The 95,713-nt window shown below is 28.9% G+C and carries 75 protein-coding genes and 2 tRNA genes (2 of these 77 only partly in view); 53 read left to right on the top strand and 24 right to left on the bottom strand.

Translation table 11 applies throughout. The annotated features are described in order from the left end of the window. From ACJJVY_RS07235 to ACJJVY_RS07220, 4 genes are all read right to left on the bottom strand, one after another. Positions 1-548, bottom strand: the 5' portion of a protein-coding gene (locus ACJJVY_RS07235) for a glutamate synthase subunit beta (RefSeq protein WP_405606388.1). Its footprint begins 916 nt before the window's first position; the window shows 548 of its 1,464 coding nt (coding positions 1-548); the start codon lies at positions 546-548; its stop codon lies beyond the left edge, outside the window. Between the two features lie 4 nt (positions 549-552). Then, positions 553-5,064, bottom strand: coding sequence for a glutamate synthase large subunit (gene gltB / locus ACJJVY_RS07230; protein WP_405606386.1), 4,512 nt, complete (start codon positions 5,062-5,064; stop codon positions 553-555). A gap of 247 nt (positions 5,065-5,311) precedes the next feature. After that, positions 5,312-6,610, bottom strand: a complete 1,299-nt coding sequence (locus ACJJVY_RS07225; RefSeq protein ID WP_405606384.1) for an ammonium transporter — start codon at positions 6,608-6,610, stop codon at positions 5,312-5,314. A 31-nt stretch (positions 6,611-6,641) separates the two neighbouring features. Then, complete coding sequence (locus tag ACJJVY_RS07220; RefSeq protein WP_405606382.1) at positions 6,642-7,649, bottom strand: outer membrane beta-barrel protein; 1,008 nt, start codon at positions 7,647-7,649, stop codon at positions 6,642-6,644. 274 nt (positions 7,650-7,923) lie between these two features. Between ACJJVY_RS07220 and ACJJVY_RS07215 the strand changes: the two genes are divergently transcribed. Beyond that, a complete protein-coding gene (locus ACJJVY_RS07215; RefSeq protein WP_405606380.1) occupies positions 7,924-8,706 on the top strand; it encodes a tRNA pseudouridine(38-40) synthase TruA in 783 nt (260 codons plus the stop codon). 180 nt (positions 8,707-8,886) lie between these two features. Here ACJJVY_RS07215 and ACJJVY_RS07210 read toward each other — a convergent pair whose 3' ends face one another. After that, positions 8,887-10,029: an acyl-CoA dehydrogenase gene (locus ACJJVY_RS07210; RefSeq protein WP_405611611.1), complete on the bottom strand. Its 1,143-nt coding sequence runs from the start codon at positions 10,027-10,029 to the stop codon at positions 8,887-8,889. Between the two features lie 93 nt (positions 10,030-10,122). Between ACJJVY_RS07210 and ACJJVY_RS07205 the strand changes: the two genes are divergently transcribed. The 43 genes from ACJJVY_RS07205 to ACJJVY_RS06995 all read left to right on the top strand — a co-directional run bounded on the left by ACJJVY_RS07205 (position 10,123) and on the right by ACJJVY_RS06995 (position 55,199). Beyond that, positions 10,123-11,181 (top strand): anhydro-N-acetylmuramic acid kinase, encoded by a 1,059-nt coding sequence (locus ACJJVY_RS07205; protein WP_405606378.1) that lies wholly within the window; start codon positions 10,123-10,125, stop codon positions 11,179-11,181. Positions 11,182-11,364: 183 nt separating this feature from the next. Further along, on the top strand, positions 11,365-12,591 hold the full coding sequence (locus tag ACJJVY_RS07200; RefSeq protein WP_405606376.1) for a Glu/Leu/Phe/Val dehydrogenase dimerization domain-containing protein: 1,227 nt from the start codon (positions 11,365-11,367) through the stop codon (positions 12,589-12,591). A 25-nt stretch (positions 12,592-12,616) separates the two neighbouring features. Then, on the top strand, positions 12,617-14,089 hold the full coding sequence (gene nhaB / locus ACJJVY_RS07195; protein WP_405606374.1) for a sodium/proton antiporter NhaB: 1,473 nt from the start codon (positions 12,617-12,619) through the stop codon (positions 14,087-14,089). Positions 14,090-14,199: 110 nt separating this feature from the next. Beyond that, entirely contained in the window at positions 14,200-14,889 is a 690-nt protein-coding gene (locus ACJJVY_RS07190; RefSeq protein WP_405606372.1) for a MotA/TolQ/ExbB proton channel family protein, read from the top strand. Positions 14,890-14,949: 60 nt separating this feature from the next. Beyond that, the gene (locus ACJJVY_RS07185) at positions 14,950-15,342 is read left to right on the top strand and encodes an ExbD/TolR family protein (protein WP_405606370.1); all 393 of its coding nucleotides are present in this window, start codon (positions 14,950-14,952) and stop codon (positions 15,340-15,342) included. Positions 15,343-15,392: 50 nt separating this feature from the next. Beyond that, the gene (locus ACJJVY_RS07180; protein WP_405606369.1) at positions 15,393-16,232 is read left to right on the top strand and encodes an energy transducer TonB; all 840 of its coding nucleotides are present in this window, start codon (positions 15,393-15,395) and stop codon (positions 16,230-16,232) included. A 20-nt stretch (positions 16,233-16,252) separates the two neighbouring features. Beyond that, positions 16,253-17,461 carry a bifunctional folylpolyglutamate synthase/dihydrofolate synthase gene (locus ACJJVY_RS07175; protein ID WP_405606367.1) on the top strand — a complete coding sequence of 403 codons (1,209 nt, stop codon included), beginning with the start codon at positions 16,253-16,255 and terminating at the stop codon, positions 17,459-17,461. A gap of 58 nt (positions 17,462-17,519) precedes the next feature. Further along, positions 17,520-17,597, top strand: a tRNA-Val gene (locus ACJJVY_RS07170). A gap of 112 nt (positions 17,598-17,709) precedes the next feature. After that, positions 17,710-17,787, top strand: a tRNA-Val gene (locus ACJJVY_RS07165). 120 nt (positions 17,788-17,907) lie between these two features. Continuing rightward, positions 17,908-18,891, top strand: coding sequence for an SDR family oxidoreductase (locus ACJJVY_RS07160; protein ID WP_405606365.1), 984 nt, complete (start codon positions 17,908-17,910; stop codon positions 18,889-18,891). Positions 18,892-18,897: 6 nt separating this feature from the next. Further along, positions 18,898-20,181, top strand: coding sequence for a nucleotide sugar dehydrogenase (locus ACJJVY_RS07155; protein ID WP_405606363.1), 1,284 nt, complete (start codon positions 18,898-18,900; stop codon positions 20,179-20,181). Then, positions 20,182-21,123 carry a Gfo/Idh/MocA family protein gene (locus ACJJVY_RS07150; protein ID WP_405606361.1) on the top strand — a complete coding sequence of 314 codons (942 nt, stop codon included), beginning with the start codon at positions 20,182-20,184 and terminating at the stop codon, positions 21,121-21,123. It begins immediately after the preceding gene. A gap of 5 nt (positions 21,124-21,128) precedes the next feature. Continuing rightward, positions 21,129-21,554, top strand: a complete 426-nt coding sequence (locus tag ACJJVY_RS07145) for an adenylyltransferase/cytidyltransferase family protein (RefSeq protein ID WP_405606359.1) — start codon at positions 21,129-21,131, stop codon at positions 21,552-21,554. A gap of 99 nt (positions 21,555-21,653) precedes the next feature. Next, positions 21,654-22,097 (top strand): adenylyltransferase/cytidyltransferase family protein, encoded by a 444-nt coding sequence (locus ACJJVY_RS07140; protein WP_405606357.1) that lies wholly within the window; start codon positions 21,654-21,656, stop codon positions 22,095-22,097. 82 nt (positions 22,098-22,179) lie between these two features. Beyond that, entirely contained in the window at positions 22,180-23,130 is a 951-nt protein-coding gene (locus tag ACJJVY_RS07135; RefSeq protein ID WP_405606355.1) for a GDP-L-fucose synthase family protein, read from the top strand. Between the two features lie 77 nt (positions 23,131-23,207). Beyond that, the gene (gene gmd / locus ACJJVY_RS07130; protein WP_405606353.1) at positions 23,208-24,335 is read left to right on the top strand and encodes a GDP-mannose 4,6-dehydratase; all 1,128 of its coding nucleotides are present in this window, start codon (positions 23,208-23,210) and stop codon (positions 24,333-24,335) included. Positions 24,336-24,523: 188 nt separating this feature from the next. Next, on the top strand, positions 24,524-25,369 hold the full coding sequence (locus ACJJVY_RS07125; protein WP_405606351.1) for an ABC transporter permease: 846 nt from the start codon (positions 24,524-24,526) through the stop codon (positions 25,367-25,369). An 18-nt stretch (positions 25,370-25,387) separates the two neighbouring features. Next, complete coding sequence (locus ACJJVY_RS07120) at positions 25,388-26,716, top strand: ABC transporter ATP-binding protein (protein ID WP_405606349.1); 1,329 nt, start codon at positions 25,388-25,390, stop codon at positions 26,714-26,716. After that, entirely contained in the window at positions 26,703-27,677 is a 975-nt protein-coding gene (locus tag ACJJVY_RS07115) for a glycosyltransferase family 10 domain-containing protein (protein ID WP_405606347.1), read from the top strand. The genes ACJJVY_RS07120 and ACJJVY_RS07115 overlap by 14 nt, the downstream gene beginning before the upstream one ends. Positions 27,678-27,885: 208 nt before the next feature. Further along, positions 27,886-28,776: a glycosyltransferase family 32 protein gene (locus ACJJVY_RS07110; RefSeq protein ID WP_405606345.1), complete on the top strand. Its 891-nt coding sequence runs from the start codon at positions 27,886-27,888 to the stop codon at positions 28,774-28,776. 3 nt (positions 28,777-28,779) lie between these two features. Then, positions 28,780-29,679 carry a glycosyltransferase family 2 protein gene (locus ACJJVY_RS07105; RefSeq protein WP_405606343.1) on the top strand — a complete coding sequence of 300 codons (900 nt, stop codon included), beginning with the start codon at positions 28,780-28,782 and terminating at the stop codon, positions 29,677-29,679. Continuing rightward, entirely contained in the window at positions 29,669-30,799 is a 1,131-nt protein-coding gene (locus ACJJVY_RS07100; protein WP_405606341.1) for a glycosyltransferase family 4 protein, read from the top strand. The genes ACJJVY_RS07105 and ACJJVY_RS07100 overlap by 11 nt, the downstream gene beginning before the upstream one ends. Before the next feature lie 41 nt (positions 30,800-30,840). Then, positions 30,841-31,977, top strand: a complete 1,137-nt coding sequence (locus ACJJVY_RS07095) for a glycosyltransferase (RefSeq protein WP_405606339.1) — start codon at positions 30,841-30,843, stop codon at positions 31,975-31,977. 2 nt (positions 31,978-31,979) lie between these two features. Beyond that, complete coding sequence (locus ACJJVY_RS07090) at positions 31,980-32,960, top strand: glycosyltransferase family 2 protein (protein ID WP_405606337.1); 981 nt, start codon at positions 31,980-31,982, stop codon at positions 32,958-32,960. Beyond that, positions 32,957-34,066, top strand: a complete 1,110-nt coding sequence (locus tag ACJJVY_RS07085) for a glycosyltransferase family 4 protein (protein ID WP_405606335.1) — start codon at positions 32,957-32,959, stop codon at positions 34,064-34,066. The genes ACJJVY_RS07090 and ACJJVY_RS07085 overlap by 4 nt, the downstream gene beginning before the upstream one ends. Positions 34,067-34,069: 3 nt before the next feature. Next, the gene (locus tag ACJJVY_RS07080; RefSeq protein ID WP_405606333.1) at positions 34,070-35,527 is read left to right on the top strand and encodes an MBOAT family O-acyltransferase; all 1,458 of its coding nucleotides are present in this window, start codon (positions 34,070-34,072) and stop codon (positions 35,525-35,527) included. Positions 35,528-35,531: 4 nt separating this feature from the next. Continuing rightward, positions 35,532-36,512 (top strand): hypothetical protein, encoded by a 981-nt coding sequence (locus tag ACJJVY_RS07075; RefSeq protein ID WP_405606331.1) that lies wholly within the window; start codon positions 35,532-35,534, stop codon positions 36,510-36,512. Positions 36,513-36,539: 27 nt separating this feature from the next. Next, positions 36,540-37,649 (top strand): glycosyltransferase family 4 protein, encoded by a 1,110-nt coding sequence (locus tag ACJJVY_RS07070; RefSeq protein WP_405606329.1) that lies wholly within the window; start codon positions 36,540-36,542, stop codon positions 37,647-37,649. Positions 37,650-37,652: 3 nt separating this feature from the next. After that, complete coding sequence (locus ACJJVY_RS07065) at positions 37,653-39,089, top strand: MBOAT family O-acyltransferase (RefSeq protein WP_405606327.1); 1,437 nt, start codon at positions 37,653-37,655, stop codon at positions 39,087-39,089. A 4-nt stretch (positions 39,090-39,093) separates the two neighbouring features. After that, complete coding sequence (locus ACJJVY_RS07060) at positions 39,094-40,098, top strand: hypothetical protein (RefSeq protein ID WP_405606325.1); 1,005 nt, start codon at positions 39,094-39,096, stop codon at positions 40,096-40,098. Beyond that, positions 40,095-41,111 (top strand): glycosyltransferase, encoded by a 1,017-nt coding sequence (locus ACJJVY_RS07055; RefSeq protein ID WP_405606323.1) that lies wholly within the window; start codon positions 40,095-40,097, stop codon positions 41,109-41,111. The genes ACJJVY_RS07060 and ACJJVY_RS07055 overlap by 4 nt, the downstream gene beginning before the upstream one ends. Further along, a complete protein-coding gene (locus ACJJVY_RS07050; RefSeq protein WP_405606321.1) occupies positions 41,108-42,226 on the top strand; it encodes a hypothetical protein in 1,119 nt (372 codons plus the stop codon). Before ACJJVY_RS07055 ends, ACJJVY_RS07050 begins: the two co-directional genes overlap by 4 nt. 4 nt (positions 42,227-42,230) lie before the next feature. Next, the gene (locus tag ACJJVY_RS07045; protein ID WP_405606319.1) at positions 42,231-43,484 is read left to right on the top strand and encodes a hypothetical protein; all 1,254 of its coding nucleotides are present in this window, start codon (positions 42,231-42,233) and stop codon (positions 43,482-43,484) included. Next, positions 43,484-44,473 (top strand): glycosyltransferase family 4 protein, encoded by a 990-nt coding sequence (locus ACJJVY_RS07040; RefSeq protein ID WP_405606317.1) that lies wholly within the window; start codon positions 43,484-43,486, stop codon positions 44,471-44,473. The genes ACJJVY_RS07045 and ACJJVY_RS07040 overlap by 1 nt, the downstream gene beginning before the upstream one ends. 47 nt (positions 44,474-44,520) lie before the next feature. Beyond that, positions 44,521-45,669 (top strand): glycosyltransferase, encoded by a 1,149-nt coding sequence (locus ACJJVY_RS07035; RefSeq protein WP_405606315.1) that lies wholly within the window; start codon positions 44,521-44,523, stop codon positions 45,667-45,669. Then, the gene (locus tag ACJJVY_RS07030; RefSeq protein ID WP_405606313.1) at positions 45,666-46,217 is read left to right on the top strand and encodes a WcaF family extracellular polysaccharide biosynthesis acetyltransferase; all 552 of its coding nucleotides are present in this window, start codon (positions 45,666-45,668) and stop codon (positions 46,215-46,217) included. The genes ACJJVY_RS07035 and ACJJVY_RS07030 overlap by 4 nt, the downstream gene beginning before the upstream one ends. A gap of 3 nt (positions 46,218-46,220) precedes the next feature. Then, complete coding sequence (locus ACJJVY_RS07025) at positions 46,221-46,967, top strand: glycosyltransferase family 2 protein (protein WP_405606311.1); 747 nt, start codon at positions 46,221-46,223, stop codon at positions 46,965-46,967. A 3-nt stretch (positions 46,968-46,970) separates the two neighbouring features. Continuing rightward, positions 46,971-47,894: an NAD-dependent epimerase/dehydratase family protein gene (locus ACJJVY_RS07020; protein WP_405606308.1), complete on the top strand. Its 924-nt coding sequence runs from the start codon at positions 46,971-46,973 to the stop codon at positions 47,892-47,894. A gap of 3 nt (positions 47,895-47,897) precedes the next feature. Further along, positions 47,898-48,851 carry an MraY family glycosyltransferase gene (locus ACJJVY_RS07015; RefSeq protein WP_405606306.1) on the top strand — a complete coding sequence of 318 codons (954 nt, stop codon included), beginning with the start codon at positions 47,898-47,900 and terminating at the stop codon, positions 48,849-48,851. A gap of 7 nt (positions 48,852-48,858) precedes the next feature. Then, a complete protein-coding gene (locus tag ACJJVY_RS07010) occupies positions 48,859-49,971 on the top strand; it encodes a DegT/DnrJ/EryC1/StrS family aminotransferase (protein ID WP_405606304.1) in 1,113 nt (370 codons plus the stop codon). Between the two features lie 108 nt (positions 49,972-50,079). Continuing rightward, positions 50,080-51,975 carry a polysaccharide biosynthesis protein gene (locus ACJJVY_RS07005; RefSeq protein ID WP_405606302.1) on the top strand — a complete coding sequence of 632 codons (1,896 nt, stop codon included), beginning with the start codon at positions 50,080-50,082 and terminating at the stop codon, positions 51,973-51,975. Between the two features lie 41 nt (positions 51,976-52,016). Then, on the top strand, positions 52,017-52,817 hold the full coding sequence (locus ACJJVY_RS07000) for a polysaccharide biosynthesis/export family protein (RefSeq protein ID WP_405606300.1): 801 nt from the start codon (positions 52,017-52,019) through the stop codon (positions 52,815-52,817). 3 nt (positions 52,818-52,820) lie between these two features. After that, positions 52,821-55,199: a polysaccharide biosynthesis tyrosine autokinase gene (locus ACJJVY_RS06995; protein WP_405606298.1), complete on the top strand. Its 2,379-nt coding sequence runs from the start codon at positions 52,821-52,823 to the stop codon at positions 55,197-55,199. Between the two features lie 51 nt (positions 55,200-55,250). Here the strand turns inward: ACJJVY_RS06995 and ACJJVY_RS06990 are convergent, their stop codons facing one another. Continuing rightward, positions 55,251-55,988, bottom strand: a complete 738-nt coding sequence (locus ACJJVY_RS06990; protein ID WP_405606296.1) for a tyrosine-protein phosphatase — start codon at positions 55,986-55,988, stop codon at positions 55,251-55,253. A 161-nt stretch (positions 55,989-56,149) separates the two neighbouring features. Between ACJJVY_RS06990 and ACJJVY_RS06985 the strand changes: the two genes are divergently transcribed. Beyond that, positions 56,150-57,001 (top strand): N-acetylglucosamine kinase, encoded by an 852-nt coding sequence (locus ACJJVY_RS06985; RefSeq protein ID WP_405606294.1) that lies wholly within the window; start codon positions 56,150-56,152, stop codon positions 56,999-57,001. Here ACJJVY_RS06985 and murF read toward each other — a convergent pair. Together murF and gldJ are read right to left on the bottom strand one after the other, a co-directional pair. Then, positions 56,994-58,253 carry a UDP-N-acetylmuramoyl-tripeptide--D-alanyl-D-alanine ligase gene (gene murF, locus ACJJVY_RS06980; RefSeq protein ID WP_405606292.1) on the bottom strand — a complete coding sequence of 420 codons (1,260 nt, stop codon included), beginning with the start codon at positions 58,251-58,253 and terminating at the stop codon, positions 56,994-56,996. The two genes, ACJJVY_RS06985 and murF, sit on opposite strands and share 8 nt — an antisense overlap. Positions 58,254-58,320: 67 nt before the next feature. Further along, positions 58,321-59,979: a gliding motility lipoprotein GldJ gene (gldJ, locus tag ACJJVY_RS06975; RefSeq protein ID WP_405606290.1), complete on the bottom strand. Its 1,659-nt coding sequence runs from the start codon at positions 59,977-59,979 to the stop codon at positions 58,321-58,323. A 202-nt stretch (positions 59,980-60,181) separates the two neighbouring features. Between gldJ and porU the strand changes: the two genes are divergently transcribed. The 7 genes from porU (at position 60,182) to ACJJVY_RS06940 (ending at position 70,148) form a co-directional block, all read left to right on the top strand. Continuing rightward, a complete protein-coding gene (gene porU, locus ACJJVY_RS06970) occupies positions 60,182-63,571 on the top strand; it encodes a type IX secretion system sortase PorU (RefSeq protein ID WP_405606288.1) in 3,390 nt (1,129 codons plus the stop codon). A 40-nt stretch (positions 63,572-63,611) separates the two neighbouring features. After that, on the top strand, positions 63,612-64,754 hold the full coding sequence (gene porV / locus ACJJVY_RS06965) for a type IX secretion system outer membrane channel protein PorV (RefSeq protein WP_405606286.1): 1,143 nt from the start codon (positions 63,612-63,614) through the stop codon (positions 64,752-64,754). Between the two features lie 78 nt (positions 64,755-64,832). After that, a complete protein-coding gene (locus ACJJVY_RS06960) occupies positions 64,833-65,315 on the top strand; it encodes a cytidine deaminase (protein ID WP_405606284.1) in 483 nt (160 codons plus the stop codon). Positions 65,316-65,324: 9 nt separating this feature from the next. Beyond that, positions 65,325-65,705: a group III truncated hemoglobin gene (locus ACJJVY_RS06955; RefSeq protein ID WP_405606282.1), complete on the top strand. Its 381-nt coding sequence runs from the start codon at positions 65,325-65,327 to the stop codon at positions 65,703-65,705. A 145-nt stretch (positions 65,706-65,850) separates the two neighbouring features. Next, positions 65,851-66,915: a 3-oxoacyl-ACP synthase III family protein gene (locus ACJJVY_RS06950; protein WP_405606280.1), complete on the top strand. Its 1,065-nt coding sequence runs from the start codon at positions 65,851-65,853 to the stop codon at positions 66,913-66,915. Positions 66,916-67,008: 93 nt separating this feature from the next. Further along, positions 67,009-68,544: a glutamine-hydrolyzing GMP synthase gene (gene guaA, locus ACJJVY_RS06945; protein WP_405606278.1), complete on the top strand. Its 1,536-nt coding sequence runs from the start codon at positions 67,009-67,011 to the stop codon at positions 68,542-68,544. Beyond that, on the top strand, positions 68,535-70,148 hold the full coding sequence (locus tag ACJJVY_RS06940; RefSeq protein WP_405606276.1) for a LysM peptidoglycan-binding domain-containing protein: 1,614 nt from the start codon (positions 68,535-68,537) through the stop codon (positions 70,146-70,148). The genes guaA and ACJJVY_RS06940 overlap by 10 nt, the downstream gene beginning before the upstream one ends. Positions 70,149-70,264: 116 nt before the next feature. Here ACJJVY_RS06940 and ACJJVY_RS06935 read toward each other — a convergent pair whose 3' ends face one another. Together ACJJVY_RS06935 and ccsA are read right to left on the bottom strand one after the other, a co-directional pair. Next, positions 70,265-70,780, bottom strand: a complete 516-nt coding sequence (locus tag ACJJVY_RS06935) for a DUF2892 domain-containing protein (RefSeq protein ID WP_405606274.1) — start codon at positions 70,778-70,780, stop codon at positions 70,265-70,267. 127 nt (positions 70,781-70,907) lie between these two features. Continuing rightward, a complete protein-coding gene (ccsA, locus tag ACJJVY_RS06930; RefSeq protein WP_405606272.1) occupies positions 70,908-74,054 on the bottom strand; it encodes a cytochrome c biogenesis protein CcsA in 3,147 nt (1,048 codons plus the stop codon). A 114-nt stretch (positions 74,055-74,168) separates the two neighbouring features. Here ccsA and ACJJVY_RS06925 point away from each other — a divergent pair, with 114 nt between their 5' ends. Then, positions 74,169-74,729, top strand: coding sequence for a hypothetical protein (locus tag ACJJVY_RS06925; RefSeq protein WP_405606271.1), 561 nt, complete (start codon positions 74,169-74,171; stop codon positions 74,727-74,729). Here ACJJVY_RS06925 and ACJJVY_RS06920 read toward each other — a convergent pair whose 3' ends face one another. The 14 genes from ACJJVY_RS06920 to ACJJVY_RS06855 all read right to left on the bottom strand — a co-directional run. Continuing rightward, a complete protein-coding gene (locus ACJJVY_RS06920) occupies positions 74,730-75,500 on the bottom strand; it encodes a TIGR03915 family putative DNA repair protein (RefSeq protein WP_405606270.1) in 771 nt (256 codons plus the stop codon). Beyond that, positions 75,501-76,763, bottom strand: a complete 1,263-nt coding sequence (locus tag ACJJVY_RS06915) for a putative DNA modification/repair radical SAM protein (protein WP_405606269.1) — start codon at positions 76,761-76,763, stop codon at positions 75,501-75,503. It lies immediately after the preceding gene. A gap of 158 nt (positions 76,764-76,921) precedes the next feature. Then, a complete protein-coding gene (locus ACJJVY_RS06910; RefSeq protein WP_405606268.1) occupies positions 76,922-78,289 on the bottom strand; it encodes an NAD-dependent succinate-semialdehyde dehydrogenase in 1,368 nt (455 codons plus the stop codon). 4 nt (positions 78,290-78,293) lie between these two features. Further along, the gene (locus ACJJVY_RS06905; protein WP_405606267.1) at positions 78,294-79,826 is read right to left on the bottom strand and encodes a GH3 auxin-responsive promoter family protein; all 1,533 of its coding nucleotides are present in this window, start codon (positions 79,824-79,826) and stop codon (positions 78,294-78,296) included. A gap of 143 nt (positions 79,827-79,969) precedes the next feature. Further along, entirely contained in the window at positions 79,970-81,070 is a 1,101-nt protein-coding gene (locus tag ACJJVY_RS06900; protein ID WP_405606266.1) for a T9SS type A sorting domain-containing protein, read from the bottom strand. A gap of 142 nt (positions 81,071-81,212) precedes the next feature. Continuing rightward, positions 81,213-83,012 (bottom strand): alkaline phosphatase, encoded by a 1,800-nt coding sequence (locus tag ACJJVY_RS06895; protein WP_405606265.1) that lies wholly within the window; start codon positions 83,010-83,012, stop codon positions 81,213-81,215. Between the two features lie 7 nt (positions 83,013-83,019). Continuing rightward, entirely contained in the window at positions 83,020-84,132 is a 1,113-nt protein-coding gene (locus ACJJVY_RS06890) for an alkaline phosphatase (RefSeq protein WP_405606264.1), read from the bottom strand. A 95-nt stretch (positions 84,133-84,227) separates the two neighbouring features. Then, positions 84,228-85,973, bottom strand: coding sequence for a RagB/SusD family nutrient uptake outer membrane protein (locus tag ACJJVY_RS06885; protein ID WP_405606263.1), 1,746 nt, complete (start codon positions 85,971-85,973; stop codon positions 84,228-84,230). A 12-nt stretch (positions 85,974-85,985) separates the two neighbouring features. After that, positions 85,986-88,958 carry a SusC/RagA family TonB-linked outer membrane protein gene (locus tag ACJJVY_RS06880; RefSeq protein WP_405606262.1) on the bottom strand — a complete coding sequence of 991 codons (2,973 nt, stop codon included), beginning with the start codon at positions 88,956-88,958 and terminating at the stop codon, positions 85,986-85,988. Positions 88,959-89,134: 176 nt separating this feature from the next. Beyond that, positions 89,135-92,950, bottom strand: coding sequence for a two-component regulator propeller domain-containing protein (locus ACJJVY_RS06875; RefSeq protein WP_405606261.1), 3,816 nt, complete (start codon positions 92,948-92,950; stop codon positions 89,135-89,137). 85 nt (positions 92,951-93,035) lie between these two features. After that, on the bottom strand, positions 93,036-93,488 hold the full coding sequence (locus ACJJVY_RS06870; protein WP_405606260.1) for a hypothetical protein: 453 nt from the start codon (positions 93,486-93,488) through the stop codon (positions 93,036-93,038). Positions 93,489-93,550: 62 nt separating this feature from the next. Continuing rightward, a complete protein-coding gene (locus ACJJVY_RS06865) occupies positions 93,551-94,117 on the bottom strand; it encodes a Crp/Fnr family transcriptional regulator (protein WP_405606259.1) in 567 nt (188 codons plus the stop codon). 1 nt (position 94,118) lies between these two features. Next, positions 94,119-94,364: a hypothetical protein gene (locus ACJJVY_RS06860; RefSeq protein ID WP_405606258.1), complete on the bottom strand. Its 246-nt coding sequence runs from the start codon at positions 94,362-94,364 to the stop codon at positions 94,119-94,121. A gap of 115 nt (positions 94,365-94,479) precedes the next feature. Next, positions 94,480-95,713, bottom strand: the final stretch of a protein-coding gene (locus ACJJVY_RS06855) for an ATP-dependent Clp protease ATP-binding subunit (protein ID WP_405606257.1). It continues 1,334 nt past the right edge of the window; 1,234 of the gene's 2,568 nt are visible here — the last part of the coding sequence; its start codon lies beyond the right edge, outside the window; its stop codon occupies positions 94,480-94,482.

The following is a 95,713-nucleotide window of genomic DNA, read 5'->3' as shown; positions in this document are numbered from 1 at the left end:
CGTAATAAACCACCTACTTCATCATCTCTTTCAAAAACTGTTACTATATGACCAGCTCTATTTAATTGTTGTGCAGCAGCTAAACCAGCAGGACCAGAACCCACAACAGCAATAGTTTTACCGGTTCTTGTTTTTGGAGGTTGTGGTTTTATCCACCCCTCTTTAAAAGCACGTTCTACAATATTTTTTTCTATATTTTCTATTGAAATAGGATCTTCTATAATACCTAATACACATGCTTTTTCGCATGGAGCAGGGCATAAGCGACCTGTAAATTCTGGAAAGTTATTTGTAGAATGCAATAACCATGAAGCTTTTTGCCATTCGCCTTGGTGTACCATATGATTGAAATCTGGAATTAGATTTCCTAACGGGCAACCACTATGACAAAAAGGAATACCACAATCCATACAACGAGAACCTTGTTCTGTTATTTCTTTATCAGATAAAGGAACTGTAAATTCTTTATAATCTTTTACACGATCTTTTACAGAAATGTAGGTTTCATCTTGTCTTTCAAATTCTTTAAATCCTGTTACTTTTCCCATGACATTATGCTATTGTTAATTCTTCAAACATTGGTTCTTCTGTTTCTAAACGCTCTAAAGCGCGTTTGTATTCGGTTGGCATTACTTTTACAAAGTTTTTTAAACTTGTGTCCCAATCGGCTAATAACTCAGTTCCTTTTTTACTATCAGTATATAAAACGTGTTTTTCTATAGTCGCTTTTAAGTCTGCACTATCTTCATCAGAAGGTATTTCAAATTCTATTGTTTCTGTATTACATAACCCGTTTACAAACATGTTTTCAGGATCATAAACATAAGCGATTCCTCCACTCATACCTGCAGCGAAGTTTCTACCTGTTTTACCTAAAACAACTACTTTACCACCTGTCATATATTCACAACAATGATCTCCAACACCTTCTACAACTGTTGTTGCACCAGAGTTACGAACTGCAAAACGTTCACCTGCAATTCCGTTAATATATGCTTGTCCATTTACGGCACCAAATAAACATACATTACCCACAATAATATTGTTTTCTGCTAAGAAATCTGCTTTAGCAGGTTTTTTGATGATTAATTTAGCTCCGGATAAACCTTTTCCTAAATAATCGTTAGAATTACCTTCTAAAGTAAACGTTAATCCAAAAGCACCAAAGGCTCCAAAACTTTGCCCTGCAGAACCGGTAAAATTAATGTTTAATGTATCTTCAGGTAAGCCTAAATGACCATATATTTTAGAAATCTCGTTACTAACAATTGCACCAACTGTACGATTTGTATTGTTAATAGGGTAGGCTAAGTTCATTTTTTCTTTTCTATATAAAGCTCTGTGAGAATCTTTCAATATAGTAAAGTCTAAAACTTCGTCTAAATTATGATCTTGACTTTCTGTATTTTTAACAATCATACTTCTATAAGCTGTAGGTCTGTGTAAAATACTAGATAAATCTAAACCTTTAGCTTTATAATGTTTGATTGCTTTATTTGCATTTATTTTGTGAGTTTGCCCTACCATTTCAGCTAAGGTTCTAAAACCAAGTTGTGCCATAATTTGTCTCAACTCTTCTGCAATATAGAAGAAGAAGTTAATTACATGTTCTGGTGTACCTTTAAAGTTTTTACGTAATTCTTTATCTTGTGTTGCAATACCTACTGGACATGTATTTAAATGACATTTACGCATCATAATACAACCAGAAGCAACAAGAGGAGCCGTTGCAAAACCAAACTCTTCTGCACCTAATAAAGCTGCAATAGCAACATCTCTACCAGTTTTTAATTGACCATCACATTCTACAACAATTCTACTTCTTAAATCATTTAAAACTAAAGTTTGTTGCGCTTCTGCTAAACCAAGTTCCCATGGTAAACCAGCATGTTTTAAGGAGGTTAGAGGAGAAGCCCCTGTACCACCATCATAACCAGATATTAATACTACATCTGCTTTTGCTTTTGCAACACCAGCAGCAATGGTACCTACACCAACTTCTGAAACTAATTTTACATTAATTCTAGCTTCACGATTGGCGTTTTTTAAATCGAAAATTAATTGAGCTAAATCTTCAATAGAATAAATATCGTGATGTGGAGGCGGAGAAATCAATCCAACAAAAGGAGTTGAGTTTCTTGCCGAAGCAATCCAAGGTAATACTTTATACCCAGGTAATTGACCACCTTCACCAGGTTTGGCTCCTTGAGCCATTTTTATTTGAATTTCTCTTGCATTTGATAAATAATGAGAAGTTACCCCAAATCTACCAGATGCTACTTGTTTAATAGCAGAATTTCTACTATCACCATTTATATCTTTTTGAAAACGTTTTCTATCTTCACCACCTTCACCAGAATTAGATTTACCTCCAATTCTATTCATCGCAATAGCTAAGTTTTCATGAGCTTCTCTAGAAATAGATCCGTAAGACATAGCACCTGTTTTAAATCGCTTAACGATATCTGTCCAAGGTTCTACTTCTTCTAAAGGAATAGGGTCTAAATTGTCAAACTCGAACAAACCACGAATTGTCATTAAACTTTCTGACTGTTCGTTGATGGTTTTCGCATATACATCATAACTAGCTTGATCACTTAATCTTACAGCTTGTTGTAATTTTGCTACAGTTGTTGGGTTAAATAAATGACGTTCACCATTTCTTCTCCATCTATAATCTCCACCAATATTTAAACTTAAATTTTTATCGATATTTTTATCTGGATACGCTTGTTTGTAACGTTGATCAATTTCTTTTTCAATTTCATACAATCCAATACCTTCTATTCTAGAAGCAGTATATGGGAAATATTTTTGTACAAATTGAGAATTAAATCCTACTATTTCAAAAATTTGAGAACCTCTATAAGAGTGTAATGTTGAGATTCCTATTTTGTTCATTACTTTTAAAATCCCTTTTCCAATTGCTTTGTTAAAATTATCTACCGCTTTTTGTTCATCCATACCAGTAATGAAGCCTTCTTTAACTTGCATTCTAATAATTTCATTTACCATATAAGGGTTTATGGCACTTGCTCCATATCCAAATAAAGTGGCAAAATGATGTGGTTCACGAGGCTCTGCAGATTCAATAATAATATCGAAATGAGAACGCTTGCGTAAACGATTTAATTGATGATTTACAAAAGAACAAGCTAATAATGCTGGTATTGGCGCAAACTCTTCATTAGCACCTCTATCAGAAAGAATAATGATGTTATTTTTCTTTTCTAATGCTTTTTCTACTTCTATAATTATATTGTCTAAAGCGTCTTCTAAACCATTTAAACCTTGTGCTTTTGGATATAAAATGGCAATAGTTTCTGCTTTAAAACTTTCTATACCAATAGATCTAATTTTTTCTAAATCGGCATTAGAAATTACTGGATTTTGAATTTTTAACTTTCTACATTGTCTATGTGTTATGCTAAAAATATTTCTGTCTTTTCCTAAATTTAAACTGATATCAGTTACAATATTTTCACGAATTCCATCCAAAGGAGGATTTGTAACTTGTGCAAATAATTGTTTAAAGTAGTTTGATATTAATTGAGGTCTGTCTGATAAAACAGCCAAAGGAGTATCTATTCCCATAGAACCTAAAGCTTCTTTACCAACTTGTGCCATTGGTGTAATTACTTCTTGAATGTCTTCAAAAGTATAATTAAATAAACGTTGACGCGTTTTTATATCTATAGTTTCTATTGGGCACGTTTCTTCTGTATAAGGAACATCCTTTAAGTGTAAACGAGTCTTGTCTAACCATTCTTGGTAAGGTCTTTCTGAAACAATTTTACTTTTTATTTCTTGATCCTGAATGATTCTTCCTTCATTCATATCTACCAAGAACATTTTTCCTGGTTCTAACCTTCCGTGTTCTTTTACATCTTCTGGTTCCACATCAACTACGCCAATTTCTGAAGACATAATTAATTTACCACTTTTTGTAACTGTATATCTAGATGGTCTTAAACCATTTCTATCTAATAGTGCTCCAATATAATCTCCGTCTGTAAATGGTACAGATGCAGGTCCATCCCAAGGCTCCATAATACATGCATTATATTCATAAAAAGCTTTACGCTCTTTAGACATTGTTGCATGTTTTTCCCAAGCTTCTGGTATCATCATCATCATAATTTCTGGTAATGATCTACCTGTATGGGTTAATAATTCTACCACCATATCCATAGAAGCAGAATCTGATTTTCCCGGTAAAATTATTGGAAATAATTTATCTATTTGTGGACCAAAAACATCACTTTTCATGATTTCTTCTCGAACCCTCATTCTACTTACGTTACCTCTTAAAGTATTGATTTCACCATTTTGACACATATGTCTAAAAGGTTGCGCTAACTCCCAAGTTGGCATTGTATTGGTAGAAAAACGTTGGTGTACTAATGCCAAACGTGTTACTAAATCTATTTCTTGTAAGTCTTTATAGTAAGGCCCAATATCTTCGGGCATAATTATACCTTTATATATAATGGTAGTTATAGATAAACTAGGAATATAAAAGTAATTGCTTTCAGAAATTTTAGATTTTCTAATAGTATGTTCTGCTATTTTTCTTGCAGCATATAATTTAGCTTTAAAAGTAGCTTCGTCTATTTCGTCTGTTTTACCAACAAAAAGTTGCTCTATATTTGGTTCTGAGGCTAAGGCTATTTCTCCTAACTGAGAAGAGTCAACAGGAACAACTCTCCATCCTAAAATAGTAAGTCCTTGATTTTCTACTTCTTTTTCGAAGGTAGTTTTACAAAAGTTATATTGATTAGATACTTTTGGAAGAAAAACCATCCCGACCGCATATTCTCTTTGACCTGGCAAAGGAAAACTACATACTCGGGTAAAATAATCATGAGGTATATCTATTAATAAACCTGCACCATCACCTGTTTTTCCATCTGCACTAACACCACCTCTATGTTCTAGTTTTACTAGAATTTCTAATGCATCATGTATAATTTGATTTGTCTTATCACCATTCAAATTACAGATAAAACCAGCACCGCAATTTTCGTGTTCAAACTCTGGTAAATATAATCCTTGTTTCTCCATATTATGTTCAATTATATTGGCTAATTTATATTTTTTATTGAGAAAAAAATGGTGTTTGTAAGAATTTAATATAATTTTTATGATGAATGTAAAAAAACCTTAAAAATAATTAACTTATTTTAATGAATTCTTTTTTTATTAAGAAAATGTTAAAAAATAAAAAATACCTGTAAATATTTAAATTTACAGGTATTTATAGGTGTTATTTAGTAATTAAAAATAGAATTACTAAACTAATTTTTTAAATTTATTTGTCATCGAATTCTCTTACTCTTACACCAGGGTAAGCAATAGAACCATGTTCGTGAACATCTAATCCTTCGATTTCTACTTCTTTAGTTACACGTAATCCCATCGTTGCTTTTAAGATAGCTAATACGATAAAAGATAAACCTGCAGCCCAAACAGCATAAGCAAGAACTCCAATTGCTTGAGCTCCTAATTGAGCAGCTCCACCACCATTAAATAAACCAATAGCAGTATCACCATCTACACCCCAAAGACCAATAACTAAAGTACCCCATGCACCAGCAACACCGTGTACAGAAGCAGCACCAATTGCATCATCAATTTTTAATTTCTTTTCGATAAATTCAATTGCAAATACTACAAGAATACCACCTACTAAACCAGCAAGTACAGCTCCACCTGCTGTCATGTTACCACAACCAGCAGTAATACTTACTAAACCAGCTAATGTTCCGTTTAAAGTTTGTCCTAAATTAGGTTTACCGTACCAGATCCAAGTTGTAATTAATGCACCTAATCCACCTGCAGCTGCAGCTAAATTTGTAATTAATACTACGTTAGAAGCAGCAGTAGCGTCATCTCCACCCCAAGCTAATTGAGATCCACCGTTAAAACCAAACCATCCAAACCAAAGGATAAATACACCTAAAGTAGCTAATATTTGGTTGTGACCAGGAATAGGTAAAACTTTTCCGTCTACAAATTTTCCAATTCTAGGACCTACCATATAAGCAGCAACTAAAGCAGCCCATCCACCTACAGAGTGTACAATTGATGAACCAGCAAAGTCGATAAACTCAGCAGGCATAATACCTTCTGTGTCGTTTAACCAACCACCGTTCCATTCCCATCCACCAGAGATTGGGTAAATAATTGCAGTCATTATTAAAGAAAAGATAATGTAAGTTGTATATTTTGTTCTACCTGCTATTGCACCAGAAACAATTGTTGCAGTTGTTGCAGCAAACATTGTTTGGAAGAATAAATCTGCTCCTTCTCCTTGGAATAATCCACTCCAAAAGAACCATCCGTTAGAAGTGTCTCCGTACATTAAAGAGTAACCCACTAGCCAGAAAGTAAGAGAACCTACACAAATGTCTAGTAAATTTTTCATTGCAATGTTAACTGCATTTTTAGACCTTGTCATACCAGATTCTACCAATGTAAAACCTGCTTGCATTAAGAATACTAAGATACCTGCAATAAGCATCCACAGCATACCCATGTCTCCATTAATTTGTTCAACAGCTTTTGAAACTTCTGTTGCGTCTTGAAATAATGTTAAAAATAAACTCATTTTTATTATATAATTTTAGTTAGTATTCTTGTTAGAAAGAGTAGATAGCAGCTATTGCAAAAGATGATAATTTATCAGTAGCAGCTCCGTCACTATCAATAAAATTACCAAAAGAACCATCATAGTTAGACCAAGAGTCTAATCTGATTTCAGGTTTAATGATTAAGTTATCAATAGTATAACTACCAGTTAAAGTTGTAGCAAATACACTTGCTAAATCATCTCCATCTCCATGGAAACCATAAGCCTCAGCTCTTAAACCTAGTGAAAAGCTATCTGAAGTTGCTAATTGAGGATATAAAGCAGCTCCGTAAAAACCAGAACCATCATTATCGTTATATGCAGCATTTATTCCTAAAAAGAAAGTGTCAGTTACATCAAAACCTCCTGTATAATCGAATTCAAAACCTAAACCACCGTTAGATCCATTATCATAATATAAGTTAAAGTATTGTCCGTATAAACCTAATTGAGCTCCAAAAGCATATTCTCCTGTCATAGAAGTGTCATTTGTATCCCAAGGGTTGGTTACTGCTAACATTAAGCTAACATCATCAGATAAAGTAAAATCTGCTTTTAAACCCATGTGAGAAAAAGGTCCACTAGAAAATAAATAAGAAGTACTGTAGTTAAAGTTTGCTGCAGGAGAGATAACTTCATAACCTAAAAACGTATTCCATCTACCAAAAGTTAAAGTAGTTTTATCAGATACATTCCAATAAATATAAGCTTGGTTAACAATTCCATCAACTATATCAGAATTAAAAGTTGCTCCAGCACCTTTAGGTCCTACAACTAAGTCTAAAACTGCCCCAGCATTTTCTCCTTCGTAACTAGCAATAATATTCCCCATACCTAATGCAAATCCTGATTTACTTGCAAATGCAGTTCCGTAAGAAGGAGCAGCATTATCTGGTGCACTTAAATAAGTTTGAAAATAAGTGTCTACGCTACCGCTAATAGTTAATTTTTTCTCTTCTTCTTGTGCAGTTGCTATAAAGCTACTTGCAAATAATAAAGCAAAAATGATTTTTTTCATAATGATTGTTCTTTTAATGTTAAGTGTTTTTTATTAATTGAATTGAGTCAAAAGTATATATTTATTTTATATTATCAATATCTCTTTTTTAAAAAATTAACATTTTTATAACATATCCCCTCAAAAAAACAGGGGTTTCGTTGAGATAACTATATTTTTTTATTCATGTGGGGTAATAAATGTTAGGTTCGTAAAAAAGAAGTATAAAATATTGAGATATCCATAAAAATGAGGCATTTGTAAAAAAAAATGTAATTATCGTACATTTGTCCTCATGAAATATTCAATTTCTTATGTAGTTTGCATACAGTTTTTAGGTTTTAGGTTTTCTGGTTGGCAAAAACAGAAAAATGCTAAAACTCTGCATGATATGGTTGATAAAACCTTGTCTTTTGTTTTTAAAGAGGATAATTATAAGACTATTGGTGTTGGTAGAACAGATGCTAAAGTTTCTGCAAATACTTATTATATACAGCTGTTTACCGAGAAATTGGTAGATGAAGAAGCTTTTATTAAATCTTTAAACTCTAATTTTTCTCCAGATTTTAGAGCTTTATCTATAAGGAAAGTAGATAGAGGGTTTAATGTTATAAATGCTCCAAAAATTAAAGAATATCATTATTACTTTTCTTTTGGAGAAAAAAATCACCCTTTTGCAGCTCCGTTTTTAGTTAATGTAGCTGAAAATCTTGATATTGAATTGATGATGAAAGCCGCAAATTTGTTTGAGGGTGAACATTATTTTCATAAATATTGTACAAAACCTTCTGAGAATACCATTTTTAAAAGGATAATTAATTCTTGTGAGATTGTAGAGAATGATATTTTAACAGCAAGTTTTTTTCCTGAAAAATCTTATATATTTAAAGTGAAGGGTAAAGGTTTTTTACGTTATCAAATTAGACTGATGATGGCAACATTGTTTGAAGTAGGAAAAGGGAATTTAGATTTAGATTTTATAAAAGCATCTTTAAAAGAAGACAATGATAGGCAGTTTATGAGAAACAATGCGCCTTCTTCTGGTTTACAATTATTTGATATTGAGTTAGAACTATAATTGGTAGGCTTTCATAAAGGATTATAGCAATTGTTTGAAATCTTTTTGTTTTGACAAAAAGCGAGTGACTTTTGACTACTCTCAAAATAAACTCCAAGCCCAAACCAGAAGACTACTCTAAAGTTATAAAACTACCTTGAATATAAATGTAGATTTATAACTTTTTATATATGAGGGGTTTTAATCTTTTATAAGTGCCCGAGAGATTACTATTTTTTGAATTTCTGATGTTCCTTCGTAAATTTGTGTAATTTTAGCATCTCGCATTAAGCGCTCTACATGGTATTCTTTTACAAAACCATTTCCACCATGGATTTGAACAGCTTCTACTGTTTGTTCCATTGCTATTTTAGATGCGTATAATTTAGCCATAGCACTAGAAGTATCGTAGTTTTTGTCTTGATCTTTGTCCCAAGCAGCTTTTGTAACTAACATTCTTGCAGCTTCTATTTCTGTATACATGTCCGCTAGTTTAAACGCAATAGCTTGATGGTTGCATATTTCTGTTCCAAAAGATTTACGCTCTTTAGAATATTTTAAAGCTAGCTCATATGCGCCAGAAGCAATACCTAATGCTTGTGCTGCAATACCAATTCTACCACCAGAAAGTGTTTTCATAGCAAATTTAAAACCAAAACCATTTTCTCCAATTCTATTTTCTTTAGGGACTTTTACATCATTAAATTGTAATGTATGTGTATCGCTACCTCTAATACCTAATTTATCTTCCTTTGGTCCGATATGAAAACCTTCTGTGCCTTTTTCTACAATAAAAACATTAATCCCTTTATGTCCTTTGTTTTTGTCTGTTTGTGCAATTACTAAATATACATCTGCACGTCCGCCATTTGTTATCCAGTTTTTGGTACCATTAATCAAGTAATAATCTCCTTTGTCTTCTGCAGTTGTAGCTTGTGATGTAGCGTCTGAACCAGCTTCTGGTTCGCTTAAACAAAATGCACCAAGATATTCGCCAGTAGTTAATTTTGTTAAATATTTTTCTTTTTGTTCTTTAGAGCCAAAAGCTTCTAAGCCATAACATACTAGTGAATTGTTAACAGAAACAATAACTGAAGCAGAAGCATCAATTTTAGAGAGTTCTTCCATTATTAATATGTAAGAAATTGTATCCATGCCACTTCCTCCATATTTTGGGTCTACCATGATTCCTAAAAAACCTAAATCACCCATTTTTTTTACCAATTCATTAGGGAATTCTTGTTTGTTGTCTCTTTCTATTACACCTGGCAGTAATTCTGTTTGTGCAAAATCTCTTGCAGCATCACGTATCATGATGTGTTCTTCTGTTAAACTAAAATCCATAATCATGTTTTTTATTATATTCATAAAATAACCTTTTCAAATATATCGATTTCGTAATAGAATTTCACTATTGTTTTAGTTATTTTTACACGCATGAATAAAAATGAAGTTTTTGTTATAGGTTTAATGTCTGGTACTTCTTTAGATGGCATTGATTTAGTTTACGTTAAGTTTTTACAAAATGATTATAAAAAGTTTGAAATTTTAAAATCAGAAACTATTGGGTATTCCAATGAATGGAAAGTTATTTTGCAAAATGCGATTCATTTTTCTACTAAAGAATTAGAATCATTAGATATTTCTTACGGTAGGTTTTTGGGTGAAGTGTTAAATCATTTTATAGATAAAAATCAAATTAAAAATATTGATTTTATTGCTTCTCATGGACATACTATTTTGCATCAACCAGAAAAAGGAATTACACTTCAAATAGGTTCTGGTAAAGAAATTACTGCTATTACAAATAAAAAAGTTGTTTGTGATTTTAGAACACAAGACGTTAAATTAGGAGGGCAAGGAGCACCTTTGGTTCCAATTGGAGATCAATTACTTTTTTCAGATTACGATTATTGCTTAAATCTTGGTGGTTTCTCTAATATATCTTATGAGAAAGATGGAGTAAGAATTGCGTATGATATTTGTCCTGTAAATATTGTATTAAATCATTATGTAAATAAATTAGGTTTTGATTATGACGATGGTGGAAAAATAGCTTCAAAAGGAAAAATAAATCAAGAACTATTAATTAAGTTAAATGCTTTAGAATATTATCAATTAACACCTCCAAAATCTCTAGGTTTAGAATGGGTACAGCAAAATATATTTCCATTAATAGAAAGTTTAGAAACCGATGTGTCATCAATATTAAGAACTTTTGTAGAGCATATTGCTCTGCAATTAAGTTCTGTAATTAAATCTGATTCTATATTAATAACAGGAGGAGGAGCATTCAATGTTTTTTTAATTAATAGATTAGAAGAAGTAGTAGGTGTTAAATTTTTATTAATTAATAAGGAATTAATAGATTTTAAGGAAGCTTTAATATTTGCTTTTTTAGGGTTGCTAAAGGTTGATAATCAGGTTAATTGTTTAAGGTCGGTTACAGGGGCAATAAAAGATCATTCTTCTGGTGAAATTTTTATGCCAAAGTGACGAATAAAAAAAATTTGAGCAGTCATTTTTTTACATTAGATTTGTGTGGTACACAAAATAAATAATAATTCAATTTTTTTAAAATGAATCAGCTTTAACTTTTCCCCTGAAGGGGATTTTATTACAAGATTAAAATTGTTTAAAAGAAATAAAAGTAAAAGTTAATTAGTTTAAAATATTAAAATGAAAGAATTATTAAAAATATACGAGAATAAACAACCCGAAATAGTCTTTAATTGGAAAGATTCTGAAACAGAAGCTGAAGGTTGGACGGTGATAAACTCCTTAAGAGGTGGTGCAGCAGGTGGAGGAACAAGAATGAGAGAAGGCTTAGATTTAAACGAAGTTTTATCTTTAGCGAAAACGATGGAGGTAAAGTTTACAGTTTCTGGTCCTGCAATTGGTGGCGCAAAATCAGGTATAAACTTTAATCCACAAGATCCTCGTAAAAAAGGGGTTTTAGAGCGTTGGTATAAAGCTGTTTCTCCGTTATTGAAAAATTATTACGGAACAGGAGGAGATTTAAATGTAGATGAAATACATGAAGTAATTCCGATGACAGAAGATGTTGGAGTTTGGCATCCGCAAGAAGGAGTTTTTAACGGGCACTTTAAACCATCTGAAGCAGATAAGATTAATAGAATTGGTCAATTAAGACATGGGGTGATAAAAGTCATAGAAAGCAGTGTTTATTCTCCTGATATTGCATCGAAATTTACAATTGCAGATATGATTACTGGTTTTGGGGTTGCAGAAGCTGTTCGTCATTATTATGATATATATGGTGGTTCTGTAATTGGCAAGCGAACAATTGTACAAGGTTTTGGAAATGTAGGTTCTGCAGCAGCGTATTATTTAGCTCAAATGGGAGCTAAAGTTGTAGGTATTATTGATATTGTTGGTGGAGTTATTAATGAGGATGGTTTTACTTTAGAAGAAATAAAGGAACTATTTTTAACTAAAAAAGGAAATACATTAATTTCAGAAAAAATGATTTCTTTTGAAGAGGTTAATAATAAAATTTGGAGTTTGCCTTGTGAAGTTTTTGCTCCTTGTGCAGCATCTAGGTTAGTAAAACAAGAGCAAATTAATAAAATGATTAATAAGGGATTAGAAGTGGTTTCTTGTGGAGCAAATGTACCTTTTGCTGATAAAGAAATTTTCTTTGGATCTATAATGGAAGATACGGATAAAAAAGTAAGCTTAATTCCTGATTTTATTTCTAATTGTGGTATGGCAAGAGTGTTTGCGTATTTTATGGAAAGAAGAGTAGAAATGAGTGATGAAGCTATTTTTAAAGATACTTCTAATACAATAAAAAAAGCACTGCAAAGAACTTTTGCAAGAAGTGCGTCTAAAACAAGAATAAGTGAAACTGCGTTTGAAATAGCGCTAAAAGAATTAATATAATAATTAACTATTAAATAACAATAACATGTTTAAGTACTTTTTAGGGAATTCACCAAAATGGTTTAAAATGACTATGATTGGTTTTCTGATTTTTAACATTTTTTCAATTTTTGTTTTAGGGAATACAGTAACTGCCTGGATTTTTATTGCAGAGTTTATTTTTACGCTAGCAATGGCATTAAAATGTTATCCACTACAATCTGGTGGTTTATTGGCGATTGAGGCAATCGCATTAGGTTTAACTACGCCTAAAAACGCTTATCATGAAGTAGATCAAAATTTAGAAGTAGTTTTACTTTTAGTATTTATGGTTGCTGGTATCTATTTTATGAAACCTTTATTAATGTTTATTTTTAGTAAAGTGTTTACTAAAATAAGGTCTAAGGTAATGTTGTCTTTACTGTTTGTATTCTTGTCAGCTGTATTATCAGCATTTTTAGATGCATTAACTGTAACTGCTGTTTTAATTAGTGTTGCAGTTGGTTTTTACGGTGTGTATCATAAAATACACTCTAGTTCAGCAGATTATAATGATGATGGAAAACTAGATCGTAAAGAATTAAGTGGAGAAACTTTAGAGCAATTTCGTAGCTTTTTAAGAAGTTTAATAATGCATGGAGTTGTAGGTACAGCTTTAGGTGGAGTATGTACATTGGTTGGTGAGCCTCAAAATTTATTAATTGGAGAACGTTTAGGTTGGGATTTTGTTGAATTCTTTTTACATATGGCGCCAATTACTATTCCAGTATTAACAGCTGGTTTAGCAACTACAGTAGTTTTAGAGTTAACTGGTTGGTTTGGTTTTGGAGCAAAGTTGCCTAAAGTTGCAGCAGATATTATAGAAGGTTACACAGAGGAACAAGATAAAAATCGTACAGATAAAGAAAAGTATGGTTTAATGATTCAGGGAATTTCTGCAATATTATTAATAGCTGGTTTAGCTTTACATATTGCACCAGTTGGTTTAATTGGTTTAGCATTAATAATTGTACAAACTGCTTTTATGGGTATCATAGAAGAGCATAGTTTAGGTCATGCTTTTGAGGAGGCTTTACCGTTTACAGGTTTATTAGTGGTTTTCTTTGTAATTGTAGCAATGATACATGATCAACATTTATTTAGTCCAATAATTGATTGGGCATTAAATCAAGATCCAACTTCTCAACCAGGTCTGTTTTATATAGCAAATGGAGCTTTATCTGCAATTAGTGATAATGTATTTGTAGCAACGGTTTATATTGGAGAGGTACAAAGTGCATTTATAAATGGTACTATTGATAGAGAACATTTTGAAAACTTAGCAATAGCAATTAATACTGGTACAAACTTACCAAGTGTGGCAACACCAAATGGGCAAGCAGCTTTCTTATTTTTATTAACATCTGCTTTAGCTCCTTTAATTAATCTTTCTTACGGTAAAATGGTTAAAATGGCATTGCCTTATACTGTTGTTTTAGGAGGCTTAGGGTATATAATGGTAAAAATTGTACTATCTTAGTTTTTTCTAATTCTAGAATAAAAAATCCTGAATTAACGTTCAGGATTTTTTTTGATGCAATTTTAAGTAGTAATAGTCGTTATAAAATAAAATTTAAAAAAGTAATTTAAATGTTATCATTTTTTCAAGAGAATACAGAGTTGTTAGAAGAAGTTGTTTCTGAAGAGAAAACATTATCAATCTATAATTTAATTATGGATGGTGGTATAGGAGGACAAATAATAATTGCCATTCTTTTTGTCTTGTTGGCAGTTACTTTCTATATTTATTTTGAACGTTTTTTTGCTATAAAAGCAGCATCTAAAGTAGATAAAAACTTTATGAATCAGATTAAAGAACTCATTTCTGAAGGTAAGTTAGAGTCTGCGGATACTTTATGTAAAAGTAAAAACACGCCAACAGCTAGATTAATTGGTAAAGGTATTTCTAGAATAGGAAAGCCACTAGAAGATATTAATACAGCGATAGAAACAGCTGGTAAACTAGAAATTTATCAACTAGAAAAAAATGTGAGTGTTTTGGCTACAATTGCAGGAGCTGCACCAATGATAGGTTTTTTAGGTACAGTTATTGGAATGATTGTTGCAATACACGAGATAGCAAATGCTGGTGGGCAAATAGATATAAAAATGTTGTCTGATGGTTTATATACAGCAATGACAACTACAGTTGCTGGTTTAATTGTAGGTATTATTTCTTATATAACTTACAATCATTTGGTGGTAAGAACAGATAAAGTTGTATATCAAATGGAAGCTAAATCTGTTGAGTTTTTAGATTTATTAAATGAACCAGTTTAAAATAGTTGTTTTTAATTCTTAAAAACTGTAATTTATATTTTTTAATTTTGAATAATTATTATGAATTTACGAGGAAGAAATAAGGTGGATCCATCATTTAATATGTCATCAATGACAGATATTGTTTTTTTATTGTTGATATTTTTTATGCTTACATCTACATTAGTAACAGTAAGTGCAATTGATGTTATTCTGCCAAAAGCAGGAGGAAAGACAGAAAATAGTAAGTCTGTTGCTGTAACTATTACGAATGAATCGTCATTTTATATAGATAAGACTAAAGTAAGTTCATCGAATTTAGAGAGCGAAATTTTAAGAAGTATTGGTACAGATAAAAAGAAAACTATTGTTATAAGAGGAGATCAAGATGTGCCTTATAAAAATGTAATGATGGTAATTGATATTGCTAATAAGAATAAGTTAAAAATGATTTTAGCGGTAAAAGGTAAATAAATATTGTCTGTTTAAAATAGATAGTAATCAAAAGAAGGTTAGAGAAATAAATGTCGGTTTTAGATACTAAACATAAACGTAAATCTGCTGTAATAACTGCGGTAATTCTAATAATTTTAATTTTTGGAATTTTCAATTATGGAATGCAATATTTAGATCCACCAGAAGAATATGGTTTAGCTATAAATTTTGGAGACTCTAATGTAGGTAGTGGAGAGCCTGTAGTTAAAACAAAGCAAGAACCTATTACTAAAGTAGTAGAAGAAGAGGTTATAGAGGAAATTGTAGAGGAGGTACAAGAAACTCCTAAAGAAGTAATTAAAGAAGAAATTATTACAGAAGATACTCCTGAAGATGTTCCTGTTATAGAGAAAGTAGAGGAGGTTAAAACAGAACCCGTAAAAGAAGTAATAAAAAAAGAGGTTGCAAAACCTAAGCCGAAACCAAAACCATCTAAAGAAACTACAGATGCTTTAAATAGTTTGTTAAAAGGAAATACATCCGACGGAGAACCTAAAGGAGAGGGTGATGATAAAAAAGAAGGAGTAAAAGGTAATGTTAATGGAGACCCTACTTCTTCTAAATATTACGGTAATACAGGTAGTGGTTCTGATGGGAATTATAATTTAGAAGGAAGAAAAGTGTTAGAAATACCTACGCAACAACCAGATTGCCAAGAAGAAGGGACTGTAGTTGTTAAGATTGTCGTAGATAAAAATGGTAAGGTAATATCTGCAGAACCAGGTGCTAAAGGAACAACTAATTCTGCTGTCTGTTTATTTAAACCAGCAAAACAAGCAGCTTTACAAACAAAATGGAATGCTGATGATAATGCACCACCAAATCAAGTAGGAACTATAATTTATAAATTTTCTCTTAAAAAAAACTAAATAATCCTTTATTTTAAAGTATGAACTATCAACAAACATTAGATTGGATGTTTGAGCAGTTACCTATGTATCAAAGAGAAGGTAAAACAGCATTCAAAAAAGATTTAACCAATATTATAGCGTTATCTAAAGAATTAAATTTTCCTGAAAAAAAGTTTAAATCAATTCATGTTGGAGGAACAAACGGAAAAGGATCTACAAGTCATATGTTAGCTTCTATATTACAAGAAGCAGGTTATAAAGTTGGTTTATATACATCTCCTCATTTAAAAAACTTTACAGAAAGAATTAGAATAAACGGAAAAGAAATTCCAGAAGAAAAAGTTACATTATTTATTGATGAAAATAAAACTTTTTTAGAAAAACAGAAATTGTCTTTTTTTGAAATGACAGTAGGTATGGCTTTTGATTATTTTTCTAAAGAGAAAGTAGATGTCGCTGTAATAGAAGTAGGTTTAGGGGGAAGGTTAGATTCTACAAATATTATTACCCCAGAAATTTCTGTTATTACTAATATAGGTTTAGATCATACTCAAATTTTAGGAGAAACTTTACAAGAAATCGCTTTTGAAAAAGCAGGAATTATTAAAAAGAATGTTCCTGTAATTATTGGAGAAAAGCAGGAGGAAGTAGTTAAGGTTTTTAAAGAGAAAATTGAAGAAACAAGTTCTAATATGTTTGTTGCTTCTGATGATGAAAAAATATATCAAACAGATTTGTTAGGAGATTATCAGAAATCAAATAGTAAAACAGCTGTAAGAACAATACGTGAGTTAATGGGGTTTAACGTTTCAGATAAAAATATTTCTGATGGCTTATTAAATGTTGTAAACAATACCAATTTAAAAGGAAGATGGCAAGTTTTGCAAGATAAACCAAAAGTTATTTGTGATACAGCTCATAATAAAGAAGGCTTAGAGATTGTTTTAAATCAGCTTAAAAAAGAAAATTATAAAAAATTACATATTGTATTAGGTGTTGTTTCTGATAAGAAGTTAGAAGATGTTTTATGTTTATTTCCTAAAGAAGCTACTTATTATTTTTCTAAACCGAATATACCAAGAGGTTTGTCTGAAAGTGTTTTAAAAGAAAGTGCTTTTGAATTTGATTTAATTGGTAAAAAATTCTCATCAGTCAAAGAAGCGTATCAATCTGCTTTGGTTGTTGCTAATCAAGGAGATATAATTTATGTAGGTGGAAGTACGTTTGTTGTTGCAGAAATAATTTAAAATAATTCATTTTTATTTTTGGTAAAGTAAAAAACAATGTTATATTTGCACCCGCTTAGGGCAATTAGCTCAGTTGGTTCAGAGCACCTCGTTTACACCGAGGGGGTCGGGGGTTCGAATCCCTCATTGCCCACCACAAAAAATCCTTTACAATTACGTAAAGGATTTTTTCTTTTAAGATAGAATTTTAATAAAATCACTTTTATTTTTGGTGAAGTAAAAAATAGTGTTATATTTGCACCCGCTTAGGGCAATTAGCTCAGTTGGTTCAGAGCACCTCGTTTACACCGAGGGGGTCGGGGGTTCGAATCCCTCATTGCCCACCATAAAAAAATCCTTTACAATTACGTAAAGGATTTTTTCTTTTTAGAAGAGTTTTAAGAATAATAGACTGAAACATTTTTTGTACATTCGTCATCAAGAAAAAGGAAAATAATTTTTTGTTGATGTTAGAAGATTTATCTCAAAAGAAAATAGTTGTTACAGGTGGTGCTGGTTTTATAGGTTCTAATTTATGTGAAGCTTTACTTAATAGAAATAATAAGGTTATTTGTTTAGATAATTTTTCAACAGGTAAAAGAGAAAATATTTCTGATTTATTAGATAATTCTAATTTTACTTTAATAGAAGGAGATATTAGAAATATAGAAGATTGTTTAAAAGCAACAAGAGATTGTGATTTTGTTTTGCATCAAGCAGCATTAGGTTCTGTGCCTAGGTCTATTAAAGATCCTATTACTTCAAATGCAGTAAATGTTTCTGGTTTTTTAAATATGTTGGTTGCATCTAAAGAAAATGGAATTAAACGTTTCGTTTATGCCGCGAGTTCATCAACTTATGGAGATTCTGAGTCAATGCCAAAAGTAGAAGATGTTATTGGTAAACCGTTATCTCCTTATGCAGTTACTAAATATGTTAACGAATTATATGCAGATGTTTTTTCTAAAACATATGGAATAGAAACAATTGGACTTCGTTATTTTAATGTTTTTGGAAGAAAACAAGATCCAAATGGTGCTTATGCGGCTGTGATTCCAAAATTTGTTAGTCAGTTGATGAGAGGAGAATCTCCTATCATAAATGGAGATGGTTCTTTTTCTAGAGATTTCACTTATATTGATAACGTTATACAAGCTAATTTATTAAGTTTGGCTGTAGATAATAAAAATGCTGTAAATACAGTTTATAATGTTGCATACGGAGATAGAAATACACTAAATGATTTAGTTAGATTTCTAAAAGAATATCTTTCTGAATATGATGACTCAATTGCTAATATAGAAGTTAAATATGGAGAGAGTAGAATAGGAGATATTCCACATTCTCATGCGAGTATTGTTAAAGCAAGAAAATTAATAAAATACAACCCTCAGTTTTCTTTAGAAAAAGGATTAAAAGAAGCTGTAAAATGGTATTGGGAGAATTTGTAAAGTTTTATGATAGATAAAAAAATAGCAATAATAGGATTAGGTTACGTCGGTTTGCCGTTGGCAAGGTTGTTTGCAACCAAATATGCAGTTGTTGGTTTTGATATAAATAAAAAAAGAATAACAGAGTTAATGTCAGGCACAGACTCAACTTTAGAGGTTTCTGATGAGTCTCTACAATCTGTCTTGTTAAAAGAATCTACAAGAGAAAAAGGATTGTTTTGTTCAGATTCTGTAGACGATATTAAAGATTGTAATTATTACATAATTACTGTGCCAACACCTGTAGATAAAAACAATAGACCTGTTTTAACTCCTTTAATTAAAGCGAGTGAAGCAGTTGGACGAGTGTTGAAAAAGGATGATATTGTAATTTATGAATCTACAGTTTATCCAGGAGCAACAGAAGAAGAGTGTATCCCTGTTTTAGAAGGGATATCTGGTTTAAAATATAATATAGATTTTTTTGCAGGATATTCTCCAGAGAGAATTAATCCGGGAGACAAAGAACATACTGTAGAAAAAATATTAAAAGTTACATCTGGTTCTACAAAAGAAATAGGTAAGAAAGTTGATGATTTGTATAAGTCTGTTATAATTGCAGGTACACATTTAGCACCAACAATAAAAGTTGCAGAAGCTGCAAAAGTGATAGAGAACTCTCAAAGAGATATAAATATTGCTTTTGTAAATGAGTTGGCTAAAATCTTTGGATTAATGAATATTAATACTCACGATGTTTTAGAAGCAGCCGGAACAAAATGGAACTTTTTACCATTTAAACCAGGTTTAGTAGGCGGGCATTGTATTGGGGTCGATCCTTATTATTTAGCCCAAAAAGCACAAGAATATGGCTATCATCCAGAAATTATATTGGCAGGTAGAAGGTTAAATGATAGTATGGGTAACTATGTAGCTTCAGAAGTTGTTAAATTGATGATTAATGAAGATATAAATGTGAAAAATGCGGAGGTTTTAATTTTAGGTATTACCTTTAAGGAAAATTGTCCTGATGTAAGAAACACTAAAGCTGTAGATGTTATTTCGGCTTTAAAAGAATATGGAACAAATGTCACTATTTATGATCCTTGGGCAAATGTGGCAGATGTAAAACATGAATATAATTTAGATTCGGTAAAAGATTTACCAAATAAGAAATTTGATGCTATTGTATTAACAGTTTCTCATAAAGAGTTCATTAATTTAGATTTTGATTCTATAAAGAATGAGAAATCTATTATTTATGATGTGAAAAATATTTTACCAAATTCTATAAAAAATAAAACTTTATAATTGAAAAATTTCGCTTTAATAGGTGCTGCGGGTTATATTGCACCAAGACATTTAAAGGCAATAAAAGATACAAATAATAATCTTATTGCAGCACTAGATAAATTTGATAGTGTTGGTATTATGGATAGTTATTTTCCAAACGCAGATTTTTTTGTTGAGTTTGAAAGGTTTGATCGTCATATAGAGAAAATTAAACGTCAACAAAATATAAGTTTAGATTATGTAAGTATTTGTACGCCAAATTATTTACATGATTCGCATATTAGAATGGCTTTAAGGAGAGGTGCAGATGCTATTTGCGAAAAACCATTAGTATTAAATCCATGGAATGTTGATGCTTTAGCAGATATAGAAAAAGAATCTGGGCAGAGAATAAATACTATTTTACAATTAAGATTGCACTCTAGTATTATACAATTAAAGAATAAAGTTGCTTCTGAAAATAAAAAAGGTAAATATGATGTTGATCTAACATATATAACCTCTAGAGGTAATTGGTATGATATATCTTGGAAAGGAGATGCTTCAAAATCAGGAGGTATTGCAACCAATATAGGTGTTCATTTTTATGACATGCTTTCTTGGGTTTTTGGAGAAGTAGAAGAAAATGTAGTTCATTTAAGAGAAAAAAATAAAGCTGCTGGTTATTTGGAGTTTAAAAATGCAAGAGTAAGATGGTTTTTATCTATTGATGAGAATGATTTACCTCAAAATATTAAAGATATTGGGCAAAGAACGTTTCGTTCTATAAATATTGATAACACTGAATTAGAATTTAGCAAAGGCTTTACAGAATTGCATACAGAAAGTTATAAAAATATTTTAAAAGGAAACAGTTTTGGGTTAGAAGATGCGAAAAATTCTATTCAAATTGTACACGATATTAGGAATCAGGAAATTAATTCAAAAGGTGAGAAGCATCTTTTCTTAAATAAAATCTAAACAAGATGAAAAAAAAAGCAATTATTGTTTCGGGTTATTTTAACCCAATTCACAAAGGACATTTAGAGTATTTTAATAATGCAAAAGCTTTAGCAGATGAGTTATTTGTAATTGTTAATAGTGATCTTCAAAGAGGTTTAAAAGGGTCGAAAGAATTTCAAAAAGAAGATGAAAGGTTATTTATTGTTCAAAATATTAAAGCAGTAGATAAAGCAATTATATCAATAGATAAAGATAGAACAGTTTGTGAGTCTATTCGTTCTTTTTATGAAAAGTATAATGAAGAGTACGATTTAGGTTTTGCAAATGGAGGTGATCAAAATAACAATTCTATTCCAGAAGTACCTGTTTGTAATGAATTAGGTATTAAATTGATTGATGGATTAGGAGATAAAATACAATCTTCATCTTGGTTGTTGAATAAACAGTAATATAAAATGCTAAATTTATTTTTTTTATGTTAAATTTAAAAGATATTAGCAGCATTACTTTAATGTGATAATAAATTATATATTTGAAAAAAAACAATTATGAAAGTAGGTATTACCTTTAGTGCTTTTGACTTATTTCATGCAGGTCATGTAAAGATGTTAGAAGATGCAAAAAATGAATGTGATTTTTTAATTTGTGGATTACAAACAGATCCAACTTTAGATCGTCCAGAAAAAAATAGACCAATTCAATCTGTAGTAGAAAGATATATCCAATTAAAAGGATGTAAGTATGTAGATGAAATTGTGCCTTATGCAACAGAACAAGATTTAGAAGATGTATTACGCTCATTTAAGATTGATGTAAGGATTGTTGGAGATGAGTATGCTAGTAAGCAATTTACAGGAAGAAAATATTGTGAAGAAGTTGGTATTGAGTTATTCTATAATAAAAGAGAACACCGTTTCTCTAGTAGTGGGTTAAGAAGAGAGGTTCAAGAAAAAGAAAACTTAAAAGAAAAACTTAAAGCTAAAAAAGTATAAACTAAAATAATAAATACAATCTACAATTACTGTAGATTGTATTTATTATTTTATATGTGTTTTTAGTAATGGAAAATAAATAATGGATAAAGAATTAAAAATTTACATAGCTGGTCACCGTGGTATGGTTGGTTCTGCTGTGTGGCGAGCTTTAGAAAAGAAAGGATATACGAATTTAATAGGTAAAACTAGTAAAGAGTTAGATTTAAAGAACCAAGAAGCAGTTGCCGCTTTTTTAGAAGAAGAAAAGCCAGGAGCTATAATAGATGCAGCAGCAAGAGTTGGAGGTATTTTAGCGAATAATGAGTACCCTTATCAGTTCTTGATGGAGAATATGCAAATTCAAAATAATTTAATTGATAGCGCTTTAAAAACAGGTATCGAGAAATTTATATTCTTAGGAAGTTCTTGTATTTACCCAAAATTTGCACCACAACCATTAAAAGAAGAATATTTACTAACAGATTCTTTAGAACCTACAAATGAATGGTACGCTGTAGCTAAAATTACAGGCGTAAAATTATGTCAAGCAATTAGAAAGCAATTTCATAAAGATTACGTAAGCTTAATGCCAACGAATCTATATGGATATTTTGATAATTTTGACTTAAAAACATCTCATGTTTTACCAGCAATGATTCGTAAGTTTCATGAAGCTAAAAACAATAATAATGCCGATGTCACTTTGTGGGGTAGTGGAACCCCAATGAGAGAATTCTTATTTGTAGATGATATGGCAGAAGCCGTAGTCTATGCCTTAGAAAATGAATTGCCAGAATACTTATATAATGTAGGTTCAGGAAAAGACATTACGATAAAAGAATTAGCGGAAACAATTCAAAAAGTAACAGGCCATCAAGGTAACATTGTTTGGGATTCAGAAAAACCAGACGGTACACCAAGAAAGTTAATGGATGTATCTAAAATGAAAGAGATTGGTTGGCAATCTAAAACAGAATTAGAAGAAGGTATTGAAAAAACTTATGACTGGTTTTTAAGCAACATTGATACCATCAAACAAGTAAAAATGTAAATTTACTTTTACTGAAAAGAAAATAATTTACAAAAGAAAACAAAAAGTTACAAAAGATAAAAAATAATTAAATTAATATGAAGGTTGCATTAATCACGGGAATTACAGGACAAGATGGGTCTTATTTAGCAGAGTTATTATTGGAAAAAGGATATATGGTACATGGAGTTAAAAGGAGGTCATCTCTATTTAACACAAACAGAATCGATCATTTATACCAAGATCCACATGATCCAGATCAAAGATTAAAATTACATTATGGAGATCTAACAGATTCTATGAATCTAACAAGAATTATCCAAGAATGTCAACCAGATGAGATTTATAATTTAGGAGCGATGTCTCATGTAGCCGTTTCTTTTGATACACCAGAGTATGTAGGAAATGTAGATGGATTAGGAACTTTGAGAATCTTAGAAGCAGTGCGTATCTTAGGATTAGAAAAGAAAACAAGAATTTATCAAGCTTCTACTTCAGAGTTATTTGGAGGGATGCCAGAGAATAAAAACGAAAGAGGTTTTTATGATGAGAATTCAGCATTATATCCACGTTCACCATATGGAGTTGCAAAGATTTATGGCTTTTGGATTACCAAAAATTATAGAGAAGCTTATGATATGTTTGCATGTAATGGGTTGTTATTTAACCATGAGTCACCAAGAAGAGGAGAGACTTTTGTAACAAGAAAAATAACAAGAGCCGTTGCAAAAATAGCTTTAGGATTACAAGAAAAAGTGTTTTTAGGGAATTTAGAGGCAAAACGTGATTGGGGACATGCAAAGGATTATGTACGTATGATGTGGATGATCTTGCAAGCGGATAAGGCAGAAGATTGGGTTATTGCAACAGGAGTGACCACTACGGTAAGAGACTTTGTACGTATGGCTTTTGAAGAAGTAGGTATCGAAGTAGAATTTAAAGGAGAAGGAGTAGATGAGAAAGCCTATGTTGTAGCCTGTGCTAAAGAAGAGTTTCAGGTAGAAATAGGAAAAGAAGTATTGTCAGTAGATCCTTCATATTTCCGTCCAACAGAAGTAGATTTATTAATAGGAGATCCAACAAAAGCAAAAGAAAAGTTAGGTTGGGTACCAGAGTATGAATTAAAAGACTTGGTAAAAGATATGATGCAAGGAGATGTTGCTTTAATGAAAAAAGATGTTGACTTGTTAAAAGCAGGGCATCAAATATTGAAGCAAGCAGAATAAAATTGGATTAAAAAAAATATTAAAAAGAAAAGGTGCTGTATTCATAACTTTTTTTGATTTACAGTTTTAATAAATTACAATGATTTTACGGGATACATGTTTTTAAATCAAATATAATTTCTGAAGATGAATTGATAGAAAAAATTCTGTCAATTCATTTTTTTTAAAATCAATAATAAAATAAAAGAATGTCAAATAAATATAAACTAGTGATAAAACCTAAAGTAGGTTTATTTGATTTTAGTTTTAAAGAAGTTTGGGAATACAAAGATTTACTTTTACTATTTGTACGTCGTGATTTTATTGCGGTTTACAAACAAACTATTCTAGGGCCACTATGGTTTTTTATTCAACCTATTTTAACTACGCTTATGTTTATGGTGGTTTTTGGGGGAATTGGTAAGATGAGTACAGACGGAATGCCGCAAGCAGTATTTTACCTTGCAGGTATTGTAAGTTGGAATTATTTTGCAGATGTTTTAAAAACAACTTCAGAAACATTTGTACAGAATGCAAATATTTTTGGAAAAGTTTATTTTCCAAGAATAATTTCACCATTATCAATTGTGATTTCTAAATTGATAACTTTTGGAGTACAATTATTTTTGTTTCTTATCGTTTTTTTCTACTACTTAATTTTTACAGATTCAATTATACAACCTAACTGGTATTTATTGTTACTACCAGTATTAATTATTATAACAGGTGGTATGAGTTTTGGTTTAGGGTTGTTAATAACTGCATTAACTACAAAATATAGAGATTTTAGATTTTTAATTGCTTTTGCTATTCAACTGGCCATGTATGCAACTCCAGTAATCTATCCTTCGAGTATGATTGAGGGTAAAATGGAAATTGTTATTAAAGCAAACCCTATGAGTGCAATTATAGAAACTTTTCGATATGCATTTTTAGGTGTCGGTGATTTTAGTTGGGGAGGTCTTTTATATAGTTTTATAGTTATGGTTTTATTCATTATTATAGGTGTATTAAGCTTTAATAAAGTTGAAAAAAGTTTTATGGATACAGTTTAACTGTTTTAAAAATTGATTATGAAACCAATAGTAGAAATAGAAAATATAAGTAAACAATATAGGTTGGGAGATGTTGGTACAGGTACATTATCTCATGATTTAAATAGATGGTGGCATACTGTAAGAGGTAAAGAGGATCCTTATTTAGAAGTAGGAGATGTAAATGATAGATCTGTAAAAGGAGTTTCTGACTACGTGTGGGCATTAAAAGATATTAGTTTTAAAGTTAACCCAGGAGAGATTGTTGGAGTTATAGGTAAAAATGGTGCAGGAAAATCTACATTACTAAAATTATTAAGTAGAGTTACAGCGCCAACAACAGGTACAATAACTGCATATGGTAGAATAGCTTCTTTATTAGAAGTTGGTACAGGATTTCACCCTGAATTAACTGGTAAAGAAAATGTTTTTCTTAATGGTGCAATAATGGGAATGACAAAAGCTGAAATTACAGATAAATTTGACGAAATTGTTGAATTTGCTGGTTGTGCTCGTTATATAGATACACCTGTTAAAAGATATTCTTCTGGGATGTATGTAAGATTGGCTTTTGCAGTAGCAGCTCATTTAGAACCAGAAATTTTGGTGGTTGATGAAGTATTGGCAGTAGGAGATGCTGAGTTTCAAAAAAAGGCGATTGGTAAAATGAAAGAAGTTTCTCAAGAACAAGGAAGAACTGTTTTATTTGTAAGCCATAATATGGGAACGATAAAACAAATATGCAATAGGTGTGTGGTACTTGGAAACGGACAAGTAAAATTTGATGGAGATGTTATTGAAGCTATAAACTTATACAATAAAAAAGATGTAGCTGAAGGTGAAGCTAACAAAATGTCAATTGATATTCCTTTAGAAAAAAATAATTACCCGAATGAAGTAGTTTTTAAAAATTGCACTTTAATGGAAGGGAATGATATTGCTTCTGATGAAGTTTCGGATATTAATGAAGTTGCTGTAGTTATTAAAGGTAAAATAGTGAAGCCAAACAGAAATTTAGTAATTTTTGTTTCTTTATTTGATGAATATAATAATTTAATTTCTGTTAATGATGTATTCGAGAACTCGGACATTACACCCGAGGATTTGGTTATTGGAGATTTTATATTAAGAGCAAAACTTCCGATTGGCCAATTTTTACCAAGAAACTATAGAATATGTGTTTCATCTGTAATTCATTATCAAGGTTGGGCTTTAAAAGAAGATGAAATTAATTTCGATTTTAGATTCATTAAAACTAATTTTTCTCATGCTGTATATTCTGAGTCTAATTTTCCTATGACAGGTAAAGCTAAACCAGGATATCTAAATACTAGTTTTAACTGGGAATTGACTTATGAAAAAGATTAAAATAGTCAAAAACTGGAACTATCCAAAGTTATCTACCATAACCCCAAATAATTCATTAATCTGGGGTAATTATCAATTTATAACAGAAGAAAATGAAGCTGAATATGATAATAACTATGATGGATTAATTATTTTTAATTTTAGTAAAAACGAATTAAATTTAAATTGTGCTAAGATTAACACTTTAATTTGTACACAAGAACCACCTACAGAAAGATATGCTTTTTTTAAAAAAAGATTTCCGGATGTAGGCCATGTTTTAACTCAATTTGTTAAAACTGATAAGAATATTGTCCCACATCATCCTTGTTTACCTTGGTGGCTTGGTAAGGATTTAGATTTTTTAAAAAACCTAAAACTAGATGGTTTAGACAAAAAATCATCAATTTGTTGGATTACAAGTAATAAGTCTTTCCATAGTGGTCATTCTGCACGATTAAATTTTAAGAAAGAGATTGATAGTTTAAATCTAGATTATAACTTATTTGGTAAAGGTTTTAAGGAGATAGATAATAAATGGGATGTCTTAAAAAATTTTAAATATACATTAGCTATAGAAAACTCCAATCATAAGGATTATTGGACGGAGAAAATAATGGATGCTTTTTTAAGTTATACAATGCCAATTTATTACGGTTGTCCTAATATTACAAAGTATTTTCCGAAAGAAGCAATTATTTTTATAGATATAAATAAACCAGAAGAAGCTACTAAAATAATACAAGAAGCAATTAAAAATAATTTATGGGAAAAGCACATAGATGCTATAAAGATTGCTAGAAACTTAATTATAGAGAAATACAATATGTTTGCTTCATTAAGTGAATTTATGGATAATAATTTTGATTTTTCTAAAAAAGGAAATGTAGAAATACCAGCAAATAATTGGCCAGGTTTAGATACAAACCCTAGTTATTATAAAAAACTAAGGCATTTTATCAAAACTAAAATAAGAAAATAGTTTTAAGGAATTGTAGAATTTAACTCTGCATTTTATAATATAGAATTACAAGTAAATAATTTCAATTAAAATAATCTTGAAAAAGAAAATTATGGTAGAAGTTTATAAACTTGTCTTATTGAAAAGAGTCAGGTATTAAAAATTAATTTATTTAAAGACTGATTTAAAAATATTAAAGAATAGTTTATAAACATATAATTTAGATTAAATGATACCTAAAGTTATACATTATGTATGGTTTGGAAGTTCAAAAAAACCAGAACTAATTACTAAATGCATTAAAACCTGGAAAGAGGTTTTACCTAATCATAAAATTAAAGAATGGAATGAATCTAATTCTCCCGTTGATCATCCATTTGTAAAATATTGTATTGAAAATAAACAATGGGCTTTTGCTTCTGATTATGTAAGATTATGGGCTTTATATAGGGACGGAGGTATTTATTTAGATACCGACATGGAAGTTAAAAAAGACTTTACACACCTTTGGGATAATAAATCATTTTTTGCATCTTATGAGAATAAATATCTAATAAATCTAGGGATATTTGCTTGTGAAAAAGAAGACCATAGAATTGCTACAATTCTAAAAATTTATGAGTGTTTAATTTTTCCTGCTCCTATACCTAATATTTTTACAGAAATTTTTAAAATAAATAGTGATTGGTTTAAGGATAAAAGTATTTATTTAGGAGACCAAGAAATGTTCTATTCAGAAATTGAAGGAGCGCCTAAAAAAAGCCCTTATACAATTCATCATTCAGAAGGATCTTGGGTTAAGACTTTTAAAGTTTTTAAACTAGCTTATATAAGACATCTTTTTAAATTAAATGACAAAAAATATATTTTTAAAGATGTATTAGAAAATACTGAAAAAATTCTTTTAAGTGTTGATAATCAAACAACAAAAAAAATGCTGTTATCTCAGTTAGAAGATTTTAAAGAAGTTTATATTTTTGAAACACATCTAAAAGGACCATCATTTAATATCAGAAACCTTATAGTAGCTTTTAAAGATTTAAGATTTTCATATTTTACAGAATTAAGTCCCTATCAACAAATAGGATTTTTTTGTAAATCAATTATTAATAAAAAATGATGAATGAAAAAGATGCTAATATCTGTAATTATACCTAATTTTAATAATTCTAGTTATTTAAAAGAGTGTATTTCTTCTGTATTTAATCAGACATATAAAAATATAGAATGTATAGTAATTGATGATAATTCTACCGATAATTCTATAGAAATAATTACAAGTTTAAAGAAACAGTTTCCATATTTATTATATTTTAAAAACGATACAAATAAAGGGGTTTCATACTCTAGAAATAGAGGTGCAGAAATTGCTAAAGGAAATTATATTTCTTTTTTAGATGCGGATGATTATTGGTTGTCAACAAAATTAGAAAAGGAGTTAGATTTAATTGATGGAACTAAAGCTAATTTAGTGTTTACACCTTATAAATGGTTTAACCAAGAAGAAACTTTAAGTAATACTAATGCGATTGAAAATAAACGAACAAATGTATTTGATTATTGGAAAGATAGTCTAATATCACCTAGCGGATTAACTATTAAAAAAGATTTTTTTACAGAAGTAGGTGGTTTTGATACTACATTAAAAGGTTGTGAAGACATGGACTTTTTCTTTAGATGTGCCATTAAAGATTTTAAAATTTTGTCTACAGAATCTTATAATGTCAAAATAAGAATTCATGAAGGTAATACAAAGAATAATTACCAAAGAATGTACGAAGGGCATATTATATCTTTAAAGAAGTGGTGTGAGATTGTAGAAGAAAATAAGGAATATAAAACATCAGAATATATTACTGCAGTTAGAAATAAATTAAGTAAAGCAAGGTATTATGCATCGATGCTTAATAGTAGAAGTTTAAAATTAAAAACCTTTAAAATAGGGTTTAAAATATTTGGAGTAAAATATTTTGATAAGGTTTTGTTGTTTTCACTATATAAAATCTTATTTAATGTCAAATAATAAAATATTACAAGTTTTAACTCAAGAAGAATATTATTCTCCTAAAAATGGAGGAGCAATAGCTACATGGGTTAAAGAATTTTCTAGTGAATTGGTAGAATATGAAACAACAGTTTGTGCTCCTTTTTCTGATACTCCGTTTAAAGTTAATAATTTAAAACAAATAAAAACAAAATTTGCGAAGTCTATTAGTAAGTATTCGGGGGCAAAAATAGGACATCATTTAAAATATAATACTTATGTAATTTTAGTTGGTTTATTTGCAAGAAGAAAGAAATATAAGATAATACATGTACATAATCGCCCAAATTATATTCCAATCATAAAAAGATTAAATCCGAATGCAAAAGTTATGTTGCATATGCATAACGATCATGTATTTGATGCAAATCATAAACAAATAAATGATTTATATACTTATTGCGATAAAATAATTTCTGTAAGTGGTTATATTCAAAATGGAATTTTAAAGAAAGGAGCAGATCATAATTTAGATTTTAAATCTAAGTGTGCTGTTTTATTAAACGGGAGTAATCCAGACCATTTTGTAAGAACATTACCCGCAAAAAATAATCAAATTTTATTTATAGGTAGATTAGATGAAACAAAAGGGATAAAACAATTAATAGAAGCTGTACTGTTAGTTAAGAAGAAGATTTCTACGGTTAAATTAATTATTGCTGGTAGTGCTGGTTTTGGTAATATGGAAGATTCCCCTTTTGTAAAGTCACTTAAAGAGCTTACAAAAAATGATAAAGAGAATTTTGATTTCTTAGGTTATGTAGACCATGATGATGTACCTGATTTATTTAAAAAAGTTGCTTTGTATTGTATACCTTCTATATGGAACGATCCTTGTCCGCTTTCTGTAATAGAAGGGATGGCTTCGGGTATTCCTATGATTGTTGGTGATAGAGGAGGAATCCCAGAAGAAGTTGGAGACGCTGCAATAAAGTTAAATTGCGAAGATGTTACTAAATTAGCAAATACAATTATTTATGCTTTAGAGAATGACCATGAAATGAAATTATTAGCAGATAAAGCACACAAACGTTTTACAAATAATTTTACATGGAAACATGTTACTAATAATTACATAAAGATAATTGATAAACTGTAAACTGTGAGTAAAGTAAATAATTTATATAATTTTATAAGAATATGAAGATTTTATATTTTTCTACAGCAATAGCTATAAGTGAAACTTTTATATATGAATTATCTAAAGGTTTATCTACTAAAAATGATGTTACCCATATTGTAGCAGAAGATCCCTTTTATAAAGAAGGGATAAACTATAAAGTAATAGATTTTGAAATTTCAAAAAAAATAGTTTTTTATCTTTCTTATTTGTTAGAATCTCGTGGACATAAAATATTATATAAATTAAGAAAAAAGAAAGCTTGTAAAAATTTATATTCAGAAATTAATAAAAATGATGTTGTTTATATTGATTATGGTACAACTGCTGTAAGAATTTTACCAGAATTAGTTAAGTTAAAGAAAGCTTTTGTAGTTCATTTTCATGGGTTTGATATTACATCAGAATTAAAAAATAATAGTTATAAGATCGATTTAAAAACTATTTTTAAAGAAGCTAGTTTTATAGTTGCTGCTTCTTATCACATAAAAAGATTATTAGTTATTAATGGTTGTGATAGTTCTAAAATTAAAGTTATAAGATTAGGTTTAAATTCATCAAATAAATGTTTAAATTTAACCTGGGAAGAAAAGAAATATGATTTTGTATTTGTTGGTAGATTAACACCTAAAAAGAATCCAATAGCCTTAATTTATGCTTTTTATGAATGTTTTTTGAAAAGACCAAATTCTAATTTACAAATTATAGGAGGTGGAGATTTATTGCAAGAATGTAAAGATTTATGTTTAAAATTAGGGATTGAAAAAAATGTAGTTTTTAGAGGAGCACTTGATAATAAATATGTACTTGATATATTAAATCAATCAAGGATATATGTACAACATTCAGTTACACCAATTACAGGAGATCAAGAAGGGTTTGCTATTAGTATTGCAGAAGCAGCGTCTTTAAAGTTGCCGGTTGTTTCTACTTTCCATAATGGAATACCAGAAAATGTAATTCATAATAAATCAGGAATTTTAGTTAAAGAATATGATTATGAAGAGATGGGGAAAAAAATGCTTTATCTTGTTAACAATAAAGAGATAGCGAATGAAATGGGAGAGTATGGTAGAAAACATATACTTAATTTATGCTCTAATGAAAATAGAATTGTAGAAATAGAAAATTTATTGACTACAGCTATATCAGAATAAATATGACAATAAAATCGAAAGCAAAAGTCTCAATAATTATACCAGCATTTAATGCGGAATCTTATATTGAAGAAACGGTAGAATCTGTTTTAAATCAATCTTATAAGAATATAGAAATAATTATTATAGATGATTATTCTACAGATAATACGAGCTCGATTTTAAAGAGATTGGAAGATAAAAACCTGTCTTTTATAAAAGTTTTTAAAAATTATGGAAAAGGAGCTTGTGCTGCTCGTAATTATGGATTTGAGTTAAGTGATGGAGATTATATTCAATATTTAGATGCTGATGATATTTTAGATTCTTTAAAAGTTGAAAAACAAATGCAATTATTTGAAGAGTTTGGAAATGAAATTATATGCAGCGGTGTTTGGGGACGATTTTATAATAGCCCAGAAGATGTAAAATGGGAAAATCAAAATATAAATAAAGATTACGAAAAACCTATTGATTGGTTGGTGGATAGTTGGAATGGAAATGGAATGGGGCAAACCTCAGTTTGGTTAACGCACCGTAGCTTAATTAAAAAGGCAGGTAAATGGAATGAAGATTTAACATTAAACCAAGATGGAGAGTTTTTTTCGAAAGTATTACTTAAAGCAAAAGAAATAAAGTTTTGTAAAGATGCAAAAGTGTATTACAGATCAGGTAATTCAGAAAGTATATCTCAACAAAACAGACTTAGTTTTAAGAAAGCTTCGTCATTATTACAATCTTATGAATTATATCAGAAAAATTGCAAAGAAAATATGAATTCAGAAAAAGTTAAAAAAAGTTTAGGAGAAAATTATTTAAATTTTATTTATCAATTTTACCCTTTGTATCCAGAGTTACAAAAAAGAGCAGAAGAAAAATTTTATACTCTAGGGCATCAAAAGATGTGGCCAGTAGGAGGAGAGAATTTTAAGAAGATAGGTAAAATAATAGGGTTAAAAAACGCCTTAAAATTAAGGTCTTTATTTTTAAAAGTTAATTCATGAAAATTGCATATTTTACAAATATTGAATTAAATGAACAAAGTGGTGGTGCATCTGGCTTAAATGTGGCAACAAAAAAAATTTTAGAAAAGAATTTTGAAGTTTCTTTAATGCCGATTATTTTTCCTTCTAGTGATTATTATAAAAAAACAATTTCTAAAGCAAAAAGGGTTGTTGGCTTAAAAGGAGAATATCATTTTTTTTCAGAAAATCGATTAAACAAAGTTTATGAAACCTTTAGTTCAATAAAGAAGGTACAAGAATTTAATGCATATTTCTTTTTTGGTTTTACACAATGGATAAAAATAAATCCTAACAAACCTTATTACTGTTTTAATGATGCTTGTTTTGCTACTTATGTAAATGTTTATAATAATAAAGAAGATTTCTTAGAAAAAGATTTAGATAGGATATTTAAATTAGAAAAAAAATGGCTTAAAAATGCAGAAAAAGTTTTTTTTACATCACAATGGGCTATAGATGAAACTAAAGAATATTATAACATAGATGGAAAAAATTTTATAAATGTAGGTGTTGGTGGTTTTATAGATATACCACAAGAAGATAATTATAAAGAAGGTTTTAATTTTCTCTTTATTTCTAGAGAATTTATACCGAAAGGAGGGCTTACTGTTGTTGATGCAATAACCGAAGTAAGAAAAAAATTTCCTAAAGCAAGTCTTTGGGTTGTGGGAGAAAGACCTCCTGAAAATGTTTTAGAAAAAGAAGGTATTATATATAAAGGCTTTTTTGATAAGAGTATTCCTGAAGAAGAAAAAGAGTTAAATACAATTTTTAAAGAATCTTTTGCTATTGTTCATCCTACGTTAAAAGATACTACTACTCTGGTTATAAATGAGCTAGCTTATTTTGGTTGTCCAGCAATATCCTCTAATAAATTTGCTATACCAGAGTATTTGCTAGAAGGTAAATCTGGTTATTTACTGAGTGATCCAAGAGATAAAAAAGAGTTAGCTTCTAAAATGGTTAAAATGATAGAAGATGAAAATAACTATTCGAAAATGCGTCGTTTCTCAAGAGAAAATGCCATATTAAATAATACTTGGCAAAAGGTAGGAGAGAGAATGTTAAAAAATATAAATAGTTAATAGATGATTTTTAACTCTTTAGATTTTGCTGTTTTTTTACCAGTTGTATTTATACTTTATTGGTTTGTATTTTATAAAAATTTAAAACAACAAAATTTATTAATAGTAGCTGCAAGTTATTTATTTTATGGTTGGTGGGATTGGAGGTTTTTATCATTAATATTTTTTAGTACTGTTGTAGATTTTTTAATAGGTCGTAAATTAAAAATAGAAAAAGAACACACAAAACGTAAAATTTTACTTTGGGTAAGTATTTTAGTAAATCTTGGGTTCTTAGGATTTTTTAAATATTACAATTTTTTTCTAGATAACTTTATTTCTGCTTTTTCTTTTTTCGGAACAGAAATACAAGTAAATAATTTAAACATTATACTACCAGTTGGTATTAGTTTTTACACTTTTCAAACCTTAAGTTATACTATAGATGTTTATAGAAAAAAACTAGAACCAACAGAAGATTTTATTGTTTTTGCTGCTTTTGTAAGTTTTTTTCCTCAATTAGTAGCAGGTCCGATAGAACGGGCAACTCATTTGTTACCTCAATTTACTAAGGAAAAGAAAATAAAATTTATTAATATACAATTTGGAGTAATACGTGTTTTATGGGGATTATTTAAAAAAGTTGTAATTGCAGATAGACTTGCGTTAACAGTGAACACGGTTTATAATTCACCTGATGAATTTGGAGGAATCCATTATATTATTGCTACTATTTTATTTGCATTTCAAATATATTGTGATTTTTCTGGGTATTCTGATATTGCAATTGGTGTTGCTAGAATGTTTAATTTTAAACTGATGGAAAATTTTAAGAGCCCTTATTTTTCTAAATCTTTAGGAGAATTTTGGAGACGTTGGCATATTTCACTTTCAACATGGTTTAGAGATTATTTATATATCCCTTTAGGTGGAAATAGAGTTAATACTTTTCGTATGTATTTTAACCTTTTTTTAGTTTTTGTAGTTAGTGGTTTTTGGCATGGAGCGCAATGGACATTTATTATATGGGGTTTTGTACATGGAATAATATTAATTATAGAAAATATAGTAAACACCAAAAAATTAAATTTAGATAAGAAAAAAAGTGCTTTTTTTAATTTTATTAAAATAATATTTACTTTTTGTATTGTATGTTTTGCATGGGTATTTTTTAGAGCAAATTCAACTAATGATGCTTTTTTAATAATATCTAATTTATTTGATTTTTCTCAGTCTTTAGTAACAATTACAAGAGGGATGCATTTATATATAAATAATCCATTGTGGAAATTTTTAGGAAATTTTCTACTTATTTGTATTTTGTTACTTGTGGAGTTTTTAGTAATAAAAAATAAATTAAATGAGGCTAAAATAATTAAAAAAAGACCGTTGATTAGATGGAGTATTTATACTAGTTTAGTTTTAGCAATATTGATATTTGGTTATTTTGAAGTTAATCAATTTATTTATTTTCAATTTTAAAAAAATGAGAAACGTAAATTTTGAGGTTAAAAATCTCGTAAAAAATACCGTTGGTTTTTGTTTGTTTTTAACAATAATTATTTTTTCTTTAGAAAAAACGATGGCTTATTATGTTTCATTATCATCAGATTCTCATACAGGTAAGGTTAATCTTATAATGAATCATGATATTGATCCTGATGTGATTGTTTTTGGGTCGTCTGTTACCGAAGTTGGTTTTAATTCAAATATTATTGAATCTAATATAAATAAAAGTTTTTATAATTTAGGAATTGATGGAACACCAATTTTAAAAAGTGAATTCTTAATTGATGAATTTCTTAGTTATTCTAAAAATTGTGATACAATAATTATTGGTCTTGCTTTTTTCTCGTTTTCAAAAATGGAAGGGGTGACAAAACCAGGAAGATATTTAGCATACAAATCAAACGTTTATTTAAAAGAAAATATACAAAAAGTAGCGCCAGAATTACATTCTAAATTATACAATGTACCATTTTATTCTTTTATTGTAGCAAATCATACATATTATAAGAACGCCTTTTTAGGATTAAAAAAGAGTTTAAATAAAGAGAATTTTAAGAGAGATGCTGAAAAAGGATTTTTAGGCCATGAAGAAACATATAATGATACTAGAAAATCTAAAGAATTTAAAGAAAATATTCAAATTTCAGATGAAACAGTTTTAAGGTTTAAAAACTTAATTAATAAAATAAAGTCATACAATATAACACCAGTTCTAATAATTGCACCAATGCATATTAATGGACAAAATTCATTTATAAATTATGATGAATATATAGATACAGCCAAAAAAATTGCAAGTAAAACAAATACTAGGTTAATTGATTTTTCTGAAGATGATATTGTAAAAAATGATAAGTATTTTTATAATAATGGTCATTTAAATGAGATTGGAGCTTTAAAGTTTAGTATGTATGTTAGTGATAGCCTTGTTTATCCAAAAAGCAGAATTACAAAGTAATTTAGAAGTAAGAGAATAGTTTAAGTAATGAAGATAGCGTATTATACAAAAATAAATATTAGAGAATCTAGTGGAGGTGGCTCTGGTGTTAATTTTGCAACTTTTAATATTTTAAAAAAGAAATGTTCTAAAGTTACTTATTCTGTAATAAAACTTAAGACAGATATACTTTCTAAAGTAATATCTGTAGGACGTAAAAAATTAGGTGCTAAAAGATCTTATCACTATTTTTCTGAAAAAACCTTAAAAGATATTGCTAAAAGCTTTCATGAATCTGAAAAAAATGATGATACAGAATCTTATTTTTTTCATGGATTTACAAGATGGATTAAGACAAAACCAGACAAACCTTACTATTGCTTTAATGATGCTTGTTTTGCTACCTATGTAGATATTTATAATGACAAGCAAGAGTTTTTTAATAAAGATTTACAAAGAATTTATACTCAGGAAGCTAAATGGTTAGGCAAAGCAAAAAAAGTTTTTTTTAGATCTCAGTGGGCTTTAGCAGAAACAAAAAAAGCTTATAATTTAAATGGGTTGAATTTTGTAAGTGTAGGTGTTGGTGGTTTTATAGATATACCAAAGAAAGACACTTTTAAAGGTGGATATAACTTTTTATTTGTGTCTAGAGAGTTTATACCTAAAGGAGGTTTGGTTGTAGTTGAAGCAATAAAATTGTTAAGAGAACAATATAACGATGTAAGTTTATGGATTGTTGGAGATGATCCGGGTGAGGATATTAAAAATATTGAAGGAGTTAGTTATTTAGGTTTTTATAGAAAAAGTATTGTTAAAGAACAAGAAGCATTAATAAATATATTTAAAACTGCGTTTGCTTTATTGCATCCTACTTTAAAAGATACAAATACTTTGGTAATAAATGAATTGGCTTATTTTGGCTGTCCTGCAATATCTTCTAATAAATTTGCAATACCAGAATATTTGATAGATGGTAAATCAGGATATTTATTAGAGGATCCTAGAGATAAAAAAGAGTTGGCTGATAAAATGATTAAAATGATTTCCGACGAAAAGAATTATTTAAAAATGCGTCAATTTACTAGAGAAAATGCCATATTAAATAATACTTGGGATAAGGTAGGAGAAAGAATAATGAAAAATATAAACAGTTAATAGATGATTTTTAACTCTTTAGATTTTGCAGTTTTTTTACCAATAGTATTTGTACTTTATTGGTTTGTGTTTAATAAAAATTTAAAATTACAAAACTTATTAATAGTTGCAGCTAGTTATTTATTTTATGGGTGGTGGGATTGGCGGTTTTTATCTTTAATACTATTTAGTTCTATTGTAGATTATTTAATAGGAAGAAAGTTAAAAACGGAAGGGAATTTAATAAAAAGAAAGATTTTACTTTGGACAAGTATTTTAATAAATCTCGGTTTTCTTGGTTTTTTTAAATACTATAATTTTTTTCTGGACAATTTTGTTACTGCTTTTTCTTTTTTTGGATCAGAAATACAAACAAATAGTTTAAATATAATTTTACCTGTTGGTATCAGTTTTTATACTTTTCAAACTTTAAGTTATTCTATAGATGTTTATAGAAAAAAACTTGAACCAACAGAAAATTTTATTGCTTTTTCTGCTTTTGTAAGTTTCTTCCCACAATTAGTAGCAGGTCCTATTGAAAGGGCTTCGCATCTATTACCTCAATTTTATTCAAAACGAAAATTTGAATATACTAAAGCCGTGGATGGAATGCGTCAAATACTCTGGGGATTGTTTAAAAAAATAGTAATTGCAGATAATTGTGCAGAATATGCAAATATGATATTTAATGATTCTGCAAATATGAATGGTAGTACTTTGTTTTTAGGTGCAATATTTTTTACTTTTCAAATTTATGGAGATTTTTCAGGTTATTCAGATATAGCAATTGGTACTTCTCGTCTTTTTGGTTTCGATTTAAAACAAAATTTTGCATTTCCATATTTTTCTAGAGATATGGCAGAGTTTTGGAGAAGGTGGCATATTTCTCTTTCAACTTGGTTTAGAGATTATTTATACATTCCTTTAGGAGGGAGTAGAGGTGGCATATGGATGAAAGTAAGAAATACATTTATCATATTTTTGGTAAGTGGATTTTGGCACGGAGCTAATTGGACATTTATTGCATGGGGATTGTTAAATGCTATTTATTTTTTACCAATCATGTTAAGTAAAAATAACAGAAATAATATAGAAATTGTAGCTAAAGGGAAAATGCTTCCTAATTTTAAAGAGTTTATTTCTATGTTATTGACTTTTAATTTAACAGTATTAGCTTGGGTTTTCTTTAGATCAGAAAACATACATCAAGCCATGCAAATTATAAGTGAAATATTTTCTAAAACTATTTTTGAGGCTCCTGAGTATTTTCCTAAGTTTACTTTATTAACAATACTATTATTTTTATTCATAGAATGGAAAGGTAGAAGTCAACAATATGCAATAATGGAATTAAATACTTTTAAAAATAAAATAGGTAGATATGGCTTTTATACTTTTTTAATGATTCTTATATATGTAAATCATAGTTCTGGTAAAGAATTTATTTATTTTCAATTTTAATTTCATGAAAAAATTTATTTTAAATACACTGTTAATAGTATTCTTAGGGTATGTTTTTGCAACATTAATTGTTGTAATTTTTCCATCAAGATATATGGATCCAACATTTTCTGCGGTAAAGTTTATTAAGGAGGTAAAAGATGAAAATGGAAAAGGATACAAAAATTTTATAATAGGAGATAGTAGAGCAGAGGCAGGTATAAAGCCAAATTTAATAGAAAGTAAATTCCTAAATTTATCTTTAGGAGGATCTACATCAATTGAAGGCTATTTTATACTAAAAGATATGCTAGATAAAAACATTAAAATAGATACATTAATTGTTTCTTATGGAGCTATACATTTTATGGCATCAGAACATTTTTTTGCGCACTCTCTTAAACTGTCTTTATTAAATTTTAATGATGTAAATAAAGTTTTTAATGAATTAAATGAAGATAGATTGACTTTTTGGAAACCAGTTGAAGAGCAGGAAAATATGTCTTATTTAGAAAATAAATTAGCAATAATAAAATCGTATTTAATTCTTTTAAAGTGGCCTTTATATTTTCAAACAGAAATAACAAACTCAAAATTTTTAAGAGGTAATAGAAATGATGTCTTTTATAATGATATTATCGAAAATAAAGGATATCATTTATACGGAAAAGGAAAAGAATCAAGCGAGTTAAATGAAGAAGCACAAAAAGGTGTTTTAAATTTTGTGCCTAATAAAGTAGCATCAAATTCTTTGATTAAGTTATTAGATTTAGCAAAGAAGAATAATATATACTTAATTTATAAGAATGCACCTTTTAATGAAAGTTCTTACGTAAATATTACAAAGGAGTTTAATGAGAGTTATAATGAGTATTTTGCAGCATTAAAATTAAGATATCCAAACTTTAAATTTGATAGTGATTTATGTTTCTATAAGGATGAGTATTTTGGAGATAAATCTCATTTAAATGATAGAGGTTCTTCTAAATTTAGTTTAGAGATTAATAAAAGCCTAAAAACAATATTTTGAGAATACTATATATAGGACAATATTCTGATGGTACAACCAGTAAAATGCGTGCAGATCAGCTTAAGGAAATAGTAAAAGCAGAAGAATTTGTTGTTATTGATACACATGTTCCTTTTTATAAAACAGCTGCGTTATGGAGGAGTTTTGGTTTTAGATTTAAAATAGGGCCTTTAATTACAAGTACAAATGCTTTTATTAAACAAGAATTAGAAAATCAAGAGAAGTTTGATTTAATTTGGGTTGATAAAGGGGTTTTTGTTAGCGAAAAAATAACAAAAAAGTTAAGAGAATCAACTCCAAAGTTAGTGCATTTTACACCAGATATGGCTTTTTATGAAAATGAATCTAAGATGTTTTATAAAGCTATGTATTTATATGATTTTGTCATTACAACAAAATCACCAGAAAAAGAAGAGTATTTAAAAAGAGTAAAAAAGGATAGATTAATTATAACTACGCAAGGTTTTTCAAAAGAAAATCACACTCCAAAGATTGAGTTCGTTGATAAAGAAAATAGTATTGCCTTTATTGGTTTAGCAGAACCTAATCGCTTTAAAATGATGGAAGCTTTCTTAACTGAAGGTATAAAAATAAATGTAGCAGGGTTTGGATGGGAAAAATTTGTAGAGAAACATAAAGATAATACTTTACTGACATTTGCTGGTAAAAAATTAATGAATGAAGAATATTCTAAATTTATTTCAAAATCAGTAATGGCTTGGGGAGCTTTGTCTAAAAAATTTCCTGAGCAACATACTACTAGAACTTTTGAAATTCCTGCGTGTAAAACAGCTTTATTAACTGAATACAATCAAGAAATTGCTTCTTTTTACAAAGATGATGAAGTTGTTTTTTATAATTCTGAAGAAGAATTAATAGAAAAAATAAAATATCTTTTTAAAAATAAAAAAGAATTAAAAAATATTTCTGAAAGAGGTTATAAGAGAGTAAATGAAGGTGGATATTATTATAAAGCTATTTTAAAAGAATTAGTGTTAAAGGTTTTAAAATGAAAAAAAAATTAGCAGTTATCCACTATTTGCCATTAGAGTTCTATCCTCCAGTAACTAATCTGTTAAATTGTATATCAGAAAGTAATAATGTTATAGTACAGGTGTTTTCTACTAAAAATAATAAAGGAAGAAAACCTTATAAAAATAAAAGTTTAGATAACATTTATAGAGTAGCAGCACCGAAAGAAAAAGAAAATATAATCTTAAGATTATTTAAATATATGTTATTTAATTTATCTGTGTTTTTTAAGTTATGCTTCTTACGTCCAGATAGTATTTTATATTACGAAAGTTACTCAGTTGGTCCTGTTTATTGGTATTATAGATTATTTGGTAAAAAAACAAAACTGTATATACATTATCATGAGTATGCTTCGAGCAAATGGTATGAAAGAGGAATGAAACTAGTAAAAATGTACCATAAACAAGAGCAAACCTTCTTGTATGAAAAAGCAGAGAGTATCTCTCAAACAAATAAAGATAGAATTAAATTGTTTTTAAAAGATAATCCTATGGTTTCTAAAAATCAAATGATAGAGTTACCGAATTATCCAGCAAAATCATGGTTGCAAGAATTTAATGATAATTTTCAAGAAAGTGCAGAAGTTGTAAAAACTGTGTATGTAGGTTCATTATCATTAAAAGATACATACATACAAGAGTATTGCGAATGGGTTGAAAAGCAAAAAGGAAAAGTTACTTTTGATATTTATGCTTACAATTTACATCAAGATACAACAGATTATTTAATTAAATTAAACTCTAAGTGGATTAATTTTAATGAAAAAGGTGTTGAATATAATGAAATGCCTAAATTGCTACCGAAATATAATGTTGGAGTAATTTTGTATAAGGCAAATACTGACAATTATAAATATAACGCACCCAATAAATTGTTTGAATATATGGCTTGTGGTTTAGAAGTATGGTATTCAGATAAAATGTTAGGTATTATCAATTATAATAAGCAGTCTAGCCCAAGAATTTTATCAGTCAATTTTACAGATATCAAAACGATTGATTTATTAAGTTCAAATAAATTATCTATAGAAAACCACCAACATTTTTTTGCTGAGGTTGTTTATATGCCGTATATTAATACTTTAATTTCTTAGACACATGTATTTTTGGTCAATTTTAGGAGTCTTGTTTGTAGCTTTTACTGCTGTTAGGTTTTTTAACGAAATTGGTAAAAGTTTACCTGTAATAGAACTGATGTTACTTATAGCAGGTTTACAATGGATAGTAGGTGCATATAATTCTTATATACTTTCTGTAAAAGATTTTAAATATTTTATGAGAGTAGATGAGCAAACTTATATGTCTTATGTAGTACCTGCATTTTTAGGTTTTGCTATTATTCTATTAATAAGAACTAAGCATTATAAGCTTACTTTAGATTTTGATTTTTCTAATTATGTAACATATGGTAGGTATTTATTGTTGATAGGTATATTTGCTGATGTTTTAAAACGATTTGCACCACCAAGTTTATTATTTTTCTTATACCTTATTTCTTTATTTAAATTTGTTGGAGCGGGAGTATTATTGTTTTCTGAAAAAAGAATGGATCGTTTGTTCTTTTATGGCTCATTAGTTTATTTATTATTTAACTCTTTAAGAAGTGCCATGTTTCATGATCTTATCTTATGGGGTATGTTTTTATTCTTAATTTGGGCATTGAAGAATAAACCAACAGTAAAAACTAAGTTGTTATTAATAGGTGGTGGGTTAGCATTTGTAGTTGTTATACAAATGGTAAAAGCATCTTTTAGAGAAGCTGTTTGGAAAGGTTATAATGGAAATAAAATAGAATTATTTTTAAACACATTTGATGGAACAATGAGTGATTCTTATTTTTCTGATGATAAGAATTTAAATAGGTTAAATGTAAGGTTAAACCAAGGATGGCATATATCATCTGTAATGGATCATGTTCCTCAAGTTCAGCCTTATGCAGATGGTGAAACAGTTGTAACTGCTATAGAGGGAACATTATTACCTCGATTTCTAAGTCAAAATAAAAAGCTTGCAGGAGGTAAAGAAAATTTCGAAAAATTTACAGGTTTTATTTTAGGTCATGGTACTTCTATGGGAATTAGTCTTGTGGGAGAAGGTTATGCTAATTATGGAATGTTTGGTGGGATTATTTTTATGGCTGTATGGGCTTGGTTTCTGAGTTGGTATTGGGTTAAAATAGTCGATTTTTGTATTGAACACCCTTTATTATTAATATTTGTACCATTATTATTTTTACAAGTTGTAAAAGCAGAAACAGAGTTATTTGTGGCATTAAACCATCTAGTAAAAGCAAGTATTGTTGTTGCTTTATTCTTTTATATTTCTAGAAAATATTTTAACTGGGAAGTTTAATGAAAGTAAAGTTTTTCTTTAGAAAAAAAGAGCCCCAATTTAATAGTATTGAAGAATTGTTTGATGCAGTTTCTCGAAAGTTATCAGTTATAATTTCTGTAGAAAGTATAACAATGCCTTACGGAAAAATTAGTTTTAAAAATATATTTAAAAATATTAAATATACAAGAGCTAATAGTGGTAAGCTTAATCACATAACTGGGCACATAAATTATGTGACTTTAGGTTTAAAAGGAAAAACAATTTTAACAATACACGATGTAGGTTCTACTCTTAATGGAAATAAAATTAAGTTTTTTTTAATGAAGGTTTTTTGGTATTGGATTCCTGCATTATCTGTAAAAAAAATTACGGTAATTTCAGAGTTTTCTAAGAAAGAACTTGTAAGTATAATACCTTTTGCAAAGGATAAAATTAAAGTAGTATACAACCCTGTTAAAGAAGAATTAAAATATCAGCCTAAAGAATTTAATGCTTCATGTCCTAAAATTTTACTGATTGGGACAAAGTCAAATAAAAATTTAGAAAATACTATAGAATCATTAAAAGAAATTTCTTGCGAGTTACATATTATAGGAAAACTTGCTAAGGAGCAATTATTGTTATTAGAAAAGTTAGAAATAAATTATTTTAATCAATTTTTTATTTCATATGAAGAAATTATAGATGCATATCAAAATTGCGATTTGTTGTGTTTTGCTTCAACTTACGAGGGGTTTGGAATGCCAATTATAGAAGCTCAAGCAATTGGTAGACCTGTAATAACTTCTAATATGGGGGCGATGAAGGAAGTAGCAGGTGAAAGTGCTTGTTTGGTTGATCCTAATAGTATTTCGTCAATTAAAGAAGGAGTAGAAAAGTTGATAGATGATGCTGAATATAGAACGAATATAATTCATCTAGGATTAAAAAACGTTGAGAGATTTAAAATTGATAAAATAACCAATGATTATTTAAATATATATAAAGAGGTTATCGAAGCTAAGTAATTAGCAAAAAATATAAAAGCTGAAAAAGATTAATAAATTAAAAACTCATGAACTTTCATCATGTCATTTCAACAATAGATGTTTCTAGTGGAGGGCCTGCAAGAAGTGTTACACATTTAATTGAAGCAATTCATAATACAGATTCAAATATTGAAATAGAACTGAGTACTTTAAAAAGTGATAATCCAATAGCGAATCATTTTAAGAATAATAGAGGTAAAATTAACTTGTTTCGTTTTGGTAAATTAGGCTATTCTAAAGATTTAATATTAAAATTAGAAAAATCATCCAATAAATTATTTCATGGACATAGCCTTTGGGAACTACCTGTGCACTACATGTCTAAAATTGCTCGAAAAAAGGAGATCCCTTATATCATAACAGTAAGAGGCATGTTAGAACCTTGGTCTTTAACTCAGGCTAAGTTTAAAAAGAAATTAGCATTAAAATTATTTCAATATAAAGATTTATCAAAAGCTACTTGTATTCACGCAACTGCTCCAATGGAAGTAGAGAGTATTAGAACTTTAGGGTTTAAGAACCCGATTGCAATGATACCAAATGGTGTAAATATTGATGATTTTCCTGAAGCAGAACCTAAAAAGAAACAGCAACCTAAAAAAATACTATTTTTATCTAGAATACATATTAAAAAGGGAATTGAAAATTTAATTGAAGCGTGGAAGTTAATCAATGAAGAAGAAAGAAAAGATTGGAAAATAGAAATAGTTGGTAACGGAGACGAAGTTTACATTCAATCATTAAAAGATAAAATAATTTCTGATAATTTAATTAATCAAATAGAAATTATGCAACCTGTTTTTGGAGATGAGAAAATAAAGCTTTTTAGAGAAGCAAGTTTATTTGTTTTACCAACTTTTAGTGAAAATTTTGGTATTGTAATAGCAGAAGCTTTAGTGAGTTATACACCTGTAATTACAACAAAAGGTGCACCTTGGCAAGATTTAGAAACGTATAATTGTGGTTGGTGGATTAATATTGGTGTAGATCCTTTAAAGTTGGCATTACAAGATGCTATGTCTAAATCATCAGAAGAATTAATGGTTTTAGGTAGAAACGGAAGAGAATTAATAAAAAATAATTATTCTATGGAATCCGTAGCTAAAAAAATGTTAGAACTTTATAATTGGGTTTTAACAAAGGAAAACAAACCAAAATTTGTAGATGTTATATGATTAAAGTTGATATTAAAAAATATGATAACTCTTGGTATAATCCTGGATCAAAAATAAAAATACTTCTTTGGTACTTTGTAAATGTCCTTTTTTTTATCAATCCACTAAACCCAATATCTAGTTTAAAAGTTTTTTTATTGCGTTTATTCGGAGCAAAAATAGGAGAAGGTGTTGTTTTTAAACCAGGAGTTTCTGTAAAATATCCTTGGTTATTAGAAATAGGAAATTCTGTTTGGGTAGGAGAAAGTGTTTGGATAGATAATTTGGCAAAAGTTACTATAGAAGACAACGTTTGCTTATCTCAAGGAGCAATGTTATTGTGTGGAAATCATGATTATAAAAAATCAAGTTTCGATTTAAAAATAGGAGAAATCAATTTAAAAGAAGGTTCTTGGGTTGGAGCAAAATCGATAGTTTGTCCTGGGGTAACTTTGGAGTCTCATGCTATATTAGCAGTAAATTCAGTTGCAACAAATAATTTAGAAACTTACTCAATTTACCAAGGTAACCCAGCTGTAAAAGTTAGAGAAAGAAAAATAACAGAATAATACATGAAAATTTCTATAATAACGGTTTGTTACAATAGTGAAAAAACTATTGAAAAGACAATTCAGTCTGTTTTAGATCAAAGTTATTTTGATGTAGAATATATCATTATAGATGGCAATTCTAAGGATAGTACAAAATCAATCATAGAAAAATATGATGCTAAAATAACTAAATGGATTTCTGAACCAGATAAAGGGTTGTATGATGCAATGAATAAAGGAATCGGATTTGCAACTGGAGATTTTGTAGGGATTTTAAATTCTGATGATGTATTTACAGATAAATTTGTGTTAGAGAATGTAGCTAAATTTCATTTAGAAAACAAAATTGATGCTTCTGTTGGAGATATTATTCAGTTTAATGAAGAAGGAAAAACAGTTAGAAAATATTCTGCAAAAAACTGGAATCCAGAAAAACTGAAAATAGGTTTTATGCCTGCTCATCCTGCTATTTTCTTTAAAAGAGAATTGTTTGATGCTTTTGGAAATTATCAATTAGATTTTACAATTGGTGCAGATTATGAATTGATAACTCGTTTTTTTTTAAGGCATAAAATTTCTTGGAAATATTCTAATATAATTACAACTTCTATGTTAATTGGCGGTTTAAGTAGTTCTGGTGTTAGTAGTTATCAATTAATCTCTAAAGAAATAAAAAAATCTTTAACAAGAAACGATATTAAATTTAGTTATTTAAAAGTGCAGTTAAGAGGTTTTTGGAAAGTGATTGGATTTTTAAAAAAATCATAAGTTTTGGAAAAGAATTTACATATAGTAACAGGTAATAAAGGTTTTGTAGGTATTAATTTATCAAAATATTTTAAGGAAAAAAATAAAAAGATAATTGGTGTTTCTAGAAAACCAGATTTAAATGAGGTCGATTATAATCAACTAGACAAAAAAATGTTAGATGGTGCAAAATCGTTTATTCATCTGGCAGGTAAAGCACACGATTTAAAAAAAACATCAGAAGATTCAGAGTATTTTAAAGTTAATACAGAATTAACAAAAACACTTTTTAATCAATTTTTAGAAAGTGAATGCGAAGTTTTCATTTATGTAAGTTCTGTAAAAGCTGTAGCAGATGAGGTAGATGGGTTTTTAACAGAAGAGACAACACCAAACCCTATAACTGTTTATGGGAAATCTAAATTAGCGGCGGAAAATTATATTTTATCAAAAAAAATTCCGAAGAATAAAAGAGTGTATATTTTAAGACCTTGTATGGTACATGGACCTTTTAATAAAGGGAATTTAAATTTATTATACACTTTTGTGTCAAAAGGAGTTCCTTATCCTTTTGGTAAATTTGAAAACAAAAGGTCTTTTGTTTCAGTAGATAACTTATGTTTTATTGTTGATGAGTTAATCGAAAATAATAAGATTTCATCTGGTGTTTATAATATTGCAGATGATGAAAGTTTATCAACAAATCAATTAGTATTAATTATAGGAGAAGTTGTTAATAAAAAAGCTAAAATATTAAACTTACCTAAAACTTTTGTGAAGCTAATAGCCAAACTAGGTGATGTTTTACCTTTGCCTATTGATTCAGAAAAAGTACAAAAGCTAACAGAAAACTACGAAGTTTCTAATTTGAAGATAAAAACTGCAATGCAAAAAAACTTACCTTTGTCTGCAGAAAAAGGGTTAAAAAAAACAATTGCATCATTTTAAATTATGGAAAAGTATTTTTTTATTTTAGTAGTTATCTCAATTATTTCTTATTTATATTTAAAATTAGCTGTTAAGTTTAAGATTATAGATAAGCCCAATCAGAGAAGTTCTCATACAAAAATAACAGTTAGAGGAGGTGGAATTGTTTTTCCTGTTGCAATTTTGTTATTTTTTTTTTTAAACGATTACAATTATCCTTATTTTACTTTAGGGGTGGTTTTTATTTCTATAATTAGTTTTTTAGATGATATTTATACTTTAAGTTCTAAAGTTAGGTTCCCTTTTCAATTACTAGCAGTATTATTAATTTTAATTGAAATAGGATTGCCATTTTATCCAATATATTATTATGTTTTTTATGTATTATTTGGTGTTGGTATTGTAAATATGTTCAATTTTATGGACGGTATTAATGGAATTACAGGAGTGTATACTATATCTGTTCTTTTAGGTTTTTATTTTATAAACGATGTAGAACATTTAGTTGCTGAAGATTTAATTATTTACAGTTTAATTTCTTTGGCTGTCTTTGGATTTTATAATTTTAGAAAAAAAGCTTTATTTTTTGCAGGTGATATTGGCAGTATTACTTTAGGGGTATTGGTCTTTTTTTTATTAATACTTTTTATATTTAAATTGTCTTCTCCTTTAATTTTTGCATTAGTTATTGTGTATGGAGGCGATGCTTTAATTACAATTTTATACAGAAAAATATATACAAAAGAGAGTGTTTTAGATGCACATAGACATCATATTTATCAAAAATTAGTAGATGTAAAAAAAATATCGCATTTAAAAGTCTCTTTGATGTATGCTTTTTTACAGATAATAGTAAATATAATAGTTTATAAGAGTTATAATTTAGATATAAATAGTCAGATATACATATTTATTAGCCTTATGATTGTATTTTTTAGTATTTATCTTTACTTATTTAAAAGATTAAAAATTTCTTAATTTAAAGATGAGTAATAGAATTTTTTTATCAAAAACTCCATCAATAACATCTATGAAAAACAATTTTATAGAAGGAGATAGTATTTCTAGATTTGAAAAAAAATTAGAGAATTATTTTGATAATAAAAAGTATGCTGTTGCTTTAAATTCAGGGACATCAGCAATTCATTTAGCATTAGTTTTAAGTGGAGTAAAACAAGGAGATGATGTACTTTGTCAATCTTTTACCTTTGTAGCTACTGCTAATCCAATTTTATATCAGAAAGCAAATCCTATTTTTATAGATAGCGAGTTAGATACACAGAACATGTGTCCATATTACCTTGAAGAAGCAATAAAGAAAAGAATTTTAAAAGGAAAGAAACCAAAAGCAATAATTGTTGTTCACTTGTACGGTATGCCTGCAAAAATTGACATAATATCTGCTATTGCAAAAAAATATAATATAAGTTTAATAGAGGATGCTGCAGAGGCATTAGGTTCTTATTACAAGGGACAAAAATGTGGTACGTTTGGAGATTTTGGTATTCTATCTTTTAATAATAATAAAATTATTACCACTTTTGGAGGAGGAATACTTGTTTGTAATAATAAACAAGATAAAGAAAAAGCAATTTTTTTAGCGACTCAATCTAAAGACGTAGCTATTCATTATCAACACTCACAAATTGGTTTTAATTATAGAATGAGTCCTGTTTTGGCAGAGATAGGAAATGGACAAATCGTTTCTTTAGATGAGAATGTTAAAAAACGAAGGGAGAATAATTTGTTTTATCAGGGGTTATTTAAAGAGGTAAACGGTATTACTGTATTTGAAGAACCAAGCTCTAGTTGGTTTTCTAATCATTGGTTAACTAGTATTCTTGTTGATGATAAAATAACCAACTTTACAAATGAAGATTTAAGATTACAATTAGAAAAAGATAATATAGAAGCCCGACCTCAATGGAAACCAATGCATATACAACCTCTTTTTAAAGACTGTGTTTATATAGGAGATAATAAAGCTGAAGTTTTATTTAAAAAAGGATTGTGTTTGCCATCAGGAGCTAGTTTAAATACTAGTGATAGGGAACGAATTAAGAATTCTATCCTAAAAATAATTGATAAAAATACTTAATTTAATAACTCAAAAAAACAGGTGTTTTTACTTGATAATAACCTTGTTTAACGCTACTAATTATTAGGAGATTTTTTGTAACTTCGTTCGATCTATGAAAAGTAAAGCATGATAAGAGTTTTTTTTCTAACTGTATTAAATAAATATGCATCTAAATGGGTTGTTTTATTTATTGATATTATATTAATACTACTTTCCTATGTAATAGCGTATTCAATAAGGTTTAATATTAGTTTTGATTTTAATACATTTAACCTTACGCAACAGCTTCCTCTTGTAGGTTTAGTTTCTACTTTTTGTTTTCTAGCGGTTGGTTCTTATAAAGGTGTTATTAGGCATACAGGAGTTAAAGATACTTTTAATGTTTTCTTTGCGATTACTCTTTTTAGTATCTCCATGGGGATTTTACTAGTTTTAAATCAGTTTTTTGGGATTTTTAAAAATTTCATAATTCCAAGGTCCATTATCTTGATCCATTATTTGGTTTCTTTATTTATGTTGATTATAAGTAGGTATGCTTTCAAAGCTTTTTATGAAATAATTTCTACTGAATTACAATCAATAACTAATATTTTAATTTTTGGAGCTGGTGATTCTGGTATAATTACATACGGAGCAATTACAAGGGAACGAAGAAATAATTATGATGTTATTGGGTTTATAGATGATGATCATAATAAAATAAATAAAAAAATAGATGGAGTTAAGATTTATAGTTTTAATAAAATAGATGAAAATTTTATTAAGAAAAATAATATTACAGAGATAATAATTTCAACTCAAAAAATTAAGCGAAATAGATTATTAGAAATAACAGATAAATTATTTAAACTCGGTATAAGCGTTAAAATTGTACCTCCTTTATCTAAATGGATAGAAGGTGATTTTCAAGCAAACCAGATAAAGAAAATTAACATAGACGATCTATTAGGTAGAGAACAGATTGCAATTGAAAATCCTATAGTAAAAAGAGAGGTCGAGGGTAAGGTTGTTCTAGTTACAGGAGCAGCTGGGTCAATCGGAAGCGAAATCTCTCGTCAATTAGCAACGTATAATTTAAAATTACTCATTTTAATAGATCAGGCAGAATCCCCTCTTTATGAATTGCAACAACAATTATTGCAGTCAGGGAAAATAGATTTTATAGCTATTGTAGCAGATGTTAGGGACGTAAAAAGAATGACGGAAGTTTTTGAAAAATATATTCCTCAAAATGTTTTTCATGCAGCTGCTTATAAACATGTTCCTTTAATGGAAGAAAGCCCTTATGAAGCTGTTAAAATTAATGTTTGTGGTACTAAAAATATTGCAGATCTTGCTATAAAATACAATATAGAGAGATTTGTAATGATTTCTACAGATAAGGCAGTAAACCCAACAAATGTTATGGGGGCAACTAAGAGAGTTGCCGAAATGTATATTGGGTGTTTAAGTGAACAAAAATCATTAACTAAGTTTACAATTACTCGTTTTGGAAATGTTTTAGGCTCTAACGGATCTGTTATTCCATTATTTAAAAAACAAATAGATGTTGGTGGTCCTCTAACCGTAACTCATAAAGAAATTACGCGATTTTTTATGACAATACCAGAAGCTTGTAGGTTGGTTTTAGAAGCAGGAACTATGGGAATTGGAGGTGAAATTTATATTTTTGATATGGGGAAATCTGTTAAGATTTTTGATATGGCTAAAAGGATGATATCTTTATCTGGGTTAAAATATCCAGAAGATATAGATATTAAGATTACTGGTTTAAGACCTGGGGAAAAATTATATGAAGAATTATTAGCAAATGGAGAAGATACTACTAAAACCTATCATGAAAAGATAATGATTGCAAAGGCGCAAGAGATGGATGTTGAAAATATAAAAAATGAAATTCTAAATTTATGTAATAGCCATTTAGAATTGTCTAATCTGAAAATTGTACAAAAAATAAAAAGAATAGTTCCAGAATATATTTCAAATAATTCAATATTTGAAAAATTGGATAATAATTTGTAGAGAATCGATTTAATGTCATATTTTAGCGAAAAAAAATAAATATGATTTATAGTAAATTGCAAAAAAATATTCCTTTTTTACTTTTAGTTGGTGTTATAGCGTTTAGTTCATGCGTGTCTAAAAAAAAGATTACGTATTTTCAAAATGATAAGATTGATCAAGCATTAGTAGACAACAGTTATCAAACCATTTTTAAACCAGATGATGTAGTTGTTATAAACATATCTTCTTTAGATACAGAGGCTGTGCAACTTTTTAATATGGCAGGAACTTCTGTACCTTCAGCAGATAATAGTCCTGCAGGAAGTGGTGGTTCAACACAAAGTCAGCAATCTTATTTAGTAGATTCTAAAGGAATGATTGATTTTCCTATTCTAGGAGATTTAAAACTTGGAGGTTTAACCAGAGAGTCTGCTATTAGACTATTAAAAGATAAGCTAGATCCTCAATATGTTAAAGATCCTACAATAAATATTAGAATTATTAATTACAAGATTTCAATATTAGGAGCAGTTAGAGCTCCTGGAACTTACACGATACCTAATGAACGTATTTCTATTTTGGAAGCTATTGCTATGGCGGGAGATTTACAAATTTCAGCTAAAAGAGACAATATAATGGTACAAAGAGAAGAGGGGAACAATAAAAAAATACAATATAGAGTAGATTTGTTGTCTAATACGATTAATACTTCACCTGTTTTTTACCTACAACAAAATGATGTTATTTACGTTGAGCAAAATTCTGCAAGTATGCAAAGTGCAGCAAGTAATTCAGCTACAGGTTTATTTATTACAATAGCAGGTTTTCTATTAACTATGGTTTCTATTATTTTAAGGTAAAAAATGGCAGTTAACAATCAAGATTTATCAAGTTTTAAAAAAAAGAAAGAAGCATTCAATGTAAAAGAAGAGATACTTAAGTATCTAATTCATTGGAAATGGTTCTTGGTTTCAATAATTATCGTATTAGGTTTAGCTTATCTTCAATTAAGATATGTAGTTCCTCAATATAGTGCTAGTACTACTATTATGATTAAAGCAGACGAAGCTTCTGGAATTTCTCAGGAACTATCAGCGCTTTCTGATATGGGGTTAGTCTCTAAGAGTTCTAACAATACAGATAATGAAGTAATAATCATAAAATCTAGAAAAATTATAAGTAAAGTTGTAGAAAGTTTACAGCTTAATTTATCTTATTTTATAGATGGTAGGGTTAAGAAAACAGAGCTATACAAAAATGCTCCTATAGAATTAGTTTTTAATGATAAAAATTTTTTAAAAGAAAATAAAAAAAACAGTTCATTTATAGTAGAAATAAAAAGTGATGAAGCTTTTGATATAAAAAATACTGAAGATGTTTTAATCTCTTCTCATAAATTTAAAGAAGATGTAGAATTAGATTTTGGAACTTTTAAAATTATCAAAACTAAAGACTTTGTAAACAATAATAATAAAAGAATTTTTGTTGTATTAACTAATAAGTTAAACACTGTTGATTCATACAGAAGAGCTCTAATGGTTGAGGTTAATAATCAGAGTTCAAGTGTGGTTAATTTATCTATCACAAATTCATTACCTCATAAAGCTGAAGAGTTTTTAAATGAATTGGTTAGACAGTATAACCAAGATGCAATTAATGATAAGAGTGTAGTTTCTCAGATTACAAAGGACTTTATTGATGAAAGACTTGCTATTATAGGAAAAGATTTATCAGAAATACAAGATTCAGTAAAGAACTTTAGAACCAAAAATAAAATTTCAGGGCTTTCTTCAGAAGGAGAAATTGCTTTAGAAAATGCTTCTAGTAATAATGAACAAATTATTGAATTAAGGAGTGAGTTAGCTCTTTCTGAAGGTATTTTAAAAAATATAACTAATAATACTTTCGGAGATCAAACATTACCACCTAACTTAGGGTTTAAAGATTTAAGTATTTCAGAATCTATTATAAAGTATAACTCTTTAGTAAATAGAAAGAATAACTTAGGTTTATCTGCTGGGTTAATGAATCCGACATTGATAAATCTTAAAAATGAAGTAGCTTTACAAAAAGGAAATTTAGAAAAAAGTGTTAAGTACCACATCTTATCTTTAAGAGCTCAACTAGAAGAATTAAATAAATATGCTTCCGTTGTAAATAAAAAAGTTTCGGCAATACCTGGGTTAGAAAGAGAGTTTATTGATATTGCGAGACAACAAGAAATTATAGCTACTCTATATTCTTATTTATTAAAAAAGAAAGAAGAAACAGCTATTACTTTAGCAGTAACATCACCTAATGCAAAAATTATTGATTATGCATATAGTGCAGGAGGAGCAGTATCTCCTGATAAAAAAAGTAGTTATTTTAAAGCTATTTTTATCGGTTTGTTAATACCTATTATCATTATTTACTTGAAAAATCTTTTAGATACTAAAATTCATTCTCGTAAAGATATAGAAGATGCTACAAGCATTCCTTTCTTAGGCGATATACCACATGATGATTCTAAGAAAAAGATTGTTATCGGTGAAAACGATATAAGATCTAGTACAGCAGAAGCATTTAGGTTAATAAGAACAAACTTAGATTTTATGTTGCCTAGTTCTGGTACATCTGATAAAAGTGAGGGTAAAACAATATTTATTACATCTACGACTAGTGGAGAAGGTAAGTCTTTTATTTCTATTAATTTAGCATCTGTTTTATCTTTATCTAACAAAAAAGTATTGTTATTGGGTATGGATTTAAGAGCGCCTAAAATTACAAGTTACTTAGGTCTTGAAGAGAGAAAAGGTATTACTAATTTTATTACAGATAGTAGATTATCGTTAAAAGATTTAAAGTTTAATATACCTGAAATAAAAGGGCTAGATATTATTGCTTCTGGAGTAATTCCTCCTAATCCTGCGGAACTTTTATTAACAGATAGGGTAGAAGAACTATTTAAAGAAGTAAGAAAGGATTACGACTATATAATTGTAGATACCGCTCCTGTAAATTTGGTTACAGATACTTTATTAATATCTAAATATTCAGATATTTTTATGTATGTGACTAGGGCTAATTATCTAGATAAAAGGATGTTAATGGTGCCGGAAACTTTGTATACAGAAAAGAAATTACCAAATATGGCAATCTTATTAAATGATACAGATATTTCCAGAGGTTATGGCTATGGCTATGGCTATGGTTATATTGAAAGCAGTAAAGTTCCGTGGTATAAGAAAATATTTAGTTAATATTTTTAAAATTCATATAATAAAAAAGGAAGCTAAAAGCTTCCTTTTTTATTATATGAATTTTTTATTGTTATGAAGTAAATGCTCTATTTTTTTTAATGCCTTTTTAGTACAAATGTTTTTTAGCATATTTAAATGATTAATATGATGTGTATCCGTTCCAACAAAATCATACATATTTTGATCTAATAATTTATTGGATATTTTTTGTACATTTTTACCGTAATGTTCTGTTAAAGAAAGTAGGTTCAGTTGAAAAAGACAGCCAGCAGTTTTTAACTTATTGTAATTATTTATGTTATTATGATAAAAAATATACCTTTCAGGATGAGCTAAGACTGGTTTGTATTCTTTTAATTGAATTTCAAATAGAATGTCAAATAAGTTAATAGGAGCACTTAAATAAGACATTTCTACTAAAATGTAATTGTCTTTTAGGGTTAATAAGTTTTTACCTTGTAACAGTTCAGAAAATTTTTCATCCATCATATATTCAGCAGCAGCTCTAATAGAAATATCTTTAATATTTCGTTTATTGAGTTCAGTTTTAAGGTCTTTTAGCTTACTAGTTATAATTTTAGGAGTGTTAGGATAAAGATCACCTAAAATATGTGGAGTTGTTATAAAATTTTTAATACCATAAGATTTCATTTTTAAAATTAATGATACAGAATGGTCTAAATCCTTAGCACCATCATCAATTCCCGGAAGTAGGTGAGAATGTATATCTACAAAATCTTCAATAAAAAAATCTACAGGATTAATTTGCTTTTGCTTAAAAAAAATCATGTTTTTTATTTGTTTAATGCGAATTTACAATATTTTAATTCATTTTTAAATGGTCTCTTTTTAAATTAAAATAAATTGTGACTACGAAAACGATTGAATATTATTTAAGTATTGTATATGAGATTTACTTATAATATCTTTGGTTATAAATATATGAAACTATGATACTAATTGCAGATGGTGGCTCTACTAAAGCCGATTGGATTGCTATAAATAGTAATAAAGAAGAGGCTTTTAGAGTAAGAACTTTAGGGTTAAACCCAGCTATAGTTCCCGAGAAAGAATTACATAATAGAATTATTAATATGTTCCAACTTATTAATATAAAGGAAGATGTAGAAGAAATTCATTTTTATGGAGCAGGTTGTGGAACACCAAAACCTGTAGAGATTTTAAAGACTATTTTAGAAACTATTTTTGTTAATGCTAAAGTATATATAGCCGAAGATATGTTAGCAGCCGTATATGCAGCTACAGGTAAAGAGCCTGCATTAGTCTGTATATTAGGAACAGGATCTAATAGCTGCTATTATGATGGAGAAAATATGGAAATGCTTACTGCATCTCTTGGTTATATTTTAATGGATGAAGCTAGTGGTAATTATTTTGGTAAGAAATTAATTATAGATTATTTCTATAAGCAAATGCCAGATGAGATAGCAATAAAATTTAAAGAAGAATTTGATTTAGATGTAGATACTATAAAAAAGAATTTATACAGAGAGCCAAATCCTAATATGTACTTAGCTTCTTTTGCAAAGTTTATGTTTGATTTTAAAGAAAAAGAATACATCAAAGAAATTATCAAAAAAGGTTTTCAAGAATTCTTTAAATATAGAATACTACCATATAATAAAACAATAGATACGCCAATCTATTTTATTGGCTCTATTGCGCATTATTTTAGAGATATTTTAGAAACTATTGCAGAAGATAATCATCTTAAAATAACAGATGTTATTCAAAGGCCTATTGATAATTTATTAGAATACCATAAGAATAATATTAGTTAAAAAGATTTAATAACCTTTCTAAACGCATTCCTCTTGAACCTTTTATCAATATTGATTGATGTTTAAGAGGATTGTTTTTTAAATGATCTAGTAACTTTTCATATGTTTTAAATACATTATTATTATTATTACCTGTTTTACTAAAAATTTCTCCAACAAAATAAGAGTTGTTAAAGTTTAAGTCTTCAACAAATTTTATTATGGCTTGATGCTCTTTTATGCTTGTTTCACCTAACTCAAACATATCACCTAAAATAACAGTCTTATTTTTACTTTTAAGCTGATTAAAATTTTCTAGAGCAGCTAACATGCTGGATGGGTTTGCATTATACGCATCTAGAATAATCTTGTTAGTAGATTTAAATATAATTTGAGAACGATTATTATTTGGAATAAAGGTTTCAATTGCTTCTTTTATTTTACTATTAGGTATTTTAAAGAAGTTACCAATTGTACAAGAAGCAGCAATATTTGTATAGTTATATTTACCGATTAGGTTGCTGTTTATAATTTCTGAGTCAAAAGATAGTTTTACAAACGGATTTACTTCCAAAAGTTCCATTTTACTTTTAAACGGAATTGTTTTAATATTTACAGTTTTTTCAACTTGTATAGTGTCTTTAGTATTAATAAATGCTATTTTATTGTTTTTATCTAGATAATTATATAATTCACATTTTCCTTTAATAACACCTTCTATTCCTCCAAAACCTTCTAAATGTGCTTTGCCAAAATTTGTAATATACCCAAAATCAGGCTCACAAATAGAGCAAAGAAACTCTATCTCTTTTTGATGATTTGCACCCATTTCTACAATACCTATTTCTGTATTTGTATTCATAGAAAGTAATGTTAAAGGGACACCAATATGGTTGTTTAAATTACCTATAGTAGCTATGGTTTTATATTTTTTAGATAATACTGCGTTTATTAATTCTTTGGTAGTTGTTTTACCATTGCTACCGGTTAGGCCAATTATAGTTATTTTTAGGTTTCTTCTATGATAATTGGCTAATTCTTGCAGTGTTTCTAAAACATTATCAACAAGTATTATGTTCTTGTGTGTGTTGTATTTTTCTTCATCAATGATTGCAAAACTAGCACCTAAAGAAATTGCTGTCGATGCAAATTCATTCCCATTAAAATTATCGCCTTTTAAGGCAAAAAATAATGTGTTTTTTCTAATTTTTCTTGTATCAGTATCTACTAAGTAGTGCTTAGAATATAAATTATAAATATCTTTAATTTTCATTTTTTAAAATAAAAAAAACCTCACTGTGTAATTTGCAGTGAGGTTATGTTATTATAAGATTTCTTTTTTATCTAGAAGGTGTTCTAGCTTTTTTCTTATTATTAGTCATTGGGCCAACTACATCTGTTACACATCTAAAACCAATATAATTTGTGGCCATATATTCTGGTAGATATCTCCTTTGAGCTGGATCTAACCAGAACTCTCTATCTGCCCATGAACCTCCTTTGTAAACTCTAGTACGATTACTAATAAGTGTTGTTCTTTTTTCGGCATCATTAACTAAAACTTCTTCACCAGTTTCTGGGTCTATTACTTTTTTTGGTTTTCTAGGAGAATTATACATACTTGGTTCAGATCCTATTTGTTCTTCATCTTCGTAAGATATACTAGATCTTAAATCTCCATCATTGATATCTGTATTATCAGATACAATAAAATTTCTTCTTAAAGTAACATCATCCTTTGTAATAGGTATGTATTTAATAGTTCCTGGTAAATATTTAGGATTTATTTTCCCATTTGGTAAAGTATCGTATTCTGCTTCTGCATTACTATTAGATATAACAACTTTACCTTCTTCATTAATCATTTTTTTAGTAAAAATATTACCTCTAAAATAATTAAAGTCATTAGCTTCATTGTCAATAATTGGTCTATAAACATCAGAAACCCATTCTGCAACATTACCAGACATGTCATATAAACCAAACGCATTAGGTGCATAAGATTTTACTTTGATAGGTATATCAGAACCATCAGAACTCCATCCAGATAACCCACTGTATTCACCTTGTCCTTGTTTAAAGTTTGCTAAATGGTCTCCTCTATATCTTTTAGATGTCTCTCTAGAATATTTACCATCCCAAGCATATTTCTTTCTACCTCTAATATTATTATATTCTCTGTTTTCTATGTTTGCTTTTGCTGCAAATTCCCATTCAGCTTCAGTAGGCAGTCTGTAATTTTCACTTAATATACCATCTGCTTTTGTAATTTTTCTCCCTCTAAAAGAACTATTATTAGAAGAAGCTCCTCCTGTTCTAATTCCTCTTCTGTAAATAGTAGAGTCTCCTTCAAAAAGATTATCAGAATCAGTTAAAAATACGTCTGTATCAAAAAAGTTTCTGATAGTATCATTTGCAAAAATATTTTTTAAATAACCTTTATCGATTAATTTTTTTAAGTTGACAGCATCTGTACGCCATTTACAGTATTGGTTAGCTTGTATCCAGCTAACACCAACAACCGGGTAATCTGCATAAGCAGGATGACGTAAATAGTTTTCAGATAAAATATCTGTATTTCCTAAACTCTTTCTCCATACCAAGGTATCTGGTAAAACAGAATTATATATATGTTTGTATTTTTCTTCGGAAGGAGGAAAAACATCTTTAATATTTTGTACGTATAAAAAGTATTCAGAATTTGTAACTTCTGTTTCATCCATAAAGAAAGAACGAATGTGCATTTTTTTAGGTGTTGTATTCCAATCGAACATAACATCGTCTTGTACCTGACCCATTGTAAAAGAACCACCTTCAACAGCGACCATTCCTAATGGAACTTCTTGTCCTGCAGTTTCATTTCCTCTAATATAATTACCATATTTAGGATTGTTAAATGGCAATCCTGTAAGTGTTGAAGTTCCTGAAGTAGATTTACTGCAACTAGCCAATGTTAAAATTGATAGAACAGTTAAAGATATTTTAAATAAGTTTTTCATTTCCTAATTAAAAATTAGTTTTGGGTTTTTATTATAGCGATGCAATTTACAATAATTCTCCATTCAAACAAGTAAATCGGTGTTTTTAACACTAGGTTTTTAATCCCACTTTTTATTAAACGATAAGTTTTTATTTTTAGTATAATTTATCTTTATAAGTGCTAAAATATGTATAAAATATTTGCGTTATTTGAATACGATTATGAAAAAATACATTTTAACCCTTTTTTTTGGTTTTTTTATTCATTTAATTAATGCTCAGGTTACTAATTCTGTACTTAATACTGGTGATTGGTATAAGTTTTCTGTAGATACCACAGGTGTTTTTAAAATTGATAGAAACTTATTACAAAGTATTGGTATTTCTACAAACGGAATAGATCCAAAAAGAATTGCAATTTATGGCAATGGAGGTAGTCTTTTACCCGACCTTAATAGTGATTTTAGGTATGAAGATTTACAAGAAAACGCTATATATATTGAAGGAGAAGATGACGGCTCTTTTGATAATAGCGATTATATCCTTTTTTACGCTAAAGGGCCTCATGATTGGGAAATAAACGCTATAAACAGTGAGGTTGAACATAGACAGAATATTTATTCTGATAAAGCTTATTATTTTATTACAGTAAAAGATGAAAGCGCCAAGAGAATTCAACAAAAAGCATTAATAACAGCTACAGCAAATATTGAGCTAACTACCTTTAATGATTATACTTTTTACGAAAAAGAAGAGAATAATATAATTGCAGCTGGTACCCAATGGTTTTTTAATGATGATTTTAATATAGAAAATACTCAGAGTTTTAAAATACCTTTTCCTAATGCTTTAGAAGATAGTGATGTAAAGGTAAATGTTAGAGGAGTATCTACATCTGTGAGTTCTTCTTCAATGGCTATTAATGTAAATGGAGAAGCTGCAGCTACTTTAACCTTTTTTGGAGCAACTACAACTACAAGTGCTAATGCAAGAGAAATATCTGCAACTGTTAAGAATTCATCTGAAATTATTGATATTTCTATAACATATGATAATGCGGGTAACCCATCTGCAACTGCTTTTTTAGATTATATAGAAGTTATAGGGCATAAAAAATTAATAGCTAGCGAAAATCAAATTTCCTTTAGAAATTTTGATCAAGCAAATTCTTCTGGAGTTGTAGAATATCAGATAGAAAATAATTCAAATATATTGCAAATCTGGGATGTTACAGATCATTTATCACCTCAAATAATACAGAATGAAAGTTCTAACAATAATTTTAGTTTTAAGGATAATGCAGGAAAATTAAAAGAATATGTTATATTAAATACTGATGATTTTTATATTCCTCAAACAATTGAAGACAATAAAGTTATAAATCAAAATTTACATGCTTTAAATGATATTAACTATATTGTTATTACAAATTCAGATCTTTCTAGTGAAGCACAAAGATTAGCAGATTATCATCAAGAGAATTCTAATTTAACAACAAAAGTGGTTTTGTTAGATGAAATTTATAATGAATTTTCTTCTGGATCTAAGGATATTACAGGTATTAGAGATTTTATAAAACATGTTTACACTACAAACTCATCAGAAGAGACAAAATTAAAATACGTTTGTTTTTTGGGAGATAGTTCTTACGATTACAAAGATAGAATTGTTGGTAATAATAATATTGTTCCTGTAAAATTATCTGAGAGCAGCTTTAATTTGGCAAACTCTTGGGTTACCGACGACTTTTTTGTGATGTTAGATGATAACGAAGGGAACATGTTTTCTTCTCATACAATTGATGTTGCTTCAAGTAGAATTCCTGTTTCTACAATTACTGAAGCTAAGGATGTTGTGGATAAAATTTTAATGAGTTATGATGAAAATGCATACGGAGATTGGAGAAATACGATAACTCTATTAGCGGATGATATTGATGCAACAGGAGAGGAAGTACTAGAACAAGGTGTAGAGTCTATTGCAGATGAAATTAAAGCTAACAAACCTATTTTTAACATAAATAAAATTTATGTAGATGCTTACGTGCAAGAAAATTCATCAGGAGGAGAAAGATATCCGGAGGTAAATGAAGCAATTACAAATGCAATAGAAAAAGGGACTTTAATTTTTGATTATTTTGGTCACGGAGGAGAAGATGGTTTTGCATCAGAAAAAATATTAGAAAAAGATCAAATTCAAAGTTTTAGCAACCCCAATACTTTACCACTTTTAATTACCGTTACTTGTGATTTTTCTAGGTTTGATAATCCTAATAGAATTACTGCAGGAGAACTTACTTTTTTAAATACTGATGGTGGAGCAGCTAGTTTGATAACAACAACAAGAGAAGTGTATATTTCTGTAGGACAAAATTTTAATGAACAATTAATCCGTGTATTATTACAGTTTAATGATGAAGATTTATCTGTAGCAGAATCACTAATGAAAGCTAAAAATGAGTTTTCTAATACTCAAAAGTTTTTCATCTTTCACTTTGGAGACCCCGCAATGAAGTTGGCAATTCCGCAACCAAATGTAAGAATTACAGAAATGAATAATAAAAGTATTTCTCAATCTTTAGATACTTTAAAAGCGTTGTCTAAGATTAGTTTTAAAGGAGAAGTGTTAGATAATTCTAATGTAATTTTATCAGATTTTAATGGAACTTTATCAACAACCGTTTTTGACAAATCTTTTGATAAAACAACTTTAGATAATGATGGGTTTGGTATTACAATGTCTTTTGACACACAAGATAGTAAGATATTTAGAGGGAAATCTACTGTTACAAATGGTGAGTTCGAATTTGATTTTATTGTGCCAAAAGATATTAAAATAGCTTACGGAAAAGGGAAGTTAAGTTTTTATGCCAATAATACATTAATAGACAAAGCAGGTTATAATGTAGATGTGGTTGTGGGTGGTATCGATGAAAATGCGCCAGATGATACGACCGCTCCAGAGATAAGTTTGTTTATGAATGATGAATCTTTTATTGATGGAGGCAATACAAATACTTCTCCAAATTTAATTGCTGTTTTGTCTGATGCTAGTGGTATTAACACATCCATAACTGCGGTAGATCATGATATTGTTGGTATTTTAGATGGTGATACTACAAACCCAATTATATTAAATGATTTTTACGAGACAGAATTAGGAGATTTTACAAAGGGAAAAGTAACTTACAAATTAAGGGATTTAGATGTGGGGCCGCATACTTTAAAAATAAAAGCTTGGGATACTTATAATAATTCGTCAGAAACAACGTTAAACTTTGTGGTTGTTAGTGATGCTATTTTAAATTTAGAAAATGTTTTAAATTATCCAAATCCTTTTGTAAACTATACAGAATTTTGGTTTAATCATAATAAACCAAATGAAAATTTAGAGGTGCAAGTACAAGTTTTTACAGTTTCAGGTAAATTGATAAAAACAATTAACCAAAATGTTACTACAACAGGTAATTTAGCCAGAAGTATTTCTTGGAATGGATTAGATGATTTTGGTAATAAAATAGGAAAGGGAGTTTATGTTTATAAATTAAGAGTAAAATCAACAACAAGTAATTTAGTAGCAGAGAAGTACGAAAAATTAGTAATACTTCAATAATAATTAGATATTTGTCAAATATTAAAAGAATAATTACCAAATGAAAAAAATAGCAATTTGTTTTGCAATATGTGCTTTAATTAGTAACAAGTTTGTAGCTCAAGAAAACTCAATAACAACAGCAACACCGTTTTTATTAATAGTGCCAGATGCAAGAGCAGGTGGTATGGGAGATGTAGGGGTAGCAACATCTGCAGATGCTTTTTCCATTTTTCACAATCCAGCAAAAATGGCTTTCAGTAATAGACAAATAAAAACAGGTTTCACCTATTCGCCTTGGCTTCGTAATTTAACGGATGATATTTTTGTAGGAAGTGGTTCTTATATGAATAGGTTTAGCGAAAACGCAGCTTGGGGAGCAGATTTTAAATATTTTTCATTAGGTCAGATAGATTTAACAGATAGTGGTGGTAACCCTAATGGAACTATTAACCCTAATGAACTTGTTTTTACAGGTGCTTATGCTTTAAAATTAAGTGAAACTTTTTCTGGAAGTGTTTCTTTAAAATATATAAGATCTAATTTAGCATTTAACGGTACAGCAGGTAATTCATTACAACCAATAAATTCTTTTGCAGTTGATATTTCTGGATATTATCAATCTTTTGAAGAAAATTATGGGAATTTTAATGGAGTCTATAGACTTGGTTTTAATATTTCTAACATTGGTCCTAAAGTTAATTATACATCAGATCCAAATAATGAAGATTTTATACCAACAAACTTAAAGTTAGGAGGAGGTTTTGATTTTATTTTAGATGATTATAACACAATTTCTACTACATTAGAATTTACAAAACTATTAGTGCCAACACCACCAACTTTAGATGAAGATGGTAATATTGTAGAAGGTAAAGATGATAATGTTGGTTGGGTAGAAGGTATCTTTCAGTCTTTTGGTGATGCACCAGATGGTTTTAGTGAAGAAATTAAAGAGTTTACATATGCATTTGGTGCAGAATATTTGTATAATAATGCCTTTGCTTTAAGAGGTGGTTATTTTCATGAGAGTGAAGATAAGGGTAATAGACAATATTACACATTAGGTGCTGGTTTTAAGACGAATGCATTAAATGTAGATTTATCTTATTTAATCAATTCTTCGGATGTAAATAATCCTTTAGAAAACTCTTTACGTTTTTCTTTATCCTTTGATTTAGGAGAAGTTTTTGATTATTATTAAAAGTTAATTATTTTTAGTAAGTTTATAACAATATTTAAAAGCAGTCTTTAGGCTGCTTTTTTTGACTAATAGATTTTTATGAGAAAAATTGAAGTTTCAACATCAGCAACTATATATAAAGATATTTTAGAGCTTTCTAAAGATGATCAATTGTTGATGAATAAAGCTATAGAAGCTAGAGGTAAAGCATACGCACCTTATTCTAAATTTAATGTGGGCGCAGCTTTGTTGTTAGAAAACGGAGAAATAGTTTTAGGTAATAATCAAGAAAGTGCTGCTTATCCTTCAGGTATGTGTGCAGAGAGAGTTGCTATTTGGAAAGCAGGTTCTACTTATCCGGACGTTAAAATTAAAAAATTGGCAATTACAGCGAGTTCAAAAATATCTAAAGTAGATAAACCTGTGGGGCCTTGTGGTGCTTGTAGGCAAACATTGTCTGAATATGAAATCAATCAAAAAGAAGCTTTTTCTATACTTTTTATGGGAGAAGTAGGAGAGGTGGTAAAAACGGAATCACTTCTTTCTTTGTTGCCTTTTTCTTTTGATAGCTCTTATTTGTAAAATTGATAAATGAAATCAGACATATCATCAAGAGAAGATATTAAATTAATAATAACTAAGTTTTATAATAAGTTATTGGTTGATGATAAAATGATTCCATTTTTTGAAGAAATTGTTACGAATAATCATTTAGAAGAGCATTTAAATGTGATTTCAGATTTTTGGAATGATATACTTTTTGATACAAATTCTTACACTAACAATGTTATGAAAATACATGTGGATAAAAATACATTTGTATCTTTTAAAAAAGAACATTTTACCATTTGGATATCGTATTTATTTGAAACTATTGATGCATATTTTGAAGGGGTAAATGTACAGAATATGAAGAATAGAGCGAGCTCAATAGCTACTATTATGCAACTTAAACTTGGGGTTTATCATTAAAAAGATATTTTTAACTTTTAATTTTTCTTCAAAAAAATCAATTTGAATATCATTTTTATTTTTTTAAAACAAATTCTATTTGTGAAGTAAGTAGTACTTTAGAGGGCTGATATTTTTTTAACAAAATAATATTTAATTTTCAATTATGAGTTCATCAAAAATTATAGGTACAGGAACATATATACCATCTATAAGAAAACAAAATAAAGATTTTTTAAATGAAAATTTTCTTAATGAAGATGGATCTAAATTTAATTCTGAAAATGATGTAATTATTGAAAAATTTAGAGCAATTACAGGTATTGAAGAAAGAAGATATGCAGAACCAGAACAAAATTCTTCTGATTTAGCTTTTTTAGCAGGAGAAAAAGCAATTGAAGATGCTAACATTAATCAAGAAGATTTAGATTATATTATAGTAGCTCATAATTTTGGCGATATAAAATCAGGTACAATTCAGAGTGATTCTGTGCCAAGTATAGCAGCAAGAGTTAAGTATCAATTAGGTATTGAAAACCCAAATTGTGTAGCTTATGACATTCTTTTTGGTTGTCCTGGTTGGATAGAAGCAACTATTCAAGCACAAGCATTTATAAAAGCAGGTATGGCTAAAAAATGTTTAGTAATTGGTGTAGAAACGTTATCTAGGGTGGTTGATAAACACGATAGAGATTCAATGATTTTTAGTGATGGAGCAGGTGCTTGTGTTTTAGAGGAAACCAAAGAAACAAGTGTTGGTATTTTAAGTCATGCAACACAAACCTTTGCAAAAGAAGAAGCGTATTATCTATATTATGGAAATTCATTTAATGTAAATGAAGATAAAAGTACTCGTTATATTAAAATGTTAGGTAGAAAAATATACGAATTTGCACTGGTACACGTTCCTGCCGCAATGAAGTTAGCTTTAGATAAAAGTGGTGTAGAAATAGATGAAGTAAAGAAAATATTTATCCATCAGGCAAATGAAAAAATGGATGAAGCGATTATAAAACGTTTTTTTAGACTGTTTAAAAAGAAAGTGCCAAAAGATGTAATGCCTTTAAGTATTGCTAAATTAGGTAATAGTTCTGTAGCAACTGTACCAACGTTATTAGATTTAGTTTTAAAAGGAGAAATAGAAAACCAAGAAGTAAATAAAGGAGATGTTGTTATTTTTGCTTCTGTAGGTGCAGGTATGAATATTAATGCAATTGTTTATAGATTTTAAACAAATTCTCATTGGTTTCTAACGAATAATAATTTACTGAAAAAATCTAACATCTTATATCGTAAATCTAATATCAAAATATTATTTTTGCGCATGCAACAAAACAACGTACTTATTTTAGATTTCGGATCGCAATACACACAACTAATTGCGAGAAGAGTAAGAGAATTAAACATTTACTGTGAAATTCATCCTTATAACCATCCACCAAAAAATCAATCAGAATTTAAAGCGATTATTTTATCGGGTAGTCCTAACTCTGTTAGAGGAGAAAATGTTTTACATCCAGATTTATCAGAAATTAGAGGTAAAAAACCAGTTTTAGCAGTTTGTTATGGAGCTCAATATTTAGCCCATTTTTCTGGTGGACAAGTAGCGCCTTCTAATACAAGAGAGTATGGTAGAGCAAATTTATCATTTATTAAAAGTGATGAGGTTTTTTTCGAAAACATTTCTATTGGTAGTCAAGTTTGGATGAGTCATTCAGATACTATAAAAGAATTACCAGAAAACGGAGAATTATTAGCGAGTACTATAGATGTACAAAATGCAGCTTATAAAATAAAAGGAGAAGAAACTTTTGCAATTCAATTTCATCCAGAAGTATATCATTCTACCGACGGTAAACAGGTTTTAGAAAACTTTTTAGTTAAAATTGCTGGTGTAGAACAAACTTGGACACCAGATTCTTTTGTAGAAAGTACAGTAGAAACTATTAGAGAAACAGTTGGTAAAGATAAAGTTGTTTTAGGGCTTTCTGGAGGTGTAGACTCTACAGTAGCAGCAGTTTTATTAAATAAAGCAATAGGAGAAAACTTATATTGTATTTTTGTTAATAATGGACTTTTGCGTAAAGATGAGTTTAAAAGTGTGTTAGCACAATACGAAGGAATGGGATTAAACGTTAAAGGTGTAGATGCATCGACACGTTTTTTGAAAGCTTTAGAGGGGGTTACAGATCCTGAGAAGAAAAGAAAAGCTATAGGTAATGCTTTTATTGAGGTTTTTGATGATGAAGCTCATAAAATTACAGATGTAACTTGGTTAGCACAAGGTACAATTTATCCAGATGTAATAGAATCAGTTTCTGTAAATGGAGGACCATCTGCTACAATTAAAAGTCATCATAATGTAGGTGGTTTACCTGATTTTATGAAGCTAAAAATAGTAGAACCTTTAAAAATGATTTTTAAAGATGAGGTAAGAAGAGTAGGTGCTTCTATGGGGATTGATCCAGAATTATTAGGTCGTCATCCTTTTCCTGGTCCAGGTTTAGGGATTCGTATCTTAGGGGATATTACAGCAGAAAAAGTAAGAATCTTACAAGAAGTGGATGCTATTTTTATCAACGGATTAAAAGAAGACGGTTTGTATGATAAAGTTTGGCAAGCTGGTGCAATGTTACTTCCTGTAAACTCTGTAGGAGTAATGGGCGATGAGAGAACTTATGAAAAAGTAGTTGCTTTAAGAGCAGTAGAAAGTACAGACGGAATGACTGCAGATTGGGTAAATTTACCTTATGAGTTTTTGCAGAAAACGTCTAATAAAATTATAAATCAAGTAAAAGGTGTAAATAGAGTTGTATATGATATAAGCTCAAAACCACCTGCAACTATAGAATGGGAATAGAATATATGAAGCATTTAAAGTTTTTTGTTTTTTTATGTATTTTAACGTTTACTATTTCATGTGGTCAACAAAAAAAGTACATTCAATATAAGGTTAAAGAAGGAGAGTCTCTTAGAAGTATTGCCAAGAAATTGGATATGAAGACTACTGAGTTAATGCTCTTAAACCCTGATGTTGATAGGAAACCGTCGGTAAATACAGTTATAGTTATACCTAATAAGAAAATAACTGTTACAGAAAGTGATATAGTTAAAGATAGTATTGTTGTTGATAAAGTGATAGATGATAAAGAGTTAACAAAAATTAAAGATGGTATAATTGAAGAAAATGATAAGCTTTTTGTTGGATATCAAATAAAAAAAGGAGATACTTTTTATAGTTTAACTCGTTTTTATAATGTTTCTAAAGAGGAAATGATTGCTTTAAATCCTGAATTATCCGAAGGATTAAAAACAGGACAAATTATAAAAATAAAAGAAATTGAAGCCGGAGAGAGTTTTGATAAAAATATTTATGAAGATGTAATAAAAGATAATAGTTCTCTAAAAGTAGCATTATTATTACCTTTTCTGGCTGTTGAATATGATACTTTAGAATATAAAGACATTTTTCTAAAGAGTAGGTTAGCCAATATTGTTACAGATTTATATTTGGGAGCAGAAATAGCAATAGATTCTTTAAAAAAGCAAGGAGTTAAGGTAGAATTAAATGTTTTTGATACAGAAAGAAATAATACTAAGATTAATTCTATTTTGTCAGAAAACGTTTTAAATAACTATGATGTTGTCATAGGTCCTTTGTATTCAGAAGAAGCAGAAAAAGTTGCTAAAAATGTAAAAACTCCTGTTGTTTTTCCTGTATATTCAAAAAATCAATCTAATTTTTCTTCTTCTAGGTTAATTAAAACAGCTGCAGATAAGAGTATTTTTAGAAAAGGTTTAATTGATTATATTGATGAGAGTTTTACAGAAGGAAGTTTAATTTTAGTTGGTGATGGAAGTTCGGCTTCAAATACATCTACTAATGTTATAAAAAAATCATTAGAAACAAATGATTCAATTGATAATATTTCTGTTTTACAAACAAGAGAGGGTTATATTGCTAAAGATCGTTTCTTAGAAGTTTTAAAACCTAACACTAATAATTGGGTTGTTTTAACTTCTGATGATGATGTTCTAGTTGCCGATGCAATTAATAGCTTAATTAGTTTACCAGATTCTACTAATGCTAGAGTTTTTGCAATTAATAAAGGAAAAGCTTTTGATAAGATTGACAATATAAAGTTAGCAAAAGTTAATTTAACTTATGCAAGTGATGAGTATGTAGATGAGGCTTCTGAGACTACGCAATTATTTAATAAACAGTATTACAGTAAGAATAATGTTTTACCTTCTTTTTATGCTACAAAAGGTTTTGATATTACTTATGATGTTTTAATTCGTTTAGCTTCTGGTAATAAATTAGAATCTACTTTTAAAGACGGAGCCTCTTTTAGGGTAGAAACTAAGTTTGATTATAATAGTAAATTATTTGGTGCGGTAGATAATAATGGGTTATTTATAGTGCAGTATAAAAAAGATTTAAGTTTAATCAGGTTAAAGTAAATATCTAAAGAATATTTAAAAATTGTAATTATACAATTATAAAAATTAAAAAATCCGCTATTAATTTAATAGCGGATTTTTTTGTTTGTGTAAAATAATAAAGAATAATAAGAAAGTTAAATTTTCTTCATTTGTTGCTTCATCATTGTCATTTGTTCTTTTAACATACCGTGTTTGTCTAACTTTTTAGCCTCTGCCATTAAATTAGTTGCTTCCCGCTTACGTCTTTTTGTCATTGCAATACCTGCTAATTGTAATTTTGCCATTGCTAAATCATGATCCATTGCTAAACCTAATTTTACAGCTTTACGTAAATATTTTTCAGCTTGTGTAATATTTGTTTGGCTTAAAATAATGCCGTGTAAATAATTATAATAACCTTGTTGCTTAACAATTAAAGCAGCTTCTGGATTTTTAATATAACCTAACCACTTTTTAGTTCCTTCAAAATTTTGTTTACGTAATTGTAAAAAAGCCATTAAAATAAACTCGTTTTTAAAGTAGAATAAAACGAAAATTCCAGCTAAAAGTAAAAGTGAAATTCCATTCATTATATTACCAAGTACAAATTGATAAACGGACCAAGTAGTTATTAAAGCGGCTAAAACTAATTTTATATTTTTATGAAACATTTTTATTTTGTTTGTCTTCTCTAATTTTTAGAGATGTTGATTTTTTAAGTTGAAATGCAAAAATACATTTTTATTGTAAAAAGCGATTGTCTCTTCTAATGAAATTTCTTTATATAAATTTTTGTATTTACTTTTTATAATGTTTTTTGTGCTTAATCCAAGAAAAAGTACCTAGAATTGCTACAAAAGCTATTGAGTAGAATACAGAGTTTGGTGTTATTACTTGGTCTCCACTTGCATAAGAATGTAATCCTGCTAAGTAAAAGTTTACCCCAAAGTAAGTCATCATTATAGAAAAGTATGCTAAAATTGACCATAAATTAAAAGTATACTTACTTCTTAAACCAGGAATTAAACGCATGTGTAAAACAAAAGCATAAATCATAATAGAAACTAAAGCCCAAGTTTCTTTTGGGTCCCAACCCCAATAACGCCCCCAACTTTCGTTAGCCCACATTCCTCCTAAAAAATTACCAATAGTTAACATTACCAAACCAACAGTAACTGTCATTTCATTAATAATAGTAATTTCTTTAATGTTCAAATCCATTTTCTTTTTATTCTTTTCGGTTGTAAAAGCCATTAAAAATAAAGCAAAAACTCCAAGAATCATTCCTAAAGAAAGAGGTCCGTAACTGGCAACAATAATAGAAGTGTGCACTAATAGCCACCAAGAATTTAAAACAGGTTGTATGTTAGCAATTTCTGGGTCTAACCAGTTTTGATGTGCAAAGCCTAAAGTAATCGCTGCTAAAAATGTTGCAGCAGCAATGGTTAAAGCAGATTTTCTTCCGATAAATAAACCAAATAACATGGTTGCCCAAGCAACAAAAATAATGGATTCGTATGCATTTGTCCAAGGAGCATTTCCACTAATGTACCAACGAGAAATTAAACTTAAATTATGGGCAATAAACAAACCAACAATAATTATTGTTAATACTTTTACCGTATTATTAATCCATTTTTTAGAATTAAAAATTTGCCATAAAACAAAAATTATTAAAAGTACACTTGTAATACCATAATACTTTGCAATTTTTTGAAAAGGCTGAATCTTATTATAAGAAATTTCTAAATCTATTTTCTTTTCATCAGGATATACTTCCGACCCAAATTTTTGTTGAAACTTTTTAATTCCATCTAAAATTTGATTTGCTTTAGCATAATCTTTTGTTTGTTTTCCTTCTTGTAAAAGTTGAATGTAAACTGGTAAAGACTGACGAACAAAAACAGAATCTGTAGCTTTAAAACCAGCAGTAGAAACTTCTGGTTGAGAAACCCATGTATTATTTTCATCACCAGGAATTGGATAAATGCGTAAAATACCTCCACCAATTGCGCTATATAATAAACCTACACGCCTATCAATTTTAATTAAATCTTTCTCAAATTTATTTTTTACATTTTTCTTTTGCGCTTCTGCAACTTGGTCTTTTATTTTATAAGCTCCGGTAGGTGTTATAAAATTAGATAAACGAGCATATTTTGCATCTTGAGGTAAACTTAAAGTCTCTCTAATTTGAGTATTTCCTTTTTCTAAATAAATTACAGGAACTTCGAACCAAAGTCTTGGGTTTTCTATAATAGAAAGTAAAACTTGGCTAGCTTCCATTCCATTAAAAGTATCGGTAAAACTAACTTTTCTAATCAATTCAGAAGCAAAAGTATGTGCAGGTTTCATTCTTCCACCAGCATCTTGTATAACCAATTTATTAAAACTTTCTGCATGATCTAAGTCAACTAAATTGGCTTTTAAAATAGAATCTACTTGTTGGTTTGTAATTTGATTAGGTTGGTGCGCCTCGTGTTCTTGTGCAAAACTAATCGTAGAAATAAATAATGCCGCTATCATAGAAAGCGACGTTTTTTTCTTTCTGATCTTTTTTAGCGATTTCTTTAGATTATCAAAACGTGTATTTTTAGCAAAAAGAATACAAATTAAACCTGTGTATAAAAGAGAATATCCTAAATATGTAATAAACATTCCTAAGAAATCATGATTTACAGAAAGGTGTGTTTCTTCTACTGGACCAGATAAATCATAACTAGACTGAAAAAATTTATATCCTTTATGATCTAAAATATGATTCATATAAATACGGTAATCAAAAGTTTCATCAGTATCAATAACCGTTACTTCACTAGCATAAGAAGCAGCACTTTCTGATCCTGGATATTTTTCTAATTGAAAATCGTTTAATTTAACAGAAAAAGGAGTTTCTAATATTTTAGATCCGTATAACATTCTAAAATTTAAACCACCAACAGAAACTTCTTTAGAACCTTCTGAGTTGTATTTTCCTCCAGTTAATTCAATCCTTTTTGTTTCATTATTACTAGTTACATCTAAAACAATTACATCTAGTTTTTTATCATCTTTTGGTCCGCTTACGGTTTTCATAATTCCTTTTTCTGCAGGTTTAGGAACTACAAATTGCAAGCCAGCAACATTATGAAGCGTTAGGTATTGAAAGTTTTGAACAGAATCTTTAGTAATTGTTCCTCTTTTCTGATCTGCCATTCTAAACCAATCACCATCATCTTTAGAAGTCATTTTTAAATTACCATCTTCTTTTCTAAAGTTAATAGAAGCGTTGTTGTCAGGAACATCAAAAGCAACTAAAACACCGTGTATATTTTGTGTTGTTCCTTTCTTTATCCAATGTTCATGACGTGTTCCTTCTGAAGATTCTACGAAAAATAGGTGATCTACACCGTTTTCATCTTCAATTAATTTTTTTTCAGCCCAAGGAATGTAATTAACTAAATCTACTGTAAAATCTTTTTTAACTCCGTTAGAATTAAAATTATCAGAAAAAGACCAAGAATTGCTTCCCCAAGCAGAAAGTAAAATAGGTTTGTTAATTTCTGGTTTCTGTAAATTACCATCATCTACAATAGCGTTTACATAAGTAGTTTCCGATAAAAATTTATTGGTAGACTCTCCTTCTTTAATTAACATAATACCTTCGTAACCAATATATCTTGTAACTCCAGCACCAATAAGAATAAATAAAAATGCTCCATGAAACATTAGAACAGCCCATTTTTCTTTTTTGTACAGTTTGTATCTAAAAATGTTTCCAAAGAAATTAATGACAAAAAAGATCATTATAGCTTCAAACCACCAAGTGTTGTAAACTAATGCTTTAGAGGTTTGTGTTCCAAAATCGTTTTCTATAAATGTGGCAACTCCCATTGCGGTAGCAAAAAGGAAAAATAAAACGGCCATTAAACGTGTTGAGTAGAGTAGATTGAAAATATTTTTCATCCTTAGTATAAGTGCTTTTTTAAAAGAGCAACAAATTTAAGCATAAAAGCACAAATGAACTTCTAGATAGCGCTATATTTATGTAATAAAGTTTTAAAAAAATCATAAATTTTTATGTCTGAATATCACATTATACCAAAATCAATACAAAAAGAAGTAGAAATTGCATTAAATTATTATCCGCAATTAAAAAATATACACATAGAATTTAAGTTTAAAAAAAATATTAAAAAATCTACAATGCAAGCTAGACCAACTTTTGATAGCTTTTTTAAAACTAAAAAGAAACGTAAATTTTTAATTCTGATTAGCGAAAAGTTTAAAATTTCTGATAAAGAGTTTTCCACTAGAGATATACCAACAGATGTTTTTATTGGTTGGATTGGGCATGAGTTGGGGCATATTATGGATTACCAAGATAGAAGTAAATTGAACTTGATTTGGTTTGGTATTAAATACTTACTTTCAGATAATCATATTGTTGAAGCAGAAAGAGCTGCGGATAGTTTTGCTGTAAAGCATAAAATGGAATCTTATATTTTAAAAACAAAAGATTTTATTTTAAATAATGCAGATGTTTCTGAAGTTTATAAAAAACGAATTAAAAGATACTATTTATCACCAGAAGAAATTATGGTGTTGGTAGAAGAAAGAAATAACTTAAATGTTGTTTAATTAAGGTTGTTTTTCACTCAAATATTTCCAATAACGTTTAGGCACGTGTTTAATGTGTAGATTCATGTTTTTTCTTTCTGTAATATTTGTGCTTTTAAAGTAGTTTTGCCACAGAGTTTGGAATTCGAATTCTTCTTCAGAAAAAAAGTCTTTATCAGTTTTAGAAAAATCAAAATTTTCAGGAAATTCCATTTGCATTATTTCTACAGTTTGTAAATCATAATACAAACCATAATTTCTTTTGATATCATAAATTACCCATTTTTGATCTGCATATCTGCTTTTAAAATGTTTAGAAATTAATGGTAATACATTAAAATCGGGTTCTATATTGGCAAAATAAATTCCGTCTTTAGTAAGTTTAAATCTCACAAAAGCTTCCATTCTATGTTTCTCTCTACTTACATTTTTTGCAATTTTAGATGTTTTTAAAACACTATCGTACGTAAAATCTGTATCTACTTTTTTACTACTTTTAAAAATATAAGTGATATAATCTAAGAGAATATTTTCTATACCAACTTGTTCGCTTAAAAAAGCAAAGTAAATTTTAGTGGTACTAATTACAGATGCCTTATTTTTTAAACCTTTCCAAACTCTATCTGCTTTGTCTTTATTAGTCGTTATTTTTTCGTTTTCAGAAAATAAAGCATTTTGCACTAAAAATTCATTCTGAATGTTAGTGTTTTTAAGTTTGTATTCGAAAACATAAAAAACGCAGCATAAAAATCCATCGAAAGAACCATCATAAATTAAAGTCTTCTCTTGCATTTAAGAGAATAAATTTAATTGCGGACTTAGCATTTTATCGTACTTGCTAGTAGAATTTTTTAGAATTTTTGCTTTCAGTTTTTCTGCGGTTAAATCTTTTCTTTCAAAATGATTACTGTTACAAACTAAAAAATATTGAGCTCTATTAAATGCAATTCCTATTTTTTTTAGATGATCCCAATTTAATCTTCTGTATTTTCTTGCCATTAAAATTTTAGAAACAGATTTCATACCAACTCCTGGGATTCTTGCTAACATTCTTTTATCAGCAGTATTTACATCAACAGGAAATTCATGTAAATTTCTTAAAGCCCAACTTAATTTAGGGTCTATATCTAAGTCTAAATTTTGATGTTTAAGATTTACGATTTCATTGGTTTGAAAACCATAAAAACGAGTTAACCAATCTGATTGATACAATCTATTTTCTCTTAACATGGGTACTTCTGTACCAATTTTAGGTAATCGATTATCTAAACTTATGGGTACATAACCAGAATAATAAACTCTTTTTAAGTTGTAATTTTTATAATAATGTTCTGCTGTTTTTAAAATTTGAAAATCATTTTCTCCGCTTGCTCCAACAATCATTTGTGTACTTTGTCCAGCAGGTGCATATTTTGGTGTGCTTTTTATAATTTTCTTCTCAGATTTATATTGAATGATTTCATTTTTAACCTTATTCATCGGTTTTATAAAATCATCAAAATTTTTATCAGGTGCTAATAATTTTAATCCAGATTTTGTTGGTATTTCTATATTAACACTTAATCGATCTGCATACAAACCAGCTTCTCTCATTAATTCATCAGAAGCACCCGGAATCGATTTTAAGTGAATATAACCGTTAAAATTTTCTTCTAATCGTAATTTTTTTGCAACGGCAACTAAACGTTCCATTGTATAATCTGCGCTTTTAAAAATGCCAGAACTTAGGAATAGGCCTTCTATATAATTTCTTCGGTAAAAATTTATAGTTAAATCTACAACTTCTTGCACTTTAAAGGCGGCACGTTTTACATCATTACTTTTACGAGTAACACAATATGCACAATCAAAAATACAATGGTTTGTTAGTAAAATTTTTAATAAAGAAACACAACGGCCATCTTCTGTATAAGAATGACAAATTCCCATTCCTGTAGCATCACCTAAACCTTTATTTGTGTTGGTTCTCTTGCTACCACTAGAAGAACAAGAAACATCGTACTTTGCAGCGTCTGCAAGAATTTTAAGTTTTTCTAATGTTCTGGAAAAAGACATATATTGTATAAATTAGCAAGTTGTTTTATGAAAAAGCGGAATGCAATTTACAAAATATTTTAAGTTTTGATAGATGTAAAATTTATATTTAACATAAAAAAAATCCAATAGATAAATTGGATTTTTTTCGTGATATTTTATGATAGATGTTTGATTCATTAATCAATCCAAACCGATTTTGTGTTTACAAATTCTTTTATTCCAAAGCTAGAAAGTTCTCTTCCATATCCACTATTTTTTACTCCTCCAAATGGCATTCTTGGGTCGGAAGCAACTAGTTTATTAACAAAGCTATTACCTGCTTCTAGCTGCAAGGCAATTTTTTCTCCTCTTTCCGTGTTACCTGTTATAACACCAGAACCTAAACCAAAAGTTGAATTATTAGCTAATTCAATAGCTTCATTTTCATCTTTGGCTTTAATTACAGAAGCAACAGGGCCAAATAACTCTTCATCAAAAGCAGTCATTCCTGGTTTTAAATCGGCTAAAATTGTTGCCGGGTAATAAGCTCCTTTTCTATCTGGAATTTGTCCGCCTAAAATTAACTTTCCACCTTGTTCAATTGTTTTTTCTACTTGTTCATGAATTTCATCTCTTAAATCTATACGAGCCATTGGGCCATAATAAGAATCTTCATCCGTAGGAATTCCCATTTTAGCCTCTTTCATTTTTTTGGTAAAAAGAGTTAAAAAATCATCATATATATCTTCTAAAACAATAAAACGTTTGGCTGCAATACAGGTTTGTCCATTATTTTGTAACCTACCAAAAGTTGCTAAATCTGTTGCTTTCTCTAAGTCGGCATCTTCTAAAATAATATAAGCATCACTACCACCTAATTCTAAAACGGTTTTCTTTAAATTTTTTCCTGCAATTTTAGCAACCGACCTACCAGCAGGCTCACTACCTGTAAGTGTTACTGCAACAATATTTTTGTTTTTTATAATTGGTTCTATATTATCTGATGTTACATTTAAGTTGGTAAAACATCCTTTAGGGAAACCAGCTTCTTCAAATACTTGTTCTATGGCAAAAGCGCAACCTTGTACATTAGAAGCATGTTTTAAAACAGTTGTATTACCAGCCATAAGTGCAGGAGAAGCAAAACGAATTACTTGATAAAACGGAAAATTCCATGGCATAATTGCTAATGTTATTCCCAAAGGTTGGTAAGTAACATAACTTTTAGCCGCTTCTGTTTTTATAATTTCATCGGCTAATAGTTTTTCTGCATTGTCTGCATAATATCTGCAAACTAAAGCACATTTTTCTACTTCTTTACGAGATTGGGTTATTAATTTTCCCATTTCTTGGGTTGCTATTTTTGCATATTCTTCCTTATTAGCTTCTAAAATATCAGCTAATTTGCTCATTAAAATTGCTCTTTCTTTAAAGCTTGTTGTTTTCCAAGAGAGGTATGTTTTGTTAGCAATTGCAATTTTATCTTCGGCGGTTTTTATAGAAATTCTATTGTAACTAGCAATTTCTTCTTCTGTTGCTGGGTTTATTGATGTTGTAGTTTGCATTGTTTTATTTTTTAGAAATTTCATTTACAAAATTTTCCCATTCTGCAAATTTAGCTTCTTTCATAACACGTTCCATTTTTACTTGTCCACCTTTTTTCTTGTTATTATCATTCCAATCATGGAAAGTTTCAACAGGAATTATAGTAACTTTTACACCTTTTAAAGCCTTACTTCTTGCAACTTTATAATTTTTGTTTGCATCCTTTAAAAAGTTATCTAAAGCCTTTACAATTTTATTATTATCAGCTTTTAAATCGGAACCTAAATACCAAGAATGATAAAATTCGCCATCATCAAACCTTTTTGCACAAATGGTATATTCTGTAATTTGTGTTGCAAATTTTTCTTCTAAATGTTGAATAGCATCATCCATTTTGTTAACAGATAGTTGAGAACCAACAGTGTTTAGGAAAAACTTTGTTCGTCCGGTAATTTTAATTTCTGCTCTTTCTACATCTGTAAAAGCAATAGTATCACCAATTAAATATCTCCAAGCACCACTTACTGTACTTATTATTAAAATATAGTCTGCGTCTATTTCTACCTCATCTAGAGTTAAAGCAGGTGCATCTTGTTTTATAGAACCATCTTCATTAATATAATCAGGGTTCATTGGTACAAATTCAAAATAAATACCATTGTCTGTATTTAGTTGCATTGCATCTGTTTCTGGTCTAACTTGTGTAGCAATATAACCTTCGGATGCTAAATAAGTATCTATAATTGTAACCGGTTTTCCTAAAAGAGCTTTAAAACTTTTTTCATATGGGCCAAAAGCAACTCCACCAGAAGTATAGACTTGTAAGTTTGGCCAAATTTGATGAATGTTTTCTAATTTATGATATTCAATTACTTTCTGCAACATTAACTCAATCCAAGAGGGGATTCCACTTAATGCTCCAATATCCCAACTTTCAGCATTTTCTGCAATGTGTTGTACACGCTCATCCCAATCATCAATTTTAGCAATTTCTTCTCCGGGTTTGTAATAACCTTTAAACCAAAAAGGAATGTTACTAGCACTAATTCCGCTAATTTCTCCTTCTAAATGATCGTCTTTTTTATCTAAATCAGTAGAACTACCTAGCATCATAATGTCTTTTTCAAAAAAATCTGCAGGTAAATCAAAGTTATTTAAAGAAGTAACCTGTTTAATTCCAGAACTTCTAATAGCATCAATCATGCTATCTGTAACAGGTATTCTTTTACTAGATTTACCTGTAGTACCAGAACTCAATGCAAAATAAGAAGGATTACCAACCCAAGTTACGTTTTCTTCTCCATCATGAATTTTTTTCCACCAATTTTCGTTTAAAGAATTGTAATCGAAATATGGAACTGTTTTTGCAAAACTGGTTTGTATATTTTCTGATTTTAGAATTTTTTCAAATTGATAAAACTCACCAAATTGAGTTTCTTTTGCTGTTTCTAATAAATCTGATAAAATCTTTTTTTGAGATTCTATATGATTTGTTTCTTCAGACAGTGTATCTGTTAAATTTATTATCCCTTTAATTATATTTCCTAAAATAGCCATAGTTTGTTTGTTTTATACAAAGATGCTAATAGAATAGATTTAAATTTAACTCTATTGACTTTTTGTTTAGTTCAAATGAAATTTAAGATATTTAGATATAAAGGTAATTTGTAAAAAGGAAAAAAATATCAATATTTATAAAATCAATCAGTTTTAATTAGTTTGATGATTTTATTTTTTATTGATAAGTAATAAATACCCGTAGAAAATCTTGATAAATCTATTTGATTATTATTCTCAGACAATTGTCCGGTTAAAATACGCTGTCCTAAAGATGAATAAAGTTGATATTGAATATCTTTATTAACTGTAAAATTTACACTATTTTTTGTTGGATTTGGGTAATAGCCAATGGTAAATTCTTCATTGGTAATTCCGAGTGATTCGCAGTCAAAATTTTGTTCTATTTTAGAGGTAACTGATGAGTTTGTTAAAAGATTGTCTTTTAATAGTGGGCAATAACAATTATTATCTTCTAAATATAGCTTAAGCCACGAAAGTGCTATTTTACCAATTTCACCATTTGCACCATTAGGTGTATTTGCAACAGAATGATCTCCATTTTCAATTTCAACTAATAATTTATCAGTTGTATTTGGTGTGTTACTATATTGAATATCTGCATGTTCAGAAGGAGGAGCAGTAGGATCGTTTTCTCCACTAAAAATTAATACTGGGCTTTGATGGTCTAGTAAAAAATCACCAAGATACGGGCACAAAGCAACAACAGCAGAAATAGTATTATCATGTACAGCAGCTCTTTGTGCACCACCACCACCCATAGACCAGCCACTAACAGCTAACTTATCTAAGTTAAGGTTTCCTTTTAGAGGGGATAGTTCTCTAATATTTTCTTGCTTAATTGTTTCTAAAGCATCTAATAGAGCAGATGCTCTTTCTTCTGTAAAATCCAAATAAAGTGAATTTGTACTTATAATTATCGAAACTATTCCGTGAGAAGCAAAAAATGGACCCCATTCTTCTATACTGGAAGGATCTGCTCCCCATCCAGGAACTATTGCTATACTTGGTAAAGATTTGGTTGCATTGATAGGGTAATAAATAGTTGCTTCTAAATAATCTGGCCCATTACGTATTCCGTCTTCTTCAGTAAGTGTTGCTACTTCATAAGGTCCTGGGTTGGTAAGATTATTTAATGAAACATCGTTACATTGCGCAATAGAAATATGAGAGAAAAGAAAAAGAATAATGATAGATAGTAAGCAAGTGTATTTTTCTTTCATGTTACCTTGTTTATTTATTGTTTGGTAAATATAAGAGTTAGATTTTTAATGATTCATCTATTTTGATTAACATAAGACTGTTTTAAACTAAAAAATCTCAAACATAAAGCTTGAGATTTTTTTTGGTGCTTAAAGGATTTTTTTATTTTTTTAAGACTTTCATTATCTTATGAAATACTTCATTATTTTCATATACACCTTGAAATTCATTAGATTTTGCACCATAAGCAAAAATAGGAATCATGATTGCGGAATGATCATAAGAAGCAAAGTAACCTTCTATTTGGTGTTTTTTTACATCTCCTTGTGGAATACTAAAACCAGAAGTTTCGTGGTCTGCAGTTATAATTACTAAAGTCTCTGGGTTGTTATCTGCAAAAATTAATGCTTCTGTAATGGCTTTATCAAAATCTATAGATTCTGCTAAAATTCCTGCTGTATCATTAGAATGACCTGCATGATCTATTTTGGCAGCTTCAATCATTAAAAAGAAAGGTTTTTCTTTTTTCTTTAAAAATTCAAGTCCATTTTTAGTAGCTTCTGCTAAGATATTTCCTCTTCCGTCAATAATAGATTTCATTCCGTGTTCAGACATAAAAATACCGACTTTATCATTTGTAGTATTTTTTAAATCATTAATTGATGAAACTATTTTAAATTGATCCGTAAGATTGGTGTTTTTAAAAGCAGCTGAACCCCCACCAATAAAAAGATTTAATTTGCTGTTGATTAAATCTTTAGAAATTACGTCATCATCAGACCTGTCTTTTGCATGTGCGTAAAATGAAGCAGGTGTTGCTCCTAAAATATTATCTGTAGTTATTACAGCAGTATTGTAGTTTTCTTTATGTAATAATTCTGTAATGTTTTCTAAATTTTTTCCATTTTTATCAGTACCAATAGCTCTATTATTTGTTTTGTTACCAGTGGATAAAGCTGTGCCTGCAGCAGCAGAATCTGTTGTAAAATCATCTGCAGCTTGTGTTTTTATAAAACCAATACTTTTTAATTGTGTCAAAGATAACTCTCCACTATTAGCTAATGTTGTAGATGATATTTGAGCCAATCCATTTCCGTCTCCAATTAATAAAATGATGTTTTTAACAGGTAAATCTTTTTGGTCATTGGTGAAATTTGGTTTATAAATTTTAGAAAAAGAATTAATTGTAACCAACCTGTTAGGTAAAGTTTCAAAATAATTTACACATTTAAAAGGATTGTCTGTGTTTATAATATCTACACCCATTTCAGATAAAACTCTCCAAGATCTTTTAGAGTCTGGACTTGCCCAAAAACGAAATGGTTTATTTGTTTTCTTTACTCTTGCTAAAACATCTGTAATACGATTTTCATCACCATGTGTTAATCTTCCTTTCCCGTTCCATTCAGAAAATTGTCTAAAATTTAAACTCACCATTGCAATTTTATTCCAAACTACTGATGATACTTCTGTGCCTAATTCTTGGTAATCAAAAAATATAAAATCAGGATATTTAACATAATTGCTTGCTTTAGGTCTGTTACCAGAAATAATAATTTTGATATTTTTATTATCGATTATAGCAGGATGTTTTTTTAAAACTTGTACAAGTTTTTCTAAAGTTGAAATAGCATCAGATTTAATATCAATTAAAAGAATTAATTGTTCATTCTTTTTGTAACCCATATTAAAAACCGTTTCTAAAGGTTTTAAATATAAAGATTCTAATGTATTAGTGGTTTTTATATCTTGATAATCATGAGCAACATAAAGGTTGTTGTCTTTTAAAAAAATATCAGCCTCAAAAGAGGTTGCTCCGTTTGCAAAAGCATTCCAAAAAGGAACTGATTGATTATAATCATTATGAGAATGAACAACTAGTTTATTTTGTGCATTTGTTGTACTATATAATCCAAAAAGGATTACAAGTAATAACAATAATGTTTTTGTGTTTTTTATCATTTGAAAATTATTTGTTGTTGATAGATTTGAATATTTTGTGATAGATTTCGTTATTTTCATAAATTCCTCGAAAATTTTCTGAACCTCTACCTTCTGCAAAAACCGGAATTAAAGTTCCGCTATGTTGATCATTATTAAAATTGATAGAAACGTTATCTACTTCTTCTGATCTTTCTCCTGTTTTTTCATCAATTACATAAGATTTACCTATGCTAACGCCACCAGTCTCATGATCAGCCGTAACCACTAAAAGTGTATTGGGGTGTTTTTTGATGTATTTTAAAACTAATCCTAGAGTTTTATCAAAATCTAAAACTTCTTGTTTTAATAACTCTGCATCCATTGCATGTCCTCCCCAATCGATATAAGAACCTTCTATCATTAAAAAGAACGGTTTTTCTTTTTCAGTTAAATAGTCTAAGCCTAACTGGGTTGCATCTTGAAAAAAACTTTTTCTACCTTCAGTTTTAGATGGTAAACCTTCATCGGCTAATAAGTATCCGTTTTTTTTATTGATATCATATTTAGATAATTTAACAGAATCTAATTGGTAGTTTTTTGCAATTAATTCTGCATATAAATCTTTTTCATCAGATCTGTGTTTTAAGTATTTTAAACCGCCACCTGCAAAAAAGTCAACATTAGATTTAACTAAATCTAAAGCAATATCTTCATGTAGATCTCTGTCTTTTACATGCGCATAGAAAGCACCAGGAGTTGCATGTGTAATAGGGGTTAAGCTTACTAAGCCAGATTGATACCCTTTTTCTTGTAATGTTTCTATAATTGTAGGAATCGGTAAGCTGTCTTTAGACATACCAATAGATCTTTTATATGTTTTTTGCCCAGTAGAAAAAGCAGTGGCACCGGCAGCAGAATCAGTGATTGTATGACTTGTACTAGGTGTTTTTATAAAACCAATGTTTTTAAATTGTTCAAAATTTGGTATTTTTTCACCAAAGTAAAAAGCAGTAGAAATTTGTGCAAGTCCCATACCATCACCTATCATAAGAATGATGTTTAAAGGTTCTTCTTGTGAGACTTTTACCGATTTTTTTTTACAACCTATGTAAAAAATAGACACTAAACTCAGTAATATTATTTTTGTGATTTTTTTCAATTTTTTAGAAATTTGAAATTATTTTGTACTTGTTTGATATAGAAAAAGGGAGCTTTCATTTTTAGAAAAACTCCCTTAACATAAAACAATAAAAACTAGTATCCTTTATTTTGATATAAATAACCAGGTGTATTTGAAGCTCCATCTATGGCTACTTGTGGAATTGGAAATAACCTATTATTTACGTCTGTATCTGTTTTTTCTGTCCACGAATCTTCGTAATGACTAAAACGAATTTGACTTGTTCTTCTTAAACCTTCCCAGTAAAACTCAAAACCAAGTTCTCTATATAAAATATCTAAATCTATACTAGAAAGAGCTGTTGGCATTGGCTCACGTGCATTTCTTGATGTTTTTACTGTGTTTACATCAGCTAAAGCACTAGCAGCATCTCCTTTTCTTAATTTAGCTTCTGCACGCATCATGTAAATTTCTGCATAACGCATTAACACTAAATCTACACTACTGTAATTATTTCCGTTATTAGAAGTGTGACTAAATTGATACTTGGAAACTCGATAACCAGTATGATGTGCTCTACCTTCATTTGTAAAATCTACTTGTAAAGTAAGATCTACATAATCCACATTTTTATCAACACCATTTCCTTTAATTTGTTTTACAGGATAAATTCTGTAACCATCATCACAAGTGTAAAATGCACCATTTTCATCTTTTCTAGCTGCCCAAGTTACACCTCTTAAAATACCTCTGTCTATTTCAAAATCTTCTGCTTCTACACAGTAGTAATTATCTGCATCATTTAATGGAGAAAGACCTGTAAGATCATCTACACCATAAGCAACTTCCTGGGTGTTTTTTTGAAGAAATCTAGGATCTGCATCTGCAGGATCTACACTACCATAAGCATCAACCCAAGTTTGGTAAAAGTCTGATGTAATTGCAGGACCATCTGTACCATCTGCACTTGTAAATTCAGGTCTAGGAAACATAGAACCCGGTAAAGACCAATAAGCCCAACGACTGTGTTCATTTTTTAAAACTCCACGCTGATCTAAGGCAAAAATTAATTCTGCATTATCACTATTACTATCATTAAATAATTCGAAATATTCTGTAGATAAAGAGAATTTACCAGAATTGATAATGTTGTCTGTATATTCTACCACTTTATCCATATCTTCTGATGTGAAATTTGGAGTTCCGTAAGGATCTCTATATACAGCAGCATTTAAATTTAATCGCGCTAAAAATCCCCAAACAGCAGACTGCGTCATTCTACCAGAACCTTTATCAGTATTAATTACATCTACAACCGATAATAATTCGCTTTCTATATAATCTATTGCATCTTGTTCTCTAAGAATTATTGAATTTTCATTAGAAGATTCTTTTTTAAATGCAATACCCCAACTATCTAAAGTTAGCATATTTAAATAGGCTCTAAGAGCTATCATTTCATACAAAGCACTTTCTGCTTCTGTATTACCTTCTTCTGCCATTGGTGTTAAAACTTCTATAGCAGTTACGGTTCTAGAGATATTTATAGTTAACTCTGTCCAGGCACTTTTAACCAAATCGTTTGTAGAGGTTATAGTATGAGAATGAGCCGCTAAAAACTTACCACCATCGTACCAATCTGTACCACCTCTGTAAGGTAAAATAGCTTCATCACTTGGTATTAATTGTAAACCGTAATAGTTTGTATGTCTCCAAGTCCAAGCAATTTGTCCATATGCTGGTGCAATTGCTCCGCTAATTGCTTCAGCTTGTCCAGCACCTGTTAAAGATTCATCTAAAACCTCTTCTTTTAAATCGCTACAACTAGCTATTAATAATATGCTAATTGCAAATACTGTATTTTTTATGATGTTTTTCATTTTTGTGTCTTATTAAAATTCTACATTTAGACTTAAAAGGAATGTTCTACTTTTTGGATAACTAAAATAATCGATACCAAAAGTTTGAATACCTCCAACTGGGCTTCCTGTATTAATTTCTGGATCAAAACCAGTATAATCTGTTATTACAAATAAGTTTTGACCAGTAATAGATACACGAAGGTTTTTAATACTATTACCAAGGCCAAATGATTCTGGTGTAAAATTATATCCTAAAGTTGCATTGTTTAACCTTAAGAAACTTCCGTCTTCTAAATACCTTGTAGAAACTAAATTAGAATTTGTAGCAGATTCATCTAAATATTCTACAGCTCTGTCAGTTGTGTTAAAAGAATTTGCTAAGTTTCCTTTGTTAAAAGAAGACATGGCAACATGGTTATAAATTTTATTACCGTCAGCACCATTAAAGTTTAAACCTAAATCGAAGTTTTTGTAATTAAAGTTTAAATAAAATGCATAGATGTAATCTGGCAAAGCGTTACCAGCAACAATACGATCGTCATCTAAAATTTCTCCATCATTATTTGTATCAGCAAATTGATTTAATCCATCATCACCAATTCCTATAAATTCTTGCATGTAAAAAGCACCAATAGATTCTCCATCTAAAACTCCGTTAATTGTAGCTCCTGTTTGTCCTGAACCTTGTGCAGCACCAGTTGTTAATATTTGATAAGGAGAATTGACTACTTCGTTTTTTGTGATAGAAATATTACCTCCAATATTGTAAGAGAAATCTTCACTTAACCTATTGTTATAATCTAAAGCAATTTCAATTCCGTTGTTTCTAATTTCCATATTTGGGATGTTAGTCCAATAACTAGATACAGGCACAATAGGATCTGTAGGTGCAACTTCTAATAAAATATTGTCTGTAATTTTACTAAAATAATCGATTGTACCTGTTAATTTGTTACCAAATAAACCAAAGTCTAAACCAATATTTGTTTGTGTAGACACTTCCCATTGAATATCAGGATTTGCCAAACGAGTAAAGATAGATCCGTAGGGATATCCTGCTAAATCTGAAGTACTTGAATCTAAAGGATATGTATCATTATCGGTATTACTTTCTGTATAACTTGCTTGTGTTATTTTAGAAGGAATTTCTTGACTACCAGTTTGTCCCCAACTTGCTCTTAATTTTAAGTTGTTGATGTGATCAGAGTCTTTTAGGAAACCTTCTTTATTAATGTTCCATCCTAAGGCAACAGAAGGGAAATATCCATACCTATTATTTTCTCCAAATTTAGAAGAACCATCTGCACGCATTGTTGCGGTAACTAAATACTTATCATTATATGTATAATTTACTCTACCAAAGAAAGACTGTAATTCATTTTTAGTAGCGTAAGCAGATTGTATAGTTTGTTGGTTAGCAGTTTCTAGCTGATATCTTGGTTCTACACCATTATCAGGAAAACCTTCTAAGTAAAATTGTTTCTGACTAACTTCCGTTTGTTGAAAAGAATGACCTAATAAAAAAGTAAAGCTGCTTAACTTTTTGTAAAGACTATATGTTAAGGTGTTTTCTACAAGTGTATTGCTGTTTTTTGTAGTTGCTGTATTTACACTACCTAAAGTTGTATTTGTTTCGGTAGCATAAGGCATATATTGTACATCTCTTTCTGTAATAGAATAATCTACACCAACATTTAATTTATAGGTTAAACCATCTATAATTTTATAAGAAGGAGAAATGTTTGCTAAAATACGGTTATTATTTGTGTAGTCTCCGTAAATAGATTCAGCAATAAAAGGGTTTAAAATATCGTTACTTAAATTTCCAATTAATTCACCATTTTCATCATATGGAGTATCAGTTGGGTTTAAACTTAACATATTACCAACAACAGAACTAGAATTTGGTCTTGTATTATCTAACTTGGTAGCAGTTAAATTAAAGGTTACATTTAATTTATCTTCAATTGCCTTTTGAGTTAAGTTTAAACGACCAGAGTAACGCTTTAAATTACTATTTCTTAAAATACCTTCTTGGTCATCTACACCAATAGAAGCAGCGTAAGAAGAATTATCTGTACCACCGCTCATAGAAAAGTTAATGTTTTTAGAAACAGCTGTTCTTGTTAACTCATCTTGCCAATCTGTAGATTCACCTCCATCTAATAAAGTACCATTTACAGCATTTACATTAGTTCTAAATTCATCAGCATTAAAAACATCCACTTTATTAGCTAAAGAAGAAAAACCGCTAGAAAGTGTTAGGTTTATTTTTGTTTTACCTTTTTTACCTTTTTTTGTTGTAATTACAATTACACCATTGGCAGCTCTAGAACCATAAATTGCAGCAGAAGAAGCATCTTTTAAAACTTCTATACTTTCTATGTCTTGTGGGTTGATAAAGTTTAAAGGGTTAGAAGCAATACCATTACCAGAATTGTCTAGCGCAAAACCATCTACAATATAAAGTGGAGTAGTACCAGAACGTAAACTACCAACACCTCTAATAACCACATCTTGTGTTGCACCAGGCTCACCACTATTAGAAGAAACATTTACACCAGCAACTTTACCTTGTAATAACTGACCTGCGTTTGCAACAACACCTTGGTTAAAATCTTCACTTTTTACAGAAGAAATAGCACCAGTAACATCAGATCTTTTTTGAGAACCATAACCAACAATTACAATTTCATCTAAAGCACTAGCTTCTTCAATAAGTGTTACATTTAATTTTTGATTACCAGAATAAAGAACTTCTTTTGTTTGATAACCTAAATAAGAAAATATTAAAATACCATTTTTATCATTTAAATTAATAATAAAATTACCGTCAAAATCAGTTGTTGTTCCTGTATTCTGGTTTCCTTTTAAAACTACAGAAACATTAGGTATTGGTATACCATCAGCATCAGAAACTACGTTTCCTGATATTTTAACTTGTGCATTAGAATAAGATAAACATCCTAAAACAAGTATTAAAAATAAATAAATTTTTTTCATTTAATTAAGTTTTTGTTTGCTGTAAATGTAATTTTCGGAAAACCCTATTAGGGGTGTTTTTGTTTCTTGAAGGCGGATAAAATGTTCAAATTGGTTTAAAAAAGAAACAAATAGGGTGTTGTTTTGTTACAGTAACAATTACCTAACGTTAAGAAAATCCTACAATAACAAAGTAATTAATTAAATTGTTCTTTAAATTCTTTAGGACTTTTGCCAAAATGCTTTTTAAAAGCTCTACCAAAATATTTTGGGTCGTTGTAACCGCACTCAAAACTGATTTCAGAAATGTTTAGTTTCTTTGTTTTTAGTAAAGCTTCTGCTTTTTGCAGTCTTAAAGACATGATAACATCCGAAGGTGATTGTTTTAAACGTTCTTTAAATAAACGGTAACATTTAACTCTAGAAACGTCTAATAAATCTACTAACATTTCAACATTAAAAGAAGGATTGTGTAGTTCTTTTTTTATAATTTCTAAACTCTTTTTTAGTAGTTTGTCATTGGCTGTTACAATAAGATCTTTGTCTGTTAAGATGTCAAATATTTTTTGTTGAAATTGATTTTCTTTTATAGAAATGTGTTTCTTATTGATGAGTGATTCCATCTTTTTTGTGATGAAAGATTGACTAACAGGAAGCTGAACAAGGGTGTCTATACCAAACTCTATAGATTCTTCTCTTAACTCGTAATTAATATCTTCTGAAATGTAAATCATAGGAATTTCTTTTCTTTGTATTTCATCAGAATTATTAAGAAAATATAAAAGTTCTTTAGAAAATGTAACTTGATATAAAACAATAATATTAATTGGAATTTGTTTTATGGCAGAATTTAAATTGCTTGCATAATTTTCAAAAATTAAATTATAATTATTTTGTTCTAATATTTGATTTGCAGTTGCAAAATTTTCTTCATCACTAAAAATTAATACATTTTTTTTATCTGTAGATAAGTTTTCTTGTTCATTAAAATGTTTCCAAGAAATGGTTTCTATTTGTTTGTCATTAGTATTAATTGTAGAAATAGGTATGCGTAAAGCTACTTTAAATTTTGTTTTAAAATTGTGGTTAATAAATTCACCTTTTAAATCAGTTAAAAGTGTTTGCAGCGCTTTAAAATAAGGGCTATAATGTAAGACACTATACCAATTATTTCTTAAAAGACTGCTGTTAGAGGTTGTTTCTATAAGTAAATTAGAGTCTTTATGGTTTATGTTTACATCTAATTTGCTTCCTGTATCGGAGTATTTAGTAATGTCATTAAACAAATATTGTAGCATTAATCTAAAGCGTAAAACATCAATTTCTACCCAATTAATAGTGGCATCAATATTAAAATTGAAATCAACTTTATTACTATGTAATGATTTTTCTAGTTTACGAATGCTACTTTTTAAAACAGGAAATAAGTTAATTGCTGAGGTTTTTATAGAACCAATATCTTTAATGTGACTTAGGTAGTTCCATTCTGAAATAAGTGTTACTAGTTTATTAGATTGTTGAAGGATACTTTTTTTATTTTCAGAATTTTCTGATAATAAATTAGCTTTTTTAATGATTTTAGAAACAGGTTCTTGAAATTCTGATAGCACAAAGGTTTTAAATTTTTCTATTTCAAAATCTTCATTTTTAAGATTGTTATGTAACTCTAAAAGTTTTTCTTTTTGAAGTAAAATTTCTTTATTCTTTTCATCTAGCTTATTGTTTATAGATTGTAAATCTTTTTTCTGATTTTCAATAACTTTTGTACGTGCTACAATTTTGTTTTCTAACTTTTTTTGTTGTGCAATTACAGATTTGTTTTTTATGTAAATAAATACGACAGCACTAATTAAAATAATACCAGATAATAAAACGTAGAAGAGAATAGTTTGGTAAAATGGTTTTTTTATATGTAAAGTAAATAGCACAGCATTTTTACTGTTTTTACCTTCTTTAACTAAAAATTTGTATTCACCAGGTATAAGATTACTGTAACTTATTTCGTTATTAACGTTTAATAAAATCCAGCTACTGTCATGTCCTTCTAATTTGTAATAAATGTTTTTTTCTACTTTTATAGGAAATCGGATAGGAACTAAATCAATATCAATATGATTATTGTTGTAGTTTTTTACAATGTTTGATGTGTAGTTTTCATTATAATCAACTAATAGTTTAAGCTTTGCTTTAGAGTTATTAAACTGAATATTGTTTGGGTTAAAATAATTTAAGCCATTGATGCCTCCAAAATACAAATCTCCTTTTACGTCTTGATAATAAGCGCCTTCAGAGAATTCAGAAACTTGCCAACCGCCTTTGGGATAAAAAGCTTTTACTAAAAAATTATTTTTATTTATAACTGCAATACCTTTTGTTGTACTTAACCAAATTTCTTTTTCGTTATTTAAAATGCCATAAACCAACTGACTAGGTAGGCCTTCTCTTTCTGTAATGTTTTTTACAATGCCTTTTTCTTTATCAAAAATACTTAAGCCTCCCATTGTGGCAATCCAATAATACCCGGTATTTTTATCCTTATAAACAGCATAAATACTATTACTTAATAAGCCTTTATCTGTGTTTATAGTTTGTAATTCACCATTTTTTAAATCTGTAAGCTTAATTTTTTTACCATTAGAATTTGTTTTTATTTCTTCTTTATGATAATTAGAAAGCCCTTTTTGTACTTCAATTTTTTTTAGTTTTCCTTTTTTAACATCTAGTAATTGCAAACCGTTATATTCTGTAGCCAAAATAAGTTCATTGTCTAGAAATTTTAGATTCCTGATGTGATATTTAGACAATAAATCTTGTCCATTAAAAGCTTCGAATCTATTAGTCATTAAATTAAATTTAGCAACACCACCCCAACAAGCAATCCATAATTGTTTGTTGTTGTCTTCGTAAATAGAATAATTTCGGTTATTAGGAAGATTGGAAAGTTCATTAGCTTCATATAAAAAATAGTCACCATTTTTTTTAATTTTAATGATTCCAGCATAAGTACCTGCCCAAATAGTACCATCAGAAGCAGTAAATAAAGACCTTATACGTTTCCAATCAGGTTGATAGTTGGCTTCTTTAATGGTGAATTTCTTGTAGTTTTTAGACTCTGAATTGTAAGAATATAGTCCTTTTGTATAGTAACCTAACCAAAGCTTACCTTCTGTATCCTTTGTAATTGCACGTAAAGTTTCATTAGGAATATTTGGCGATTCTAGAGGATGTGGAGCAATAGAAACAATTTTATCAGAATTAGAATAAGCCATACAAATTCCACCATCTTTTGTGCCTAACCAAATATTACCAAAAAGATCTTCATGCAACGTTTCTATTTCATTACTATTAAAACTTGATGAAGAATAAGGATCTTTTAGATAATTTTCTATATGATATTTATTACCTCTATTTAGTTTATTCTTAATTACATATAAACCATTTTTAAGAGTTGCATACCATATGTTACCAGTTTTATCTTTTAGGATGTCATTAATAATTAGGTGAGGATATTTTGTTAAAAGAATGTTTTTTAAAGCTTCATTTTCTTTATTATTAGGTAATTTATCTATTTTTTGAAACTGACCAGATATAAATTCATAGCAATTAATTGGAGTGCAGACTAGAATATTACCATTTCTAGAAATAGAAATATCATTTGGTTTTTCTTTAAAAGTGTAATTTTTAAACTTCTTATTCCCAATGTATCTGCTAATTTTAGCATCTTCAGTAATAATCCATATTGTCCCCTTAAGATCTCTTTTAATTTTTGTTATAAAATTACCTGCAATGCTATTTTTATCATCAATATCGTTTTTAAAAATGGTAAATGTATAACCATCAAAGTAATTTAAACCATCCCAAGTTGCAATCCATAAACCACCATTAACATCATTTTCTATATCTTTTACAGAGTTATTAGAAAGTCCTTTATTAACAGAGAAGTTTTCAAACTTAATCTCTTGTCCAAATGTTTGTAATAATATAAAAAAAGCGAGAAAAGTGACTCTTGTCATGTTGTATATTTAAACCTACAAGCGTACAATAACAAGGTTACTTAAACGTGAAAAATGCGTTAAGTAAAAGAAAATATTTTTAGATTTATATTCTGATTACTGAAAGATATGTCCAGACGATAAAGAAAATTTGCAATGGTATTCTAAACCATAAATAGTTTATGTCATTGCCGTTAAAAGTTCCTTTTTGGTAGTTTATTTTATGTAAAGAGGCGTAAATATTAGCTGGTAACATTAATAAAAGAAAAATGATAAGTGCCCAACCTGTTACAACTTTAAGTTTTGGAATTATTAAACCTACTGCTAATAGTATTTCTAGAATACCTGTTATATAAACTAAACTTATTTTATTCGGGATGAATTTAGGAATCATCATAGACATTCCGTTAGTAAAAACAAAATGTCCGATTGCAGTAAATAAGAGCATTGTAGACATTGCAATTCTTGCAGATAATTCTAGGTCATATTCATTTTTAATGATTTTTACGATAAAAATTGAGATTGTAAAACTTAATACTAAAACAATTAAAGGTTTCATGTTTTCTAATTTTATTCTGATACAAAAATCAGAAAAGAAAAAATAAATAAAATGAACCTAAGTTAAGTAATTCGTTTTCTTATTCTACTAAGTGCTTGTGGGGTAACACCAATATAAGAAGCAATATATTTTAATGGAACTTGTTTTAGTAAATTTGGTCTGTTTGTAAATAGGTCTAAATATCTTTCTTCTGCAGTTTTACTCAATAAAGAAAGTTCTCTTTTCGATTTTATTAAAAACATATTTTCTGCCATTTTTCTACCAATTATATTTCCATTTTTGGTTTTTTTATAGACTTCTTGTAAATCTTTATTTGAAATTCGCCACAAAATAGTTTCTGTTAATGTTTCAATTTGATATTCGGATGAAGTTTGTGTTAGAAAAGAATCATAGGCTGTTACAAATTCATTTTCGAATAAGAAGCCAAAAGTTAAATCAGATTCTTCTCTTGGAACATAAAGTCTTACAATGCCTTTAGAAATAAATGAGATGTAATTTTCTGTTTTACCTGCTTTTAATAAGACAGTATTTTTATTTAATCTTGCCTCTTTTAATTTTGATGAAAAAAACTTCCAATCAGAATCATTTAAAGGAGAAATAGTGTCAATAAATTTTCTGATTTGATGCATCTTAGTTTGATGTATTAATGCTATTGTATTTCTTCATTATCTTAATAACATCATCAATAGGTAATGATTCTTTTGTGTAGTTTTCTCTACCGGTCTTTGTTTTTGCAGCAAAAAGAGTAATAGCATTTAATTTACCTGTTTTTAAAACACCAACTTCAATTCCGTAATCTCTTGCTCTTTTGTTTTGAGAAAATAAAATGTTTGTAACTAATATAGTTAGTAAAGTTAATATTTTATTGTAAGTCATTTTGTTTTTTTGATAGAAGCTAAGTTAGTTTTTTTTAGCATGAAAAAATAATACATAGAGAAGCTATTCTGAAGCAAAAAAAATCCCAAACAAATTTGCTTGGGATTTTTTAATATTAAGATCCTGTTTCTGTTCGGGTCTCTTTTTTCTTCTCACCTTTGGTAATGTTAATTGTGAGTTTGTTTTTATCTTCATCAAAATCCATGGAAATTGTATCTCCTTCATCTAATTTAGAATTCACAATTTCTTCAGCTAAAGCGTCTTCAATGTATTTTTGGATAGCTCTTTTAAGAGGTCTCGCTCCGTATTTTTTATCGAAACCTTTATCTGCAATATAATCTTTTGCTTTTTCGCTTAAGTTTAAAGTATAACCTAAGTTAGAAATTCTATTTAGTAATTTATCTAATTCTATGTCTATAATAGAATGAATATCTTCTCTTTCTAAAGCATTAAATACAATTACATCATCTATTCTGTTTAAAAATTCAGGAGCAAAAGATTTCTTTAAAGCACCTTCTATAACAGATTTTGCATGTGCATCTGCTTGTTCTTTTTTAGAAGAAGTACCAAAACCAACACCACCACCAAAATCTTTTAATTGTCTAGCGCCAATGTTAGAAGTCATTATAATAATGGTGTTTCTAAAATCGATTTTACGCCCTAAACTATCCGTAATATGTCCGTCATCTAAAACTTGTAATAACATATTAAATACATCAGGATGCGCTTTTTCTATTTCATCTAAAAGTATAACAGAATAAGGTTTTCTTCTTACTTTTTCTGTTAACTGTCCACCTTCTTCATAACCAACATATCCAGGAGGAGCACCAATTAAACGAGAGATAGCAAATTTTTCCATGTATTCGCTCATGTCAATTCTAATTAGAGAATCATCAGAATCAAATAATTCACGAGCTAAAACTTTAGCTAATTGAGTTTTACCAACACCAGTTTGTCCTAAGAAAATAAAAGAACCAATAGGTTTGTTAGGGTCTTTTAAACCAACTCTATTACGTTGTATTGCTTTTACTACTTTAGTTACTGCCTCATCTTGTCCAATTACTTTTCCTTTGATTAAACCAGGTAACTCGTGTAAACGATGGCTTTCTGCTTCTGCAACTCTATTTACAGGAATACCTGTCATCATAGAAACAACTTCTGCAACATTATCTTCTGTTACAATTTCTCTATTTAATTTAGAGTCATCTTCCCATTGTTTTTGAGCAGAATCTAAAGCAGCTTCCATGTTTTTTTCATCATCACGTAGTTTAGCAGCTTCTTCGTATTTCTGACCATTAACAGCTTTTGTTTTTCTTTCTCTAATGATTTCTAATTGCGCTTCTAACTCT

It is taken from the genome of Polaribacter sp. Asnod1-A03, assembly GCF_045063585.1.
Classification (GTDB): Bacteria; Bacteroidota; Bacteroidia; order Flavobacteriales; family Flavobacteriaceae; genus Polaribacter.
This window is presented reverse-complemented; position numbering and strand designations above follow the sequence as displayed.

Bases quoted from the DNA above. Each gene is read 5' to 3' on its own strand.
- gltB (WP_405606386.1), bottom strand. From the start codon at position 5,064: ATGGAGAAACAAGGATTATATTTACCAGAGTTTGAACACGAAAATTGC.
- ACJJVY_RS07225 (WP_405606384.1), bottom strand. From the start codon at position 6,610: ATGAGTTTATTTTTAACATTATTTCAAGACGCAACAGAAGTTTCAAAA.
- ACJJVY_RS07220 (WP_405606382.1), bottom strand. From the start codon at position 7,649: ATGAAAAAAATCATTTTTGCTTTATTATTTGCAAGTAGCTTTATAGCA.
- ACJJVY_RS07215 (WP_405606380.1), top strand. From the start codon at position 7,924: ATGAAATATTCAATTTCTTATGTAGTTTGCATACAGTTTTTAGGTTTT.
- ACJJVY_RS07210 (WP_405611611.1), bottom strand. From the start codon at position 10,029: ATGGATTTTAGTTTAACAGAAGAACACATCATGATACGTGATGCTGCA.
- ACJJVY_RS07205 (WP_405606378.1), top strand. From the start codon at position 10,123: ATGAATAAAAATGAAGTTTTTGTTATAGGTTTAATGTCTGGTACTTCT.
- ACJJVY_RS07200 (WP_405606376.1), top strand. From the start codon at position 11,365: ATGAAAGAATTATTAAAAATATACGAGAATAAACAACCCGAAATAGTC.
- nhaB (WP_405606374.1), top strand. From the start codon at position 12,617: ATGTTTAAGTACTTTTTAGGGAATTCACCAAAATGGTTTAAAATGACT.
- ACJJVY_RS07190 (WP_405606372.1), top strand. From the start codon at position 14,200: ATGTTATCATTTTTTCAAGAGAATACAGAGTTGTTAGAAGAAGTTGTT.
- ACJJVY_RS07185 (WP_405606370.1), top strand. From the start codon at position 14,950: ATGAATTTACGAGGAAGAAATAAGGTGGATCCATCATTTAATATGTCA.
- ACJJVY_RS07180 (WP_405606369.1), top strand. From the start codon at position 15,393: ATGTCGGTTTTAGATACTAAACATAAACGTAAATCTGCTGTAATAACT.
- ACJJVY_RS07175 (WP_405606367.1), top strand. From the start codon at position 16,253: ATGAACTATCAACAAACATTAGATTGGATGTTTGAGCAGTTACCTATG.
- ACJJVY_RS07160 (WP_405606365.1), top strand. From the start codon at position 17,908: ATGTTAGAAGATTTATCTCAAAAGAAAATAGTTGTTACAGGTGGTGCT.
- ACJJVY_RS07155 (WP_405606363.1), top strand. From the start codon at position 18,898: ATGATAGATAAAAAAATAGCAATAATAGGATTAGGTTACGTCGGTTTG.
- ACJJVY_RS07145 (WP_405606359.1), top strand. From the start codon at position 21,129: ATGAAAAAAAAAGCAATTATTGTTTCGGGTTATTTTAACCCAATTCAC.
- ACJJVY_RS07140 (WP_405606357.1), top strand. From the start codon at position 21,654: ATGAAAGTAGGTATTACCTTTAGTGCTTTTGACTTATTTCATGCAGGT.
- ACJJVY_RS07135 (WP_405606355.1), top strand. From the start codon at position 22,180: ATGGATAAAGAATTAAAAATTTACATAGCTGGTCACCGTGGTATGGTT.
- gmd (WP_405606353.1), top strand. From the start codon at position 23,208: ATGAAGGTTGCATTAATCACGGGAATTACAGGACAAGATGGGTCTTAT.
- ACJJVY_RS07125 (WP_405606351.1), top strand. From the start codon at position 24,524: ATGTCAAATAAATATAAACTAGTGATAAAACCTAAAGTAGGTTTATTT.
- ACJJVY_RS07120 (WP_405606349.1), top strand. From the start codon at position 25,388: ATGAAACCAATAGTAGAAATAGAAAATATAAGTAAACAATATAGGTTG.
- ACJJVY_RS07115 (WP_405606347.1), top strand. From the start codon at position 26,703: ATGAAAAAGATTAAAATAGTCAAAAACTGGAACTATCCAAAGTTATCT.
- ACJJVY_RS07110 (WP_405606345.1), top strand. From the start codon at position 27,886: ATGATACCTAAAGTTATACATTATGTATGGTTTGGAAGTTCAAAAAAA.
- ACJJVY_RS07105 (WP_405606343.1), top strand. From the start codon at position 28,780: ATGAAAAAGATGCTAATATCTGTAATTATACCTAATTTTAATAATTCT.
- ACJJVY_RS07100 (WP_405606341.1), top strand. From the start codon at position 29,669: ATGTCAAATAATAAAATATTACAAGTTTTAACTCAAGAAGAATATTAT.
- ACJJVY_RS07095 (WP_405606339.1), top strand. From the start codon at position 30,841: ATGAAGATTTTATATTTTTCTACAGCAATAGCTATAAGTGAAACTTTT.
- ACJJVY_RS07090 (WP_405606337.1), top strand. From the start codon at position 31,980: ATGACAATAAAATCGAAAGCAAAAGTCTCAATAATTATACCAGCATTT.
- ACJJVY_RS07085 (WP_405606335.1), top strand. From the start codon at position 32,957: ATGAAAATTGCATATTTTACAAATATTGAATTAAATGAACAAAGTGGT.
- ACJJVY_RS07080 (WP_405606333.1), top strand. From the start codon at position 34,070: ATGATTTTTAACTCTTTAGATTTTGCTGTTTTTTTACCAGTTGTATTT.
- ACJJVY_RS07075 (WP_405606331.1), top strand. From the start codon at position 35,532: ATGAGAAACGTAAATTTTGAGGTTAAAAATCTCGTAAAAAATACCGTT.
- ACJJVY_RS07070 (WP_405606329.1), top strand. From the start codon at position 36,540: ATGAAGATAGCGTATTATACAAAAATAAATATTAGAGAATCTAGTGGA.
- ACJJVY_RS07065 (WP_405606327.1), top strand. From the start codon at position 37,653: ATGATTTTTAACTCTTTAGATTTTGCAGTTTTTTTACCAATAGTATTT.
- ACJJVY_RS07060 (WP_405606325.1), top strand. From the start codon at position 39,094: ATGAAAAAATTTATTTTAAATACACTGTTAATAGTATTCTTAGGGTAT.
- ACJJVY_RS07050 (WP_405606321.1), top strand. From the start codon at position 41,108: ATGAAAAAAAAATTAGCAGTTATCCACTATTTGCCATTAGAGTTCTAT.
- ACJJVY_RS07045 (WP_405606319.1), top strand. From the start codon at position 42,231: ATGTATTTTTGGTCAATTTTAGGAGTCTTGTTTGTAGCTTTTACTGCT.
- ACJJVY_RS07040 (WP_405606317.1), top strand. From the start codon at position 43,484: ATGAAAGTAAAGTTTTTCTTTAGAAAAAAAGAGCCCCAATTTAATAGT.
- ACJJVY_RS07035 (WP_405606315.1), top strand. From the start codon at position 44,521: ATGAACTTTCATCATGTCATTTCAACAATAGATGTTTCTAGTGGAGGG.
- ACJJVY_RS07030 (WP_405606313.1), top strand. From the start codon at position 45,666: ATGATTAAAGTTGATATTAAAAAATATGATAACTCTTGGTATAATCCT.
- ACJJVY_RS07025 (WP_405606311.1), top strand. From the start codon at position 46,221: ATGAAAATTTCTATAATAACGGTTTGTTACAATAGTGAAAAAACTATT.
- ACJJVY_RS07015 (WP_405606306.1), top strand. From the start codon at position 47,898: ATGGAAAAGTATTTTTTTATTTTAGTAGTTATCTCAATTATTTCTTAT.
- ACJJVY_RS07010 (WP_405606304.1), top strand. From the start codon at position 48,859: ATGAGTAATAGAATTTTTTTATCAAAAACTCCATCAATAACATCTATG.
- ACJJVY_RS07005 (WP_405606302.1), top strand. From the start codon at position 50,080: ATGATAAGAGTTTTTTTTCTAACTGTATTAAATAAATATGCATCTAAA.
- ACJJVY_RS07000 (WP_405606300.1), top strand. From the start codon at position 52,017: ATGATTTATAGTAAATTGCAAAAAAATATTCCTTTTTTACTTTTAGTT.
- ACJJVY_RS06995 (WP_405606298.1), top strand. From the start codon at position 52,821: ATGGCAGTTAACAATCAAGATTTATCAAGTTTTAAAAAAAAGAAAGAA.
- ACJJVY_RS06990 (WP_405606296.1), bottom strand. From the start codon at position 55,988: ATGATTTTTTTTAAGCAAAAGCAAATTAATCCTGTAGATTTTTTTATT.
- ACJJVY_RS06985 (WP_405606294.1), top strand. From the start codon at position 56,150: ATGATACTAATTGCAGATGGTGGCTCTACTAAAGCCGATTGGATTGCT.
- murF (WP_405606292.1), bottom strand. From the start codon at position 58,253: ATGAAAATTAAAGATATTTATAATTTATATTCTAAGCACTACTTAGTA.
- gldJ (WP_405606290.1), bottom strand. From the start codon at position 59,979: ATGAAAAACTTATTTAAAATATCTTTAACTGTTCTATCAATTTTAACA.
- porU (WP_405606288.1), top strand. From the start codon at position 60,182: ATGAAAAAATACATTTTAACCCTTTTTTTTGGTTTTTTTATTCATTTA.
- porV (WP_405606286.1), top strand. From the start codon at position 63,612: ATGAAAAAAATAGCAATTTGTTTTGCAATATGTGCTTTAATTAGTAAC.
- ACJJVY_RS06960 (WP_405606284.1), top strand. From the start codon at position 64,833: ATGAGAAAAATTGAAGTTTCAACATCAGCAACTATATATAAAGATATT.
- ACJJVY_RS06955 (WP_405606282.1), top strand. From the start codon at position 65,325: ATGAAATCAGACATATCATCAAGAGAAGATATTAAATTAATAATAACT.
- ACJJVY_RS06950 (WP_405606280.1), top strand. From the start codon at position 65,851: ATGAGTTCATCAAAAATTATAGGTACAGGAACATATATACCATCTATA.
- guaA (WP_405606278.1), top strand. From the start codon at position 67,009: ATGCAACAAAACAACGTACTTATTTTAGATTTCGGATCGCAATACACA.
- ACJJVY_RS06940 (WP_405606276.1), top strand. From the start codon at position 68,535: ATGGGAATAGAATATATGAAGCATTTAAAGTTTTTTGTTTTTTTATGT.
- ACJJVY_RS06935 (WP_405606274.1), bottom strand. From the start codon at position 70,780: ATGTTTCATAAAAATATAAAATTAGTTTTAGCCGCTTTAATAACTACT.
- ccsA (WP_405606272.1), bottom strand. From the start codon at position 74,054: ATGAAAAATATTTTCAATCTACTCTACTCAACACGTTTAATGGCCGTT.
- ACJJVY_RS06925 (WP_405606271.1), top strand. From the start codon at position 74,169: ATGTCTGAATATCACATTATACCAAAATCAATACAAAAAGAAGTAGAA.
- ACJJVY_RS06920 (WP_405606270.1), bottom strand. From the start codon at position 75,500: ATGCAAGAGAAGACTTTAATTTATGATGGTTCTTTCGATGGATTTTTA.
- ACJJVY_RS06915 (WP_405606269.1), bottom strand. From the start codon at position 76,763: ATGTCTTTTTCCAGAACATTAGAAAAACTTAAAATTCTTGCAGACGCT.
- ACJJVY_RS06910 (WP_405606268.1), bottom strand. From the start codon at position 78,289: ATGCAAACTACAACATCAATAAACCCAGCAACAGAAGAAGAAATTGCT.
- ACJJVY_RS06905 (WP_405606267.1), bottom strand. From the start codon at position 79,826: ATGGCTATTTTAGGAAATATAATTAAAGGGATAATAAATTTAACAGAT.
- ACJJVY_RS06900 (WP_405606266.1), bottom strand. From the start codon at position 81,070: ATGAAAGAAAAATACACTTGCTTACTATCTATCATTATTCTTTTTCTT.
- ACJJVY_RS06895 (WP_405606265.1), bottom strand. From the start codon at position 83,012: ATGATAAAAAACACAAAAACATTATTGTTATTACTTGTAATCCTTTTT.
- ACJJVY_RS06885 (WP_405606263.1), bottom strand. From the start codon at position 85,973: ATGAAAAACATCATAAAAAATACAGTATTTGCAATTAGCATATTATTA.
- ACJJVY_RS06880 (WP_405606262.1), bottom strand. From the start codon at position 88,958: ATGAAAAAAATTTATTTATTTTTAATACTTGTTTTAGGATGTTTATCT.
- ACJJVY_RS06875 (WP_405606261.1), bottom strand. From the start codon at position 92,950: ATGACAAGAGTCACTTTTCTCGCTTTTTTTATATTATTACAAACATTT.
- ACJJVY_RS06870 (WP_405606260.1), bottom strand. From the start codon at position 93,488: ATGAAACCTTTAATTGTTTTAGTATTAAGTTTTACAATCTCAATTTTT.
- ACJJVY_RS06865 (WP_405606259.1), bottom strand. From the start codon at position 94,117: ATGCATCAAATCAGAAAATTTATTGACACTATTTCTCCTTTAAATGAT.
- ACJJVY_RS06860 (WP_405606258.1), bottom strand. From the start codon at position 94,364: ATGACTTACAATAAAATATTAACTTTACTAACTATATTAGTTACAAAC.